This window comes from Micromonospora sp. NPDC047793, assembly GCF_040642635.1.
Lineage (GTDB): Bacteria > Actinomycetota > Actinomycetes > Mycobacteriales > Micromonosporaceae > Micromonospora.
On record NZ_JBEYSG010000002.1, the window covers coordinates 55,736 to 168,606 of the forward strand.

Annotated in this window: 113 protein-coding genes, 3 pseudogenes and 1 riboswitch (2 of these 117 running past the window's edge); of the genes and pseudogenes, 59 read left to right on the top strand and 57 right to left on the bottom strand. The window is 70.8% G+C overall.

Annotated elements, in window-relative coordinates:
- A protein-coding gene (locus tag ABZ738_RS04870; protein WP_201272376.1) for an ATP-binding protein crosses the window boundary here: on the top strand, positions 1–1,017 show its 3' portion. 465 nt of this gene lie to the left of the window's left edge; only the last 1,017 of its 1,482 coding nucleotides appear in the window; its start codon lies off the left edge, out of view; the stop codon is at positions 1,015–1,017.
- A gap of 30 nt (positions 1,018–1,047) precedes the next feature.
- Here ABZ738_RS04870 and ABZ738_RS04875 read toward each other — a convergent pair whose 3' ends face one another.
- Positions 1,048–1,248, bottom strand: coding sequence for a hypothetical protein (locus ABZ738_RS04875; RefSeq protein ID WP_131053182.1), 201 nt, complete (start codon positions 1,246–1,248; stop codon positions 1,048–1,050).
- Between the two features lie 315 nt (positions 1,249–1,563).
- Here ABZ738_RS04875 and ABZ738_RS04880 point away from each other — a divergent pair.
- A pseudogene (locus ABZ738_RS04880) lies at positions 1,564–1,785 on the top strand (Scr1 family TA system antitoxin-like transcriptional regulator); the annotation flags it as partial.
- A gap of 55 nt (positions 1,786–1,840) precedes the next feature.
- A pseudogene (locus ABZ738_RS04885) lies at positions 1,841–1,981 on the top strand (DUF397 domain-containing protein); the annotation flags it as partial.
- A 52-nt stretch (positions 1,982–2,033) separates the two neighbouring features.
- Here ABZ738_RS04885 and ABZ738_RS04890 read toward each other — a convergent pair.
- Together ABZ738_RS04890 and ABZ738_RS04895 are read right to left on the bottom strand one after the other, a co-directional pair.
- Positions 2,034–2,918, bottom strand: coding sequence for a transglutaminase-like domain-containing protein (locus tag ABZ738_RS04890; protein WP_131053184.1), 885 nt, complete (start codon positions 2,916–2,918; stop codon positions 2,034–2,036).
- Between the two features lie 103 nt (positions 2,919–3,021).
- Positions 3,022–4,434 (bottom strand): hypothetical protein, encoded by a 1,413-nt coding sequence (locus tag ABZ738_RS04895; RefSeq protein ID WP_357211079.1) that lies wholly within the window; start codon positions 4,432–4,434, stop codon positions 3,022–3,024.
- A gap of 175 nt (positions 4,435–4,609) precedes the next feature.
- Here ABZ738_RS04895 and ABZ738_RS04900 point away from each other — a divergent pair, with 175 nt between their 5' ends.
- Positions 4,610–6,070, top strand: a complete 1,461-nt coding sequence (locus tag ABZ738_RS04900) for a menaquinone biosynthesis decarboxylase (protein ID WP_131053186.1) — start codon at positions 4,610–4,612, stop codon at positions 6,068–6,070.
- Positions 6,070–6,984, top strand: coding sequence for a menaquinone biosynthesis prenyltransferase MqnP (gene mqnP, locus ABZ738_RS04905; protein WP_131053187.1), 915 nt, complete (start codon positions 6,070–6,072; stop codon positions 6,982–6,984). Before ABZ738_RS04900 ends, mqnP begins: the two co-directional genes overlap by 1 nt.
- A 24-nt stretch (positions 6,985–7,008) precedes the next feature.
- Here mqnP and ABZ738_RS04910 read toward each other — a convergent pair whose 3' ends face one another.
- Positions 7,009–7,995 (bottom strand): terpene synthase family protein, encoded by a 987-nt coding sequence (locus tag ABZ738_RS04910; RefSeq protein WP_131053188.1) that lies wholly within the window; start codon positions 7,993–7,995, stop codon positions 7,009–7,011.
- Between the two features lie 173 nt (positions 7,996–8,168).
- Here ABZ738_RS04910 and ABZ738_RS04915 point away from each other — a divergent pair, with 173 nt between their 5' ends.
- The gene (locus tag ABZ738_RS04915; protein ID WP_131053189.1) at positions 8,169–8,798 is read left to right on the top strand and encodes a UbiX family flavin prenyltransferase; all 630 of its coding nucleotides are present in this window, start codon (positions 8,169–8,171) and stop codon (positions 8,796–8,798) included.
- 29 nt (positions 8,799–8,827) lie between these two features.
- Here the strand turns inward: ABZ738_RS04915 and ABZ738_RS04920 are convergent, their stop codons facing one another.
- Positions 8,828–9,094 carry a BldC family transcriptional regulator gene (locus ABZ738_RS04920; RefSeq protein WP_131053190.1) on the bottom strand — a complete coding sequence of 89 codons (267 nt, stop codon included), beginning with the start codon at positions 9,092–9,094 and terminating at the stop codon, positions 8,828–8,830.
- Between the two features lie 268 nt (positions 9,095–9,362).
- On the opposite strand from ABZ738_RS04920, the gene ABZ738_RS04925 reads away from it, so the two are divergent.
- Entirely contained in the window at positions 9,363–9,821 is a 459-nt protein-coding gene (locus ABZ738_RS04925) for an Lrp/AsnC family transcriptional regulator (RefSeq protein ID WP_131053191.1), read from the top strand.
- 22 nt (positions 9,822–9,843) lie between these two features.
- The gene (locus ABZ738_RS04930) at positions 9,844–10,935 is read left to right on the top strand and encodes a PLP-dependent cysteine synthase family protein (RefSeq protein WP_131053192.1); all 1,092 of its coding nucleotides are present in this window, start codon (positions 9,844–9,846) and stop codon (positions 10,933–10,935) included.
- A gap of 13 nt (positions 10,936–10,948) precedes the next feature.
- On the opposite strand, the gene ABZ738_RS04935 is transcribed toward ABZ738_RS04930, so the two are convergent.
- The 3 genes from ABZ738_RS04935 to ABZ738_RS04945 all read right to left on the bottom strand — a co-directional run bounded on the left by ABZ738_RS04935 (position 10,949) and on the right by ABZ738_RS04945 (position 13,664).
- Positions 10,949–11,569 (bottom strand): putative glycolipid-binding domain-containing protein, encoded by a 621-nt coding sequence (locus ABZ738_RS04935; RefSeq protein WP_176095618.1) that lies wholly within the window; start codon positions 11,567–11,569, stop codon positions 10,949–10,951.
- 64 nt (positions 11,570–11,633) lie between these two features.
- Complete coding sequence (locus ABZ738_RS04940; RefSeq protein WP_131053193.1) at positions 11,634–13,238, bottom strand: DEAD/DEAH box helicase; 1,605 nt, start codon at positions 13,236–13,238, stop codon at positions 11,634–11,636.
- A gap of 210 nt (positions 13,239–13,448) precedes the next feature.
- Entirely contained in the window at positions 13,449–13,664 is a 216-nt protein-coding gene (locus ABZ738_RS04945) for a hypothetical protein (RefSeq protein ID WP_131053194.1), read from the bottom strand.
- 235 nt (positions 13,665–13,899) lie between these two features.
- On the opposite strand from ABZ738_RS04945, the gene ABZ738_RS04950 reads away from it, so the two are divergent.
- Positions 13,900–14,550, top strand: coding sequence for a hypothetical protein (locus tag ABZ738_RS04950; RefSeq protein WP_357211087.1), 651 nt, complete (start codon positions 13,900–13,902; stop codon positions 14,548–14,550).
- A gap of 794 nt (positions 14,551–15,344) precedes the next feature.
- Here ABZ738_RS04950 and ABZ738_RS04955 read toward each other — a convergent pair.
- Entirely contained in the window at positions 15,345–16,898 is a 1,554-nt protein-coding gene (locus tag ABZ738_RS04955) for an NlpC/P60 family protein (RefSeq protein WP_357211090.1), read from the bottom strand.
- Between the two features lie 293 nt (positions 16,899–17,191).
- On the opposite strand from ABZ738_RS04955, the gene mqnE reads away from it, so the two are divergent.
- The 7 genes from mqnE (at position 17,192) to ABZ738_RS04990 (ending at position 24,421) form a co-directional block, all read left to right on the top strand.
- Entirely contained in the window at positions 17,192–18,361 is a 1,170-nt protein-coding gene (gene mqnE, locus ABZ738_RS04960) for an aminofutalosine synthase MqnE (protein ID WP_131053069.1), read from the top strand.
- Between the two features lie 24 nt (positions 18,362–18,385).
- Complete coding sequence (locus ABZ738_RS04965; RefSeq protein WP_176092328.1) at positions 18,386–18,808, top strand: hypothetical protein; 423 nt, start codon at positions 18,386–18,388, stop codon at positions 18,806–18,808.
- Positions 18,809–18,878: 70 nt separating this feature from the next.
- Complete coding sequence (locus ABZ738_RS04970) at positions 18,879–19,220, top strand: DUF4229 domain-containing protein (protein ID WP_176092329.1); 342 nt, start codon at positions 18,879–18,881, stop codon at positions 19,218–19,220.
- Between the two features lie 142 nt (positions 19,221–19,362).
- The gene (locus ABZ738_RS04975; protein ID WP_131053072.1) at positions 19,363–21,240 is read left to right on the top strand and encodes a M14 family zinc carboxypeptidase; all 1,878 of its coding nucleotides are present in this window, start codon (positions 19,363–19,365) and stop codon (positions 21,238–21,240) included.
- A 159-nt stretch (positions 21,241–21,399) separates the two neighbouring features.
- A riboswitch (cobalamin riboswitch) is annotated at positions 21,400–21,460 on the top strand.
- Positions 21,461–21,567: 107 nt separating this feature from the next.
- Positions 21,568–22,503 carry an ABC transporter substrate-binding protein gene (locus ABZ738_RS04980; RefSeq protein ID WP_131053073.1) on the top strand — a complete coding sequence of 312 codons (936 nt, stop codon included), beginning with the start codon at positions 21,568–21,570 and terminating at the stop codon, positions 22,501–22,503.
- Positions 22,504–22,538: 35 nt separating this feature from the next.
- The gene (locus tag ABZ738_RS04985; protein WP_131053074.1) at positions 22,539–23,627 is read left to right on the top strand and encodes an iron ABC transporter permease; all 1,089 of its coding nucleotides are present in this window, start codon (positions 22,539–22,541) and stop codon (positions 23,625–23,627) included.
- A gap of 29 nt (positions 23,628–23,656) precedes the next feature.
- Complete coding sequence (locus ABZ738_RS04990; RefSeq protein ID WP_176095619.1) at positions 23,657–24,421, top strand: ABC transporter ATP-binding protein; 765 nt, start codon at positions 23,657–23,659, stop codon at positions 24,419–24,421.
- 220 nt (positions 24,422–24,641) lie between these two features.
- Here ABZ738_RS04990 and ABZ738_RS04995 read toward each other — a convergent pair whose 3' ends face one another.
- The 4 genes from ABZ738_RS04995 to ABZ738_RS05010 form a co-directional block, all read right to left on the bottom strand.
- Positions 24,642–25,406, bottom strand: coding sequence for a VOC family protein (locus tag ABZ738_RS04995; RefSeq protein WP_131055702.1), 765 nt, complete (start codon positions 25,404–25,406; stop codon positions 24,642–24,644).
- Positions 25,407–25,502: 96 nt separating this feature from the next.
- Positions 25,503–26,240 (bottom strand): ABC transporter permease, encoded by a 738-nt coding sequence (locus ABZ738_RS05000; RefSeq protein WP_131055700.1) that lies wholly within the window; start codon positions 26,238–26,240, stop codon positions 25,503–25,505.
- 13 nt (positions 26,241–26,253) lie between these two features.
- Positions 26,254–27,138: an ABC transporter ATP-binding protein gene (locus tag ABZ738_RS05005; protein ID WP_131055698.1), complete on the bottom strand. Its 885-nt coding sequence runs from the start codon at positions 27,136–27,138 to the stop codon at positions 26,254–26,256.
- A 61-nt stretch (positions 27,139–27,199) separates the two neighbouring features.
- On the bottom strand, positions 27,200–29,254 hold the full coding sequence (locus ABZ738_RS05010; protein WP_131055696.1) for an AAA family ATPase: 2,055 nt from the start codon (positions 29,252–29,254) through the stop codon (positions 27,200–27,202).
- Positions 29,255–29,550: 296 nt separating this feature from the next.
- Between ABZ738_RS05010 and ABZ738_RS05015 the strand changes: the two genes are divergently transcribed.
- Complete coding sequence (locus ABZ738_RS05015; RefSeq protein ID WP_131055694.1) at positions 29,551–30,402, top strand: menaquinone biosynthesis protein; 852 nt, start codon at positions 29,551–29,553, stop codon at positions 30,400–30,402.
- Between the two features lie 89 nt (positions 30,403–30,491).
- Here ABZ738_RS05015 and ABZ738_RS05020 read toward each other — a convergent pair whose 3' ends face one another.
- Both ABZ738_RS05020 and ABZ738_RS05025 read right to left on the bottom strand, forming a co-directional pair.
- Entirely contained in the window at positions 30,492–31,430 is a 939-nt protein-coding gene (locus ABZ738_RS05020; RefSeq protein WP_357211097.1) for a serine hydrolase, read from the bottom strand.
- A complete protein-coding gene (locus tag ABZ738_RS05025; protein ID WP_357211099.1) occupies positions 31,430–32,413 on the bottom strand; it encodes a hypothetical protein in 984 nt (327 codons plus the stop codon). The genes ABZ738_RS05020 and ABZ738_RS05025 overlap by 1 nt, the downstream gene beginning before the upstream one ends.
- A gap of 363 nt (positions 32,414–32,776) precedes the next feature.
- Here ABZ738_RS05025 and paaA point away from each other — a divergent pair, with 363 nt between their 5' ends.
- From paaA to ABZ738_RS05155, 26 genes are all read left to right on the top strand, one after another.
- Positions 32,777–33,832, top strand: a complete 1,056-nt coding sequence (gene paaA, locus ABZ738_RS05030; protein WP_357211101.1) for a 1,2-phenylacetyl-CoA epoxidase subunit PaaA — start codon at positions 32,777–32,779, stop codon at positions 33,830–33,832.
- A gap of 55 nt (positions 33,833–33,887) precedes the next feature.
- Positions 33,888–34,190 carry a 1,2-phenylacetyl-CoA epoxidase subunit PaaB gene (gene paaB, locus ABZ738_RS05035; RefSeq protein WP_131054607.1) on the top strand — a complete coding sequence of 101 codons (303 nt, stop codon included), beginning with the start codon at positions 33,888–33,890 and terminating at the stop codon, positions 34,188–34,190.
- Positions 34,187–34,912, top strand: a complete 726-nt coding sequence (paaC, locus tag ABZ738_RS05040; protein WP_357211104.1) for a 1,2-phenylacetyl-CoA epoxidase subunit PaaC — start codon at positions 34,187–34,189, stop codon at positions 34,910–34,912. Before paaB ends, paaC begins: the two co-directional genes overlap by 4 nt.
- 19 nt (positions 34,913–34,931) lie before the next feature.
- Positions 34,932–35,408 carry a 1,2-phenylacetyl-CoA epoxidase subunit PaaD gene (paaD, locus tag ABZ738_RS05045; protein WP_357211106.1) on the top strand — a complete coding sequence of 159 codons (477 nt, stop codon included), beginning with the start codon at positions 34,932–34,934 and terminating at the stop codon, positions 35,406–35,408.
- Positions 35,405–36,523, top strand: a complete 1,119-nt coding sequence (gene paaE, locus ABZ738_RS05050) for a 1,2-phenylacetyl-CoA epoxidase subunit PaaE (RefSeq protein WP_357211109.1) — start codon at positions 35,405–35,407, stop codon at positions 36,521–36,523. The genes paaD and paaE overlap by 4 nt, the downstream gene beginning before the upstream one ends.
- Before the next feature lie 198 nt (positions 36,524–36,721).
- Positions 36,722–37,522, top strand: a complete 801-nt coding sequence (locus tag ABZ738_RS05055) for an SGNH/GDSL hydrolase family protein (protein ID WP_176092337.1) — start codon at positions 36,722–36,724, stop codon at positions 37,520–37,522.
- A gap of 219 nt (positions 37,523–37,741) precedes the next feature.
- Positions 37,742–38,932, top strand: coding sequence for a cyclic dehypoxanthinyl futalosine synthase (gene mqnC / locus ABZ738_RS05060; RefSeq protein WP_131054602.1), 1,191 nt, complete (start codon positions 37,742–37,744; stop codon positions 38,930–38,932).
- Between the two features lie 294 nt (positions 38,933–39,226).
- The gene (locus ABZ738_RS05065) at positions 39,227–40,408 is read left to right on the top strand and encodes an LPXTG cell wall anchor domain-containing protein (RefSeq protein WP_357211114.1); all 1,182 of its coding nucleotides are present in this window, start codon (positions 39,227–39,229) and stop codon (positions 40,406–40,408) included.
- A 149-nt stretch (positions 40,409–40,557) separates the two neighbouring features.
- Positions 40,558–41,265, top strand: a complete 708-nt coding sequence (locus ABZ738_RS05070) for a demethylmenaquinone methyltransferase (RefSeq protein ID WP_131054083.1) — start codon at positions 40,558–40,560, stop codon at positions 41,263–41,265.
- A gap of 76 nt (positions 41,266–41,341) precedes the next feature.
- On the top strand, positions 41,342–41,548 hold the full coding sequence (locus ABZ738_RS05075; protein ID WP_131054082.1) for a hypothetical protein: 207 nt from the start codon (positions 41,342–41,344) through the stop codon (positions 41,546–41,548).
- Positions 41,549–41,716: 168 nt separating this feature from the next.
- A complete protein-coding gene (locus ABZ738_RS05080; protein WP_357211117.1) occupies positions 41,717–42,991 on the top strand; it encodes a geranylgeranyl reductase family protein in 1,275 nt (424 codons plus the stop codon).
- Positions 42,992–43,100: 109 nt separating this feature from the next.
- The gene (locus tag ABZ738_RS05085; protein ID WP_117229653.1) at positions 43,101–43,466 is read left to right on the top strand and encodes an NADH-quinone oxidoreductase subunit A; all 366 of its coding nucleotides are present in this window, start codon (positions 43,101–43,103) and stop codon (positions 43,464–43,466) included.
- A 13-nt stretch (positions 43,467–43,479) separates the two neighbouring features.
- On the top strand, positions 43,480–44,157 hold the full coding sequence (locus ABZ738_RS05090) for an NADH-quinone oxidoreductase subunit B (RefSeq protein ID WP_117229654.1): 678 nt from the start codon (positions 43,480–43,482) through the stop codon (positions 44,155–44,157).
- Complete coding sequence (locus tag ABZ738_RS05095) at positions 44,154–44,885, top strand: NADH-quinone oxidoreductase subunit C (RefSeq protein ID WP_176092342.1); 732 nt, start codon at positions 44,154–44,156, stop codon at positions 44,883–44,885. Before ABZ738_RS05090 ends, ABZ738_RS05095 begins: the two co-directional genes overlap by 4 nt.
- A gap of 55 nt (positions 44,886–44,940) precedes the next feature.
- Positions 44,941–46,266: an NADH-quinone oxidoreductase subunit D gene (locus ABZ738_RS05100; RefSeq protein WP_357211120.1), complete on the top strand. Its 1,326-nt coding sequence runs from the start codon at positions 44,941–44,943 to the stop codon at positions 46,264–46,266.
- Positions 46,267–46,318: 52 nt separating this feature from the next.
- Positions 46,319–47,365 (top strand): NADH-quinone oxidoreductase subunit NuoE, encoded by a 1,047-nt coding sequence (gene nuoE / locus ABZ738_RS05105; protein ID WP_131054078.1) that lies wholly within the window; start codon positions 46,319–46,321, stop codon positions 47,363–47,365.
- Positions 47,362–48,678, top strand: a complete 1,317-nt coding sequence (gene nuoF, locus ABZ738_RS05110) for an NADH-quinone oxidoreductase subunit NuoF (protein ID WP_131054077.1) — start codon at positions 47,362–47,364, stop codon at positions 48,676–48,678. Before nuoE ends, nuoF begins: the two co-directional genes overlap by 4 nt.
- The gene (locus ABZ738_RS05115; protein ID WP_176092344.1) at positions 48,678–51,173 is read left to right on the top strand and encodes an NADH-quinone oxidoreductase subunit G; all 2,496 of its coding nucleotides are present in this window, start codon (positions 48,678–48,680) and stop codon (positions 51,171–51,173) included. Before nuoF ends, ABZ738_RS05115 begins: the two co-directional genes overlap by 1 nt.
- Positions 51,174–51,234: 61 nt before the next feature.
- The gene (gene nuoH, locus ABZ738_RS05120) at positions 51,235–52,587 is read left to right on the top strand and encodes an NADH-quinone oxidoreductase subunit NuoH (RefSeq protein ID WP_176092345.1); all 1,353 of its coding nucleotides are present in this window, start codon (positions 51,235–51,237) and stop codon (positions 52,585–52,587) included.
- A gap of 1 nt (position 52,588) precedes the next feature.
- Positions 52,589–53,230 (top strand): NADH-quinone oxidoreductase subunit NuoI, encoded by a 642-nt coding sequence (nuoI, locus tag ABZ738_RS05125; protein WP_131054363.1) that lies wholly within the window; start codon positions 52,589–52,591, stop codon positions 53,228–53,230.
- Positions 53,227–53,994 carry an NADH-quinone oxidoreductase subunit J gene (locus ABZ738_RS05130; RefSeq protein WP_131054362.1) on the top strand — a complete coding sequence of 256 codons (768 nt, stop codon included), beginning with the start codon at positions 53,227–53,229 and terminating at the stop codon, positions 53,992–53,994. The genes nuoI and ABZ738_RS05130 overlap by 4 nt, the downstream gene beginning before the upstream one ends.
- Positions 53,991–54,308 (top strand): NADH-quinone oxidoreductase subunit NuoK, encoded by a 318-nt coding sequence (gene nuoK, locus ABZ738_RS05135; RefSeq protein WP_013731028.1) that lies wholly within the window; start codon positions 53,991–53,993, stop codon positions 54,306–54,308. The genes ABZ738_RS05130 and nuoK overlap by 4 nt, the downstream gene beginning before the upstream one ends.
- A gap of 12 nt (positions 54,309–54,320) precedes the next feature.
- Positions 54,321–56,279, top strand: coding sequence for an NADH-quinone oxidoreductase subunit L (gene nuoL / locus ABZ738_RS05140; RefSeq protein WP_357211125.1), 1,959 nt, complete (start codon positions 54,321–54,323; stop codon positions 56,277–56,279).
- A gap of 79 nt (positions 56,280–56,358) precedes the next feature.
- A complete protein-coding gene (locus ABZ738_RS05145; protein WP_131054360.1) occupies positions 56,359–57,891 on the top strand; it encodes an NADH-quinone oxidoreductase subunit M in 1,533 nt (510 codons plus the stop codon).
- 109 nt (positions 57,892–58,000) lie between these two features.
- Positions 58,001–59,551 carry an NADH-quinone oxidoreductase subunit NuoN gene (gene nuoN / locus ABZ738_RS05150; RefSeq protein ID WP_131054359.1) on the top strand — a complete coding sequence of 517 codons (1,551 nt, stop codon included), beginning with the start codon at positions 58,001–58,003 and terminating at the stop codon, positions 59,549–59,551.
- 109 nt (positions 59,552–59,660) lie between these two features.
- Positions 59,661–60,725 (top strand): polyprenyl synthetase family protein, encoded by a 1,065-nt coding sequence (locus ABZ738_RS05155; protein WP_254877018.1) that lies wholly within the window; start codon positions 59,661–59,663, stop codon positions 60,723–60,725.
- Positions 60,726–60,778: 53 nt separating this feature from the next.
- Here ABZ738_RS05155 and ABZ738_RS05160 read toward each other — a convergent pair whose 3' ends face one another.
- On the bottom strand, positions 60,779–61,963 hold the full coding sequence (locus ABZ738_RS05160) for an MFS transporter (RefSeq protein WP_131056754.1): 1,185 nt from the start codon (positions 61,961–61,963) through the stop codon (positions 60,779–60,781).
- A 154-nt stretch (positions 61,964–62,117) separates the two neighbouring features.
- Here ABZ738_RS05160 and ABZ738_RS05165 point away from each other — a divergent pair, with 154 nt between their 5' ends.
- On the top strand, positions 62,118–62,900 hold the full coding sequence (locus ABZ738_RS05165) for an IclR family transcriptional regulator C-terminal domain-containing protein (RefSeq protein ID WP_131056756.1): 783 nt from the start codon (positions 62,118–62,120) through the stop codon (positions 62,898–62,900).
- A 124-nt stretch (positions 62,901–63,024) separates the two neighbouring features.
- On the opposite strand, the gene ABZ738_RS05170 is transcribed toward ABZ738_RS05165, so the two are convergent.
- Positions 63,025–65,148, bottom strand: coding sequence for a PhoX family phosphatase (locus ABZ738_RS05170; RefSeq protein WP_357211129.1), 2,124 nt, complete (start codon positions 65,146–65,148; stop codon positions 63,025–63,027).
- 242 nt (positions 65,149–65,390) lie between these two features.
- Here ABZ738_RS05170 and ABZ738_RS05175 point away from each other — a divergent pair, with 242 nt between their 5' ends.
- Both ABZ738_RS05175 and ABZ738_RS05180 read left to right on the top strand, forming a co-directional pair.
- Complete coding sequence (locus tag ABZ738_RS05175) at positions 65,391–65,885, top strand: sigma-70 family RNA polymerase sigma factor (protein WP_233527450.1); 495 nt, start codon at positions 65,391–65,393, stop codon at positions 65,883–65,885.
- A complete protein-coding gene (locus ABZ738_RS05180) occupies positions 65,882–66,577 on the top strand; it encodes a zf-HC2 domain-containing protein (protein ID WP_131056992.1) in 696 nt (231 codons plus the stop codon). The genes ABZ738_RS05175 and ABZ738_RS05180 overlap by 4 nt, the downstream gene beginning before the upstream one ends.
- Positions 66,578–66,595: 18 nt before the next feature.
- On the opposite strand, the gene rarD is transcribed toward ABZ738_RS05180, so the two are convergent.
- The 4 genes from rarD to ABZ738_RS05200 all read right to left on the bottom strand — a co-directional run bounded on the left by rarD (position 66,596) and on the right by ABZ738_RS05200 (position 70,472).
- Positions 66,596–67,531: an EamA family transporter RarD gene (gene rarD, locus ABZ738_RS05185; protein WP_131056991.1), complete on the bottom strand. Its 936-nt coding sequence runs from the start codon at positions 67,529–67,531 to the stop codon at positions 66,596–66,598.
- Entirely contained in the window at positions 67,528–68,025 is a 498-nt protein-coding gene (locus ABZ738_RS05190; protein ID WP_357211132.1) for a GNAT family N-acetyltransferase, read from the bottom strand. The genes rarD and ABZ738_RS05190 overlap by 4 nt, the downstream gene beginning before the upstream one ends.
- Before the next feature lie 140 nt (positions 68,026–68,165).
- Positions 68,166–68,552, bottom strand: coding sequence for a phage holin family protein (locus tag ABZ738_RS05195; RefSeq protein ID WP_131056987.1), 387 nt, complete (start codon positions 68,550–68,552; stop codon positions 68,166–68,168).
- Between the two features lie 45 nt (positions 68,553–68,597).
- The gene (locus tag ABZ738_RS05200; RefSeq protein ID WP_357211135.1) at positions 68,598–70,472 is read right to left on the bottom strand and encodes a type VII secretion protein EccE; all 1,875 of its coding nucleotides are present in this window, start codon (positions 70,470–70,472) and stop codon (positions 68,598–68,600) included.
- Between the two features lie 194 nt (positions 70,473–70,666).
- On the opposite strand from ABZ738_RS05200, the gene ABZ738_RS05205 reads away from it, so the two are divergent.
- A complete protein-coding gene (locus ABZ738_RS05205) occupies positions 70,667–70,990 on the top strand; it encodes a WXG100 family type VII secretion target (protein ID WP_303393474.1) in 324 nt (107 codons plus the stop codon).
- A gap of 68 nt (positions 70,991–71,058) precedes the next feature.
- Positions 71,059–71,352, top strand: coding sequence for a WXG100 family type VII secretion target (locus tag ABZ738_RS05210; RefSeq protein ID WP_131053499.1), 294 nt, complete (start codon positions 71,059–71,061; stop codon positions 71,350–71,352).
- A 75-nt stretch (positions 71,353–71,427) separates the two neighbouring features.
- Here ABZ738_RS05210 and mycP read toward each other — a convergent pair whose 3' ends face one another.
- Positions 71,428–72,663, bottom strand: coding sequence for a type VII secretion-associated serine protease mycosin (gene mycP, locus ABZ738_RS05215; protein ID WP_357211139.1), 1,236 nt, complete (start codon positions 72,661–72,663; stop codon positions 71,428–71,430).
- A 151-nt stretch (positions 72,664–72,814) separates the two neighbouring features.
- On the opposite strand from mycP, the gene ABZ738_RS05220 reads away from it, so the two are divergent.
- Together ABZ738_RS05220 and ABZ738_RS05225 are read left to right on the top strand one after the other, a co-directional pair.
- Positions 72,815–76,216, top strand: a complete 3,402-nt coding sequence (locus ABZ738_RS05220) for an SseB family protein (protein ID WP_357211140.1) — start codon at positions 72,815–72,817, stop codon at positions 76,214–76,216.
- Positions 76,213–76,578, top strand: a complete 366-nt coding sequence (locus ABZ738_RS05225) for a hypothetical protein (RefSeq protein ID WP_176092353.1) — start codon at positions 76,213–76,215, stop codon at positions 76,576–76,578. Before ABZ738_RS05220 ends, ABZ738_RS05225 begins: the two co-directional genes overlap by 4 nt.
- 7 nt (positions 76,579–76,585) lie before the next feature.
- Here ABZ738_RS05225 and ABZ738_RS05230 read toward each other — a convergent pair whose 3' ends face one another.
- The 3 genes from ABZ738_RS05230 to acs all read right to left on the bottom strand — a co-directional run bounded on the left by ABZ738_RS05230 (position 76,586) and on the right by acs (position 82,321).
- Positions 76,586–77,518: an alpha/beta hydrolase gene (locus tag ABZ738_RS05230; RefSeq protein WP_176092354.1), complete on the bottom strand. Its 933-nt coding sequence runs from the start codon at positions 77,516–77,518 to the stop codon at positions 76,586–76,588.
- A gap of 121 nt (positions 77,519–77,639) precedes the next feature.
- Complete coding sequence (locus tag ABZ738_RS05235; RefSeq protein ID WP_131053506.1) at positions 77,640–80,042, bottom strand: immune inhibitor A domain-containing protein; 2,403 nt, start codon at positions 80,040–80,042, stop codon at positions 77,640–77,642.
- A 284-nt stretch (positions 80,043–80,326) separates the two neighbouring features.
- On the bottom strand, positions 80,327–82,321 hold the full coding sequence (gene acs / locus ABZ738_RS05240) for an acetate--CoA ligase (RefSeq protein WP_357211144.1): 1,995 nt from the start codon (positions 82,319–82,321) through the stop codon (positions 80,327–80,329).
- A 267-nt stretch (positions 82,322–82,588) separates the two neighbouring features.
- On the opposite strand from acs, the gene ABZ738_RS05245 reads away from it, so the two are divergent.
- Positions 82,589–83,335, top strand: a complete 747-nt coding sequence (locus ABZ738_RS05245) for an oxidoreductase (RefSeq protein ID WP_357211147.1) — start codon at positions 82,589–82,591, stop codon at positions 83,333–83,335.
- A gap of 19 nt (positions 83,336–83,354) precedes the next feature.
- On the opposite strand, the gene ABZ738_RS05250 is transcribed toward ABZ738_RS05245, so the two are convergent.
- The 11 genes from ABZ738_RS05250 to ABZ738_RS05300 all read right to left on the bottom strand — a co-directional run bounded on the left by ABZ738_RS05250 (position 83,355) and on the right by ABZ738_RS05300 (position 92,317).
- Complete coding sequence (locus ABZ738_RS05250) at positions 83,355–84,158, bottom strand: HAD-IB family hydrolase (protein ID WP_176092357.1); 804 nt, start codon at positions 84,156–84,158, stop codon at positions 83,355–83,357.
- 201 nt (positions 84,159–84,359) lie between these two features.
- Positions 84,360–85,763 (bottom strand): tyrosine-type recombinase/integrase, encoded by a 1,404-nt coding sequence (locus ABZ738_RS05255; RefSeq protein ID WP_357211151.1) that lies wholly within the window; start codon positions 85,761–85,763, stop codon positions 84,360–84,362.
- Positions 85,760–86,053 carry a helix-turn-helix domain-containing protein gene (locus ABZ738_RS05260; RefSeq protein WP_357211154.1) on the bottom strand — a complete coding sequence of 98 codons (294 nt, stop codon included), beginning with the start codon at positions 86,051–86,053 and terminating at the stop codon, positions 85,760–85,762. The genes ABZ738_RS05255 and ABZ738_RS05260 overlap by 4 nt, the downstream gene beginning before the upstream one ends.
- An 18-nt stretch (positions 86,054–86,071) precedes the next feature.
- Positions 86,072–87,823 (bottom strand): replication initiator, encoded by a 1,752-nt coding sequence (locus tag ABZ738_RS05265; protein ID WP_357211157.1) that lies wholly within the window; start codon positions 87,821–87,823, stop codon positions 86,072–86,074.
- A 50-nt stretch (positions 87,824–87,873) separates the two neighbouring features.
- Positions 87,874–88,545, bottom strand: a complete 672-nt coding sequence (locus tag ABZ738_RS05270; protein ID WP_357211160.1) for a DUF2637 domain-containing protein — start codon at positions 88,543–88,545, stop codon at positions 87,874–87,876.
- Entirely contained in the window at positions 88,542–89,981 is a 1,440-nt protein-coding gene (locus ABZ738_RS05275) for an FtsK/SpoIIIE domain-containing protein (RefSeq protein ID WP_357211163.1), read from the bottom strand. The genes ABZ738_RS05270 and ABZ738_RS05275 overlap by 4 nt, the downstream gene beginning before the upstream one ends.
- Positions 89,972–90,271: a hypothetical protein gene (locus ABZ738_RS05280; RefSeq protein ID WP_357211165.1), complete on the bottom strand. Its 300-nt coding sequence runs from the start codon at positions 90,269–90,271 to the stop codon at positions 89,972–89,974. The genes ABZ738_RS05275 and ABZ738_RS05280 overlap by 10 nt, the downstream gene beginning before the upstream one ends.
- Positions 90,272–90,366: 95 nt before the next feature.
- Entirely contained in the window at positions 90,367–90,795 is a 429-nt protein-coding gene (locus ABZ738_RS05285; RefSeq protein WP_357211168.1) for a hypothetical protein, read from the bottom strand.
- A gap of 115 nt (positions 90,796–90,910) precedes the next feature.
- Positions 90,911–91,642, bottom strand: a complete 732-nt coding sequence (locus ABZ738_RS05290) for a GntR family transcriptional regulator (RefSeq protein WP_357211171.1) — start codon at positions 91,640–91,642, stop codon at positions 90,911–90,913.
- A gap of 37 nt (positions 91,643–91,679) precedes the next feature.
- A complete protein-coding gene (locus tag ABZ738_RS05295; protein ID WP_357211765.1) occupies positions 91,680–91,982 on the bottom strand; it encodes a DivIVA domain-containing protein in 303 nt (100 codons plus the stop codon).
- A 2-nt stretch (positions 91,983–91,984) separates the two neighbouring features.
- Complete coding sequence (locus ABZ738_RS05300; RefSeq protein WP_357211173.1) at positions 91,985–92,317, bottom strand: hypothetical protein; 333 nt, start codon at positions 92,315–92,317, stop codon at positions 91,985–91,987.
- A 603-nt stretch (positions 92,318–92,920) separates the two neighbouring features.
- On the opposite strand from ABZ738_RS05300, the gene ABZ738_RS05305 reads away from it, so the two are divergent.
- The 4 genes from ABZ738_RS05305 (at position 92,921) to ABZ738_RS05320 (ending at position 97,087) form a co-directional block, all read left to right on the top strand.
- Entirely contained in the window at positions 92,921–94,231 is a 1,311-nt protein-coding gene (locus ABZ738_RS05305) for a hypothetical protein (RefSeq protein WP_357211175.1), read from the top strand.
- A gap of 14 nt (positions 94,232–94,245) precedes the next feature.
- A complete protein-coding gene (locus ABZ738_RS05310; RefSeq protein ID WP_357211178.1) occupies positions 94,246–94,791 on the top strand; it encodes a GNAT family protein in 546 nt (181 codons plus the stop codon).
- Between the two features lie 66 nt (positions 94,792–94,857).
- Positions 94,858–95,217, top strand: a complete 360-nt coding sequence (locus ABZ738_RS05315) for a hypothetical protein (RefSeq protein ID WP_357211181.1) — start codon at positions 94,858–94,860, stop codon at positions 95,215–95,217.
- Between the two features lie 346 nt (positions 95,218–95,563).
- Positions 95,564–97,087 carry a hypothetical protein gene (locus ABZ738_RS05320; RefSeq protein WP_357211183.1) on the top strand — a complete coding sequence of 508 codons (1,524 nt, stop codon included), beginning with the start codon at positions 95,564–95,566 and terminating at the stop codon, positions 97,085–97,087.
- 581 nt (positions 97,088–97,668) lie between these two features.
- On the opposite strand, the gene ABZ738_RS05325 is transcribed toward ABZ738_RS05320, so the two are convergent.
- The 3 genes from ABZ738_RS05325 to ABZ738_RS05335 all read right to left on the bottom strand — a co-directional run bounded on the left by ABZ738_RS05325 (position 97,669) and on the right by ABZ738_RS05335 (position 100,373).
- Positions 97,669–97,851: a helix-turn-helix domain-containing protein gene (locus ABZ738_RS05325; RefSeq protein ID WP_357211767.1), complete on the bottom strand. Its 183-nt coding sequence runs from the start codon at positions 97,849–97,851 to the stop codon at positions 97,669–97,671.
- Between the two features lie 478 nt (positions 97,852–98,329).
- Entirely contained in the window at positions 98,330–98,674 is a 345-nt protein-coding gene (locus ABZ738_RS05330; RefSeq protein WP_357211186.1) for a hypothetical protein, read from the bottom strand.
- A 784-nt stretch (positions 98,675–99,458) separates the two neighbouring features.
- Complete coding sequence (locus ABZ738_RS05335) at positions 99,459–100,373, bottom strand: hypothetical protein (protein ID WP_176092369.1); 915 nt, start codon at positions 100,371–100,373, stop codon at positions 99,459–99,461.
- Between the two features lie 260 nt (positions 100,374–100,633).
- On the opposite strand from ABZ738_RS05335, the gene ssd reads away from it, so the two are divergent.
- Entirely contained in the window at positions 100,634–101,734 is a 1,101-nt protein-coding gene (gene ssd / locus ABZ738_RS05340; RefSeq protein WP_357211189.1) for a septum site-determining protein Ssd, read from the top strand.
- Positions 101,731–101,952 (top strand): annotated as a pseudogene (locus ABZ738_RS05345) (pilus assembly protein CpaF); the annotation flags it as partial. The gene ssd and the pseudogene ABZ738_RS05345, both read left to right, overlap by 4 nt.
- A gap of 35 nt (positions 101,953–101,987) precedes the next feature.
- On the opposite strand, the gene ABZ738_RS05350 reads toward ABZ738_RS05345, so the two are convergent.
- The 3 genes from ABZ738_RS05350 to ABZ738_RS05360 all read right to left on the bottom strand — a co-directional run bounded on the left by ABZ738_RS05350 (position 101,988) and on the right by ABZ738_RS05360 (position 103,411).
- The gene (locus ABZ738_RS05350) at positions 101,988–102,290 is read right to left on the bottom strand and encodes a hypothetical protein (RefSeq protein ID WP_357211192.1); all 303 of its coding nucleotides are present in this window, start codon (positions 102,288–102,290) and stop codon (positions 101,988–101,990) included.
- A 421-nt stretch (positions 102,291–102,711) separates the two neighbouring features.
- Positions 102,712–103,116, bottom strand: a complete 405-nt coding sequence (locus ABZ738_RS05355) for a winged helix-turn-helix domain-containing protein (protein WP_357211194.1) — start codon at positions 103,114–103,116, stop codon at positions 102,712–102,714.
- Positions 103,117–103,183: 67 nt separating this feature from the next.
- Positions 103,184–103,411 (bottom strand): winged helix-turn-helix domain-containing protein, encoded by a 228-nt coding sequence (locus ABZ738_RS05360; protein WP_357211197.1) that lies wholly within the window; start codon positions 103,409–103,411, stop codon positions 103,184–103,186.
- A gap of 211 nt (positions 103,412–103,622) precedes the next feature.
- Between ABZ738_RS05360 and ABZ738_RS05365 the strand changes: the two genes are divergently transcribed.
- Positions 103,623–103,787: a hypothetical protein gene (locus tag ABZ738_RS05365; protein WP_357211199.1), complete on the top strand. Its 165-nt coding sequence runs from the start codon at positions 103,623–103,625 to the stop codon at positions 103,785–103,787.
- A 226-nt stretch (positions 103,788–104,013) separates the two neighbouring features.
- Here the strand turns inward: ABZ738_RS05365 and ABZ738_RS05370 are convergent, their stop codons facing one another.
- The 10 genes from ABZ738_RS05370 to ABZ738_RS05415 form a co-directional block, all read right to left on the bottom strand.
- On the bottom strand, positions 104,014–104,247 hold the full coding sequence (locus ABZ738_RS05370; protein WP_357211202.1) for a hypothetical protein: 234 nt from the start codon (positions 104,245–104,247) through the stop codon (positions 104,014–104,016).
- A 121-nt stretch (positions 104,248–104,368) separates the two neighbouring features.
- The gene (locus ABZ738_RS05375; protein ID WP_357211204.1) at positions 104,369–106,519 is read right to left on the bottom strand and encodes an FtsK/SpoIIIE domain-containing protein; all 2,151 of its coding nucleotides are present in this window, start codon (positions 106,517–106,519) and stop codon (positions 104,369–104,371) included.
- A 2-nt stretch (positions 106,520–106,521) separates the two neighbouring features.
- The gene (locus ABZ738_RS05380; protein ID WP_357211207.1) at positions 106,522–107,772 is read right to left on the bottom strand and encodes a hypothetical protein; all 1,251 of its coding nucleotides are present in this window, start codon (positions 107,770–107,772) and stop codon (positions 106,522–106,524) included.
- Complete coding sequence (locus tag ABZ738_RS05385; protein ID WP_357211210.1) at positions 107,769–108,086, bottom strand: hypothetical protein; 318 nt, start codon at positions 108,084–108,086, stop codon at positions 107,769–107,771. Before ABZ738_RS05385 ends, ABZ738_RS05380 begins: the two co-directional genes overlap by 4 nt.
- Positions 108,086–108,334 (bottom strand): hypothetical protein, encoded by a 249-nt coding sequence (locus ABZ738_RS05390; RefSeq protein ID WP_357211212.1) that lies wholly within the window; start codon positions 108,332–108,334, stop codon positions 108,086–108,088. The genes ABZ738_RS05385 and ABZ738_RS05390 overlap by 1 nt, the downstream gene beginning before the upstream one ends.
- Entirely contained in the window at positions 108,331–108,492 is a 162-nt protein-coding gene (locus ABZ738_RS05395) for a hypothetical protein (protein ID WP_357211215.1), read from the bottom strand. The genes ABZ738_RS05390 and ABZ738_RS05395 overlap by 4 nt, the downstream gene beginning before the upstream one ends.
- A gap of 73 nt (positions 108,493–108,565) precedes the next feature.
- Positions 108,566–108,757 (bottom strand): hypothetical protein, encoded by a 192-nt coding sequence (locus ABZ738_RS05400; protein WP_357211218.1) that lies wholly within the window; start codon positions 108,755–108,757, stop codon positions 108,566–108,568.
- Between the two features lie 83 nt (positions 108,758–108,840).
- Positions 108,841–109,500 carry an NUDIX domain-containing protein gene (locus ABZ738_RS05405; protein ID WP_357211221.1) on the bottom strand — a complete coding sequence of 220 codons (660 nt, stop codon included), beginning with the start codon at positions 109,498–109,500 and terminating at the stop codon, positions 108,841–108,843.
- Positions 109,500–109,709, bottom strand: a complete 210-nt coding sequence (locus ABZ738_RS05410) for a hypothetical protein (RefSeq protein WP_357211224.1) — start codon at positions 109,707–109,709, stop codon at positions 109,500–109,502. Before ABZ738_RS05410 ends, ABZ738_RS05405 begins: the two co-directional genes overlap by 1 nt.
- Before the next feature lie 90 nt (positions 109,710–109,799).
- Positions 109,800–109,991, bottom strand: a complete 192-nt coding sequence (locus tag ABZ738_RS05415; RefSeq protein WP_357211228.1) for a hypothetical protein — start codon at positions 109,989–109,991, stop codon at positions 109,800–109,802.
- A 97-nt stretch (positions 109,992–110,088) separates the two neighbouring features.
- Between ABZ738_RS05415 and ABZ738_RS05420 the strand changes: the two genes are divergently transcribed.
- Entirely contained in the window at positions 110,089–110,319 is a 231-nt protein-coding gene (locus ABZ738_RS05420) for a hypothetical protein (RefSeq protein WP_357211230.1), read from the top strand.
- 102 nt (positions 110,320–110,421) lie between these two features.
- Here ABZ738_RS05420 and ABZ738_RS05425 read toward each other — a convergent pair whose 3' ends face one another.
- From ABZ738_RS05425 to ABZ738_RS05445, 5 genes are all read right to left on the bottom strand, one after another.
- Positions 110,422–110,652 carry a holin gene (locus tag ABZ738_RS05425; protein WP_357211233.1) on the bottom strand — a complete coding sequence of 77 codons (231 nt, stop codon included), beginning with the start codon at positions 110,650–110,652 and terminating at the stop codon, positions 110,422–110,424.
- 230 nt (positions 110,653–110,882) lie between these two features.
- Entirely contained in the window at positions 110,883–111,263 is a 381-nt protein-coding gene (locus tag ABZ738_RS05430) for a hypothetical protein (protein ID WP_357211235.1), read from the bottom strand.
- Complete coding sequence (locus tag ABZ738_RS05435) at positions 111,260–111,673, bottom strand: hypothetical protein (RefSeq protein WP_357211237.1); 414 nt, start codon at positions 111,671–111,673, stop codon at positions 111,260–111,262. Before ABZ738_RS05435 ends, ABZ738_RS05430 begins: the two co-directional genes overlap by 4 nt.
- Before the next feature lie 5 nt (positions 111,674–111,678).
- On the bottom strand, positions 111,679–112,569 hold the full coding sequence (locus ABZ738_RS05440) for a peptidoglycan-binding domain-containing protein (RefSeq protein ID WP_357211239.1): 891 nt from the start codon (positions 112,567–112,569) through the stop codon (positions 111,679–111,681).
- A protein-coding gene (locus tag ABZ738_RS05445; RefSeq protein ID WP_357211241.1) for a hypothetical protein crosses the window boundary here: on the bottom strand, positions 112,566–112,871 show its 3' portion. The gene runs 210 nt beyond the window's last position; the window shows 306 of its 516 coding nt (coding positions 211–516); its start codon lies off the right edge, out of view — the gene reads right to left on this strand; its stop codon occupies positions 112,566–112,568. The genes ABZ738_RS05440 and ABZ738_RS05445 overlap by 4 nt, the downstream gene beginning before the upstream one ends.

A 112,871-nucleotide genomic window follows, 5' to 3' on the forward strand; every position in this document is an offset into this window, starting at 1 on the left:
TTCATGGGCGGTCTGTTGGCCGGCTCCGCACCGCTGCGGGGCCGGGCCGGGCTCGAACTGCCGATCGCGCCGCTCGACTACCGCGCCGCAGCGGAGTTCTGGGGTATCGGTGACCCGCGACTCGCCGTCCAGGTGTTCGCCATCGTGGGCGGCACGCCGGCCTACCGGCGGGAGTACGTCCAGGACGACGCGCCGGAGGGGCCTGACGACTTCGACGACTGGGTGGTGCGCGCCGTGCTGAATCCGGCCCGGCCACTCTTCCGCGAGGCGCGCTACCTGCTCGCCGAGGAACCGGATCTGCGCGACACCGCGCTCTACCATTCAGTGTTGGCTGCGGTCGCCGAGGGCAGCGCCACCCGGGGCGGCATCGCCGGTTTCATCGGGCGCAAAGCCACCGACTTGCAGCATCCGTTGACGGTCCTGGAAGACGCCGGGCTGCTCGTGCGGGAGCCTGACCCGCTGCGTAGCGGGCGTAGCCGGTACCGGATCGCCGAGCCGTTGATCACCTTCTACCAGGCTCTGATGCGTCCCGCATGGACCGCTCTGGAGCAGCGCCGTGGCGCGGACGTCTGGCGCCGATCCCAGCAGCGATACGCGAGCGCGGTGCTGGGCCCCGGCTTCGAGGAAATGGTCCGGCAGTGGACGCTGCGTTTCGTCGCCCCCGAAACGCTGGGTGGCATCGCCGCCGAAGTGCAGGCGGCGGTGCTCACGGACCCGGCGAGCCGGACGAGTCAGGAACTCGACCTGGTGGCGCTCGGGGAACTGCCGGCAGGTGACGGCCCACGACCATTGCTGGCCCTGGGGGAGGCCAAGTGGGGTCGTACGCTGGGCCGCTCAGATTTCGAACGGCTGGTCCGGGCACGTGAGCTGCTGCGGGGGCGGCCCGGTCTCGATCTGGATCACACGCGGTTGTTGCTCGCCAGCGCTGCGGGGTTCACCGACGAGCTGCGGCAGCTAGCCGTCAGCCGACCGGACGTGGTCCTGGTTGATGCCGCCCGGCTCTACTCCGGCGAGTGAACCGGCTGCCGGCCCTGGTCGGCGCCGTAGTCACCAGTCCCTGCCGAGGCGGCTCAGGGTCTCGTCGACGCGCAGCGTGATCTGGTAGGCGATCTCCGGCACGTCGGCCAGGTCGATGCGCTCGGCACGCATCTCCAGCTGCGCGTGCAGTTCCCGGGCGATCGCGTCGCGGAGACTGGTGAGCAGCGGCGACAACCCGTCCGGATCGCCGACGACGTACGCGTCCGACATGCGCCAATCCTGCCGTCCCCGACGCCCGCCGCCCCCGCACCTGTGAGATATCCCGTCCGTGCTCTGCCTCCGCCGAGGAGATCTTGGACAGTCTCCGTTATCTACGAACGGCAACTGTCCAAGATCTCAAACGTCGACGCGTCGTGGGCTCAAGGGGCTGAGGTTTCGGGCGGACGGGGTGTGCGCGGGGCGGCCCAGCCGAGGAAGCGTTCGTGTAGCGACGCGGGCTTCGGCACGTTGTGTGGATCGAGTCGATACAGGTCGTCCACGGCGTCGTACAGCATCATGCTGGTCCGGCTCGGGTCGCCGCAGTGGATGCAGGAGTGGGAGGCCAACGAGCGGCAGGCGACCGTGCTGCGCTCGTTCCAGAACACGGTGGTGCCGGGACTGTTGCAGACCTCGGCGTACGCCCGCGCGTTGTTCCGCAGCGTCGGCCTCTACGACGAGGAGGAGGTGGAGCAGCGGGCGTCGGCCCGGCTGGAGCGGCAGGCGGTGCTGACCCGCGAGCGACCGCCGCAGCTCGTCGCGGTGCTGGACGAACACGTGCTGCGTCGCCCGGTCGGCGGCCCGCTGGTGATGCGGGAGCAGTTGCGCCGGCGGCAACTGCGTCGAGGTGGCCGACAACCTGCCCGGCGTGGTCGCCGTACGCGACAGCAAGGACCGGGACGGCGAGGTGCTGATCTTCGGCCCGGCCGCCTGGCGCGCGTTCGTGGCGCTGGCCCGCCGCCACTGACCTGCCGTCCATCGCCCGTGGGGCGAGTCGACCACCGGCCATGCCGGAGAGGTCAGACCGGTTCGTCGCGGTGGCGCAGGTCGTTGCGGACGGTGGGCGGGACGCGTAGCCGCTCATCCGTGCAGAGTCGCCGCAACTCGTCCGCATTCCCGTCGGGATCGCGGGTGAGTCGGGCCAACTCGTCGAAGAGTGCCATCCGCTCCTCGTCGATCGTCTCCTCCGGCTCCGGCATCGCACCCCAACTGTCCCAGGGCAGCAGTTCCGTCGTGCCCAGCGCGGCGGCGTCCCGCATCAGGTTGCCGGCGATCCACCACCAGCCGGCCTCGTCGGTCCCGGTGAGCCCGAAGGTGTCCGGGTCGGCGCGGCCCGCACGGCACCGCGCCCAGGCATCACCGGCGACCAGGAACCGGTCCCGTGATACGTCCATGGTGTCGAAGTCGATGCCGAACAGCTCTCGTTGGAACTCGTCGAGCTGGGCGTCGACCATGATCCAACGGCGCTGCTCCGCGTTCCAGTACTCGCCGACCCAGTGGTCCTCGTACCGCCCCTGTGCCAGGTAGTCGCCGAAGCCGCAGCGGGCGCGGGCCGGCACGCCACGAGCCCGCAGCACGGTGACCAGCAGGACGCTGTAGTGCCGGCAGTTCCCCGCCATCCGGTGCTCGGGCTCCCGCGGGACGTCCAGCGGCCGGTCGTCCCGGGTCACGATGCCGGCGAGCAGCTCGGCGGCGGGCCGCAGGTGCACGCTGCGCCGGTCGGCATCGGACAGGGTGACGCCGTACGCCCCGGCTATGTGCTCGTGGATCACCAGTCCCTGGATCGTCCGGGCGATCGCCGCCGGGTCCGCCGGCACCGCGTCGAGGAGTCCGGCGTACGCCCCGGCGGAGGTCAGCCGCCCCGGCCGCGCGTACCGGGAGAGAGTCGTCGATTCGTGGTGCATCCGATCCATTTCTGCGATCAGCTCGAAAGGGCTCGACCAGGCAGAGGTGACCGGTCCGGGATGGGCGGAACCAGCCCCGGTCACCATCCCGAACCGGCCACCATCAGGACTGAATCTGGACGACGACCGCTACCTCGTCGTTGTCCCGGTCGTCGTCCCACCAGGAGGGGTACGGCCCGGGCATGTTGAGGCTCACCGCGCCGGCCGCACCACCCACGGAGGTGATCCGGACCCCGAAGTCCACCTGATAGGTCTCACCGGCGGCGAACACCGAGCTGGGTACCGCGCAGCGGTACCAGGAGGCCCCGGGTTGCGGCTCGCCGCTGTACCAGCCGTCCTCCGACTCGTAGAGCGCGACACAGCGGTCGGGCACGGACTCCACGGTCACCCCGGACGGCACCCGGACGTAGAACGGTGCCACCTCGCCCGCGCCGCTGCGGAAGTCGTCGAGGTCTCCCGCGCCGATGTTCCGGACCCCGGCGCGCAGGATGGTCGAACCGCCGACCGGACCGACGACCGGCTCGGCCAGGGCGGCCAGGTCCAGGCTGTTCGGCACGTTGTCGACGTAGAAGGAGGCCCAGTTGTCGCCCGGGTCGATCTCGGGCGTCAGGACGCGGGCCGCTGCGGACGTGGTCCGGCTGGGACGCAGCCTCAGCTCGGTGCCGCCCTCCCGGCGCTGGTAGCCGAGTTGCGTCGGCAGCGCCGCAGCACCGGTCAGCGGCTCGACGAACTGGTCGAGGCTCTCCCCGGCGTAGGCAGAGCCGCCGATCTCGAACCCGAAGCCGCCGGACACCTCCATCGTCGCTCCCGGGCGGACCCGTCCGTTCAGGTCGCAGACGACCGAGGTCCGGTGACCGGTGAGCGGGGCGTACCAGCAGTTGGACCAGGTCGACGGCGTCAACCCCGAGGAGAGGGTGAAGGTGATCCGGACTCCTCTGCTGGTCCGGTTGCCGACGTTCGTGAGCCGGATCGGCGCGGACAACAGATCACCGACCGCAGCCGTGTCGACCCGCCCGCCGCCCAGGTTGACCAGGTCCGCGCCGTCACCGACGGACACCGTCGCCGTGGCGACGAAGGGATCGGCGTTGTCGGCCACCGCTCGGTACGACACTGTGGCGCTGTCGCCCCCGGAGGCACCGGCCAGTGGCCGGAACAACACCGGGATGCTGCCGATCTGGAGGCTCGAGTCCGGGTCGACGTCCGGTGGCAGCGGGCAGGTGACCTGGGTGCCCGACGTGGCGCACCAGGCGGGGAACTCGGCGGAAGCCACGCCGAGCAGGCCGGTCAGGTCGACGACGACCCGTGGATTCACCGCGTCCTGGGCGTACACGTAGAGCGGCTTGGCCTTGCCGGGGGCGCCGGCTGCGCCGATCACGACATCGTCGAGCTGGGCCTGGAACCAACCGGACCCGGTCTCGGCCTGGGCCGGAGCACCGAGCGCCACGAGTGAGGCGGTGACCGCCAACACCACGGCGGCTCGTCCCGCACGGGCGTGCGGGCGTCGCGCAGATCGCATGTGACTCCTTGCGTGGAGGGACCCGACGGCACGCCGACACCACCCGTGGCGGGGCCGTTCGGGAACCATGAGCTTAGATGCGCGGTACGACACACGACGCCCCGTGCGACGTGATCTCCGCCCGAAAGTCGGCCCGGCTTGGCAGGCGGGTCCGGCGGTGCGGGAGACTTGCTGCATGGCGGCTCGTGGGTTCCCGTACACCGATCTGAAGGACTTCCTGGCGGCGTTGGAGCGCGCGGGCGAGCTACGGCGCGTCGGCGTACCGGTCGATCCGGCGCTGGAGATCAGCGAGGTCGTCACGCGGACCGTGCGGGCGGACGGGCCGGCGCTGCTCTTCGAGCGGCCCACCCGGGGCGAGATGCCGGTGGCGATCAACCTCTTCGGCACCGAGAAGCGCACCGCGATGGCGCTCGGCGTCGAGTCGCTGGACGAGATCGGCAACCGGATCGGCGAGATGCTCAAGCCGGAACTGCCGATGGGCTTCTCCGGCATGATGGGCGGCCTGGGCAAGGTGATGCAGCTCAAGTCGATGCCGCCCAAGAAGGTCAAGACCGCCCCGTGCCAGCAGGTGGTCTACCGGGGCGACGACGTCGACCTGAACCGGCTGCCGGGGCTCCAGGTGTGGCCGGGCGACGGCGGCATCTTCCACAACTTCGGGCTGACCCACACCAAGCACCCGGAGTCCGGCAAGCGCAACCTCGGCCTCTACCGGCTCCAGCAGCACAGCCACAACACGCTCGGCATGCACTGGCAGATCCACAAGAACTCCACCGCGCACCACGCCGTGGCCGAGCGGCTGGGCCAGCGGCTGCCGGTCGCCATCGCCATCGGCTGCGACCCGGTGGTCAGCTACGCGTCCAGCGCGCCGCTCCCCGCCGACATCGACGAGTACCTGTTCGCCGGGTTCCTGCGCGGCGAGCGGGTGGAGATGGTCGACTGCCTGACCGTCCCGTTGCAGGTGCCCGCGCACGCCCAGGTGGTGCTGGAGGGCTACCTGGAGCCGGGGGAGCGCCTGCCCGAGGGACCGTTCGGCGACCACACCGGCTTCTACACCCCCGTCGAGCCGTTCCCGGTGCTGCACGTCGAGGCGATGACCATGCAGCGTGACCCGGTCTACCACACGATCGTCACCTCGAAGCCGCCGCAGGAGGACCACGGTCTCGGCAAGGCCACCGAGCGGATCTTCGCGCCGCTGCTGCGCTTCCTCATCCCGGACATCGTCGACTACGACCTGCCGGCCGCCGGGGTCTTCCACAACTGCGCGATCGTGTCGATCCGCAAGCGGTACCCGAAGCACGCGCAGAAGGTGATGAACGCGATCTGGGGCGCGCACATGATGTCGCTGACCAAGCTGATCGTGATCGTGGACGAGGACTGCGACGTGCACGACTACCGCGAGGTGGCGTTCCGCGCCTTCGGCAACGTCGACTACGCCCGTGACCTGCTGCTCACCGAGGGGCCGGTGGACCACCTGGACCACGCCTCCTACCAGCAGTTCTGGGGCGGCAAGGCGGGCATCGACGCCACCCGCAAGCTGCCCACCGAGGGCTACACCCGGGGCTGGCCGGAGGAGATGACCATGTCGCCCGAGGTCGTCTCGCTGGTCGACAAGCGCTGGAAGGAGTACGGCATCTGATGGCGACCGCCGCCGTGGAGCCGGCCGAACGTCCCGGGCGCGTGAAGTCCTTCCTCAAGCTCGTGGCGATCGAGCACTCGGTGTTCGCGTTGCCGTTCGCGTACCTGTCGGCGTTGACCGCGATGCAGGTCAACGGTGGCCGGGTGCGCTGGCTCGACCTGCTGCTGATCACCGTGGCGATGGTCGGGGCACGGACGTTCGCGATGGCCGCGAACCGCATCCTGGATCGCCGGATCGACGCGCGGAACCCGCGTACCGCCAACCGGGAGCTGGTCACCGGCGCGGTGAGCCTGCGCACGGCCTGGACCGGCGCGGGTGTCGCCCTGGTGGTCTTCCTGGCCGCCGCCGCCCTGCTCAACCCGCTCTGTCTGGTGCTCGCGCCGCTGGCCGTGGTGCCGTTGGTGGTCTACCCGTACGGCAAGCGGTTCACCAACTGGCCGCACGCCATCCTGGCGCTCGCCCAGGCGGTCGGGCCGATCGGTGCCTGGCTGGCGGTCACCGGCACCTTCGCCGGCTCCGGACCGGCCTGGCTGCTCGGCGCGGCCGTCGGCCTGTGGATCGGCGGCTTCGACCTGATCTACGCCTGCCAGGACGCCGAGGTGGACCGCGAGATCGGGGTGCACAGCGTGCCGTCGCGGTACGGCCTGCGCTTCGCCCTGCACGCCTCCACGGTCTCGCACGTGGTGACGTTCGCCCTGTTCGGATGGTTCGGCGTGCTGGTCGGCTTCGGCTGGCTCTGGTGGATCGGTCTGCTGCTCACCGCCGTCGCCTTCGGCTACCAGCACCTGGTGGTCACGCCGACCGACCTGAGTCGGGTCAACCGGGCGTTCTTCACCGCCAACGGTTTCGTCGGCATCGCCCTGTTCGCCTTCGCCGTGCTCGACCTGGTCGTCCGGCTCGGCCTGCGCCCCTGAACCCACGTGTTAGGAAGGGACCCTTCATCTACCGGAGGCGTTAGTAAGGGGCCCTTCCTTACCCGCGTAGCGGGTGCTCTCCAGCGTCCAGTCGATGGTGCCGCGCAGGGCCCGGGACACCCCGTCGAGATGGGTGGTGACGGCCTCGTCCAGCGCCGGGCCGAACGACGGCACCCGGGTCCGCTGGTCGACGAACTCCCGCAACGTCTCGTGCCAGCGTCGGGTCACCGACTCGATCGCGGCCTCCCGGGACAGCCGGTGTTCGGCGGCAGTCGCCAGCACCAGGTTGTGCCCTCCGGCGGTGGCCTCGTCGCGCTCCAGCGAGGCGAGGTCGTTGTACCAGGAGAGCAGGTCGTTGCCGAGGTCCCGGAACCGGCTCAGCGCCGGATGGTGGTAGACCGCGTCGGGCAGGGGCCGACCGGTGACGAACTCGCCCAGCAGATACGACACGTACGCGGCCGAGGTGGCGCGGCGCAGTTCGACGTACTCGGTGACGCCGGGCCGGTGGCCGTCGGCCTTGTTGGCCGCCTCCTGCCAGGTCCCGTCGAGATGGTAGGCGACCGCGTCGGCGAATCGTGCCCGCCAGGGGGCCGGCATCCGGCGGCGCGGCTCCCGCCACGCGGTCACCAGCAGCCGCCGCAACGGCCCGACCAGCCCGGTCTGCGGTGACCGGGTCTGCCCGCGCAACAACGCCAGTACACCGTCGCGCAGTCCACGGATCTCGGTGAGGGTGAACTGGCCGGGCTTGTCACAGGCGTCGTCGACCAGGAAGAACCAGGTGAACAGCGCGGTGAGCACCCGCAGGTCGGGCTCGTCGGCGTCCGGGTAGAGCCGGCCGGCGTAGCGGGCGAAGCGGGCCCCGGCCAGGAGCCTGGCGGTCGCCGGGTCCACGGTCAGCCCGGTCCGGGGCAGCCAGTGGATCAACCACTCCTGCACGTCGTCCGCGTACGGTGACAGGCTGGACGGGATCGGACACGCGTCCCGCAGCGAGGGCAGGACGTCCCGACTCATCCCGATCCCTCCTCTGAGGTGCCGTACCGCATGCGGCACCAGGAGCATGCCAGGTCGCGAAGGTCCCCGCACGCCGATCGGACATCGGTGTCGTAACGCCCGCAGACCGCCGGATCAGGGCAGGTCCCGGGGGTACTGCACCGGCGTCGACGGTGACCAGGCAGGCTTGGGGGATGCGTGAACCATGGGTGGTCGGGGTCTCCGGGGCCTCCGGCACGCCGTACGCGGCCGCAGTCGTCCGCGGGCTGCTCGACGCCGGGGAGTCGGTGGACCTGATCGTCTCCCGGGCCGCCCGGCTGACCGTGCTGGACGAGACCGGCAGACCGTTCCGGGACGCCCACTGGGCCGACGACCTAAGTGCCTGGCTCGGTCGTGACCTGGACGGAGCGGACGTGCGGCACTGGCCCGCCGGTGACCTGGCGGCCGGGCCGAGCAGCGGCTCGTACCCGGTGCGTGGCATGGCGGTGGTGCCCGCGAGCACGGCCGCCTGCGCCGGCATCGCCATCGGCCTGTCCAAGGACCTGTTGCAGCGCGCCGCCGAGGTCAACCTCAAGGAGCGCCGACGGGTCGTGGTGGTGCCCCGGGAGACCCCGGTGACCCGTAGCCACCTGGAACACCTGATCGCGTTGCACGACGCCGGTGCGGTGGTGCTGCCGGCCAGTCCCGGCTTCTACGGCGCGGGAGCCGCGGCCACGGCGGCCCAACTCGTGGACTTCGTGGCCGGCAAGGTGCTCGACGCTCTCGGCGTACCGCACACCCTGTTCCGCAGGTGGGCGGGGAAGTTGAACGCGGACCGGACCTGACGACCGGTCCGCGTCCTGACCCGCACCACTCAGTACATGCCGGCGTTGGCCGGACCTGGGCCGGTCGAGGCGGCTGGGCCGTTGTTGCGTGGTCTGCCCATCTCGTCCGCCTCGTCCAGCATGCCCTCCCCTTCAAGCAGGGCCCGCACCTCGGATTCCCGAAACCGGCGGTGCCCTCCTGGAGTCCGGATACTGCCGATCCGGCCCGCTGCCGCCCATCGCGTGACAGTCTTCGGGTCAACCCGAAACAGCGCGGCGACCTCACCCGGTGTCAGCAGGCGATCTCCAGTGTCCACAGCCCCCTCCTCGCGTCGACGAAGCCCCCGGCTGAACACACTGCCCCCGGCCGGTGCGAGCCCAGAGCCGTCATGAGGGACGTATGGCAATTACAGCACCAGCGAACTGGCCTGTCCGCCAAACGCGAAAAACGCACTGAGTGAGAAGTTAGTAAATGGTAGCGGCGGCACGCCCTTCCGACCCTGGGTATGCGAACTGTCACCCACTGCCATGCCCAACCGACACCGGAGTCCCGGTGTCACACGCCGCCGACTAGGGTCACAGTCCGTGGACGCCATCGACCGCAGCCTCGTGGACCTGCTCCGGGGCAACGCCCGCCTGTCGTACGCCGAACTGGCCCGCCAGGTCGGCCTATCCGCGCCGGCAGTGCACGAACGGGTCGGCAAGTTGGAGTCCGGCGGGGTCATCCGGGCCTACCGGGCCGACGTCGAGCCGGAGGCCGTGGGGCTGGGCGTCACCGCCCTGATCGGCATCGTCGAGGACTCCGGCGCGGACACCGACGACGTGCTGGAGGCGTTCCGGGCGATACCGGAGATCGAGTCCTGCTACTTCATGGCCGGAGTCGAGTCCTTCCTGCTCAAGGCGCGGGTGAGCACCATCGTCGAGCTGGAGCGCCTGATCGTACGGCTGAACCGGACACCCGGGGTGGCCTCCACCCGGACCGGCATCGCCCTGTCGACCAAGTGGGAGAACCGGCCCCAGCCGGTGGCGCAGACCACGTCCTGAGCGGCTTGCTACCTTTCCGAGCGTGACTCATCTCGACCGGTGCGACGAAGCCTGCCGGCAGTGGGTGACCGAGGCGATCGCCGCCGTCGAGGCGGACGCCAACCGGTCCGCCGACACCCACCTGCTGCCCTTCCCGCTGCCCCGGTCGTGGGGGATCGACCTCTATCTCAAGGACGAGTCGGTGCACCCGACCGGCTCGCTCAAGCATCGGCTGGCCCGCTCGCTCTTCCTGTACGGGCTCTGCAACGGCCGGATCGGGCCGGAGACCACGATCGTCGAGGCGTCGTCGGGCTCCACGGCGGTCTCCGAGGCGTACTTCGCGCGGATGCTGGGGTTGCCGTTCATCGCGGTGATGCCCGCCTCGACGTCGCCGGAGAAGATCGCCCAGATCGAGTTCCAGGGCGGCCGGTGCCACCTGGTGCAGGACCCGGCCAAGGTGGTCATCGAGGCACGCTGGCTCGCCGAGGACTCCGGTGGGCACTACATGGACCAGTTCACCTACGCCGAACGGGCCACCGACTGGCGGGGCAACAACAACATCGCCGAGTCGATCTACGCGCAGCTCGCGCTGGAACGCCATCCCGTACCCGCCTGGGTGGTGGTCGGCGCCGGCACCGGCGGCACCAGCGCCACCATCGGCCGGTACGCCCGCTACCGGCGACTGCCCACCAAGCTCTGCGTCGTGGACCCGGAGAACTCCGCGTTCTATCCGGCCTGGCAGGCGGCCGACTGGTCGGTCCGCACCGGCCGGGGCTCGCGCATCGAGGGGATCGGTCGGCCGACCGTGGAGGCGTCGTTCCTGCCCGCCGTGGTGGACCGGATGGTGCAGGTGCCGGACGCCGCCTCCCTGGCCGCCATGCGGGCCGGGTCGGCCGTCCTCGGCCGACGGGTGGGCGGGTCGACCGGCACCAACCTGTGGGGCGCCTTCGGGCTGATCGCGGAGATGCGCGCCGCCGGGCAGACCGGCTCGGTGGTCACGCTGATCTGCGACGCCGGCGACCGGTACGCCGACACGTACTACGCCGACGAGTGGGTGGCCGCACAGGGCCTCGACCTGGCCCCGCACCTGGCGACCGTGCAACGCTTTCTGGCCGACGCTTCCTGGCCGGGCTGAACCGGCCGACGCGTCAGCGGGGCGTCGCGCGCTCCGCCAGTCCGGGGTAGTGCCGCACGTAGCCGTCGGGGTCCACGTCGACGTCGGCGCTGAAACCGTCGCTGGCGTACCGGAACCGGTGTGGGCCCAGCCCGGTGTAGACCTGCTCGGTGGGGAGCACCGTCAGGCTCGGCAGCAGTACCCAGGCCACGTCGATCCGGTGGGTGGTGTCGGCCGGCGCGGTGGTCAGGCCGAGCCGCCGCAGCGGCAGCGTGTTGAACAGCGGCGAGCCGCCCAGGTCGACGTCGAGGGCGTCGGCCAGGCGGTCGGGATCCTCCAGGCCGGGCAGCCCGGCCGGAGCCCGCCCGGCGGCGGAGAGGACCGCGTCCAGGTCACCCTGCTCGGCGGCGGTCACCCGCCACCGTTCGGTCGCCCGTTCCAGGCGTACGCTCCGCCGCCACCCGGCGCCCTCGACCTCGACCTCCAGGCGGACACTGACCCACTCGGAGTCGGTGGCCACCTGGTAGCGGCAGGTGTAGGGCACCGGGTCGACCGCGATCTGGGTGCCGTACGCGGTCAGTCCGGACCCGTCGTCGACCACGGCGTGTTCGGCACCGGCCGTGTCGGACCGGGTCCACAGCAACGACTTCCGCATGGTCGACATGTTTCGGACGTTACGCCACCGCGCCCGGCCCGGCAGGCCATGCGCCGAACGACGATCAGTAGGTGTGTGCCCGGGGACGACCGGCCGACCCGCGCCGGTCCTCGCCCCGCACCTCCGAGCGCCCGCCCCGGTCGGCGCCGAACCGGCGTTCCCCGCGTGGCTGGTCGCCGTAGGAGCGGTCACCGAAGCGGCGCTCCCCGCTCGGCTGGTCGCCGTAGGAACGGTCACCGAAGCGGCGCTCCCCACGTGGCTGGTCGCTGTAGCTGCGGTCGCCGAAGCGGCGCTCGCCACGCGGCTGGTCGCCGAAGCGACGGTCCCCGCCCGGACGGTCGCCGAAGCGACGGTCGCCGCCGGGACGGTCGCCGAAGCGACGCGGGCCTCCGGTCGGCCGACCGGGCCGACGCGGCTCCTCCCGCTCCTCGCGTACCGGCACCCCGCTCGGCTCGCGGGCTCCGGTCAGCTCGGCCAGGGCGGCGTCACCGACGCGTACCCGGGTCTGCTCCGGCTCCACACCGGCCTTCTCCATCATCGCCAGGGTGGTGCGGCGCTGCTTCGGCAGCACCAGGGTCGCCACCGCGCCCGCCTCGCCGGCCCGCGCGGTGCGCCCGGCCCGGTGCAGGTAGTCCTTCGGGTCCTTCGGCGGGTCGACGTGCAACACCAGCGAGACACCGTCCACGTGGATGCCCCGGGCCGCCACGTCGGTCGCCACCAACACGTTGGTCCGGCCCTCGCGGAACTCGGCCAGGGTGCGGGTACGCATCCGCTGGGTCTTGCCGCCGTGCAGCCCACCCGCGCGTACGCCGACCGCCGCGAGCTGCGTGACCAACCGGTCCACGCCGAGCTGCGTACGGGCGAAGACGATGGTCCGGCCGGACCGTGCCGCGATCGACGCGGTCACCGGGAACTTCTCCTGCGGCGGGATCAGCAGCATGTGATGGTCCATGGTGGAGACCGCAGCGGTCGCGGGCGCGGTGGAGTGGGTCACCGGGTCGGTCATGAACCGCTTGACCAACGCGTCCACGTCGGTGTCCAGGGTGGCCGAGAAGAGCAGACGCTGGGCGTTCGCAGGCGTCTTCGCCAGCAGCTCCGTGACCTCGGGCAGGAAGCCCATGTCGGCCATCTGGTCCGCTTCGTCGAGCACGGTGACCTGGACGTCGTCCAGGCGGCAGACGCCACGGTCGATCAGGTCGGCGAGCCGGCCCGGGGTGGCCACCACCACCTCGACACCCCGGCGCAGGGCGTCGATCTGACGGTCGTAGGGCACTCCGCCGACGGCGGTCTTCAGGAAGACGCCGACGGCCTTGCCCAGCGGCAGCAGCGCGTCGTTGACCTGCATGGCGAGTTCCCGGGTGGGCACCAGGACGAGGGCACGCGGCCGCATCGGGCGGGCCTGGCCACTCTCGGCGACCCGGGCCAGCAGCGGCAGCCCGAAGGCGAGCGTCTTGCCCGAGCCGGTCTGTCCCCGGCCCAGCACGTCGCGTCCGGCGAGGGCGTCCGGCACGGTCGCGCGCTGGATCTCGAAGGGTGTGGTGATGCCCTGCCGGGCGAGGGCGCGCACGAGCGGGTGGGGCAGCCCGAGTGCGCCGAAGTCGATCGACTGGTCGGGGCCGGCGGCGTCGGCCGGCAGATCGGTGGGAACGTCAGAGGCGGACAGGGGCATGCCAGAGGCAGCGGAGGTGGTCAAGAAATGCCTTTCGAGCGGGGCGCACCTTCGCGATGTCCCGCCACGGCACTGCGCCGCCGGATCCGTCCGCAAGAACGCCCATGGGCGCGCAGGAGCGCGCCAGGTCAGTGATCACCCACCAGTGTACGGCGAGTGTCGACCCCGCGCGGGGACCGGATGGGGGTAGTGGGCGGACTCACCCGCCGTTCACCCCGGCAGAGCGCCGGTCAGACCGCTCAGGGCGTCGTTCGTCAGCAGCACGATCAGCACGCTGAACGCCACCAGCAGGCCCAGCGCGACCGCCAGCACGATCGCCACCCGCAGGGTGTTCCCGGAACGCTCGGCCGGAGTGTCCGTCCAACCCTGCGCCAGAATGTGACCGGTGAGTGACCCGGAGTTCTCCTCGCCGACCGGGAAGGCCACGGTGTTGGCTCCCGACCCGCCCGCGTAGTAGGCGCTGAGATCGGACCCGCCGGGATGGTGCGTCGCCGATCCGGCCGTGCGGGAGCCGTCCGACCGGGGACCGGGACCCGCCGTTGCCCGTGGGTCGGCCGCCGCCGCTGTCCCTGGAACCGCCGCCGACGGCGGGCCCGGTCGGACCACCGGCCTGGTGGCGTCGGGGTCGTCCAGTGGCACCGGCCGGGTCCGGTCCTGGTCGGTGCCGGTAGGAGCCGTCGGCGGCTCGGTCGGAAGCAGCCCTGGCCGTACCGAGGGTCGGGGCGCGCCTGCCGGAGAGCCGGCGCTCGGCTCGTCCCGGCGCCCGCCCGGGGTGGTGGGTGGCGGCCAGATCGGCAGCGCCGGAGCGGGCACCACCGGTGGCGCCGACACCGGCGCGGCCGGTGCGGCGCTGGTGGGTGCTGCCGTGGTCGAGGCTGCCGTGGTCGGCGCGGCGGTGGGTGCGGTGGTGGTCGAGGCTGCCGTGACCGAGGCGAAGGTGGCCGGGGGCGGCGGGAACGGCGGCGCGGGCATCGGGCCGGGCGGCGGCGGTGGCGGCGGCACCGGTGGGCCGGGCGGCGGGGACGGCGGACCCGGCACCGGCGGTGCCGGCCGGGGCGCAGGCGGCGCGGGCACCGGCCCCGGCGGGTACGGCCCGGGCGTCGGCGGTGCCGGCACCGGGACGGGTGGCGTCGGTGACGGCGGATTGGGTCCCGGAACCGGTGCGGGTGGCGTCGGTGCGGGCTCCGCCGGGGCCGGATCCGGCACCGGGTGGGGCTCCGGCGTCGTCGGCTGCGGTGGCTCGGCCGGTCGGTCGGGCTGGGTCGGTCGGCCGGGCTCGGACGACTCCGGGGTGACCGGCGCGGACCGGTAGACCCCGGCGGCCCGACCGCCACCACCGGCGGCTGCGGCCTCGTCCGCGCTCACCTGGCCCATGCCGGCGACCCGCACGCTGGCCCGTGCCGACGTGGGCGGCACCGGCTCCCGCTGCCCCGGCACACTGGTCATCCCGGCCCCGCTCACACCCGCGCTGCCGACGGCCCTGTTCATGCCCGTGCCGGCCGACGGCCGGTCAGCCTCGGGTGTCACCGGGGACCCGGCACGGTACGTGGTCCCGCCGCTCGTGGTGGCAGCGCCGGGGCCGGGTCCGCCGGTGGCCGGTGCGGCTGCTCCGGTGCCGACCGCCGCTGGACCTCCGGGGCCGGGTACGCGGGCCACTCCCGCCCTTCCGCGCGCCGGTGGCCGATCAGTGCCGCCCGGTGCCGCCGCTGACGGAGCGGGGACGTGGCCGGCCGTGCCGACCGGGTCCGGGGCGGCGACGGCCGCCGAACCGGAGGCGGACGACGTCGGCTCAGGAGCGGAAGACGTCGGCTCGGGTGTGGCCGGTGCGGGTCGCGGCGGGGAAGGCGTCGGCTCGGCGGCGGCCGGAGCAGGTTCGGCGGTCGCGGTCGGCGCGGCGGACGCAGGGTCGGCCGGCGTCGCCGGAACCTCGTGCTCGGTCATCCTCGTCCTCCGTGCCACGCTCGCACCCGGATCCGTCCCACCGGACCGGCAGTGCCTGTGTGACACCGTGCCACATCCCGACCGGAAGGCACACCCGTAGCCCACACAGTGTCCCGCGTGTACGCGTGGGACGGGTCGGAGATCGCCTCGGTGGGCCCCGTCCGGTCAGCGACCGCCGGTGGCGGACGGGGTGGCCGAGGTGCTCTCCTCGGGATCGCTGCTGCTCGCCGCCGTGGTCGGGGCGAGGCTGCTGCGCGTCGGGTCGAGGCTGCTGTTCTCCGTGCTCGGGGTGGCCGTGGCCGACGGGCTCTCCGACGGCGAGCCCGTCGGCGACGGCGTCACCGACGGGGAGGGCGAGTCGGTCGGCTTCGGCGTGGGCGAGCCCGTCGGCGAGGGGGACGGCGACGTCGGTCGCGGAGTCGGCGTCGGCTTCGGGCTGGTGGTGGGCTTCGGGGTCGGCTTCGGCGTGGGCTTGGGTGCCGGCGGCTGCGACGGGGTGGGCGGAGTGGCGGGGGCGGGCACCGCACCGACCACCCGGGTCGCGGCGTAGAACCGGGACCAGCGCACCGTCGAGATCTTCACCACGTCGCCGGTGGTCGGTGCGTGGATCATCTTGCCGCCGCCGACGTACATGCCCATGTGGTGGACGGTCCGCCAACTGCTGCCGGAGGCGAAGAAGATCAGATCGCCGGGGAGCAGCGCGGTGCGCGGCACGGTGCGGGACCGGGTCGCGTAGTACTGGTCGCGGGCGACCCGCGGCAGTTTGTAGTACCCGGCCGACCGGTACGCCGACCAGACCAGGCCGGAGCAGTCGAACGAGTTCGGTCCGGTGGCACCCCAGACGTACGGGTCGCCGAGCTGACGCCGGGCGTACGCGAGGGCGGCCAGCGCGGTGGGGTGCGCGACCAGTCCGTCGGCCGACTGGTCGAGGTAGTCGGCACCGAGTTGCTGCTCGGCGGCCTCCTGCTGGCGGGCCAGCGTGATCAACTGCGCGGAGTTCTCCTCGCGCAGTTTGACCAGCTTGGCCTCTTCCTCACGCAGCGACTGCTGCGTGGCGGCGTACTGCTGCTGCACCCCGCGCAGCCGCTGATCGGCGGCGGCGTACGCCTGCGTGGCCACCTGCTCGTCGGCCCGCGCACGGCTGACCTGGCCGGCGGCCGGCCCGGTGGCGCCCTCGCTGCGCTCGCCCCGGTTGGCCCGGTGCAGTAGTTCCAGGTCCCGCAGGGTGGCCGCCCAGTCGCCGGGCGGCTGGGCGGCGTCGACCTTGATCGCCTCGGCGGCGACCTGGTCGGCACGCTGCTCGGCCTGCTGGACCGCGGCCCGGGCGAACTCCAGGGTGCGTCCGGCCGCGGTGTGCTGGGTCTCGGCCTCGGTGCGCTGTTGTTGCAGGTCGAGTAGTTGGGTGCCGAGTTCGCCGATCCGTGCCTCGACGGCGGTGATCTGGGCTTCGAGCGCGTTGCCGGCGGGGGTGACGGTCGGGGCGATCACGCCGGGGGTGCCGCCGGGCGGTGCGCCGGGCAGTTGGAGCTGACCGGCGACGGCCGGGCGGGAACCGCTGTCGGGCACCGTGGCCGGGACGCTCGGCTCGGCGTACGCGGGAGCGGCGAGGACGGCGCTGGCGACGGCGCTGAGCAGCGCGGACCAGAGCATCGGCCGCAGCACCGGCGAGACCAGCGGACTCCGTCGCCGTCGCCGCCGTCCGTCCGTGCTGTCGACCATCGGGCTCCCGTCCGGACCTGCTCCGCCGCGCCGGGGGTCGGACGCGGATGTGGGGACGCTACTGCCAGGTGTCGCCAGATCGCCTGGTGTCACCGGTGCGAGGTGTGGCGTGCCCCATCCTGTCTTACCTCACCTGCTGCGCGGTGTCGATGTTTGGACGGGTTAAAGGAAGCTGTGAGTTCGGGAGACGCTGGTCACCGAAGGACCACGGTGTGAGCAGCCCGGGTCTGCGACGTAGGCTCTGACTGCGGCCGGTAACGGTCGCGGACGCAGGGGAAAGGGACGGGCTTTCGATGGACGCCGGACTCAAGCGCGAGCTCGAAGCGAAGGTGTACGCCGGGGAGCGGCTGACCCGTGAGGACGGCATCGCGCTCTACTCCAGCGACGACCTGACCTGGTTGGGGCGACTGGCCCACCACGCGCGTACCGAGCGCAACGGCGAGCGGGTGATGTTCAACGTCAACCGGCACCTCAACCTGACCAACGTCTGCTCCGCCTCCTGCGCGTACTGCTCCTTCCAGCGCAAGCCGGGCGAGAAGGACGCGTACACGATGCGCATCGACGAGGCGGTCCGCAAGGCCAAGGAGATGGAGGACGAGCAGCTCACCGAGCTGCACATCGTCAACGGCCTGCACCCGACCCTGCCCTGGCGCTACTACCCGAAGGTGCTGCGCGAGCTGAAGGCCGCGCTGCCGAAGGTCAAGCTCAAGGCGTTCACCGCCACCGAGGTGCAGTGGTTCGAGAAGATCAGCGGGCTGACCGCCGACGCGATCCTGGACGAGCTGATGGAAGCCGGTCTGGAGTCGTTGACCGGTGGCGGTGCGGAGATCTTCGACTGGGAGGTCCGCCAGCACATCGTCGACCACGCCTGCCACTGGGAGGACTGGTCACGGATCCACCGCCTGGCGCACAGCAAGGGCATGAAGACGCCGTCGACCATGCTCTACGGCCACATCGAGGAGCCGAGGCACCGGGTCGACCACGTGCTGAGGCTGCGGGAGCTGCAGGACGAGACCAATGGCTTCGTGGTCTTCATCCCGCTGCGCTACCAGCACGACTTCGTCGACTCAGCGGACGGCAAGGTCCGTAACCGGATCCAGGCCCGCACCACGATGGCCTCGCCGGCCGAGTCGTTGAAGACCTTCGCGGTCTCCCGGCTGCTCTTCGACAACGTGCCGCACGTGAAGTGCTTCTGGGTGATGCACGGGCTCTCGGTGGCCCAGCTCTCGCTCAACTTCGGCGTCGACGACCTGGACGGCTCGGTCGTCGAATACAAGATCACGCACGACGCGGACTCGTACGGGACGCCGAACACGATGCACCGGGACGACCTGCTGCACCTGATCTGGGACGCCGGCTTCCGTCCGGTCGAGCGGAACACCCGCTACGAGGTGGTCCGCGAGTACGACGCCGCGCCGAGCATGGCGGAGCGCCGGTCCGAGCCGCAGCAGGTCTGGGCCTGAGTCGACGCGTACCCTGGCACGACGATGAGCGAGCAACAGAGCGCGTTCCCCCGCCGGGACGACGACGGGCGCATCCGGTTCCTGGGTGACCTGCTCGGCGTCAGCCTGGGCGGAGTGGTCATCGGGATGCTGGTGCTGGTGCTCTTCGACACCGCCTTCGCCTGGTTCGGTGCCGGTGACTTCGGCCAGGCCAACGGGTGGCTGGCGGTGATCCTGGCCGTCTGGTTGTTCTGGGAGGACTTCCGGGCCTGGGAGTTCGGCGCGCCCCGGTTGGTGGCCGGGTTGGTGGCGCTGGCGATGGCGGTGGTCTCCGGTCTGCTGGTGGCAGGCGTGGTGACCGGGCTGCCGCCGCTGCTCTCCGGCGGCCTGGCGGCGGTGACGTTCACCGTCGTGTACGCGTTGGTCTGGTTCCCCGGCGTCCGTTGGCTGGTCGACCGGACGATCTGAGGTCGCCGTGCGGCGCGGCCGCACACAGGAGCTGAGAGACGCCGCCGCCCGGCGGAGAATGGAGTACGACGTGAGCGCGGCGGCCAAGTACACCCTCGGCCGGATCGGCCTGTTCGTGGTCGTGATGCTGGCCCTCTGGCCGGTCGACATGGACATCTTCCTCAAGCTGATCCTGGCGCTGCTGTTCTCCGCCGCGGTCTCCTTCTTCCTGCTCAAGGGCGTACGTGACCAGATGGCCGAGGAGATGGCCGCCGCCGCCGAGCGTCGCCGTTCGGAGAAGGAGCGGCTGCGGTCCGCCCTGGCCGGCGAGGACCAGGCCGAGGCCGACCCGGTCTCCGGCGGCCAGACCGACGGCGGATCGGCCGACCAGTCCGGCTCGTCCACCGAGCCGGGACGCGGCTCGTCCTCCTGACCTGCGGCGACGGGACCATGTCGTCGGCATGAGGATCCGACTGGGATGGGCCGTACAACGATCGATGTTGATATGACCATGTGACCGGTGGTGGGCTGTCCGCTGCCGGGCGGGGAACCCCCGCGCCTCCAGGAGGTTGTCCATGGCCTTCCGTTCGATCCCCGTCCGCCGTGCCCTGGCGCTCATCGTCGCCGCCGGGCTCGGCCTGCTCACCATCTCCGCACCACCGGTCTCCGCCGAACCGGCCCCGAACCGGGACGAGCAGCCGGCCGCCGTGCCCTACCGGGTACTGGGTCCGAAGACGCTCGCCGACCGCAACGCGATCGCCGGCACCGGTGCCGCGATCGACTACTCCGAACACGGGGTGCTGCACGTCTCGGCCACCCGCGCCGAGGCCGCCGCGATCACCCGCCTCGGGTTCCGGCTGGAGGCGATCGCCGCCCTGCCCACCGATCGGGGCGCCACGGACGGGCAGGTCGGCGCGTTGGCCTTCCCGCCGGCCGACGCGAACTACCACGACTACGCGGAGATGACCGCCGTGGTCAACCAGGTCGTCGCGGACCACCCGTCGATCGCCCGCAAGGTCAGCATCGGCAGCTCGTACGAGGGCCGGGAGCTGGTGGCGGTGAAGATCTCCGACAACGTCGCCACCGACGAGAACGAGCCGGAGATCCTCTTCAACGCCCAGCAGCACGCCCGCGAGCACCTGACCGTCGAGATGGCGATCTACCTGCTCAACCTCTTCACCGACAACTACGGCTCCGACTCCCGGATCACCGGCCTGGTCAACAACCGGGAGATCTGGATCGTGCCGACCGTCAACCCCGACGGCAGCGAGTACGACATCGCCACCGGCTCCTACCGGTCCTGGCGGAAGAATCGCCAACCCAACAGCGGTTCGTCGTACGTCGGCACCGACCTGAACCGCAACTGGAGCTTCAACTTCGGGTGCTGCGGCGGCTCGTCCGGCTCCACCTCCTCGGACACCTACCGGGGCCCGTCGGCGTTCTCCGCTCCCGAGACGCAGGCGCTGCGCAACTTTGTCAACAGCCGGGTGGTCGGCGGGGTGCAGCAGATCAAGGCCAACATCGACTTCCACACCTACTCCGAGCTGGTGCTCTGGCCGTACGGCTACACGACCAGCAACACCGCCACCGGGATGAACGCCGACCAGTACAACACCTTCGCCACCATCGGCCAGCAGATGGCGGCGACCAACGGCTTCACCCCGCAGCAGTCCAGCGACCTGTACATCACCGACGGCAGCAGCATCGACTGGATGTGGGCGACGCACGGCATCTGGGCGTACACCTTCGAGCTGTATCCGGGCTCGGCCTCCGGCGGCGGCTTCTACCCGCCCGACGAGGTCATCCCGGCGCAGACCTCGCGCAACCGGGAGGCGGTGCTGATCCTCTCCGAGTACGCCGACTGCCCGTACCGGGCCATCGGCAAGCAGGCCCAGTACTGCGGCGGTGGCAGCGGGACCACGGTCTGGTCGGACACCTTCGAGACCGCGACCGGCTGGACGATCAACCCCAACGGCACCGACACGGCCACCTCGGGGCAGTGGGAGCGGGGGGCCGCGCAGGCCACCAACTCCAGCGGCGCCAAGCAGCTCACCCCGTTCGCCGGCAGCAACGACCTGGTCACCGGCCGGTTGGCCGGCAGCGCCGCCGGAGACTACGACGTGGACGGCGGCGTGACCAGCGCCCGGTCCCCGGCGGTCACGTTGCCGTCCAGCGGCACGTTGACGCTGTCGCTGGCCTGGTACCTGGCGCACGGCTCGAACTCGTCGTCGGCCGACTACCTGCGGGTCAGCGTGGTGCACAACGGCGGCACCACGGCACTGCTCACCCAGGCCGGCGCGGCCAGCAACCGCAACGGCGCCTGGACCCAGGCCAACCTCAACCTCACCCCGTACGCCGGGCAGTCGGTCCGGATCCTGGTGGAGGCCGCCGACGCGTCGACGGCCAGCCTGGTCGAGGCGGCTGTGGACAACGTCACCATCACCGCCTCCTGAAAGCGGCGGGGCCCCGCCACACCCCCTCGCGCGGGGCCCCGTCCAGGGGCCAAACGGACAACAGTGAACTAGACGGGCTGCACGTGGCCGGGACCGTGACCTGCTCAGCGGGTCGCGGTCCCGCCGTGCGCTACCGTCGTACCGACCCGCCGCAGCGAAGCCGGTGCGAAACCGGCGCTGTCCCGCAACTGTGATGCCCCGAAGACGGGGACGAGTCAGGTCGCCTGGGGCGCGTCGCGATTCGCGCTCTCGAGGAAGGGCGCCTCGCGGACGGGCCGCTCCGGCTCCTGTCGGCGAAGCAGCACTCCTCGACCGACAGGAGGACCGATGTTCAGCCGTACCCCCCGGGTCTTCGCCGCCACTCTCGCGGTGGCCGCGCTCGCCCTCGGTGCCTGCGCCGAGACGAACAGCGAGACACCCCGCACCGGCGACAGCCGCAGTGGCGCCACCTTCCCCGTCACCGTCGGGTCGTTGACCCTGGATCAGCGTCCCGAGAAGATCGTCTCGCTCTCCGCGACGGCTACCGAGATGCTCTTCGCCATCGGTGCCGGGCCGCAGGTCACCGCCGTTGACGACCAGTCGAACCACCCGGCCGACGCGCCGAAGACGGACCTCTCCGGCTACCAGCCGAACGCCGAGGCGGTCGCCGCGAAGAACCCCGACCTGGTGGTGCTCAGCGACGACCGCAACAAGATCGTCGACCAGCTCACCACCCTCAAGATCCCGGTCTACCTGACCCCGGCGGCGCAGACCCTGGACGACTCGTACCGGCAGATCACCGAGCTGGGCACGCTCACCGGCAACGCCGACACGGCGACCGACGTGGTGCAGCGGATGAAGGACGACATCACCAAGATCGTCGCCGAGGTGCCGCAGCGGGTCCAGGCGCCCACCTACTTCCACGAGCTGGGGCCGGAGCTGTACACCGCCACCAGCAAGACCTTCATCGGCTCGATCTATGCCCTCGCCGGCCTGGAGAACATCGCCGACGCGGCGGACGCCGACGGCACGAACGGCGGCTACCCGCAGCTCTCCCAGGAAGTGATCGTCCAGGCCAACCCGGACTTCGTCTTCCTCTCCGACGTGAAGTGCTGCCAGCAGAGCGCCGCCACGGTCAAGGCGCGCAGCGGTTGGTCCGGCATCGAGGCGGTCAAGAGCGACCAGATCGTCGAGCTGGACGACGACGTCGCCTCACGCTGGGGCCCGCGCGTGGTGGACCTGCTCCGGACCATCGTGGACGCCACCGCCAAGGTCACCGAGTGACCGACGTCGTCAGGCGTTAGCAGGGGACCCTTCCTATGCACCAGGCGTTAGCAAGGGACCCTTCCTTACCGGTCGTCGCCCGCCCGGCGGGCCTGCGGAAACGCTGGCTCGCCGTCGGCGTGCTCGCCGTCTTCGTCGCCCTGGTGGCGGGCGTCTCGCTCGGCCCGGTCAGCCTGCCGCCCGGCAGCGTCGCGATCGAACTGCTCAATCTGCTGCCCGGGGTACGCCTGGACAGCGGGCTGACCGAGCGCGAGATCGCCATCGTCACCGAGCTGCGGCTGCCCCGGGTGGTGCTGGGTCTGCTGGTCGGTGGACTGCTGGCCCTGGCCGGCGGCGCCTACCAGGGCGTGTTCCGCAACCCGCTGGCCGACCCGTACCTGCTCGGGGTGGCCGCCGGAGCGGGGCTCGCGGTCACCGTCGTCCTGACCCTCGGCACCGCGACCGGCGGTGCGCTCAGCGGGTTGCCGCTCACCATCCCGCTGGCCGCCTTCGTCGGCTCGCTCGGTGCGGTCGCCATGACGTACCTGCTCGGGGTGGCCGGTGGACGCAGCCGTTCGCCGGCCACCCTGATCCTGGCCGGGGTGGCCGTCTCCGCGTTCCTCTCCGCCGGTCAGACGTACCTGCTGCAACGCAACGCGGACAGCATCCAGGAGGTGTACTCCTGGCTGCTCGGGCGGCTGGCCACCGCCGGTTGGCACGACGTCCGGCTGGTGCTGCCGTACTTCCTGCTCACCAGCCTGGTCATCCTTCTGCACCGCCGGGAGTTGGACGTGCTCTCGGTGGGTGACGACGAGGCGGCCGGGCTCGGCCTGCACCCGCAACGCTCCCGGTACCTGCTGATCGCCGCCGCCTCGCTGGGCACCGCCGCCGCGGTGTCCGCCTCCGGCCTGATCGGCTTCGTCGGGATCATCGTGCCGCACACCGTACGGCTGCTCGCCGGATCGAGCTACCGGGTCATCCTGCCGCTGTCGTTGCTGTTCGGCGGCGCCTTCCTGGCCCTGACCGACGTGGCGGCCCGGACTGCCGCCGCCCCGCAGGAGATCCCGATCGGGGTGGTCACCGCGCTGCTCGGTGGTCCCTTCTTCGTGCTGATCCTGCGGACCGCCCGACGGGTGCTGACGTGACCGCACCCGACACCTCCGATTCCGCCGCCGTGCGGGTGCGTGACCTGCGGATCAGCCTGGACGGCACGCCGATCCTGACCGGCGTCGACCTGACCGTCCGGCCCGGCGAGTGGGTCACCGTGATCGGACCCAACGGCGCCGGCAAGTCGACCCTGTTGCGGGCCGTCGGCGGCCTGCTCGCCGCGCCGGGCGCCGTCGACCTCTTCGGTACGCCGCTGAGCGCCCTGCGCCGCCGCGAACGGGCCCGGGTGGTGGCGACCGTGGCCCAGTCCCCGGTCGTACCGCCCGGAATGGCGGTGCTCGACTACGTGCTGCTCGGACGTACCCCGTACATCCCGCCGCTGGGCCGGGAGTCCGCCGCCGACATGGCCGTGGTGCACGAGGTGCTCGGTCGGCTGGACCTCGCCGGCTTCCAGGGTCGGGAACTGGCCACCCTCTCCGGCGGGGAGCGGCAGCGGGTCTTCCTGGCCCGCGCACTGGCACAGGGCGCCACCCTGCTGCTGCTCGACGAGCCGACCAGCGCGCTGGACATCGGTCACCAGCAGGAGGTGCTCGAACTCGTCGACCAGTTACGCCGGACGCACGGCCTGACCGTGCTGGCCACCATGCACGACCTCTCCATCGCGGGCGAGTACGCCGACCGCATGGTGCTGCTGGCCGACGGCCGGATCGTCGCCGAGGGCACCCCGACCGAGGTACTCACCGAGGAGATGCTCGCCCGCTACTACCGGGCCCACGTCACGGTCGTCCCCGGCCCCCACGGCCCCCTGGTCCTCCCCACCCGCCCCCGCTGACCCCACCCACCGACCACCCTCCCGTCCCGGCCCGCTCGCCCCCGGCCTCGGCCCGTCCCTCTCGCCTCGGCCCGTCGATCATGGAGTTGTGGTGGAGGCAAAGGCCGTAAACCCGTCCGAACGAACAGCCGCAAGTCCATGATCGACGGACCCGGACCCGGACCCGGACCCGGACCCGGACCCGGACCCGGACCCCGACGGACCGGGAACCGGGCGGCGGTCAGGGTTTCAGGGCGATGAGGGAGAAGAGGGCGCCGTGTGGGTCGCGCAGGGCGGTGACGCGGCCGGCGGGGATGTCCCGGGGCGGGACGAGGATGGTGCCGCCGAGTTCGGCGGCGCGGGCGGCGGTGGCGTCGGCGTCGGCGACCGAGAAGTAGAGCGTCCAGTACGCCGGTGAGTCGGCCGGGAATTCGGCGCCCAACGGTGGCATCATCCCGGCCACCAGGCGGTCACCCAGCCGCCAGCCGGTGTAGGCGACCTGCCCCATCGGCTCCTCCTCGGGCTGCCACCCGAAGACCAGCTCGTAGAAGACCCGTGCCCCGTCCGGGTCGGGGGTGATCAGTTCGGTCCAGCACATCGCGCCCGGTACGTCGAAGACGTCGGCCCCGGCGAAGCTCATCGGCTGCCAGACGCTGAACGCGGCACCGGCGGGATCGCTGAACACGGCCATCCGGCCCCGGTCGAACACCTCGAACGGCGGCACCACGACCTGCCCACCGGCCCGCTCCACCCGGCCGACGACCAGGTCGGCGTCGTCGGTGGCGACGTACGTCGACCAGATCGGCACCTGGTCGGGTACGGCCGGCGGCCCCACGCCGGCCACCGGTCGCCCGCCGAGCAGGAAGACCGTGTAGCCGCCCGCCTCCGGTTCGGGGTCGACCCGACCGGTCCAGCCGAACAACTCGGGATAGAACCGTCGGGCCGCGTCCAGCCCCGGGGTGGCCAGATCGGCCCAGCAGGGGGTACCCGGTGGGACGCCGACCACGGGCCACCCCTCTCGGCTCGGGGCGCTCGCGGCTCGACCACCCTCACCGGCATCGTGGCACCGCCCGGCCGCCGCCCGAGCGAAACGGCCGGATCGTCAACTGAACCGGCGACCCTCGTCCCGTCGGTACGCCCACCCACCGATCGCGGCCAGCGCCACCACCCAGACCCCGAGCATGACCAGCGACAACGTGCTGACCGGGAAGTCGCCGACGACCGCCCACATCAACTCCACCGCCCCCCGGGTGGGCAGGAACGGCGCGATCGCCTCGATGAAGCCGGGCGCGTCACCGGGGGCGGAGAGCAGCCCACCGCCGAAGGCCATCGGGAAGAAGACGACCTGGGCCACCACGATCGCCGCCTTGCTCGGCAGTGAGTACCCGATGGCGAGCCCCAGCAGGGTGAACGGCACCGCGACCACCGCCACGGTGGCCAGCGCCAGCAGGAACCGGATCGGGGTGATCTCGGCTGCGGTCAACGTCGCGGCGATGACCAGCAGCGGGATCAGCGACAGGTAGGTGACCAGCAGACCGGCCAGCACCCGGCCGGCGAAGCGTGGTCCCGGCCCGACGGGCAGGGTCCGGGTGTACGGGTCCCAGGGCTGTTGGCGGTCCTCGGCGACCCCCATGCCGTACTGGAAGATGTTGGCGCTCATCACCGAGAAGGTGACCATCGAGGCGGTGGCGAAGGTGGCGCCGACCGGGTCGTCGCCGGCCCACGGCACCACGAAGAAGAGCATCGCGACGGCAGGGAAGAAAGCGCTGCCGAAGAGCGCGATCGGGATGCGGACCGTCTCCAGCAGTTGGTAACGCGCGTGGGTCAGGGCGAGTGGCACGGCAGGCACTTCCTCAGACGGGGGTCGGCTCGGTCTCGGCGGTGGTGATGGCGAGGAACGCCTCCTCCAGCGAGGTGGGCCGTACCTCCAGATCGCGGAAGTCGACACCGCTGGTGACCAGGTCGCGGACGAGCTGGTCGGCGTCGGCGGTGAGCAGGTGCGTCCGGCCGTCGACGTGTTCGGTGCGGACCACTCCGGGCAGCGTCGGCAGCGCGTCGGTGGTCAGACTGACCCGGCGTACGCCGACCACGGCCCGGACCGCGTCGACGCTGTCGTCGGCGAGTACCCGGCCGTGCCCGATCACCACGATCCGGCGTGCCAGCGTCTCCACCTCTTCGAGGTAGTGGCTGCTCAACAGCACCGTGCCGCCGTCGGCGTGGAAGGACCGGATGGCGTTCCAGAGGGTGTGCCGGGCCTCCACGTCGAGCCCGGTGGTCGGCTCGTCGAGCAACACCAGCCGGGGGCGGCCGACGAACGCCAGCGCCACGGCCAGCCGGCGTTTCTGTCCGCCGGACAACCCGCCGGTCTGCCGCTTGAGCTGGTCGGTGAGGCCGAACCGGTCGAGCAGTTCATCCCGGGGCACCGGGTCCGGGTAGTGGGCGGAGACGAAGTCGACCACCTCGCCGACGCGCAGGGTGGCGGGGAGCCCGGTCTCCTGCGGCGTCACGCCGATCCGTTGCCGGTTCGCCGCGTCCCGGGGGTCGCCGCCGAACAGCTCCACCCGGCCCGAGGTCGGCCGGCGCAGCCCCACCAGCAGGTTGAGCAGGGTGCTCTTGCCGGCGCCGTTCGGCCCGAGCAGGCCGACCAGTTCGCCCGCACGGACCTCCAGGTCGACCCGGTCCAGTGCGAGGACGTCGCCGTAGCGGCGACTGACCTGATCGGCGCGGGCGAGAATCACGGGGGGCTCCTTCCATGGTGCTCCGTGTACAACGGTCTATCGGGTCGGTGCCACCGCGCAATCAGCCGAGTGGTGCGGGCAGCGGCGCGACGTGCACCACCGAGAGCCGGGACACCGCCCGGGTGAGCACCACGTACAGGCGGTGCAGGCCGCGCGGTTCGGCCGCCACGATGGCCGCCGGTTCGGCGACGACCACGTGGTCGTACTCCAGGCCCTTGATCGTCGTGGCGGGCATGACGGAGACCCGCGTACCCGCCGTCGGTTCGTCGACGGTCGCCGTCTCGATCCCCGCCGCGGCCAGCGCCGCGCGTAGCCCGGCCACCGCGTCGTCGGCGGCGATCACCGCGATCGACCCCTCGTGCGCGAGCGCCGCGCGCACCTCGGCCACCGTCGCCTCGGACAGCTCGGTCACGGTACGCACCGCGAGCATGCCGTCGTGGCGCAGCGACTCGGCCGGAGGTACGTCGACGGCGAGCGCCGGCAGCAGCCGGTTGGCGAAGGCGAGCACCTCCGCAGGCACCCGGAAACCGACCGTCAACGGCACCACGACCGCGTCCGGCTTGCCCAGGTGGCGCAGGGTCTCCCGCCAGTCGGTGGCGGCCCACGGCGCGGTCGCCTGCGCCAGGTCGCCGAGGAGGGTGAGCGAGCCGTGCTCGCTGCGCCGGGCGATCACCCGGCACTGCATCGCGGAGAGGTCCTGGGCTTCGTCGATGACGACATGGCCGAAGCCGGTCGGCCGCTCGATCAGCCCGGCCGCCTCGTCGATCAGGACGGCGTCGGCGGCGGTCCACCGGGTGGCCTTCGGCGTACGGGCCCGCTTCCCGGCGGTGAGCAGGGCCTGCTCGTCAGGGGTGAGCAGTCCCTCGGCTGCCGCCGCGAGCCGGGCGGGATCACCGAGCAGGGCGTGCACCAGCCCTTCCGGGGTGAGCGCGGGCCAGACCGCGTCCAGGAAGGTGGTGACCGGCGTCGAACGGCCCGTCCGGCGCAGCCAGGCGTCGCTGGGCGACTCCGCCCGCCGGGCCTCGGCCTGCCGTTGCAGCAGCCCGACGACCCGGGCGCGGATCCGTTCCCGGCCGACGGCGTACGGCAGCCCCTCCGCGCGCGTCTCGTGGACCAGCCGGTGCAGTGGCTCCAATCCGATCCGCCAGCGGTACGAGCCGTCGGAGACGGTCATCGCCTCGGCCGGCTCGCCCACGTACGCGTCGACGGCCCGGCGCAGCACCTCGGCCATCCGGGCGTCGTGCTTGATCCTCGCCACCTCCGGCGCTTCCACCGCGCGCACCGCCACCCGGTCGACCAGGTCCTCGACGGTGGCCTGCGCGACCTCCACCTCACCGAGGGCGGGCAGCACCGCCGCGATGTACCCGAGGAACGCCCGGTTCGGGCCGACGACCAGCACCTTCGACCGGCGCAGCCGCTCCCGGTGCAGATAGAGCAGGTACGCGGCGCGGTGCAACCCCACCGCCGTCTTCCCGGTGCCCGGCGCGCCCTGTACGCAGATCGAGTCGGCCAGGTCGGCGCGGACCAGCTCGTCCTGCTCCGGCTGGATGGTGGCGACGATGTCGCGCATCGGCCCGATCCGGGGGCGTTCGATCTCGGCGGTCAGGATCCGGCTGGCGGTGCCGAGTTCCTCGCCCCGGTCGAGGTGCTCGTCCTCGAAGCTGGTCAGTACGCCGTCGCCGAAACCGAACCGGCGGCGGACCGCGAGCCCCTGCGGGTCGCGCGCGCTGGCCCGGTAGAACGACCGCGACACCGGGGCCCGCCAGTCCAGCACCAGCGGTTCGCCCTGCTCGTCGGTGACGTGCCGGCGGCCGACGTGGTAGCGCCGCCCGGCGTGCTCGGCATCGGCGTCGCCGAAGTCGAGGCGGCCGAAGAACAACGGCGTCCGCGGGTCGTCGGCGAGTTCGGCCACCCGCCGGGCGAGGTGCCGCCCGAGCTGTTCGGCGGTGTACGAGTCACCGGCCACCGTGTCGCCGGTGGCGAAGAGGGCCTCGGCGCGTTCCCGCATCCGGTGCAGTGCCGCGCGGGACCGGGTCAGGTGCGTCCGCTCGGCGGTCAGCTCGTCGTCGAGGCCGGACGGCGGTGGGTACGGGGTGTGTGGGGCGTGCAGGCTCATCCACGTGCTCCTTGACGGGGAGGAAGGCTGCCGCTCGCGTGTCCGACCACGGGTCGGCGCGGGACGTCCGCTCCGGTGCTACTCACCTCGGCCGTCAGGCGGAAACGAACAGCCTACTCCCCGCCGGGCGGCCAGCAACCGATTTACCACCACCCCGAGCCGGGGCCGTGCAAGGAAGGGCCCCCTGCTAACGCCTGGTGTCGTACAGGGGACCCCTGCTTACATCAGGTGCGGGGTTGGCCACTTCCGGGGCGGCTCGCTGAGCCGATCGGGCGGTGCGGGGATACGGTCGGGGCATGGTCGAGCGCGTCGCCCGCCCCCGGGTCGGGCACATCCAGTTCCTCAACTGCCTGCCCATCTACTGGGGGCTGATGCGCTCGGGTGCGCTGCTCGACGTCGACCTGCACAAGGACTCGCCGGACCGGCTCAGCGCCGCGCTGGTCGCCGGTGACCTGGACATCGGGCCGATCACCCTGGTCGAGTACCTGCGGCACGCCGACGAACTGCTGCTCCTGCCGGACCTGGCGGTCGGCAGTGACGGCCCGGTGCTCTCGGTCAACCTGGTCAGCACCCGCCCGCTGGCCGACCTCGACGGGGCGCGGATCGCGCTCGGGTCCACCTCGCGGACCGGGGTGCTGCTCGCCCGGCTGCTGTTGCGCGAGCGGTACGGCGTCGACCCGGAGTACTTCCGCTGCCCGCCGGACCTGACCCAGATGCTGCTGGAGGCCGACGCCGCGGTGCTGATCGGTGACGTGGCCCTGCGGGCGATGTACGAAGCCCCCCGGCAGGGGCTGACCGTGACCGACCTGGGGCTCGCCTGGCGGGAGTGGACCGGTCTGCCGATGGTCTTCGCCGTCTGGGCGGTCCGCCGCGACTTCGCCGCCGCCCATCCCGGTCTGGTCAAGGAGGTCCACGAGGCGTTCCTGCGCTCGCGTGACCTGTGCCTGGCCGAGCTGGACCAGGTCGCCGAGTCGGCGGCCCGGTGGGAACCCTTCGACGCGGCCACCCTCGCCGAGTACTTCCGGGCCCTGGACTTCTCGCTCGGCGAGCGTCAGGTCGCCGGGCTCCGGGAGTTCGCCCGTCGGGCCGCCGAGATCGGCGAGACGCCCGCGTTGCCGGCCGGCGGACCGGCCTTCTTCACCCGCTGACCGCACCCCGAACCCGCGGCAGCGCGGCCGTCGAGCCCCCGCCGTGCGCCGCCGCCGGCGCTGCGGTCGGCCGCTGACCACCCGCACCCTCAGGTACGCGTCAGCAGGGCCTCGGTGATCTCCTGGCAGTTGTCCATGCCGTACTCGTAGCCCTTGGCGATGGGGTAGCGGAGCATCACGCCCATCGTCCAGGTGTCGCCGACCGCCAGGCAGTTGACGTGGATCTCCTGCTCCTGGGTGCGGTCCACCCAGCCGTTCTTGATGGCGATCCGCTTCGCCTCGTCGGCCGGGAACGCCTTGCGGATGCCGAAGTCGCCGGCACCGCGTACCAGGCGCATCTCCTTGAGCAGCCACTTGGTCCACTCGGGGCCGGCGGCCCGTCCGTCGGCGATGCAGTTGCCCAGCCGTGCGGTGTCGCGGGGAGACAGCTCGGTACGGCTCCACCCCAGGTCACTGGAGACCTTGCTGTCGGTCAGGTCGCAGACGGACAGCAATCGCTTGATCGACGCGGCCCGCCCGATCTGGGTGTAGAGCTGCTCGGTGCGGGTGTTGTCGCTGTCCCGGATGATCCTGGTCAGGTCGTCGAGCTTCGCGTCGCTCGGCGTCTGTCCCGCGTTCGCGGTGCGGCGCAGGTAGTCGGCGACGACCCAGGACTTGATGAGCGAGGCGGTGGTGTTGGTCTCGTCCATGTTGTCCGAGCCGATGATCTCGCCGGAACGGCGGTCCAGCACGCTCCAGCCGTACCAGCCGTCGATGTCCAGGTCGAGCTGCTTCGCCGCGAACGGCAGCGGCTCGGGCTCCGGTGACGGGCTGGGCGAGGGCGACGGACGCGTGTGTCGGTCGGTGAGCGAGCCGTCGCGGGACACCGGCGGATCGGACCGGCCCCACTCGGCGGCGGCGCGGGACTCGAAGGGCGAGCCGGGGAGCAGGCGCAGGGAGACCAGGACCAGCCCGAGCAGTACGCAGGCGATCGCGATCAGCCGTAGCGGGGATGTTCCGCCCTCCCGGTCGCGCTTGCGGGCGGGCATCAGAGCTTCCCGACCGGCTGCTGCGGCACCTTGAGCGCACCGCCGGGCTGCGGGGTCACCAGTTGGGCGGCGACGCTGGCGCAGACGTCGGCCCCGTAGTCGAGCTTCTCGGCGATCGAATAGCGAAGCATGACGGCCAGACTCCACTTCTCCGTGACCGCGAGGCAGTTGACGTGCCAGTTGCGGTCGTAATAGAGGCGGGTCCAGCCGTTCTTCATGCCGACCGGGCCCTGACTGGTGATCGACTCAGGTAGGCCGTCGATGATGCCCCATCGGCCGCCGCCCCAACCCTTCTCCTCGTGCTGGTCCTTGTCGGCGGTGGTGCCGCGCACCTTGCTCATCTCGGAGAGCAGCCACTCGGTCCACTTCGGGCCGGCCGCCCGGCCGTCGGCGATGCAGTCGCCGAGCCGGACCGCGTCGCGCGGGGACATCCTGGTGAAGCTCCACCAGCCCTCGTACCCCTTGACGTTGCCCCGCTTGGTGTCGGTGAGGTCGCAGATGCTGATCGCGCGCTTGATCACCGGGCCGGGTTGGCCGCCGGCCGGCACCGCGTACGAGCCGCCGGCCATGCGGTAGATGTAGTTGGTCGACGAGTCGTCGCTGTCCCGGATGGCCTTGCTGGCCGACTTCTTCTGCGCGGCCGTCGGCTCCTCGTCGCCGAGCTGGCGCAGGTAGTCGGCGACGATCCAGGCCTTGATCATCGACTCGGTGGAGCTTGTCGCGGCCATGTTCTTCGAGCCGGAGATCTTGCCCGACTCGCGGTCCATCAGCGCCCACGAGAAGAAGTCGCCCTCGAAGTTCACCGAGACCTTGCCTGCGGCGAGGGTTGGTGGCGGCGGTGGCGCGGGCGGCGGCGCCGCGACGCTCTCCTGGGCGGCGTTCGCCTCGTCGCCGGAGAGCCGGGCGTACGCGGCCGGCACCAGCATGACGCCGCCGAGTAGCACCGCCGTGACGGCGAACACCATGATCACGCGAGATCGCATGAGCGGGTGAGCTCCAGATGTCAGGGCCGGGGGGACCGGCTTGTTGCCAGGACTGACCGGTATGGATCGCTTGCGGAGGCGGGGGAGGTGCCCCTGAAGGCAGGCGATCGTTCGGCACCGATCGGTGTGACCTGCGAAGTCTACGTCCGGATCTGCGCGACGCCAGGATCCGACACTGGCCAACTCGCGGGGAAGGCGGGATAAGAACCCGCTACGCGGCTGTTGCGAGGATTTGTGGCTCGTTTGTGACCCGTCTCACAGCGACGGACGCTACTCGTGGCGTGCGGCCGGTAACGCTCGGGCATCTCGTATTTCTATGACACCCCTCTGGTGCCGCTGGTCGCAAGCTGTAACACTGAGTCCATGTATGGCAATGACTTCCCGGGCGAGGACCCGCCCGGCGGCCTGCTCGGCGAGGTCGAGGCGGCGGAGGCCGCGCTGCGCGCCGCGGCGGAACAGGGACGGACGGCCGCCGAACCCGGCACGGACCTGGCGACGTACTTCACGGCCGTGGTCGAGGCCGACCAGAAGATCGAGCCGCGCGACTGGATGCCGGAGGCGTACCGGCGGACGCTGATTCGGCAGATCGCCCAGCACGCGCACTCCGAGATCATCGGCATGCAGCCGGAGGGCAACTGGATCAGCCGGGCGCCGTCGCTCAAGCGCAAGGCGATCCTGCTCGCCAAGGTGCAGGACGAGGCCGGTCACGGGCTCTACCTCTACGCCGCCGCCGAGACCCTCGGGGTGAGCCGGGACGAACTGGTCCAACTCCTGCTCGACGGCCGGCAGAAGTACAGCTCGATCTTCAACTACCCGACTCTGACCTGGGCCGACGTCGGTGCCATCGGCTGGCTGGTGGACGGCGCGGCGATCGTCAACCAGGTGCCGTTGTGCCGCTGCTCCTACGGCCCGTACGCCCGCGCCATGATCAGGGTCTGCAAGGAGGAGTCGTTCCACCAGCGCCAGGGCTACGAGATCCTGCACGTGCTGGCACACGGCACCCCGGCCCAGCGGGCGATGGCGCAGGACGCGGTCGACCGCTGGTGGTATCCGTCGCTGGCCATGTTCGGCCCGCCGGACGGCGACTCCACCCACTCCGCCCAGTCGATGGCCTGGAAGATCAAGCGCTTCTCCAACGACGAGTTGCGGCAGCGCTTCGTGGACATGTGCGTCGGCCAGGCGGAGGCGCTCGGGCTCACCATTCCCGACCCGGACCTGCGCTGGAACGAGGAGCGCCAGGCGTACGACTACACCCAGCCCGACTACGCCGAGCTGATGCAGGTGATCAAGGGCAACGGGCCGTGCAACCGGCAGCGGATGGCGCACCGCCGCCAGGCGCACACCGACGGCGCATGGGTACGCGAGGCCGCCGAGGCGTACGCGGCGAAGCGGCGGACCAACGAGAAGGTGGCGGCGTGAGCGCGAGGAGTGAGCCGGTGTTGCGAGCCCCGCAGTCGCGAACCGAGGCAACACAGTGAGCGCGACGAGTGCTGGCAGGGAAACCTCGCCGCTCTGGGAGGTCTTCGTCCGGGCCCGACGGGGTCTGTCGCACACGCACGTGGGCAGCCTGCACGCGCCCGACGCCGAGTTGGCGCTGCGCAACGCCCGGGACCTCTACACCCGCCGTCAGGAGGGGGTGTCGATCTGGGTGGTGCCGGCCGGCGCGATCACCGCCTCCAGCCCCGACGAGAAGGACGCCTTCTTCGACCCGGCCGCCGACAAGGTCTATCGCCATCCCACCTTCTACGAGGTGCCGGACGGGGTGGCGCACCTGTGAACGGTCCCTTCGCCTTCACCCTGGCGCTCGGCGACGACGCGTTGATCGCGGCGCAGCGGCTCGCCGAGTGGACCACCCGCGCCCCGGAGATGGAGGAGGACATCGCGCTGGCCAACATCGCCCTCGACCAGCTCGGTGCGGCGCGGCTGCTGCTGACGTACGCGGGTGAGCTGGAGGGCGCGGGTCGCGACGAGGACGCGCTGGCGTACCTGCGCGACGATCGGGAGTTCCGCAACTGCCTGCTGGTCGAGCTGCCGAACGGCGACTTCGCGGTGACGATGGCGAAGCTGCTCGTGCTGTCGGCGTACCAGCTTCCGCTCTACACCGCGCTGGCCGGCTGCGCGGACGAGCGGCTGGCCGCGATCGGCGGCAAGGCCCGCAAGGAGTCCGCCTACCACCTGGACCACGCCGCGCTCTGGGTGAAGCGGCTCGGCGACGGCACCGCCGAGTCGCACCGGCGGATGCAGGCCGCCGTCGACCAGGTCTGGCCGTACGCCGACGAGCTGTTCACCCCCGGGCCGGATGCGCCGGTCGACCCTGCCACCCTGCGGGACGAATTCGACCGCACGGTCACCGGCGTGCTCGCCGAGGCGACCCTCACCGCGCCCGAGTCGACCTGGGCGCCGGCCGGCGGGCGGGACGGCGTGCACACCGAACACCTGTCGTACCTGCTCGCCGAGATGCAGGTGCTGCACCGCGCCCACCCCGGGGCGCGCTGGTGAGCGCGGACGGACCGCCGCGATGACCGACCCGCGCACGGCCGTCGCGTCGGTGGTGGACCCCGAGATCCGGGTGGTCACCATCGACGACCTCGGCATCCTGCGGGCGGTCGAGGAGGATCCGGCCACCGGCCACGTCGTGGTGACCATCACCCCCACGTACACCGGCTGCCCGGCGATGGACGTCATCCGGGCCGACATCCGGCGGGCGTTGGCCGTCGCCGGACATCCGGACGCCGAGGTGCGTACGGTGCACAGTCCCGCCTGGAGCACCGACTGGATCAGCGACGCCGGCCGGGCCAAGCTGGCCGCCGCCGGCATCGCCCCACCGCAGGCGGCACCCCGCGACGGCGTGGTCCCGTTGACCCTCGCCGTGCGGTGCCCACGCTGCGGTTCGCCGGAGACCGAGCAGCTCAGTCGCTTCGGCTCCACCGCGTGCAAGGCGCTGTGGCGCTGTCGCGCCTGTTCCGAACCCTTCGACCATGTGAAGGCGCTGTGACTGTCACCATCACCCGTCCGGTCCGCCGCCGCCCGGTGTTCCACCCGTTGCCCGTGGTCGCGGTGGACCGGCTCACCGCCGACGCCGTCGCGATCACCTTCGACGTACCCGAGGACCTGCGCGAGACCTTCGCCTTCCAGGCCGGCCAGCACCTCACCGTACGGCTGCCCACCGAGGGTGGGGGTGGCGGCCCGGACGTGCGCCGGTCGTACTCGATCTGCTCGATCCCGCAGGACCTGGCCCGGCACGGGCGGCTGCGGATCGGCGTGCGGGAGATCCCCGGCGGGGCGTTCTCGGCGTACGCCTGCGGGGTGCTGCGGCGCGGCGACACCGTCGAGGTGCTGCCCCCGCTGGGACACTTCGGCACCGCGTTCGACCCGGAGCGGGTCCGTCGCTACGGCGCGGTGGTCGCCGGCTCCGGGATCACCCCGGTGCTGTCGCTGATCGCCACCGCCCTGGCCGTCGAGCCGGCCAGCACCTTCACCCTGGTGTACGGCAACCGTACGGCCAACTCGGTGATGTTCGCCGAGGAGCTGGCCGACCTGAAGGACCGCTACCCGACCCGGCTGCACCTGGTGCACGTGCTGTCCCGGGAGCAGACCGAGTCGCCGCTGCTCTCCGGGCGGATCGACGCCACGCGTCTGGGGCGGTTGCTGGACACCGTGGTGCCCGGTGACGCGATCGAGGAGTGGTTCCTCTGCGGCCCGTACGGGCTCGTGGTGGACGCCAGGACGGTGCTCGTCGGGCGGGGCGTCGCCGAGTCGGCGGTGCACACGGAGCTGTTCCACGTCGACGCGCCACCGGAGCCGGTCCGCCGTCCGGGCGACGAGCCGGGCACCGGCACCGAGGTCACCATCCTGCTCGACGGCCGCTCGTCGCGCTTCACCATGCGCCGCGACGAGCGGGTCCTGGACGCGGCATTGAAGGTCCGCAGCGAGTTGCCGTACGCCTGCAAGGGCGGCGTCTGCTCGACCTGCCGCGCGAAGGTGGTCTCCGGTCGGGTCGAGATGGCCCGCAACTACGCGCTTGAGCCTGACGAGGTGGCCGCCGGTTACGTGCTGACCTGCCAGTCCAGCCCGGTCACCGACACCGTCACCGTCGACTACGACGCCTGAGGCCACCCGCGTCACCCGCTCGGTCGGAAGATCGCCGACCGGGACCTGAACATGCGCGGGCTTCGCACCGTCTGTGGCGCCGAGGGATGAACGAGAGCATCGTCCGGTTCTCGATGGCTGGACCGACTTGGTCCGCTTTGGAGGAGCGCTGATGCGGCCATCCCGGCCAGTTCCGGCTTCACACTCAGGAAGGAAGCCATGCGCAAATTCACCTCGGTGGTGGTTGCCGCAGCCATGGCGTTCATCGCCATGGAGGCGGTCGTCGGTGCACCCGCCCGCGCCGCAGCCCCCCAGGAGTACGTGGCACTCGGCGACTCGTACGCCTCCGGCGTCGGGGCCTTCCCGTACGACTCGGCAAGTGGCGCATGTCTGCGCAGTCCGAGGAGCTACCCGAGGCTGCTGGCCTCCAGCGTCGGCGGGTACACGCTCAAGGACGTCACCTGCAGCGGTGCCACCATGGCCGACGTGCGCAGCAAGCAGCTCTCCGCGTTGAGCAGCAACACCGCGCTGGTCAGCATCACGGTGGGCGGCAACGACGCGCAGTTCTCCTCGGTGGCGACGGGCTGCCTCACCGAGAGCGAGTGGTACTGCGAGACCGCCACCATGTACTCCTCGTACTACGCCCGTAACCAGATGGTGGGCGAGCTCGCCGGCCTCTACGGCGAGATCAAGCGCCGGGCGCCCAAGGCGAAGGTGGTCGTGCTCGGCTACCCGAGGCTGGTCGCCCCGACCGGCTCCTGCGGCGCGATCAGCCCCAGTGCCGCCAAGCGCACCTTCATGAACGGCAACGCCGACGCGGTGGCCGAGGGCACCCGCGCGGCGGCGAGCCGGGCCGGCGTCACCTTCGTCGACATGCGTCCGGTCCTCGCCGGTTACGAGGCGTGCAGCCCCAGGCCGTTCATCCACGGCGTCAACCTGACCCGCCTCACCGAGACCTTCCACCCGAACGCGGAAGGGCACGCCGCGTACACCATGTTGCTGGCGGCGTACCGCTCCTGATCCGACCAGGTCGAGGCCCGACGGGGCCGTTCGTGTCCCGAGGGACGCGGGCGGCCCCGCCTCGTCGGCGCACCCGAGAGATCTTGGTGCGACACCGCCCTTCCGGGGGCCGTTTCGCACCGAGATCCGCGCTGCGGCGGTGGGTGCTGGTCCTACCTTGGTCACAGGGTGGCCGGGCCTGGAGGTGGTCGGTGGGAGTCGCGACGTAGGCTCGGTGGCGTGACGACGAGCCGGGAGATCGACGACATCCTGCAGCGTGGCGCGGACGGTGGGCGGATCACGCCCGAGGAGGCGCTGCTGCTCTACACCGAGGCGCCCTTCCACGCGCTGGGCGAGGCCGCGGACGCGGTGCGCCGTCGGCGGTACCCGGACAACGTCGTCACCTACCTGATCGACCGCAACATCAACTACACCAACGTCTGCGTGACGGCGTGCAAGTTCTGCGCCTTCTATCGGGCGCCGAAGCACAAGGAGGGGTGGACCCACCCCACCGAGGAGATCCTGCGCCGCTGCGGCGAGGCGGTCGAGTTGGGCGCGACCCAGGTCATGCTCCAGGGCGGCCACCACCCGGACTACGGGGTGGAGTACTACGAGGAGTTGTTCTCCTCGGTCAAGAAGGCGTACCCGCAGCTCGCCATCCACTCGATCGGGCCGAGCGAGATCCTGCACATGGCGAAGGTCTCCGGCGTGAGCCTGGACGACGCCATCGCCCGGATCAAGGCCGCCGGGCTGGACTCGATCGCCGGTGCCGGTGCCGAGATGCTTCCGGAGCGCCCGCGCCGGGCGATCGCGCCGCTCAAGGAGTCGGGTGAGCGCTGGCTGGAGGTCATGGAGCTGGCGCACCGGCAGGGCGTCGAGTCGACCGCGACGATGATGATGGGCACCGGTGAGACGGCCGCCGAGCGGATCGAGCACCTGCGGATGATCCGCGACGTGCAGGACCGTACCCAGGGCTTCCGGTCGTTCATCCCGTGGACGTACCAGCCGGAGAACAACCACCTCAAGGGCCGGACCCAGGCGACCACGCTGGAGTACCTGCGCCTGGTGGCGGTGGCCCGGCTCTTCTTCGAGACCGTGCCGCACCTGCAGGCGTCCTGGTTGACCACGGGCAAGGACGTGGGGCAGCTCGCGCTGCACATGGGCGTGGACGACCTGGGTTCGATCATGCTGGAGGAGAACGTCATCTCCTCGGCGGGTGCCCGGCACCGGTCCAACCTGCACGAGCTGATCGGGATGATCCGCTCCGCCGACCGGATCCCGGCGCAACGGGACACGCTCTACCAGCGGCTGGCCGTGCACCACACCCCCGCCGACGACCCCACCGACGAACGGGTGGTGTCGCACTTCTCGTCGATCGCGCTGCCCGGCGGCGGTGCCGGCCGCTCCCTGCCGCTGGTCGAGGCGAACTGACTCTCCCCGAGGTCACGGGCGGTTTCCGGGAAGGTCACGGTTCGCCAACGGTGCCGCTTCTCAGCTGATCATCCGAACGGCTCACCCCGCCCATCCATCCGGTTCGAAGCGCGACGCCGGAGCGGTGCGGGGTCGCGCTCCCCTGGGCAACAAGAGCCATCAATCCGGACAAACCTTAAATGGCGATTAGCTGAGCAGGCTGTGGCCGGTGTGAACCGGGGTGGCGCGGGTGATCCCTGAGCGCTAACGTCCCCGGCCGTACGCTTCACACCACTCCACGGGGGAGACCCTTCAATGATCTTCCGCACTCGCCGTGCCGCGAGCCTGGCCACGGCCGCGCTGCTCGCCTCGGGCGCGGTCGCCGCGTTCGGCGCGCCGGCCCATGCGGCCGGCACCGAGACCGACCTGGCGATCACCTCGGCCGGCACCAGGGTCACCGACGGCGCCTGGGGCAAGATCGCCTGGGCCAAGATCGCCAATCAGGGCAAGAACACCCCGAGCAAGGTCTCCCTCAGGGTCGACGCCTCCAAGGTGGACGAGAGCAAGCTCTGGTTCGTGACGTTCACCGAGGGCGGGTGCACGTTCGACAACGACCCGGACCCGAACCTGTTCGTCTGCGAGCTGAACAAGACCGAGATCCCCGGCCCCGGCGAGACCACCGAGCTGCCGCTCCTCCTGATCAAGCCCGGTGGAACGGCCACCGGGCCGTACAAGGCCCCGGTCACCATCACCATCGAGTCGCCGGACGACACCGACGACAGCAACAACAGCGTCGAGTTCGACGTCGAGGTGACCCCGGAGAGCGGCGTCGACCTGGGCGTGATCGTCCCGGACGTGAAGACCAGCATCGACTTCGAGACCGGCAAAGAGGGCAAGAAGCTGCACCCCGGTGACACCGCCGTCGTGTACAGCGAGGTCGTCAACCAGGGTGACCTGGTCGCACAGGGCCTCAAGATGACCTTCAAGCTGCCCGAGCACGTCAGCCTGGCCTTCCCGATCGGCGGCTGCAAGACCGGCGCCGACCGCACCGTGGTCTGCGAGGACAAGGACTTCGTGCTCGAGCAGGACAGCGTGCTGACCTTCGAGCTGCCGGTCGTGGTGGACGAGGACGTGAAGGCGCCGGTGGCCCTCAAGGGCGGCTCGCTGGCGGCCGTGGCGTACGGCGCCTTGAAGCCGGAAGCCCGGATCAGCAAGCAGGCGACCAAGCCCGACTTCGACCGGGCCGAGGTCCGGAAGATCGAGGAGTCCGAGTTCGCCGACATCGACCCGTCCGACAACAGCGACGACTTCGCCGTGATCGTGGCGGCCACCGGCAACGGTGGCGGCGGCGGTGGCCTGCCGGTCACCGGTGTGCAGGCGGGCGTGATCGGCGCCGTCGGCGCGGGTGTCGTGCTCGCCGGTGCGGCCATGTTCCTGGTGTCCCGTCGTCGCCGGGTGGTCCTGGTGGCTCCGGGCGACGAGAAGACCAATTCCTGAGGTAGTCCTCAATCGGCCCGCGCGGGCCGTTCACATAACGCACGGCAGTAGGGGCGGGATGGGCGACCATCCCGCCCCTACTGTCTCTGCGGTGGGCGCCGGTGACCCTGGGCGTGAAGGGTGCGAGGCCCGGCTGGCAGAGTGGAGGGGTGAGCACCCCGCAGGGCCAGCGCGCCAGCCTGGACAAGCAGCCGCACGAGGTCGCCGCGATGTTCGACGGGGTCGCGGCCCGCTACGACCTGACCAACACCGTCCTCTCCTTCGGGCAGGACCGGTTCTGGCGGCGGGCCACCCGGGCCGCGCTGGATCTGCGCCCCGGGGACCGGGTGCTGGACGTGGGCGCGGGCACCGGGGTCTCGACCGAAGAGCTGTCCCGTTCCGGGGCGTACGCGGTCGGCGCCGACCTGTCGTTGGGCATGCTCTATGCGGGCAAGCGGGTCCGTCCACAGGTGCCGCTGCTGGCCGGTGACGCCCTCCGGCTGCCCTTCGCCGATGCGAGTTTCGACGCGGTGACCATCTCCTTCGCGCTGCGCAACGTCAGCGACACCGATGCGGCGCTGCGCGAGCTGGCGCGGGTCACCCGGCCCGGCGGCCGGCTGGTGGTGTGCGAGTTCAGCACCCCGGTCAACCCGGCCTTCCGCACCGTCTACCTGTCGTACCTGATGCGGTCGTTGCCTGCGGTGGCGCGGACGGTGTCCAGCAACCCGGACGCCTACGTCTATCTCGCCGAGTCGATCCGGGCCTGGCCGGACCAGCCCGCGCTGGCCGCCCGGGTGGGCGCGGCCGGGTGGGGTCGGGTGGCGTGGCGGAACCTGAGCGGCGGCATCGTGGCGCTGCACCGCGCGATCCGCGACTGATCCGACTTGCACCATTTTCACCGCTATTTGGGCGAATAAGTCTGTTTGATATTGTCTGCCGCTTAGGCTGGCCCGCATGACGGATTCGCGCCACGTGGCCATCGATGATGCCGCCGAGCTGGTCGACCAGCTCAGGGATCTGGCCGGCGCGGATCCGGCGGACGTGCGTCAGGTGGTGTCCGAGGTGCTCGCCGCGCTGGACCGGGCTGCCGGCGGCGCGCTGCGGGAGCACCTGCCGGAGACGATCCGCGCAGGTCTGGACGCGACCGGCCCCCGCGCATAGGGCTGCTCCGATGCCTCGGACGGCATGAGCCCAGCGTCCGGGAGTTCCGTCAGTGTCCTGTTTCCGTGATGTTAGGTCGCCCTAACAAACCGAGCGTACGGCGGCGGTCATAGACTCGTCCCGACTGGCTTGTGAAGCATTTCACGAGCACCCGGGGAGGAGGCGCGAATGACCGCGGTGGAGAACGACGCCGACGTGATCGTCGTGGGCGCCGGCCCCGGTGGGTCGGCGACCGCATACCACCTGGCCCGGCACGGCGTACGCGTGCTGCTGCTGGAGAAGACCGAGTTCCCCCGGGAGAAGGTCTGTGGTGACGGGCTGACCCCGCGCGCGGTGCGGCAACTGATCCGGATGGGCGTGGACACCTCGCCCGAGGCCGGTTGGCTGCACAACCGAGGCCTGCGGGTGATCGGCGGCGGGGTCCGGCTCGAACTGGACTGGCCCGACCTGGCCAGCTTCCCGAACTACGGGCTGGTCCGCACCCGACTCGACTTCGACGACCTGCTCGTCCAGCGGGCGACGTCCGCCGGGGCGACGCTGCGGACCAACGTGAACGTGACCGGCCCGGTGCTCGACGGCAACGGCCGGGTGATCGGCGTGGAGGCCGAGGACGGCCCGGACAAGGCCCCGGCCACCTTCCACGCGCCGCTGGTCGTCGCCGCGGACGGCGTCTCCGGCCGCTTCCCGCTCGCCCTCGGGCTGGCCAAGCGCGAGGACCGCCCGATCGGCGTGGCGGTACGCCGCTACTACCGCTCCGAGGCCCGGCACGACGACAACTACCTGGAGTCCTGGCTGGAGCTGCGGGCCAAGGGCACCGGTGCCCTGCTGCCCGGGTACGGCTGGATCTTCGGCCTCGGCGACGGCCGGGTCAACGTCGGCCTCGGCATCCTCAACTCCTCGTCGGCCTTCGGCAAGACCAACTACCGGCGGCTGCTCACCGACTGGCTGGCCAACACGCCACCGGAGTGGGGGATGACCGACGAGGCCAACGCCGAGGGCTCGATCCTCGGCGCGGCGTTGCCCATGGGCTTCAACCGGGTGCCGCACTACACCCGGGGGGTCATGCTTGTCGGTGACTCCGGCGGCATGGTCAACCCGTTCAACGGCGAGGGCATCGCGTACGCCATGGAGTCCGGTGAACTGGCCGCGGAGGTCGCGGTGCAGGCGCTGGCCCGTCCGGTCGGTGCCGAGCGCGAGCGGGCACTGATGGCGTACCCGCAGGAGTTGAAGACCCGGTTCGGCGGCTACTACCGGCTGGGTGGGGTCTTCGTGAAGCTGATCGGCCGGCCCGAGATCATGCGGGTGGCGACCAAGCACGGCATGCCCCACCCGACCCTCATGAGATTCGTGCTCAAGCTGCTGGCCAACCTCACCGACCCTCGTGGCGGTGACGCGATGGACCGGGTGATCAATGCGATGACCCGGGTCGCGCCCGCAGTGTAGGGGCGCGGACCAGGCAGATCGACCCCCCGCCGACGGTCGCCGGGTGGGATGTGAATAGTGTGAATTTCGCCAACGAACGCGGGCAGGGAAGGACGAGCAGGAGAAGAAGATGTCGCTCTCGCCTTACGTACCCATCATTGGGCTGTTCGCCCTCGCCGCGGCCTTCGCGCTGTTCTCCATAGGGGCTGCCCGGTTCGCCGGACCCCGGCGCTACAACAAGGCCAAGCTCGAAGCCTACGAATGTGGCATCGAGCCCAGCCCGCAGCCGATCGGCGGCAGCCGGTTCCCGGTCAAGTTCTATCTGACGGCGATGCTCTTCATCGTCTTCGACGTGGAAATGATCTTCCTTTACCCGTGGGCGGTCTCCTTCGACATGCTTCCGGTATTCGGATTCGTCGCCATGTTGATTTTCATCGGTGCGGTCTTCGTCGCGTACGCCTACGAGTGGCGGCGCGGCGGCCTGGACTGGGACTGAGGGAGGAACGGCAATGGGTATCGAGGAGAAACTTCCCGCCGGCGTCCTGCTCACCTCGGTGGAGAAGCTCGTCAACTGGTCGCGCAAGTCGTCGGTCTGGGGTGCCACCTTCGGCCTGGCCTGCTGCGCGATCGAGATGATGGCCGCCGGTGGTCCGCACTACGACATGGGCCGGTGGGGCATGGAGGTCTTCCGGGCCTCGCCCCGTCAGGCCGACCTGATGATCGTCGCCGGCCGGGTCAGCCAGAAGATGGCCCCGGTGCTGCGCCAGATCTACGACCAGATGGCCGAGCCCCGCTGGGTGCTCTCCATGGGCGTCTGCGCCAGCAGCGGCGGCATGTTCAACAACTACGCCATCGTGCAGGGCGTGGACCACGTCGTGCCGGTCGACATGTACCTCCCGGGCTGCCCGCCCCGGCCGGAGATGCTCATCGACGCGATCCTCAAGCTGCGCGAGAAGATCGGCCACGAGCCGCTCGGTCCGAACGGCCGCAAGATGCTGGCGGCCCGCGAGGCGCGCGGTGACGTGCCGGTGGTGCCGTACGGCTCGATGCCGTCGTCGTACCGCAACGACAAGGCCCGGCGGGCCGAGTGGACGAAGGCCGTCCGCGAGGGCCGCGAGGAGCAGTTGCGGATCGAGAACTGGATGAAGGCCCAGAACCACCTCCACCCGTACGGGGGGATCAAGTGACTGACGACAAGCGGACCGACGGTGTCGTACCGGTTCCGGTGACGCCGGCCGGGTCGACCAGCGGTGCACCCGCCGAGTTCCCGCCGGCCTCGCCCGCCGGTCGGGGCATGTTCGGCAACCAGGGCACCGGTGACGTCTCCGGCTTCGGCGGGCTGGTCCGCCCGCGCCCGCAGCTCGTGGACTCGCCCCGGCCGTTCGGCGGCTACTTCGACGAGGTGTACGACGCGCTGGAGGAGGCGTACCCGGCCTTCGGCGACGCGATCGAGAACGTGGTCGTCGACCGGGGTGAGCTGACCCTGCACATCCGCCCGGAGCGGATCGCCGAGGTCTGCCAGGTGATGCGGGACGACGCGGGACTGCGCTTCGAGCTGCTCTCGTCGCTCTCCGGCGTGGACTACCTCGGTGCCGACGAGCGCCGGCTGCACGTGGTCTACCAGCTCACCTCGATGACCTATCGGCGACTGGTGCGGCTGGAGGTGGCCGTCTCCGCCGAGGAGCCGCATCTGCCCAGCGTCACCTCGGTCTACCCGACCGCGGACTGGCAGGAGCGGGAGGCGTACGACATGTTCGGCGTCGTCTTCGACGGCCACCCGGCGCTGACCCGGATCCTCATGCCGGACGACTGGGAGGGTCACCCGCAGCGGAAGGACTACCCCCTCGGCGGCGTGCCCGTGGAGTACAAGGGCGCCGAGATCCCGCCGCCCGACAAGCGGAGGTCGTACCAGTGAACGCGAGGAGTGCAGCGAAGCGGAGCCCCGCAGTCGCGAACGAAAGGTCGGCACTGTGAGCGCGTCCAACTACGCCACCGAGCGCGAGACCACCGAAGGTCGGGTCTTCACCGTCACCGGTGGGGACTGGGACGACCTCGTCTCGGGAGTCGACCCGATCAACGAGGGTCGGATCGTCGTCAACATGGGTCCGCAGCACCCGTCCACGCACGGGGTGCTGCGGCTGGTCCTGGAGCTGGAGGGCGAGACGGTCCGGGAGGCCCGCTCGGTCGTCGGCTACCTGCACACCGGTATCGAGAAGAACCTGGAATACCGCAACTGGGTCCAGGGCTCGACGTTCGTGACCCGGATGGACTACCTCTCGCCGATCTTCAACGAGACGGCGTACTCGCTCGCCGTGGAGAAGCTGCTCGGTATCACCGACGACATCACCGAGCGGGCCAACACCATCCGGGTGCTCATGATGGAGCTGAACCGGATCTCCTCGCACCTGGTCTGGGTCGCCACCACGGCGATGGAGCTGGGCGCGATCAACATGATGCTCTACGGCTTCCGGGAACGCGAGTACATCCTGGAGATCTTCGAGCTCATCACCGGCCTGCGGATGAACCACGCGTACGTCCGGCCGGGCGGTGTCGCCCAGGACGTGCCGGACGAGGCTATCGTCAAGATCCGCGACTTCCTCAAGCTCCTGCCGAAGCGACTCAAGGAGTACGAGGACCTGCTCTCCGGCCAGCCGATCTGGCTGGAGCGGACGAAGAACGTCGCGGTGCTGGACGTGACCGGTTGTGTCGCGCTCGGCGTCACCGGGCCGGTGCTGCGCTCCGCCGGGCTGGCCTGGGACCTGCGCAAGACCATGCCGTACTGCGGTTACGAGGACTACGAGTTCGACGTGCCGACGCATCCCGACGGCGACGTCTGGGGCCGGTACCTGGTCCGGATGGCCGAGATGCGGGAGTCGCTCAAGATCGTCGAGCAGGCGCTGGACCGGCTCGAGCCGGGTCCGGTGATGGTCGCCGACAAGAAGATCGCGTGGCCGGCGCAGCTGGCCATCGGTGTCGACGGCATGGGCAACTCCCTGGAGCACGTCGCCAAGATCATGGGGCAGTCGATGGAGTCCCTGATCCACCACTTCAAGCTGGTGACGGAGGGCTTCCGGGTGCCGCCGGGCCAGGTGTACGTCGGCATCGAGTCGCCGCGCGGCGAGCTGGGTGTGCACGCGGTCTCCGACGGTGGCACCCGGCCGTACCGGGTGCACTACCGCGAGCCGAGCTTCGTCAACCTCCAGGCACTGCCGGCGATGGCCGAGGGTGGCCTGATCGCCGACGTGATCGCCGGCGGTGCCTCGCTGGACCCCGTCATGGGAGGTTGTGACCGGTGAGCGCGAGGAGTGGGCTTGCGATCCCCGCAGTCGCGAACGGAAGGCGGCGCTGATGACCACGACTGTTTTCACTGATGCGACGCGGGCTCGGGCGCGGGAGATCATCGCCCGTTACCCGGCCGACCGGTCCCGTTCGGCCCTGCTACCCCTGCTGCACCTGGTGCAGTCCGAGGAGGGTTACGTCTCCCCGGCCGGAGTGGCGTTCTGCGCCGAGGTGCTCGGCCTGAACAAGGCCCAGGTCGGCGCCGTGGCGAGCTTCTACACCATGTACAAGCGCCGCCCCACCGGTGACTGGCTGGTCAGCGTCTGCACCAACACCATGTGCAACGTCCTCGGCGGGCAGGAGGTCTACGACGCCCTCACCGAGCACCTGGGTGTCGGGCACGACGAGACCACCGAGGACGGCACGATCACCCTCGAACACGCCGAGTGCCTGGCCGCCTGCGACTACGGCCCGGTGATGACGGTCAACTACGACTTCTTCGACGGCGTCGACCCGCAGAGCGCGGTCGGTCTGGTCGACGAGCTGCGCGCCGGAGGGCGGCCCACGCCGAGCCGGGGCGCCCGCCTCTGCACGCTCAAGGAGATGGCGGTGCAGCTCGCCGGCTTCGCCGACGAGCGTGAGGGCGCGGTCGCCGACGGCGTACCGGGCGAGCCGAGCCTGCGTGGCCTGCGCCTGGCCGAGCAGCACGGCATCTCGGTGCCGGGCTTCGACCCGAACACCCCGATCCGCAGCGGCAAGGCCGGTGACAAGCCGGCCCCGGCCACCCCGGCCAAGGCCGCGCCGACCGGCACCACGGCGCCCGACGTACCCGCGCCGGACCGCAAGTCGCCGCAGGTGCGTACCGCCGAGACCCGGCAGCCGGACGCCCAGACGGCGGTGCCGGACGCCCCCGGCACGAAGGTGCCGGTCGACGGGTCGCCTCCGGCGTCGAGCGACGCCCGCGCGGCGGAGGCCGCCGGTGCGGCGGCCAACCCACCCGCCGGTGACGGCAAGCCTGCCGGCGACGACGCCGAGGCTCAGGAGCGCAACCTCAGCGAGGCGGAGTCGTCCGGCGGTGGCCAGGGCTCCGCGAACGACAAGGGGGCTCAGAAGTGACCACGCCTCGGCCGGAGATCCTGGCCAAGCTGACGCCGGTCCTCACCAAGCGCTGGCTGTCGCCGGACGCCTGGCGGATCGGCACCTACGAGAAGCTCGACGGGTACGCCGCACTGCGCAAGTCGCTCAAGGCGCACCCGGACGACCTGATCCAGCTCATCAAGGACTCCGGGCTGCGCGGTCGTGGCGGCGCGGGCTTCCCGACCGGCCTCAAGTGGGGCTTCATCCCGCAGGGCGACGGCAAGCCGCACTACCTCGTGGTCAACGCCGACGAGGGCGAGCCGGGCACCTGCAAGGACCTGCCGCTGATGACGCACGACCCGCACTCGCTGGTCGAGGGCGTGATCATCGCGTCGTACGCGATCCGGGCCAGCCGGGCCTACATCTACATCCGGGGCGAGGCCGTGCACGCGGCACGCCGGCTGCGCAACGCGGTGAACGAGGCGTACGCCAAGGGCTACCTCGGGCGCGACATCCTCGGGTCCGGTTTCGACCTGGACCTGGTGGTGCACTCGGGCGCCGGTGCGTACATCTGCGGCGAGGAGACGGCGCTGCTGGACTCGCTGGAGGGCTTCCGGGGCCAGCCCCGGCTGCGCCCGCCGTTCCCGGCGACCCACGGCCTGTACGCCAGCCCCACGGTGGTCAACAACGTCGGCACCATCTCCAGCGTGCCGTACATCGTGCTGGGCGGCGCCGAGTGGTGGAAGACCATGGGCACGGAGAAGTCCTCCGGACCGATGATCTATTCGCTCTCCGGCCGGATCGCCAACCCGGGTCAGTACGAGTGCTCGATGGGCATCACCCTGCGCGAGCTGCTGGAGCTGGCCGGTGGCATGCAGCCCGGGCACAACCTCAAGTTCTGGACCCCGGGTGGTTCGTCCACGCCGCTGCTCACCGCCGAGCACCTGGACGTGCCGCTGGACTTCGAGGGGGTGGCCGGCGCCGGATCGATCCTCGGCACCACGGCCACGCAGATCTTCTCGGACCAGGACTGCCCGGTCTACGCGACCTACCGCTGGCTGGAGTTCTATCACCACGAGTCGTGCGGCAAGTGCACCCCGTGCCGGGAGGGCAACTACTGGATGGTCCGGGTCTACCGGCGCATCCTGGCCGGTCAGGGCACCCACGACGACCTGGACACCCTGCTCGACACCTGCGACAACATCCTGGGCCGCTCGTTCTGCGGCCTGGGTGACGGTGCCACCAGCTCGGTGACGTCGTCCCTGAAGTACTTCAAGCAGGACTACCTCGACTACATCGAGGGACGGACCGCTCCGAAGTTGTCCGACAAGCAGTTGGTGGGAGCCCACTAATGACGGACGTTGCCAAGTCGACCGAGACGGTCACGCTGACCATCGACGGCGTCGAGGTCACCGCCCCGAAGGGGGCGCTGCTGATCCGCGTCGCCGAGCAGATCGGCACGGAGATCCCCCGCTTCTGCGACCACCCGCTGCTGGCACCGGCCGGTGCCTGCCGCCAGTGCCTCGTCGAGGTGGAGGGGCAGCGCAAGCCGGTCGCCTCCTGCACGCAGACGGTGGCCGAGGGCATGGTCGTCCGCACCCAGCTCAGCTCTCCGGTCGCCAAGAAGGCGCAGGAGGGGATCATGGAGCTGCTCCTGGTCAACCACCCCCTCGACTGCCCGATGTGTGACAAGGGCGGCGAGTGCCCGCTGCAGAACCAGGCGATGTCGACGGGCCGCACCGACTCGCGGTTCCACGAGCACAAGCGGGAGTACCCGAAGCCGCTGCCGATCAGCACCCAGGTGCTGCTCGACCGCGAACGCTGCGTGCTCTGCCAGCGCTGCACCCGGTTCTCCGAGGAGATCGCCGGCGACAAGTTCATCGACCTGATGAACCGTTCGTCCGCCGAGGAGATCAACATCTACCGGGACGAGGAGTACGGCGAGGAGGGCGACGCAGGTGACGTGCCGTTCAACTCGTACTTCTCCGGCAACACCGTGCAGATCTGCCCGGTCGGCGCGCTGACCGGCACCCAGTACCGTTTCCGCGCCCGCCCGTTCGACCTGGTCTCCAGCCCGAGCGTCTGCGAGCACTGCTCGGCCGGTTGCGCCCAGCGCACCGACTGGCGTCGGGGCAAGGTGATGCGGCGGCTGGCCGGCGACGACCCGCAGGTCAACGAGGAGTGGAACTGCGACAAGGGCCGGTGGGGCTTCCAGTACGCCCGTGCCACCGACCGGTTGACCACTCCACTGGTCCGCGACGAGCGCACCGGTGAGCTGCGTGAGGCGTCCTGGAGCGAGGCGCTCAGCGTCGCCGCCGAGGGGCTGCGTGCGGCCCGGGACGGCGGTCAGGGCTCGGCGGTGCTCACCGGCGGTCGGCTGACCGTCGAGGACGCCTACGCGTACGCGAAGTTCGCCCGGATCGCGCTGCACACCAACGACATCGACTTCCGGGCCCGCCCGGCCTCCCGCGAGGAGGCCGACTTCCTGGCCAGCAACGTCGCGGGCAGCACCGACGTCACCTACACCGACGTCGAGAACGCTCCCGCCGTGGTGCTGGTCGGCCTGGAGCCGGAGGAGGAGTGCCCGATCCTCTTCCTGCGGATGCGCAAGGCGTACCTCAAGAACAAGCTCAAGGTGTACGCGATCGCGCCGTTCGCCACCCGCGGCCTGGAGAAGCTCGGTGCCAAGCTGGCCCGGGTGGTGCCGGGTGAGGAGGCCGGGGTGCTCGCCGAGCACGCCACGGTCGCCGAGGCGCTGAGCGCCCCGGGTGCGATCCTGATCGTCGGTGAGCGACTGGCCTCGGTGCCCGGCGGGCTCTCCGCCGCCGCCGAGGTGGCCGCGCGTACCGGTGCGAAGCTGGCCTGGGTGCCGCGACGCGCCGGGGACCGGGGCGCCGTCGACACCGGCTGCCTGCCCAACCTGCTGCCCGGTGGGCGGATCGTCACCGAGCCGACCGCGCGCGCCGAGCTGGGCGAGGCGTGGGACATCCCGGCCGGAGTGATCCCGAGCCAGGCCGGCCGGGACACCGACGGCATCCTCGCCGCCGCCGCCGAGGGCCGCCTCGGCGCACTGGTGGTGGCCGGCGTCGACCCGGCCGACCTGGCCGACCCGCGCCTGGCCGAGCAGGCCCTCGACGCGGTGCCGTTCCTGGTCAGCCTGGAGCTGCGGGCCAGCGCGGTGACCCGACGGGCGAACGTCGTCCTGCCGGTCGCCCCGGTGGTCGAGAAGGCCGGCAGCTTCCTGGACTGGGAGGGCCGGCTGCGTCCGTTCGACGCGGTCCTGACCACCGCCGCGATGACCGACGGCCGGGTGCTCGACGCGCTCGCCGCCCAGCTGGACGTGCGGCTGGGCACCGGAGACGTGCTCTCCGTGCGCCGCGAGCTGGGCAGCCTGCCGACGACCCGGGTGGGTCGTCCGGCGGCCCCGAGTGTCGCGCCGGGCACCGTCCGGGACCTCGCGCCCGGCGAGGCGGTCCTGGCGACCTGGCACCAACTGCTCGACCTGGGCAGCCTCATCGACGGTGACGAGCACCTGGGCGGCACCGCCCGCCCGCCGGTGGTCCGGCTGGGCAAGGGCAGCGCGGAGGCGCTCGGCATCGCCGACGGTGACCCGGTGACGGTGGGTACCGACCGTGGGGCGCTGACCCTGCCGGCGGCCATCACCGAGATGCCGGACGGCGTGGTCTGGCTGCCCACCAACTCGCCCGGCGCGACGGTACGGCGCAGCCTGGGCGCGACCTCCGGTTCGGTGGTCCGGGTCTCCGCACCCGGTACGGCCGAGCCGGTCGCCGCCGACGCGGCGGGTCGTTCGGGCCCGCTGCTCAACTCCTCCGGGGGTCACCAGTGAGTGCGAGGAGTGAACGAGCGGAGCGAGTGAGCCCCGCAGTCGGGAACGAAAGGTGGGCCCAGTGAGTCACTCGCTCCTCGCCCAGGCGCCGTCGCTGACCGACTTCGGTCACGACCCGTGGTGGCTGGTGCTTGGCAAGATCGTCTTTGCCTTCGTCGTCGCCCTGCTCGGCACGCTGCTGGGCGTCTGGTTCGAGCGGCGAGTGGTGGGGCGGATGGCGGTCCGGCCGGGCCCGAACCAGCTCGGCCCCTTCGGTCTGCTGCAGACGCTCGCCGACGGCCTGAAGATGGCCTTCAAGGAGGACATCCTCCCCAAGTCGGCAGACAAGGTCATCTACTTCTTCGCGCCGGCCATCTCGGTGATCTGCGCGGTGACCGCGCTGTCGGTGATCCCCTTCGGCCCGATGGTCAGCATCTTCGGCCACCAGACGCCGTTGCAGGTCACCGACGTGCCGGTGGCGGTGCTGGTGGTGCTCGCCTTCTCGTCGTTGGCGGTCTACGGCATCGTGCTGGCGGGCTGGGCCTCCGGCTCGACCTACCCGCTGCTCGGTGGTCTGCGGTCCACCGCCCAGCTCATCTCGTACGAGGTGTCGCTGGGGCTGTCCATCGTGGCGGTGTTCATGCTCGCCGGCACGATGTCCACCTCGGAGATCGTGGCCGCACAGGGCACCGGCACGCAGGTGAACCTCTTCGGCGTCGACGTCTGGGCGCCCGGCTGGTACGCGCTGCTGCTGTTCCCGAGCTTCATCGTCTTCTTCATCTCCATCGTCGGTGAGACGAACCGGCCGCCGTTCGACCTGCCGGAGGCGGAGTCGGAGCTGGTGGCGGGCTTCATGACCGAGTACAGCTCGCTGAAGTTCGCGCTGATCATGCTCAGCGAGTACGTGGCGATGGTGACCATGTCGGCCTTCACCGTCACCCTCTTCCTGGGCGGCTGGTACGCGCCGTGGCCGATCAGCCTCTGGTCGGGTGCCAACTCCGGTTGGTGGCCGCTGCTCTGGTTCTTCGGCAAGGTCATCCTGCTGGTGTTCGTCTTCGTCTGGCTGCGGGGCACGCTGCCCCGGCTCCGCTACGACCAGCTCATGCGCCTCGGCTGGAAGGTGCTGATCCCGGTCAGCCTGGTCTGGATCGTGGTCCTGGGCTGGTACCGCACCATCGGCGACTGGGACACCACGGGTCGCCTGTGGGCCATCGGTATCCCGGCCGGGATCGTGCTGCTCGCCGCGATGTTCTGGCCGAGCCGTAAGCCGCAGTCGAAGCCGACCGTCGCCGAGCAGGTCGAGAACCGGCCGCAGGGCAGCTTCCCGCTGCCGCCAATGGATCTGCAGGTACCCCCGAGCCCGCGTACCCGGCGCATGGTCGCCGAGCGGGAGCCGGCCAACGTTCCCGCCGGCCAGGACTCTGAGGAGGTGTGACGTGGGCGCGATCACCGGAACGTTCAAGGGCTTCGGGGTCACCTTCTCGCACATGTTCAAGAAGGTCGTCACCACCGACTACCCCTTCACCCCGCCGAAGCCGGCGCCGCGCTACCACGGCCGGCACATCCTCAACCGGCACCCGGACGGCCTGGAGAAGTGCATCGGCTGTGAGCTGTGCGCCTGGGCCTGCCCGGCGGACGCGATCTTCGTCGAGGGTGGCGACAACACCGACGAGCAGCGTTTCTCGCCGGGTGAGCGGTACGCCAGCAACTACCAGATCAACTACGCCCGCTGCATCTTCTGCGGGCTCTGCATCGAGGCGTGCCCGACCCGCTCGTTGACCATGAGCAACGAGTACGAGCTGGCCCGGGACAACCGGCAGGACCTGATCTTCACCAAGGAGCAGCTGCTCGCGCCGCTGCTGCCGGGGATGGAGCAGCCGCCGCACCCGATGCGTCTGGGCGACAGCGAGAAGGACTACTACATCGGCAGCCTGACCAACCCGGGCACCTCGGCCGGCGCCGAGCGCTCGCCGATGGGGCCGGGGCACTACCAGGTCGACGAGCACCCGGGCGTCACCTTCCCCGGTGCCGAGCAGGCCGCCCAGCGGGCTGCGGCGGACAAGGGAGAGACGGCATGACCACCTCGACGGTGCTCGCCGCGGGTGCGGTCTCCGGCGGTGAGTCGGTGGCCTTCTGGATCCTCGCCCCGCTGGCGCTGGCCGGCGCGATCGGCATGGTCGCGGCCCGCAACGCGGTGCACTCGGCGCTCTGGCTGGTGCTGACCATGCTCAGCCTGGGCGTGTTCTATGTGCTCCAGGCCGGGCCGTTCATCGGCATGGTGCAGATCATCGTCTACACCGGCGCGATCATGATGCTCTTCCTGTTCGTGCTGATGCTGGTCGGGCGGGACGCCTCGGACTCACTGATCGAGGTGCTGCGGGGTCAGCGGATCGCGGCGATCGGGCTGGGCGTCGGCTTCGCCGCGCTGCTCGGCAGCGGGGTCTACCGGGCCACCCAGGACACCGTGGCGGTGGGTCTGGAGGAGGCCAACGCTGGCGGCAACGTGCAGGGCATCGCCCGGTTGCTCTTCACCGACTACATCTTCGCCTTCGAGCTGACCGCAGCGCTGCTGATCACCGCCACCATCGGCGGCATGATCCTGGCGCACATCGAGCGGCGCAAGGAGGACAAGCGCGACCAGGTGGCCACCATGAAGGCCCGCTTCGCGCCCGGCAACTACCCCGGTCCGAAGCCCGGCCCGGGTGTCTTCGCCACCTCCTCGTCGGTGGCCACTCCGGCGCGCCTGCCGGACGGCCGACTGAGCGACCGGAGCACGCCCGACATCCTTCCGGTGCGTGAGCTGGCCGCCGAGGAGACCACCCTGAAGGGCACTGAGAAGTGAGTGACTTCTTCTCCGTCGAACCGAACTACTACCTCGTCCTCGCCGCGGTGCTGTTCACCATCGGCGCGGCCGGGGTGCTGGTCCGGCGCAACGCGATCGTGCTGTTCATGTGCGTCGAGCTGATGCTCAACGCGGCCAACCTGGCGCTGGTCACCTTCAGCCGGATGAACGGTGACCTGAACGGCCAGATCATGGCGTTCTTCGTGATGGTGGTGGCGGCGGCCGAGGTCGTGGTCGGGTTGGCCATCATCATGGCGATCTTCCGCACCCGGCGCTCCGCCAGCGTCGACGACGCCAACCTGTTGAAGTACTAGAGGGGCCCACCGGTGGACGAAATTGTGACGTACGCCCAGGCTGCTCCGGCCGAGACCGTCTCGTACGCGACGGCCGACGGGCTGCTGAGCAGCGTCTGGCTGCTGGTGGCGATCCCGCTGGTCAGCGCGATGGTCCTGCTGCTGCTCGGCCGGCGCGCCGACCGGTGGGGGCACTGGCTCGGCGTGGCCGCCGTCGGTGCCGCCTTCCTGCTCGGTCTGACCTACTTCTTCAACCTGCGCGGGTTGGAGAACAAGTCCGTCGAGCTCAGCCTCTGGGACTTCATCGCGGTCGGCAACCTCAACGTCGACTTCGGACTGCTCTTCGATCCGCTGGCCGGGGTCTTCGTCCTGCTGATCACCGGCGTGGGCTTCCTGATCCACCTGTACGCGGTCGAGTACATGGCGCACGACCCGGGTCGTCGGCGGTTCTTCGCCTACTTCAACCTGTTCGTCGCGGCCATGCTGCTGCTGGTCCTCGGCAACAACTACGTGATGCTCTACTTCGGCTGGGAGGGCGTCGGTCTGGCGTCGTACCTGCTGATCTCCTTCTGGAACACCAAGCCGGCCGCGGCCACCGCCGGCAAGAAGGCGTTCCTGATGAACCGGGTCGGCGACGCCGGTCTGGCCATCGCCATCTTCATCATGTTCGCCACCCTGGGCACCACCCAGTACGACGAGGTGTTCAACGGGGTCGGCGCACTGGCCGGCAGCACCGTGCTGGTGCTCGGCATCCTCCTGCTGCTCGGCGCGGCCGGCAAGTCCGGTCAGTTCCCGCTCCAGGCGTGGTTGCCGGACGCCATGGAGGGTCCGACCCCGGTGTCGGCGCTCATCCACGCCGCGACGATGGTCACCGCCGGTGTCTACCTGATCGCCCGGTCCAACATCATCTTCTCGGCCAACGCGACGCTGCAGTTGGTGGTGGTCAGCGTCGGTGCGCTGACGCTGCTGATCGGCGCGATCATCGGCTGCGCCAAGGACGACATCAAGCGGGTGCTGGCCTGGTCGACGGTGAGCCAGATCGGCTACATGTTCCTCGGTGTCGGCCTGGGCGGCGCCGCGTACGCGCTGGCCATCGTGCACCTGCTGGCGCACGGCTTCTTCAAGGCCAACATGTTCCTTGGTGCCGGCTCGGTCATGCACGGCATGAAGGACCAGGTGGACATCCGCCGCTTCGGCGGTCTGTCGAAGTACATGAAGATCACCTGGATCACCTTCGGTGCGGGCTGGCTGGCGATCATCGGCATGGTCCCGTTCTCCGGCTACTTCTCGAAGGAGCCGATCATCGCCGCCGCCTTCGAGCGGGACGGCTGGACGGCCTGGCTGTTCGGCGGGGCCGCGGTGCTCGGTGCCGCGCTGACCGCGTTCTACATGACTCGGCTGTTCGTGCTGACCTTCCACGGGCCCAAGCGCTGGACCACGGACATCGAGCACCCGCACGAGTCCCCGCCGCTGATGACCATCCCGCTGATCCTGCTCGGCATCGGCTCGATCGGCGCGGGTTGGCTGCTGGCCACCTCCGTACCGGACTGGCTGACCGCCACCGCCGGTCTCGGCGCGGCCGAGGCGCACCACGACGCGGTGCTGCCGCACTGGGCGATCGTGGTGCTGTCGCTGGGCGTCACCGTGCTCGGTGCCGCGCTGGCCTGGTTCCTGTTCCGCAACGGCACGGCCAACGAGCCGCAGCCGGCCGGGGTGCTGGTCACCGCCGCCCGCAAGAACCTCTACACCGACGCGGTGAACGAGGCGGTCTTCGAGAAGCCCGGCATCTTCCTCACCCGGGCGCTCGTCTACCTGGACAACCGGGGCATCGACGGGCTGGTCAACGGGCTGGCAGCCGGTGTCGGCGGTGGCTCGGGTCGACTGCGGCGGCTGCAGACCGGCTTCGTCCGGTCGTACGCCACCTCGATCCTCGCCGGGGCGCTGCTGATCGTGGGCGCGTTCCTTGCCGTGCAGGCGGGGTGGTTCGCGTGATCGACCTCAAGAGGCCGACGGTCTCGCAGGCGGCCGTCGCCGGCGGACCGCGCATCGACGACGGAGGTAAGGCCGCATAATGTCCGACTTCCCGTTCCTCTCGGTGCTCACCGTGGCGCCGCTGGTCGGCGCAGTGGTGGTCGCCCTCCTGCCGCGCAGCCGGCCGACGCTGGCCAAGCAGGTCGCTCTCGGCTGGTCGCTGCTGGTGCTGGCGCTGTCCGTGGTCATGTGGGTGACCTGGCAGGTCGACGGCGACCGGTTCCAGTTCCGTGAGTCGTACCCGTGGATCCCGAACTGGGGCGTGAACTTCACGTTCGCCGCCGACGGCATCGCGCTGGTCATGCTGATGCTGATCGCGGTGCTGGTGCCGCTGGTGATCCTGGCCTCCTGGCACGACGCCGAGTCCTCGAAGCGCTCGGTGCCGGTCTACTTCGCGCTGCTGCTCGTCCTCGAATGCACGATGCTCGGTGTCTTCGCCGCCGCCGACGTCTTCCTGTTCTATGTGTTCTTCGAGGTCATGCTGGTGCCGATGTACTTCCTGATCGGCAGCTACGGCGGCCACCAGAGGCAGTACGCGGCGGTCAAGTTCTTCCTCTACTCGCTGGTCGGCGGTCTGTTCATGCTGGCCGCCGTGATCGGCCTCTGGGTGGTCGGCGGCAAGACCTTCGACTGGGTGGCGCTGTCGCAGGTGGACATCTCCACCGGTGCGGAACGCTGGCTGTTCCTCGGGTTCTTTGTCGCGTTCGCGATCAAGGCGCCGTTCTTCCCGTTCCACACCTGGCTGCCGGACGCCGGTGGCGCGGCCCCGGCCGGTGCCGCCGCGCTGCTGGTCGGCGTGCTGGACAAGGTCGGCACCTTCGGCATCATCCGGTACTGCCTGCCGCTGTTCCCGGACGCCGCCCAGTGGTTCGCGCCGTGGGCGCTGGGCCTCGCGGTGATCGGCATCATCTACGCCGCTCTGCTGGCGGTGGGGCAGAACGACCTCAAGCGACTGGTGTCGTACACGTCGATCGCGCACTTCGGCTTCATCGGCGTGGGTCTGTTCGCCTTCACCACCCAGGCCGGTACCGGTGCGGTGCTCTACATGGTGAACCACGGCCTCGCCACCGGCCTGCTCTTCCTGGTGGTCGGCATGCTGGTCGCGCGCCGGGGTTCGGCGCTCATCAGCGACTTCGGTGGTGCCGGCAAGCTGGTGCCGGTGCTGGCCGGGGTGCTGTTCTTCGCCGGTCTCGCCTCGCTGGCGCTGCCCGGCACCGCGCCGTTCGTCTCCGAGTTCCTGGTGCTGATCGGCACCTTCACGGTGAACAAGCCGGTCGCGGTGATCGCCACGCTGGGCATCATCCTGGCGGCGGCGTACGTGCTGTGGATGGTGCAGCGGACCACGCAGGGCACGCTCAATCCGGCGCTGACCCAGATCGACGCGATGAAGCGCGACCTCAATCTGCGCGAGAAGGTCGTGGTCGCCCCGCTGATCGCGCTGATCGTGCTGCTCGGCTTCTACCCGAAGCCGGTCACCGACGTGATCAACCCTGCGGTTCAGGCGACCATGGAGGACGTCGGCCGGACCGACCCGGCCCCGACGGCAGGCAACGTCCAGGAGGCCAGCCGGTGAGCGCGAGGAGTGAGCTCGCGAGCCCTAGCCGCCCGCGCGAGGAGAGAGCGAAGCGAGCCCCGCAGTCGCGGGCACAAGACAGCGCAGTCGCGAACGAAAGGTTGACTCGGTGAACGAGTTCGTACTGCCGCCGATCGACTACGCGGCACTCGCGCCGATCCTGATCATGCTGGGCGCGGCGGTGCTGGGGGTGTTGGTCGAGGCCTTCGTGCCGCGTCGGCTGCGGCACCCCGTGCAGCTTCCGCTGGCCCTGGTGGCGGTGCTCGCCGCGCTGACCATGGTGGTGTTCAACTCCGACAAGCGGGTGATCACCATCGGGGTGATCGCGATCGACGGCCCCACGCTGTTCCTCCAGGGCGCGATCCTGGCCCTGGCCGGTGTGGCGCTGCTGCTGATGGGCGACCGGGCGGTGGAGCGGGGCGGGGCGTTCGTGGCCCAGGCCGCGATCACCGCCGACTCGCCGGACGACCGGCGGCAGGCGGCCAAGGCCGGTGGTGCCGGTGAGGTCTACCCGCTGACCACGTTCGCCATCGGCGGCATGCTGATCTTCGTGGCGGCGAACGACCTGCTGACCATGTTCATCGCGCTCGAGGTCTTCTCGCTGCCGCTCTACCTGCTCTGCGCGCTGGCTCGTCGTCGGCGGATCCTGAGCCAGGAAGCGGCGATGAAGTACTTCCTGCTCGGCGCGTACGCCTCGGCGTTCTTCCTGTTCGGTCTGGCGCTGCTCTACGGCTTCAGCGCCGGTCTGGGCGACCGTCAGGCGGGCGTGGACTTCGCCACCCTCAACGCCGCCGTGGCCAACTCGACGGCCAGCCCGGTGCTGCTCTTCGCCGGTATGGCCCTGGTCGCCATCGGCCTGCTGTTCAAGGCCGCCGCCGCGCCGTTCCACGTCTGGACGCCCGACGTCTACCAGGGGGCGCCCACTCCGGTGACCGGCTTCATGGCGGCCTGCACGAAGGTCGCCGCGTTCGGCGCCCTGCTGCGGGTGTTCCACGTCGCGTTCGAGGGCGCACGGTGGGACTTCACGCCGGTGCTCGGCACGGTGGCGGTGCTCACCATGCTGGTCGGCGCCGTGCTCGCGGTCACCCAGACCGACATCAAGCGGCTGCTGGCGTACTCCTCCATCGCCAACGCCGGCTATCTGCTGGTCGGTGTGCTCTCCCCAGGGCGTGACGGGCTCTCCGGCACGATGTTCTACCTGGTCGCGTACGGCTTCACCGTGCTGGCCGCGTTCGCCGTGGTGACCCTGGTCCGGGACGCCGACGGGGAGGCCACCCACCTGTCCCGCTGGGCCGGGCTGGGCCGCCGCTCGCCGGGGTACGCGTCGGTGTTCACCTTCATCCTGCTGGCCTTCGCGGGTATCCCGCTGACCAGCGGCTTCACCAGCAAGTTCGCCGTCTTCGCTCCGGCTCTCGACGGCGGTCAGGTGTGGCTGGTGATCGCCGGTGTGCTGACCAGCATGGTGCTGGCCTTCCCGTACCTGCGGGTCGTGGTGATGATGTGGCTCTCCGAGCCGGGCGACTCGACCCCGACCGTCACGGTGCCGGGCGCGATGACCTCGGCGGCGCTGGTGATCGGCGTACTCGCGACCCTGGTTCTCGGCGTCGCTCCGGCGCCGCTGCTCGACCTGGCCACCGGCGCTGCGGACTTCATCCGGTAGCGGCGTCACCTTCCGTTTCGGGGGCCGGTCCACTCTTGTGGACCGGCCCTCGCCGCGCCTCCCCGGTCCGCTGCAGGTAGAGCCCGTGTGGCATGGTGGAGGAGTGGTGATTAGGGGTGGCGAGCGTTCAGGTGGCACCGGCTCCGGTGGCCGCCGCAGCCGGCACGCGGGCCAGTTCGGCCCGCTCGGTCTGCATCTCGCCGACCCGCACACCGAGGCATCCGTGCTGGGGCTGCTCGACGCCATCGAGGTGGAGCTGCGGGCCAGCGTGGCCAGCGCCGACCCGTTCGTGACCGAGGCCGCCCGACACCTGGTGGAGGCGGGCGGGAAGCGCTTCCGGCCGCTTCTGGTGGCCCTGGGCGCACAGTTCGGCGACCCGGCTCGGCCGGAGGTCGTCTCGGCCGCCGTGGTGGTGGAGTTGACCCACCTGGCGACGCTCTACCACGACGACGTGATGGACGAGGCCGCGGTGCGTCGGGGAGCGCCGAGCGCCAACTCCCGTTGGACCAACTCGGTCGCCATCCTGGTGGGTGACTACCTCTTCGCGCGGGCCGCGGACGTCGCCGCCGATCTGGGCCCCGAGGCGGTACGCCTCCAGGCGCGCACCTTCGCCCGCCTGGTCCACGGCCAGATCGCCGAGACGGTCGGCCCCCGGGCGGACGCCGACCCGGTGCGGCACTACCTGGACGTGATCGCCGAGAAGACCGGTTCGCTGATCGCCACCAGTGCCCACTTCGGCGCGCTGTTCAGCGGCACCACCCCGGAGCACGTGTCGGCGCTGGCCGGGTACGGCGAGACCATCGGTGTCGCCTTCCAGCTCTCCGACGACCTGCTGGACATCGCCAGCGAGTCGGAGGAGTCCGGCAAGACGCCCGGCACCGACCTGCGGGAGGGTGTGCCGACGCTGCCGGTGCTCTACGCCCTCGCCTCCGACGACGCGGACGCCGCCTCGGTGCGGCTGCGGGAGATCCTGGCCACCGGCCCGCTGACCGACGACGCCCTGCACGCCGAGGCGCTCGGCCTGCTGCGGGAGAGCCCCGCGCTCAAGCGGGCCCGGGAGACGGTCCGCAGTTACGCCGAGGACGCCCGGGCCCGGCTCGCGCCGCTGCCGGACGTGCCGGCGCGTCGCGCCCTGGAGTCGCTCTGCGACCACATCGCCGACCGCACCGGCTGATCACCTCTTCGCAGTGTCCCGCCGAGGACCGACGCCCTCGACCGGGTGTGCGGTCAGGCTGACGCGGGCCGGGACAGCAGCCGGGTGGCGGTGAGCATGAGCGCGGCCGCGGTGAGCATGGCGGCGGCTGCGGTGAGCCACATCACCGGGTAACCGGCGGCGGTGGCGAGCGACCCGAGGGCCAGCGGGCCGAGGCAGCCGCCCGCGTACACCCCGGTCTGGGTGATGGAGGTGGCGGCGGCCGGTGCCTGCGGGTGCAGCCGGACCACGGCGAAGTTCATCAGTCCGGGCCAGGACCAGCCCAGGCCGAAACCGAGCAGGACACCGGCGACGAGCGCCCCGGAGCCGGCCACCGCGAGCAGGCCGAGCCCCACCGCCCCGACCGCCAGCAGGCCGGCGATCACGGTGACGTGCCCGCCGTCGCGGCGGTCGGCGAGCCAACCGATCCCGATCCGCGCGACGACGCAGACCGCGCTGCCGAGGGTCAGCACGAGTCCGGCGAGGGCGGGTCCGTGACCCCGGTCCACGGAGGCGTCGACCAGGAAGGTGCCCAGCGCGCCCGCCGCGCTTGCCGCGAGCGTCGCGGCCACGCCGACCACGACCAGACCCACGGTCGCGTTCCCGGCGGGGCGGTTCGACCGATGGACGGGTTGCGGTCCGTGTGACGGGACGAGCGGCAGCGTGGCCAATGCGGCACCGGCGGCGGCCACGAACGCCCACCGCCAGCCGACGGTGAGCGCGAGTGTGGGTACGGCCGCGCCGGCCAGCAGGGTGGAGACCGGGATGGCCGCCTGTTTGACGCCGAACGACAGGCCCTGTCGTCGCGCCGGTACGTGCCGGGCCAGCAGCAGGTTGCTGGAGAGTTGGCCCAGCGCGTTCGCGGTGCCGGCCACGGCGAGCAGGACGAGCAGCATCGGGTACGAGCGGGCCAGCACGGCCACGGCGAGCAGCGAGCCGGCGGAGATCAGGATGCCCGTGCGGGCGACGACGCCACCGCCCCAGCGTTCCACCAGCGCACCGGAGGGGACCGAGGCGAGCGCACCGACGCCGAAGTAGATCGCCACGGCGATGCCCAGACCGGCCGGGTTGAAGCCCAACTCCTCGCGCATCTGCACGGCGAGCCCGCCGACCAGGAAGACGGGTAGGACGCAGGCGATGGTGACGGCCACGGCGGTGGAGGCGGCCCGGACGGGCCGGGTGGTGGTCTCCGCAGCACGGGACGGGGCGGTGTGGGTCATGGTGGGGCCAACCTACGCCTGCCGCATTCCGGCAACGGAAAGTGCGGTCAGCGTCACATCGGGTATCCGACGAACGGTGATCCTCCACCCGATCAGGCGTTTCGCGCGGGGCTCCTTTTTCATATGGTGTAAGTCCCCGGTGGCGGAGGTGGTTGTGCGTGACCCCCTGGCGGAACCTTCGGACCTGATCCGAAGTGTCTCCCGCGCACTTCGAGTGCTCGAGTCGGTCGGTCGTGCCCCGCGCGGGCTGACGGTGAAACAGATCGCCCGGCGGTGCGAGCTGACCGTTGCCACGACCTACCACCTGGTCCGCACACTCGCGTACGAGGGGTACGTGATCCGCCGCGAGGACGGCACGTACATCGTGGGGCTGGAGGTGGCCGACCGCTACCGCGAACTGGTCGCCGCGTTCCGGGGCTCGCCCGCGGTGGGGGAGAACCTGCGTCGCGCGGCCATCGAGACCGGATGGAGCCACTACCTCGGCCGCTTCGTGGGCGGTCAGGTCGCCGTCACCGCCGTCGCGGAGGGGAACCGCTCGCCGTACCTGGAGGACCTCGTGCCCGGGTTCGACGAGGGCGCGCACGCGACCGCGCTCGGCAAGGCCCTGCTCGCCACGCTCACCGCCGAGCAGCGGCACCGCTACCTGCGGGAGTACGGCATGCGGCCGTTCACCAGCGCCACCCTGACCACCCCGGAGGCGTTCGAGGCCGACCTGGCGGCGGGCGAGCGGCGCGGGATGCAGCTCGAACTGGGTCAGTTCCGGCAGGGGGTGGCCTGCGCGGCCGTCCTGGTCACCCCGGACAAGGACATGGAACGGCGTACGGTGCTGGCGTGTGCGCTGCCGGCCAGCGAGATGATGACCTCCGCCCGGGTGGTCCGGACGAAGCTGATCACCACCGCCCGCGCGATCGCCGAGTGCCTGGCCACCGAGACCTGACCGGAGCCGACCGGTCCGCCCGGACCGGTACGGGGTGGGCCGCCGGAGCCGACCCGGCGAGACGGCCCCCTTCCTGGTGGGAAGAGGGCCGTCGGGAAGCGGCCGGCGCGGAGCCGGGGCGGGGTCAGCTACCGACCGGCCCGCCGTCCAGCCGCCAGGTCACCACCACGCCCGGTTTGGCGTAGTCGCCGTCCGGCCAGGTGGAGGCCGGGTTGTCGACCGAGGCACCGGTGACCTCGCCGGGGTGCTGCACGGCGACGAAGAGCGAGCGGTTGTCGCCGGTGATGAACGGCCCGCAGGTCTCCGCACCGCGCGGCACGGTGAGGAACTGCTTGAGGTGGCCCCGCTCCGGCCCTTCGGTCGGTGTGGCGAAGAGGCCGTCGTTGCTGCCCAGAGCGTTGCCGTCGGTGGAGATCCAGAGGTTGCCGGTGGCGTCGAAGGCCACGTTGTCCGGGCAGGAGATCGGCGACACCTTCGTCTTGTCGTACCCGGAGAAGTAGGTCGACGGGTCCGCCGGGTCACCGCAGACGATCGGCAGTGACCAGGTGAACGTCTCGGCGGTGTTGTCGCCCCGGTGCTCGACCAGTTCCAGGATCTGTCCGTGCCGGTTGGTGCTGCGCGGGTTGGCCTCGTCCGGCCCGGGGTTGCTGCCGACACCCCGGTTGGTGTTGTTGGTCAACGCCACGTAGACCTTGCCGGTGAGCAGGCTCGGCTCGACGTCCTCGGGCCGGTCCATCTTGGTCGCGCCGACCTTGTCACCGGCGAAGCGGGTGAAGGTGAGCACCTCGGCGGCGGTCATCCCGTCCACGAAGGAGCGGTTGCCGCTGACCAGCTTGATCCAGCGGCCCTTGCCGTCGAACGCACCGTCCGAGGGCAGCCGTCCGGATCCGTCGATCTCGTCGGCGCTGGTCTGGTCGAGCCGGGCGACGTAGAGCGTGCCGGACTCCAGCAGCGTCAGGTTGTGCTTGCGGGCGACCCAGGAGTTGCCCTTCATGAACGTACGGTCCGAGACGAACTTGTACAGGTAGTCGAAGCGCTCGTCGTCGCCCATGTACGCGACCACGCGTCCGTTGCGGGCCACGATGACGTTCGCGCCCTCGTGCTTGAAGCGCCCCAGCGCGGTGTGCTTGCGGGGGCGACTGGTCGGGTCGTACGGGTCGATCTCCACGATCCAGCCGTGCCGGTTCGCCTCGTTCGGGTGTCTGGCCAGGTCGAAGCGGTCGGCGGCACGGTCCCACTTGCGGTTGCCGCTGGGGTGGCGGGTGGTGGTGTTGATGCCGTACCGGGCCAGCCGGGGCTTGTCCGCTGCCGGGGCGGCGTCACCGCCGACGAAGTACTGGTTGAAGTTCTCCTCACCGGAGAGCACCGTGCCCCACGGGGTCACCCCGCCCGCGCAGTTGTTCAGCGTGCCGACGACCGTACGCCCCCTGGGGTCGGCGGCGGTCTTCACGAACGCGGAGCCGGCGGCCGGACCGGTCAGCTCGAAGGTGCTGCTCAACGCGTCGACGCGCCGGTTGTACGGGCGGCGGCCCGAGGTGACCGCGCGCCACTGGCCGGTGCCGCCGACCCGCTCGATCTCCACCACCGACATGCCGTGTGCCGCCATCGACACCTTCACCTGCTCGACGGTGAGCGCGTCGAGGCTGGTGAAGCCGGGGAACATCAGGTCCTCGTTGGTGTACTCGTGGTTGACCACGAGCAGTGCCCGCCGACCGCCCTTGTCCAGCGGCAGCACACCGACGTAGTCGTTGTTGTACCCGAACTGGCGGGCCTGTGCGGCGGCGGTCTGCCGACGCAGGTCGAAGGCGGGCGCGCCGGGCAGCACCGGGTCGCCCCAGCGGATGACGACGGCGTGGTCGTAGCCGTTCGGCACCACGAAGGTGTCCAGCGTGTTCGGCGGGATCGGCGAGAAGCTCAGCTCACCGCTGCCGACACCCCGGCCGCCGGCGCTGAAGGTGGTGGCCTCGGGTACCACCGGGGAACCCGGCGTCGCGGCGGCGGCGCCACCATCGGCCAGCGCACCGGCGCCGCCGCCGAAGCCGAGCACCAGCGCGCCGACCGCCCCGGCGCGGACCAGTCCACGGCGGGAGACCTCGGCGTCGACCAGGTCGCCGAAGTAGGCGTTGTCGGAGGTGTTGGGCACCGGGTGGTCGCAGGCGTTGCCGCAGCGGTAGAGACAGGTCATGGCGTCGCGGCTGCCGTGGCGGGGAGTGCCCAGCAGCGGGAGCAGCCGGGGACGGTCGCTCATGGGAGGAGCCTCCTGAGGGTCACGCACGCCGGTGCCGCTCACCGACGGGTACCCGCCGGACGCTAGGAGGGCGTGGTGAGCGGTGGTCGGCGTCGATATGAACCAGCGATGAACTCCCCGTCGGGAATCCCAGGTCGCGCAGGTGGTGAACCGATCAGCGTGACCGCACGTATCCCTGGTCGTAACGCCGCGCCCGCTCGGTCGAGAGCGAGGAGAGGACCATCAGCGACCACGACGCCCACCTGCTGCGCGCCCTGCACGACGAGCATGCCGAGGCGCTGTACGCGCACGCGTTGCGGCTGGTCAACGGCGACCGGCAGCGCGCCGAGGACCTGGTGCAGGAGACGCTCCTGCGGGCCTGGCGGCACCCGGAGTCACTGGACCCCCGGCGCGGCTCGGTCCGCGCCTGGCTGTTCACCACCGCGCGCAACCTCGCCATCGACGCCTGGCGGCGACGGTCGACCCGGGTCGGCGAGGTCTACACCGACGAACTGCCCGAACCCAGCGAGGTCGTCGACGAGACGGAACGCGCCGTGGAGGCGTGGACCGTGGCGGAGGCGCTCAACCGGCTCAGCCCGTCCCACCGGGACGTCCTCGTCGAGTGTTTCTACCAGGGCCGCTCGGTGTCCGAGGCCGCCTCCCGGCTCGGCGTGCCACCGGGCACCGTGAAGTCCCGCACCCACTACGCGCTGCGCTCACTACGGTTGGTGCTGGCGGAGATGGGGGTGACCGGATGAGCCGTTGCGACTACGCCTTCGACGACGGCGCGTACGTGCTGGGTGCCCTCTCACCCGCCGACCGGGCCGCGTACGAACGTCACCTCGTCGGCTGCCCCGACTGCCAACAGTCGGTTTCCGAGATCGCCGTGCTCCCCGGCCTGCTCGGTCGGCTGGACCCGTCGAGCCTGGAGCAGTTCCTGCCGCCGCCGGAGAACCCCCGGGTGCCCGAGCTGCTCAACGCCGCGCGGGACCGCCGGCGTCGGGAGCGGCAGGCCAACCGGCTGCGGTACGCGGTCACCGGCCTCGCGGCGGCGGCGTTCGCCCTGCTGGTCGGCTTCGGCGTGGCGACGATGCTGCCGAGCGAGCAGCCGGGCCGGCCACCGCTGGCGCAGGTGCGTCTGGTCGCGATGGAGCCGGTGACCGGCTCGGCGCCGGTGCACGCCGAGATCGGCCTGCGGCACACCGACTGGGGTACCGAGGTGACCATGCACTGCGGGTACGACGAGCACACCGGCTACGGCAAGGCACACGCCTTCCGGCTGGTGGCGTACGGCCCGGACGGTGCGCAGGAACAGATCGGCTCGTGGCGTGCCGCGCCCGGCGACGACCTGCGGATCACCGGTGCGACCCGGTTCACCAACGCCGAACTGGTCCGGCTGGAGCTGATCCGCGCCGACGGCACCCCCGTCCTGGCCTACGACGTCCGCTGAGGCAGGAGGTCACGCCGGTCAGCGCGGGGCGGGTACCGCTGCCGCTGCGCCGACCTCGCTGTCCGGGCGCGAGCGACGGTTGCGCCGGGCGTTGCGGAGCGCGTCGGCGGTGAAGACGATCAGTGCGAGCCAGACCAGTCCGAAGCCGACCAGACGGGCCGGCGGCATCGGCTCGTGGAAGATCAGCACACCGCAGGCCAGTTGGATGATCGGCGCGACGTACTGGAGCATGCCCAGTGCGGTCAGCGGCAACCGGTTCGCGGCGCCCGCGAAGAGCAGCAGCGGGATGGCGGTCAACGCGCCGGCCAGCACCAGCAGCAGCGCGTGCCCGACCGAGACCCGGCCGAACGTGGCGTCACCGGTGGTCGCGAGCCAGCCGAGGAACACCAGCGCCGGCACGGCCAGCACGGCGGACTCGACGAAGAGGCCCTCTGCCGGGGGCAGCCCCAGCCGCTTCTTCACCAGGCTGTACCCGCCGAACGTGAAGGCCAGCGTCAGCGCGAGGTACGGCAACCGGCCGTAGTCGACGGTGAGGACGGCCACCGCCAGCGCACCGACGCCGAGCGCGGCCCACTGCGCCGGGCGCAGCCGCTCCCGCAGCACCAGGACGCCGAGCAGCACCACCACCAGCGGGTTGATGAAGTACCCGAGGGCGGTCTCCACCACCCGGTCGGAGTTCACGCCGTAGATGTAGGTGAACCAGTTCACCGCGATCAGGGCGGCGGCGGCACCGACCCCGGCCAGGGCGCGCGGCCGACGCAGCAGGGCACGCAGGAACCCGATGTTGCGCATCACGGCGAGCAGCAGGGCGACGAACACCACCGACCAGATGACCCGGTGGGCCAGGATCTCCAGCGGGCCGGTCGGGCGCAGCAGCTTGAAGTACAGCGGGAAGAACCCCCACAGCAGGTACGCGACCAGGCCGTAGAGGTATCCGAGGCGGAGCGGTGTCACGGGTTCACCGTAAGGGGCGGATCGCTCTGTGGATCCTTGCTGGTGAGCGGCGTCACGGTCGACTCACGGCGGTCGAACTCCATCCACCGGTCGGCGCGTACCCCGGTGAAGCCGAGCTTGGCGTACACCCCGTGCGCGTCGTTGGTCGCCAGCAGGATCCGGCGTACGCCAAGCTCGCCGAGGTGGTCGCGGACGCCGCCGGCCAGCCAGGTGCCCAACCCGTGCCCGCGTTCGGCCCGGTCCACGTAGACGTCGCAGAGATAGGCGAAGGTGGCCCGGTCCGTGATCACCCGGGCGACGGCGACCTGTCGGCCGTCCGGCGGGCGGTACACGCCGAACCCGAGCGAGCCGGCGAAGGCCGCAGCCACCGTCGCGCGGTCCCGCCCGAGCGCCCAGTACGCGTCGGTGGAGAGCCAGGTGTGCACCAGGTCCAGGTCGAGGAGATCGGGCGAGGTGCTGAGCGCGTAGCCGTCGGGACGGGTCCGGGTGAACACTCCCGGGACCCTAGTTGGCCCGGCGCTGCGGCGCGGCCCACTTACCCTTCGTCCGTCGGGCGGTCACCGTCGGTGGCGACGGTGACCGCCCGACGAGCTGTCGGTCGGGTGCCCGACGAGGTCGAGCCGCCCGGTCGCGGTCAGTCGCGGTCGAGGATGGCGCCGAGGATCCAGGTGACGATGCCGACGAAGAGCGCACCCAGCACGGCGGCGGGCCAGAAGCCGTCCACGTCGAAGGGCAGCCCCACCTGGTCGGCGATCCAGCCGGTGAGCAGGAACAGCAGACCGTTGACCACCAGTGCGATCAGGCCGAGGGTGAGCAGGTAGAAGCCGCACCCGACGGTCTTGATGATCGGCTGGAGCACCCCGTTCACCACGCCGAAGATGACCGCGACGAGGACCAGCGTCAACACCGTCTCACCGAGCGACTCGGTGTTCAGGGAGATGCCGGGGATGATCACAGTGGCCAGCCAGAAGGCCACCGCCGTGGCGCCGACCCGGATCAGGAGACCTTTCAGAAAATCCATGGCCGGCATGGTGTCATGGCCGGCGTACCGGCGAAACCCGCGAGATCAACTCCGGCCGAGTCGGAGAGGTGCTCCGATGAGGTGCGCCTCGATCGGCGTGACGGCCAGCAACGCCCAGCGCAGGGCACGCCGGTTGACCACCGCCACCATGTCGGGCCGGCTGCGCGCCAACCACCGCGCGGCGTCGCCGAGGCCCAGCGCGCCGCCCGCGACCGCCGACTCGGCCCGACTCAACGGCGACAGCACCACCAGGTCGGCGCGGGCCAGCCCGTCCACGTCGGCCGGGGTCAGCTCCTCGCGTACCAGCAGGGTGGCCTGCCAGGCGGCACCCGGACGCGGGCCCGGCGGCGGTGGCGGCGCGTCCCGCACCACGAGCACCGGGGCGAGCGGGGTCGCGGCCGGACCCTCCGCCGGACGGTCCGGGGGCAGCAGCGGGATCGTCCGGCCGGGTACGCCGACACCGCGCGCGAAGGGTTCCCAGGCGTGTGGCCGGGTCGTCTGGACCACCACCCGGGCACCGAGCGCCATCGCCCGCACGGCGAGCAGTTGGGCGGTGGGCAGCCCGCCGACGAGCATCACCCGGGTGCTCTCCGGCCGGAACAGCCGGACGGTGACGGGTGCGCCGTGCCGGTTGGTGCCCAGCATCAACCCCGCCGAGCCGTACGGCAGCGTCGCCTCCGGGCCGTCCGCGCCGGGCGGTGTGGACGGGGTGCGGCGACGCGTGACCGGTCGACCCGGCCGCGCGAGCGGGAGCGTGTTGACGAAACCGTGCAGGTGGGCGCCGTCGTTGCGGAGGAGTACCCCACCGGCGGTCGCCACGACCTGCTCCAGTGCGCGGCAGGCGGCGGAGAGTTCGGCCGGCGTCGCCGTGCTCAGGCGTACGGTCAGCTCGGTCCGGCCCGGTGCCTCCGTGTCGGCGTGCAGCGACACCGTGGTGGCGGTCACCGGCAGCGCGGACAGCCGGGACACCAGCCGGCCCACCGGTTCCGTCGGCCAGTGTCGCAGCGCGAAGGTGCTCTGGAGCAGCCCGCCGCACCGGACGCCGTGCCAGGTCTCCCGGGGCGTGCTGCCGTCGTGGTGCGCGAGTTCGGCGAGCATCCGCAGGGTCGCCTGCGTGCCGAGCGGACGCACGGGCAGCGGCCGCAGCCGCCGCACCATCCGGCGTACGGTGCCGGCGAGCGCCCGCCGGAGCGCCTCCTCGGGCCAGCCCGCCACCCGCATCACCCGGACGGCCAGCACGGCGCGCTCCCCGCCGGCCAGCCGCCCACCGGTCAACTGCCGGTACGAGGTGGACACCGGCCCACCACCGGCCACGACCGCCGGTGCCGCCGTGACGGTCAGCAGCAGTTGCACGCGGACCGGCGGCACGTCGGCGGTGCGGGTCGGCAGCAGAGCGGCGGGTGGCGGCAACGGGCGGGCACCCGCACCGAGCAGGTCGGCGGCGTCGCCGACGTCGAGCAGGGCCACCAGGCCGTCCGGGTCGTCGACGGCGGCGGCCGGGAACCCGGCCACCTCGACGGGACGGACGACGGCGTCCGGGTCGACCAGGTCGAGCAGGGTCGTCGGGTGGCGCACCCGGCGACGGCGGACCAGGTAGCCCGTCCCGAGCCGGAGCCACTCGTGCAGCCACCGTCGCCGTGCCCGACCCCAGGCGCCGACCAGGAGGGCGCCGGCCAGCAGGACGGCGGTCGTCGTCGGCAGCGCGCCCAGACCCGGTGCGGCGACGAGCATCGCCGCCGCGACCTGTGTGGTGACGATCTGTCTGACCGTCGGTCGGTACGCCCGCCGCCGCACGCGCGGACTCCACTGTGGCCTGTCGTGACCGTCGTCGGTGCCGGACCGGGCATCGGCGGCACGGCGGGCGAGGGTGCCGGTGGTCGGCGCTGTGGCCCGTCGGTCGATCACACCCCGCGACGTCATCGACGCCCATCGTAGTAGCCCGCCTGCTGCCGCGTTGTCCACAGGGGAGCTAGCGGGGGTAGCAGAAACGCGATGGTGTCGCTACTGTCAGCGACGAGTTCTCGTTGGCCCGTCCCGCGTCGCGCACGCCCTCCGGCGGCGCGGGTGGTGTCGTCCATGGGCCAGCCACGATCGAGAGACGAGGTGACGTCGGGGTGTCCTCCCAGACCCAGGCAGAGGCCGCGGTGATGCAACAGACCGCGGCGAAGTTCGAGCAGACGGACCAGTCGTTGCAGTCGATGCTCAGTGGACTGCTGGCCCAGCTGGCGATTCTCCAGCAGGCCTGGCGCGGGGCGGGCGGCCGGTCGTTCGAGCAGGTCAAACAGCAGTGGGCGCAGGATCAGGCGAACCTGCAGCGGGCCCTTCGGGAGACCGCAGGGGCGATCCGCACCGCCGGCACGAAGTACGACGCGTCGGACACCGAGGCGGCCGGCCGGGTGTCCGCCACCAACCGCGGCGGCATCCAGCTGCCGCTCTAGCGCGTTCCACCGGGCTGGTCAGTTCCGATGACCAGGTCCCGGGTCACGACCGAGGGGGAAGACTACCGATGGAGAACGGTGTGCTGGTCGTCAACTTCGCCGCGCTGCACCAGGCCAGCGCGGACATCCAGCGGGCCCTGAACACGCTCGAATCGCAACTCGGTCAGCTGGAGCAGGACGCCGCTCCGCTGGTGGCGAGCTGGTCCGGCGAGGCGCAGCAGGCGTACGAGCAGCGGCAGGCCCGGTGGCGCAACGCCTCACAGGACCTCCAGACGATGCTGCGTGACATCAAGGTGGCGGTGGACGAGTCCGCGACCGACTATCTCGACACCGAGAAGCGCAACGCCGGTCTGTTCCAGTGACGGACGGCTGACGCCGGCCGCCTCGAACGCGGCGGTCGGCGTCAGCCACCGGTGGCCGACGGACGGGCGGTCGACTCAGCGTGGATCGGCGGGCCGCCACCGCCGCCGGACCCCCTGGGGGACGAGGACGGCGGCCAGCACGATGACGGTCACCGTCAGCAGGCCGGCGACGGTGAGCACGGCCACCCGCTCCCGGGCGGCGGTCCGTCGGTCCTGCTGCGCCACCAGCGCCGGGTCCGGGCGCTCCGCGTCCAGCCCGCCCGCCGGTCTCGCGCCGGGCGTCGTACCGTCCGCCTCGGTGACCGCCCGGTACGGATTGAGCACACCCGCGCCGTACCCCGCGTCGGGAGCCGGGTCGGCGGTCGCGATGATCCGCCGGGCCACCTCCGCAGCGCTCAGCTCCGGGCGGTACTGGCGCACCAGGGCGGCGGTCGCGGCCACGAAGGGCGCGGCGTAACTGGTCCCCTCGGCCCGGTGGTGGCCGCGTCCGGGCGCGGCGATGAGCACGTCGGTGCCGGGCGCGACCAGGTCGACGTAGGAGCCGGTCTGGGAGAACCCGGCCCGTGTCCCGTCGGCACCGATCGCGCCGACCCCGATCACCGACCCGTACGCGGCGGGGTAGGGGCGCGGGTCGCCCTCCCCGTGCAGGTTGCCGGCGGCGGCCACCACGATCACGTCCCGGGCCGCCGCGTAGGCGATCGCGGCACGGACCGTCGGTCGGTCGGCGTACAGCACCACCGACAGGTTGATCACGTCGGCGTCGTTGTCGACCGCCCAACGGATCGCCGTGGCGAACTCCTCCGGCGCGACCGTACGCCCCGCTCCCCGGCCGTCCACGACCTGCTGTTCGCTGACCCGCACCGGCAGGATCCGGGCGTTCGGCGCCAGACCGTGGAAGGCCACTCCGTCGTGCGGGGCGGCGGCGATGATGCTGGCCACGCCGGTGCCGTGGCCGACGCAGTCCCGGGTGCCGTCACCGCCGGGGTCGAGCAGGTCGAGGCCGTCGAGCACCCGGTCGGCGAGCTGCGGGTGGCGCCGATCCACGCCCGAGTCGACCACCGCGACGGTCACCCCGGACCCGTTCGCCAGCGGCGACAGCCGCGCCGGGGCGTACCGCACCTGCGGCCAGGGCGCGGTGGCCACTGGTCGGGCCGGTGCCGGCGGTGCGGCGCAGTCCGGCCCATCCGGAGTCGCCGGCAACCCGGCCGTCGCGGGCCGTGCCGACGCAGCGGGTGCCGGGGTGACCGGCGCGGCCAGCAGGGTGGCGGCAGCCACACCCGCCAGGATCGGGAGCGGGACGTACCGGGACATCGACCGCCTCCGTATCGTGTCGACTCCGGAACGGGATGTTATCGCCCCTCGGTGAACCGGGCGGACCGGCGACGGCCTGGCATTGTGATCTTGTGGACACCTTGTAGGTTGTAGGCGATACCTATGGCTGTGCCCGGGAGGAGGGGTGGCCGTGACCGACTGGGCGCCGGCCACCGAGGCCGAGGCGGCGATGCGGGACGCGCTACGCGGCAACGACCAGCAGTTGTACTTCCGCATCCTGTCCCGGGTCGAGCTGCTGTTGCCGATCTCCGCCCAGCCCGTCCCGGGCCAGGTGCCGGCGGGCTGGGGCACCTGGACGACCGGTGGCCGCACGCACGTGTTGGCGTTCACCTCCGCCGAGGCGATGCGGTCCTGTCTCGGTGACCACGCCGGGCCGAGTCGACGCTCCGGGTACGCCGAACTGGCCGCCGGCTGGCCGAACCACGAGTGGTGGCTGGCGGTCAATCCCGGCCTGCCGATCGAGGGCTACCTGCCCGCCTGGTTCGTCTCCCAGTTGTCCCGTGGCGACGTCCGGCTGCCCGGGCGCACGGTCGGCGCCCGGGCCCGGTTGGAACGGGTGGAGGCGCTGAACCGCTCGCGCGAGGGGCGAGCGTCGCACGGCACCCCGCCCCCTGCGACCGGCACCGCACGGTCACCCGGCGTCGGTCCCGATCGTCCGGCGCCCTCCTCGCCGCAGCCGGTGGCCCCGGCGGCCTTCCAGTTGCCCGAGTCACCGGTGGCGGCGCCCGGCACGGTGGCCGGTCCGCACCAGCAGCAGCCCGGCGGTGGATCGCCGGGTCGACCTGACCTCGGTCGGGGCGCACCCGTCCAGGATTCCGTGCCCCGTCAGGAGACTCTCGGGAGCCGGCTCAGCGCCGTCGGCGGTGGCCGGGTGGAGGGTCCGGTCGGCGCGCCGCCGAGTCGGCCGATGCCGACACCCGGCGAGGAACCGACGGTCGCCGGTCCCGGCTGGCCGAGTACCCCGGAACGCGCAGGCCCGGCCGGCAACGGCCCAGCCAGCAGCGGCCCGCCCACCAACGGCCGGCCCGCCGACACCGGCAGCGGCCAGACGCCCAGGCGGTCCTTCTTCGAGCCGTCGAACTCCCGTACCGGCCAGCGCGCCGACCGGCTGACCGACCGGGCGACCCCGCCGTCCCGGCTGGCTGCCCGTGGCGGGCAGCCGTTCCCCCGGCGCGGGACGGCCGCTGATCCGTCCGCCGAGGGGAAGACCCGCGCCTTCGACTTCACCGGCACCGAGTCGGGTGCCCGCCCCGAGTCCGGTGGCGAGCCGACCCAGCAATTGCCGTCACCCGGCGGTGCGACGCAGGAGCCGACCCGGCCACTGCGGGTCTCCCCGCCGAACGGTTGGACGGCACCGGGTGGTCTCGCCGACAGCGGCGACCCCACCGAGGCGTTGCCCCCTCGCGGGCCGGCGGAGCCCACGGAGGAGTTGTCGGCCGCGGAACCGGTCTCCGGCCCGCCCGCGACCCGCCGTGGCTTCACCCCGATCGTCATCGAGGGCACCATCATCGAGGCGCGCGACCTCAGCTCGGTCGACGACGCCCCATCCCGGCCGCAGGGGTTCGCCACCTTCGCCAGCGCCGAACCGACAGTGCGTGTCCCGCCGGTCGAGGCCGACCCCACCATGCGGGTCCCCGTGTCGGAGGCCGAGCCGACAGTGCGGGTCCCGGTCTCCGAGGCTGAGCCGACAGTGCAGGTTCCGTCGGTGCAGGCGGAACCGACTGCGCAGGTCCCCCTGGTGGAGGCCGAACCGACGACATGGGTGCCCACGGTCGGGGCCGAGCCGACCGCGCCGGTCCGGACCGTCGAGCCCGAGACGACGGCCTGGGTCCCGACGGTGGAGCCGGAGACGACGGCCTGGGTGCCGACGGTCGAGGCCGAGCCGACCGTTCAGGTGCCGTCTGACGAGCCCACCGCCCGGGTCCCGTCCACCGCGCCGGAGACGACGGCCTGGGTCCCGACGGTGGAGCCGGAGACGACGGCCTGGGTGCCGACGGTAGGGGCCGAACCGACCGTCGAGGTGCCGTCTGCCGAGGCGGAGCCGACGGTGCGTGTCCCGGTCCCGCAGGCGGGGCCGACCGCCTCGGTTCCGCTGGTGGAGGCCGATCCGACCACATGGGTGCCGACGGTGGCGGATCCGACCGGATGGATCCCGACGATCGGATCCGAGCCGACCGCCGACGTGCCGTCGGTCGAGGCCGAGCCGACCGCCGAAGTGCCGTTGACCGACGCCGAGCCGACCGTCGAGGTCCCGTCCGCCGGGTCCGAGCCGACCGCCGATCTGGTGCCGGCGGGTTCCGAACCGACCGCCGAGGTGCCGCCGGTCGAGGCGACTGCCGACGTTCCGCTGGTCGGGTCCGAGCAACAGACCGTGCCGCTCCGGGGGACGATCCCGGAGTCGGCCATCGAGACCGAGCTGATCACGCCTCCGGCCTCGCCGACGGTCGCTCGGGCCGAGGTCTCCGAGTCGGGCGACGGGTCCGAGCCGACGGTGCAGAGTCCCGCCGCGACCACCCCGGACGCGGCATCCGTCGCCACGCCGCCGGCGGCCGGTGCCGAGTTCACGCCGGCCAACGACGTCGAGGTGAACCTGCTGGAGGCGGCGGAGGCGGGCAGCACCGACACGTTCCTCTCCACGCTGCTGCTGGCCCGGGTCCTGATGCCGGTGGCGGCCGACTCCGTCACGGGTACCCGACCGGGCGACCCGGGCTTCGTCTGGCCCACCGTGCAACTGGACGGCCAGACCTTCGTGGTGGCGTACACCTCGCCGCAGCGGCTGAGCGACCACACCGATCCGGCCGCCGCCGAGACGCTCCAGGTCCGCTTCGTCCAGCTGATCCGCTGCTGGCCGGACACGTCGTGGTCGTTCGCGGTGAATCCCGGTACGCCGGTCGGCGCCAAGCTGCCCGGCGAGCAGATCGTCGGGCTGGCCAACTGGGCCGCCGAGCTGGGGCTCGGTGACGACCCGGAGCGGGAGACCGAGTCGTCGGCCGAGCCGACCGTCTCGTCCAAAGGCCCACGGGAGGCCGCACCGGTCGTCGACCCGGTGCGGCCGATCGTGATGCAGAAGGCGATCGCACCCAGCCAGCTCGGCTACTACCTGGAGCGTGGCTACGACCGGGTCTCCGGCTTCGTCCACCGGGCCGGCGAGCTGGCCCATCTCGACACCCCGGCGAAGTTGCACGGCGCGCTCGGCCTCGACCATCCCGAGTCGCCCTTCGCCGCCGACGCCGAGCAGATCTACGTGCTGCGGTGGCCGGCGTACCGGCCGAGCCTCTACCGGATCCCGTACGGCGGGCAGAACGAGGCCGCCATGCGGGCGATGGAGGGCTGGGTCATCGAGCGTCCGCCGTTCCGGGGCAACGGTTTCGCCCCCGGCGAGAGTTCCGACGTGGTGGCCGAGTTCAAGGTGGACAGCGTCCGGCTGCCGCACGGCGCCCAACTGCTGCGGATCGGCGCGGACGGCACCGAACGTCTGGTCGCCGTGCTCGACACCGACACGCTCGCCTGGCGACAGGTCGGTGAGCGGTGATGCGCGACGGCTACGTGGCCCGCTGGCGTGGCCGGGAGTACCAGGCCAGCCCGGACGGCGGCGAGATCCGGCTCTACCGGCCGGAGGCGGCCGACGGCTTCGAGGAGGTCCGCGTCGGCCGCCACGTCCGGGTCGTCCCGGCCTCGGAGGTCGAGGAACTGGCGTACGTCCGGACGACCTGCACCTGGCAGGGGCAGCCGTTCATCGTGCTCGCCGTGCACGACGGGTGGCTGCGGGTCGAGTACACCGGTGGTCGGTGGCCGGTCGCCCAGGCGATGCGGCTGGAAGCCTTCGACTTCGGTGTCTACCAGGGCTGGGCGCCGGTCGGTGAGGTCACCGACGTCCGCGAACAGCGGATCTGAGCACCGGTCAGGACTTCGTCCAGCGCAGGACCTCGCCGAGCACCAGCTCCGGCGTCTCCAGGTGCGGGAAGTGCCCGACGTCGTCCAGCAGCCGCCACTCGTACGCCGCGCTGACGTAACGTCCCGACCCCTGGGCGGTACGCGGCAAAGAGGCCACGTCCAGCGCGCCGTGCAGTTGCAGGGTGGGGGTGACCAGGGGGCGCTGCATCAGCTTGACGAACCGGTATCCGTGCAGCCGCAGCACCGACCGGAACGCCCAGCGGTAGCCCTCCAGCGCGCAGAACGCGGCCTGCGGAATCCGCATCGCCTCCCGGTAACGGTGGGCGTACCCGGCGAACTCCGGGCCGCTCACCCAGCGGGGTCCGCCCCAGCGGCGCAGGATCTCCTCCACCGCCCGCGCGTCGTCCCGGGTGAGGACGTGCTCGTAGCGGGGCATCTGGAACCTCAGCGCGGGTGTGGAGGCGGCGAACTGGCCCCGTGGGTCGGCGAAGATCCCGGCGCGCAGCCGCAGCGGGTGCGGTGCGCCGAGCACCACCAGCCGGCGGACCAGGTTGGGATGGAACGAGGCCACCGTCCAGGCGATCATCCCGCCGGCACCGGCACCGACCACGGTCGCCGACCGTTCACCCAGCGCGCGGATCAGGCCGGCCACGTCGGCGGCGAGGGTGTAGCCGTCGTACCCCCGGGGTGGTTTGTCGCTGGCGCCGTAGCCGCGCAGGTCGACGGCGACGGCGCGGAAACCGGCGTCGGCGACCGCCGGCAGCATCTGCTGCCAGGCCCACCAGTGCTCGGGGAAGCCGTGCAGGAAGAGCACCATCGGACCGGTGCCCGCCTCCACGACGTGGAACCGGCTGCCGTTGGCGCCGACGAACCGGTGCGTCCACGGTCCCTCGGTGAGGACGCAGGATTCGTCGATGGCATCGCCACGCTGCTCGGTCATGACCGACAGCCTATGACCTCGCCGCCGTCGGCCCCGGTGGGCCGACCGGACCACCGGCCCGGCAGGGGCGACGCCCCGGGCAGATGGCCTGCCCGGGGCGTCGTCGTGTCAGGTCGGCGGCTCAGGAGAACCGGACCTTGGTGTAGATGCCGTCCTGCTCCATTACCTTGATCTTGGTGCCGGTGGCCGGGAGCTTGACGCCGTGGTTGGGCAGCTCCGGGAACCAGTACTGCTTGGTGTCGTCGAACAGCGGCTGCGCGGCCTGACCCCGGATGTACTGGGGCTGGCTGTTGAGGTGCAGCGTGAACGAGTCGGCCTTCTTGAGGCTGAACGGCGCGTCGTAGACCTGGATCCGGGCCCGCCAGGGCTGACCCGTCAGGTTGTAGATCGGCCGGGGGCGGGAGTCGATGATCAGGTTCCGGCCCTCGCCCGGGTGTGCGAACGTGTCGTTGTCCGACCACCGGGTGTTCCAGTACGAGATCAGCAGTCCCTCCTGGTACGCGTAGTGGTCCACGAAGTCCGGCTTGGTGTTGGCGTACCCGAAGAAGTACGGACCGGTCTTGAGGTACTTGTCGTACGAGATGTACTGCCGGGTCCCGGCGATGTAGTAGTTCGGGAAGCTGCGGGTGTACGTCTCCTCGACCACCTCGAACCCGCCGGCCAGCGTCCAGCCGGTGGCACCGTCCTCGGCACCGTCGACGAGTACCGTCTGCCCGTCGGCGGTCAGGGTGATCGCGTCACCGAAGAACCCGCCCTCGGCGACCGCCCCGTCCGTCTGGTAGCGCAGCCGGAACCCGACGGTGTTGCCGGCCACCGAGTCCAGCGGGACCTGCACGTCCACCCACTCGCCGTCGGTGCTGCCGTCCAGCGCGTACCGGCCGGGGGAGATCTCCTTGAACGGCCGACCGTCCGCGGTGCCGGGCTGCGGCGTCCAGGTCTGCCCGCCGTCGGTCGAGGTCTCGAAGAACAGGTAGTCGTAGTCCGCCTCGATGCTGTAGCGGCCCTTCAGCGAGACGCTTGCCGACGACGCCCCACTCAGGTCGAACGTCCTGGTCAGGGTGCTGTTCAGGTCGTCTGCGTTGCCGGAGAAGAACTGCTTGTCGCCCTCGAACGGCGCCCCGTTCTCGAACGTGTACTCCCGCTCGGGCAGCACCACCACGGCGGCCTGGGCCTCCTTGGTGTTGTACTCCTGTGGACCGAGCACCAGCGTGCGCTTCTGCCCGGCCACGATCACCTCGTAGTCGAGCCAGCCGAGCTGGAGCTTGTTCCACGCACCGAGGTCACCGCCGCGCTCGCCGATGCCGCCGTCGTTCTTGGCGCCGAGGCGGCTCTGGGCCATCAGGGTCCAGTGCTCGTTGTTGTTGTCGCCGCCGCTGATGACGTTGTAGTCGTCCGGCAGGCCGAGGTCGTGGGCGTACTCGTGGTAGAAGACGCTGCGACCGCCGTTCTCCGGCTGGATCGTGTAGTCACCGATCCAGATCCCGGTGTCGCCGATCTGGGTGCCGCCGGCCGGGAAGTTCGGCGGGCCGGTGCGTCCCTGGTCGGAGGCGTACGCGTACCAGCGGTGGCTCCAGATCGCGTCCTCGCCGTAGATCGGGTCACCGTCGGCCATGTCGCCACCGGCGTGCACGATCTGGAAGTGGTCGATGTAGCCGTCCGGCTCGTTGAAGTCGCCGTCGCCGTCGTAGTCGTACCGGTCCCACTGGTCCATCGCCCGCACGTCGGCGGCGATCTCCTCGTCGGTCCGTCCGGCCGCCTTCTGGTCGGCGACCCACTTGTTGGCGGCGTCGCGCACCAGCGCCCAGACGTTGTTGCAGACGATCCCGTCGCACGGGTAGCCGCTGGAACGTCCGTACCGGGCCTGGTTGTAGTTGACCTTCACCCAGTCGGTGACCACACCGTCGACGCTGTAGCGCCCGGAGGACTGGGCCTCGTAGTACTGCTTCACCGACTCGTCGCCGGGGCCGGTGCCGAAGTAGAGCTTCCGGAAGTGGTCGGCGTCGTAGTCCGGCTGCCAGACGGTGGAGTTGTCCACCCGGCGGTCCGGCTCCGGGATCTCGTTGTGCCCTGGTCCGTCGAACCGCGCCGGGCCGGGGGTGTCGGGGTCGGTGTCCTGGTCGGGGTAGTCCGGGTGCCGCTCGTTGCCGAACTCGGCGAGGATCACGAAGATCCGGTCGGTCTTCTCCCGCGACAGTTCGACGTACTGCTTCTCGGTCGGGCCCTTGCCGCCCTTGGTGGTCTTGGCGTTACGGCCGGCCTTGCCACCCTTGGTGGCCCGCTCGCCGACCTTGACCACCGTGCTGCCGTTGATCCGCTCCGCCTCGGCCCGGCCCGAGAGAACCTCGCTCAGACCCTGCTCACGCAGGGCGCGACGCTTGTCCTCCAGCGGGTTCGGCAGGTCGTGTTCGGCGTGGGCGGGCTCCGCGATCGACTGGGCGGACGCCGGCGCCGTGGCAGGCGCGGCGGCGGCGGAAGCGCCGACCGTCAATCCTGTCGCGGTCAGCGAGAGCCCGAGCAGACCCACTGCGACTTTCCGCACGTGGTACCTCCGGATTGAGGGAACCGGCCCGTCGGGGGTTGTGGACCGGTGAAATAGGCCCCTACGGATGGGGCCACTGGTGAACATAGGCACTCGTGGGGCCAAAGGGGAAGGGGTGTGCGTCGATTTTGTGGCACCGAGTTGTTGGCAGGCGTTTTCACTGTCACAGCCCTCGGCGGCGACCACCCGACGTCCGCGCAGGTCCGGACAGACATCGACGGGTGGCGGTCCGCGTCGGACCGCCACCCGTCGAGTGGTACGCCTATCCGTCAGTCCTCGTCGGACTTACCCCCGCCCATGCCGGAGGCGATCAGGTCCATCACCGACGAATCCTGCAACGTGGTGACGTCGCCCAGCGACCGGTTCTCCGCCACGTCCCGCAGCAACCGACGCATGATCTTGCCGGAGCGGGTCTTCGGCAACTCCGGCACCAACATGATCTGTCGCGGCTTGGCGATCGGGCCGAGCGTCTTCGCCACGTGGTTGCGCAGGTCGGCGATGAGCTTCTCACCGGCGTCACCGGCGGTGTCGATGCTGCCGCGCGGGATCGCGAACGCCACGATCGCCTGCCCGGTTGTCGGGTCGGTGGCGCCGACCACCGCCGCCTCCGCCACCGACGGGTGCGACACCAGCGCCGACTCGACCTCGGTGGTGGAGATGTTGTGCCCGGAGACCAGCATGACGTCGTCCACCCGGCCGAGCAGCCAGAGGTGCCCGTCGTCGTCCCGCTTCGCCCCGTCACCGGCGAAGTAGACCCACGGGTCGTCGGCGTTGCCGCTCACCCCGGCGCCGAAGCGGGACCAGTACGTCTCGATGAACCGGTTGTCGTCGCCCCAGATGGTGCGCAGCATCGACGGCCACGGCTCGCGCAGCACCAGGTACCCACCGCCGCCGTTCGGCACCGACTGGCCCTGGTCGTCCACCACGTCGGCGATGACGCCCGGCAGCGGCGTCATCGCCGAACCCGGCTTCGCGGCGGTCACCCCGGGCAGCGGCGAGATCATCATGGCGCCGGTCTCGGTCTGCCACCAGGTGTCCACGATGGGCAGTTCACCCCGTCCGACATGCTGCCTGTACCACATCCAGGCCTCGGGGTTGATCGGCTCACCGACGCTGCCGAGCAGCCGGAGCGTGGAGAGGCTGTACTCGGCGGGGATCTCGTCGCCCCACTTCATCATGGTGCGGATCAGCGTGGGTGCCGTGTAGAGGATCGTCACGCCGTACCTGTCGACGATCTCCCAGAAGCGGCCCTTGTGCGGGGTGTCCGGGGTGCCCTCGTACATGACCTGGCTGACGCCGTTGGAGAGCGGACCGTACACGATGTAGGAGTGGCCGGTCACCCAGCCGATGTCCGCCGTGCACCAGTAGACGTCGCTCTCCGGCTTCAGGTCGAAGACCGCGTGCGAGGTGTACGACGTCTGGGTCAGGTATCCGCCGGTGGTGTGCAGGATGCCCTTCGGGCGGGCCGTGGTGCCGCTGGTGTAGAGGATGAACAGCGGGTGCTCGGCGTCGAACGGCTGCGCGGCGTGCTCGGTCGACGCCTGCTCCACCGTCTCGTGCCACCAGTGGTCCCGCTCCGACCAGCCGACCTGCTCGCCGGTCCGGCGTACCACCAGCACGTGCTGCACCGACGGGCAGTTCGCCACCGCGTCGTCCACGGTCGGCTTGAGCGCCGACGGCTTGCCCCGGCGGTACCCGCCGTCCGCGGTGATCACCACCTTGGCGGTGGCGTCCTGGATCCGGTTGGTCAGCGACTCGGCGGAGAAGCCACCGAAGACCACGCTGTGCGTCGCGCCGATCCGGGCGCAGGCCAGCATCGCGACCGCCGCCTCCGGGATCATCGGCAGATAGATCGCCACCCGGTCACCGGCGACCACCCCGAGGTCGGTGAGGGCGTTCGCCGCCTGGCACGTCATCCGGTGCAGGTCGGCGTAGGTGATGGTCCGGGTGTCGCCCGGCTCGCCCTCCCAGTGGATCGCCACCTTGTCGCCCCGGCCCGCCTCGACGTGCCGGTCCAGACAGTTGTACGCCACGTTGAGCTGCCCGCCGACGAACCACTTGGCGAACGGCGGATTCGACCAGTCCAGCACCTGGTCCCACTGCTTCGCCCAGGTCAGCCGCCCGGCCTGGCGCTCCCAGAAGGCCAGCCGGTCGTTCTCGGCCTCGACGTACGCGTCCGCGGTGACGTTGGCGGCGGCGGCGAGTTCGGCCGGCGGCGGGAACTGGCGCGTCTCGTTCAACAGATTGGCCAATGCCTCGCTCATGCGGTGACTCCTCGTCGCTCGGGGTGACCTGCCTCTCTCCCGGGCAGGTTAGCCGGGGTGGACGCGCCAGGCGACCGATCTCGTCCGCCCTCGTCGCCCAACGGCCTTCCCCACGCGCCGAGATGTAAGGAAGGGCACCTTATTAACGCCTCGTGCATAGGAAGGGTCCCTTCCTAACACCTGCGGCACAGCATCGACGCACCTGCGGCAACCCCGCCGCCGCCGACTCGTGCTCGACGCGGATCGCCGGGTCGATAGCGTGACAGGGTGACTGCCGACCCGCTCGCGCCGCTGCTCGACCTCGCCGACGTCGCCGACTCCGTCGCCCGCGCCCGCGCCCGCTTCGACCAGGCGCTCGGCCACCGCGCGTTACGCCGGCACGGCGGCCAGGTCGTGGCCGAGGTCGGCCTGCGGTCCGCGGTGGCCAGCGCCGGCCTGGAAGGCCGGCCGCACGACCGCGAGGTGGTACGCGCCGGCACCGTCACCGAACCGGTCCTCCAGGGCGCCCTGCGCGTCGCCGGTGCACTGCCCGGGCTGATCGACCTCTGGCCCCGAGCGCCCCGGCAGGTCCTCGCGAAGCTGCACGTACTCGCCGCCCGCGACATCGTCGACCAGCCCGACCTGGGCCGCCCGGTCGACGACCCGGTGGTGGCCGCCCGCCTCGACGCCCTGGCCGGGCTGGTGGCCGGCGGCACCCAGGTCACCCCGCTGGTGCTCGCCGCCGTGGTGCACGGGGAACTGCTGAACCTGCGCCCGTTCGCCGGCCCCTCCGGCGTCGTGGCCCGGGGCGCGGCCCGCCTGGTGCTGCTCGCCAGCGGCGCCGACCCGCGTGGCCTGCTGCCCGTCGACGTCGGGCACCGGGAACGCGAGCCGGAGTACGTCGGAGCGGCCGGAGCCTTCGCCACCGGGACACCCGACGGGCTCCGATCGTGGCTGCGCCACTACATGTCCGCCGTCGAGGTGGGCGCCGACCAGCTCACCGCCATCGGCGACGAGGTCCTGGCGGCTGCTTGACGAGGATGGCGGGCGGGGATCAGGCCGAGCTGCCGGCGCGGGTCCGGCGGTGCCGCCCGTACCAGGCGATGCCGATCGCCACCCCGACACCCACGCCGAGCGCGGCGGCGGCGACCGGGACGCCCGGCCGCTCCCGCAGCCGCCGACCCAGCGGGATCGGGTGCCGGAACTCCAGCACCGGCCAGGCGTTCTCCACCGCGAGCTTGCGTAGCTGACGGTCCGGGTTGACCACGCTCGGATGACCCACGCACTCCAACAACGGCCGATCCGTGTACGAGTCGGAGTAGGCGTACGAGTCGGCCAGGTCGTACCCGCGCACCTCGGCCAGCTCGCCGACCGCCTCGACCTTGCTCGGACCGGCCGCGTAGAACTCGACCTCGCCGCTGTACCGCCCGTCCACCACACCCATCCGGGTGGCGATCACGTCGGTGACCCCGAGCAGCGCACCGATCGGGCGGACCATCTCCTCGCCGGAGGCGGAGACCAGCACGACGTCCCGCCCGGCCGCCTGGTGCTCCTCGATGAGGGCGGCGGCCTCGGCGTACACGTAGGGGTTGATCAGCTCGTGCAGTGTCTCCGCGACGATCTGGCGGACCTGCTCCACCTGCCATCCCTTGCACAGGGTGGCGAGATAGTCCCTGGTTCTGGCCATGGTCTGCTCGTCGGTGCCGCCCAGCCGGAACATCAGCTGCGCGTACGCCGACTTGACCACGTCACGCCGGGTGATCAGCCCGTCCCGGTAGAACGGCCGACCGAACGCCAGGGCGCTCGACTTGGCGATGACGGTCTTGTCCAGATCGAAGAAAGCGGCACTTCGGCCCACGGCGCGAAAGTCTAGCCCGATGGTCTATCGTCGGCGGATGCCCGGGGGCCAAGGACCGTGCGGACCTGCGGGTCGGCCTCCCCGCTGCCTGCGAAGAGTGACTGCACTCACACTCTGCGAAAAGGAATCTGCGGGGAGTGGAGGCTACACCACTCGACGTACACAGGTCCGCTCAGGCAGACTTGTTGGCAGGACGAGTATTCACATCTCGTACAACCGGCAGACTCTCGGCGGTTGCACCCCCCGTAACCGCTGAGCGGGTTCGGCTCGACCCCCCCGGAGCCGAACCTCGACGACCCCCGTCTCCCCCCGACGGGGGTCGTCCCTTTCCCCTTCCGCCGCAGGCCCAGGTGAGAGCGTCTCTTTCGAGTCGGTCAGGCCGGAGGGCGGATGGAAAGTCAGCGGATCGTCAGCGAACGTCAGCCGGACCCGGTCGGCGTAGTCCTCGGGCGTGTGGGTGTACCGGTCCAGCGTCGTGGATGCCTTCTCGTGTCCCACTACGCGCCGCACCACGTTGACTGGCACCCCGTCCGTCACGAGCCACGTGATGTACGAGTGCCGAAGATCGTGGAACCGCAGCCCGCCGACCGCCGACGCCGCCGCCTGAGCCACGGCCGCCGCCTCCGTCGTGAACTCCGCCCGCCGCTCCCGGCCGTTGCGTTCCGGCCACGATGCGACCCACCGGCCCGGCGCGACCTCGGACACGCGGCCGAGCAGCCCGGCCCGCACCAGCGACGGCAGCCACACCCGCCGCCGGAAGTTCGACCGCCGTTGCGGCCCGCCGTCCCGGTCGGCGAAGACCAACGCCCGCCCGTCCGGCACCGCCGCGCCACGCCGCCGACGCAACTCGTCGACGAGGAACGGTGGCATCGGCACGGTCCGCACACCGGCCCGACTCTTCGGGTACGCCCGCAGCACGATCCCGCTGTGCGTCTCCACCGCCACCTGGGCGACATGCAGCAGCCCTCGGTCAAGGTCGACCGCCTCCCACGGCAGGCCGGCGCACTCGCCCCAGCGCAACCCCGCCTCGGCGGCGGCACCCACGATTGCCCGATGCCCAGCCGGGACAGCGGGCAACAGCCGGCGGAAGAACGCCTCTCGGCTGATCATGGTCGAACGAACCTCGACCGTCCGGTTGCGAGGCACCCGCACCCCTTCGCAGGGGTTCACCGCGATGACCCGCGCCCGGATTGCTGTCTGCATGATCATTGAGAGCATCCCGAGGTGCTTCGCCGTGGTCGACGGCGCCAGAGTGCGACCGAGGACGGTCACCCACTCCTGCACTGCCAGGTGATCGATGCGCGCCAACGGCCAGTCCGCCCACTGCGGCAGCAGATGTGCCCGCAGCATCGATTCCGTCCGCTCAGCCGTGCGCGCCTCCACCGACCGCCCTGCCAACCATCGGACCACGAACTCACCGAACCGCACCTTGCCCGCGTGTGGATCTACGTACGTGCCCTTGTTCAGAGCACCCTCGACGTCGGCGAGGTAGGCGTTCGCCTCCTTCTTCGTGCGGAAGGTCTTCGCCTTCTGCCGGTTCGCCGAGTCCCGCCAGTTCGCGCGGTACGTCCCAGCCGGCGTCTTGCTGACGAAGCCCACGGTCACCAGCCCCCGCGTGCCGCGTCGGTACCGGTTGCCGAAAGCTCGCCGGACGCACCATCCAGCCAGGCGTGGAAGCGGTTACGCGGCACCACCCAGCGCCGCCCCAGCCGCTCAGCGGGAATCTGCCCCGCCCGGACCAGGGCATAGGCGGTACTGACCGACAGGGAGAGCATCACGGCCACTTCCTTGACCGTGTACACAGCCCGCACCGGCCGTGATGGACCGTCGACGGGGGCGAGGTTGCCTACACGAGCCCCGGGCGGCCGGGACGAGAACGGCACGACGATGGACAAGACTTCCTCCTGAGGGATTCAGGCCGCGAGCGCGGTAGGTCGATCGGTTGCCGAAACAGCGGCGGTTGTTCGCTGCCGGGCGATGTCGAGGTCCGCCCGCCATCGGATGCGGGCCGAGATGGCGCGCAGGAGGCGGTGCTCCAGCGGCGGCACGTCGGGGTCTTCGGGTCGGGCGAGTTCGAACCGGTACCGGTTCGGCCCGTCTGCCTCGTCGGCCGCCGCCTGGTCGTGTTCTTCGGTGTCGGCCATGCCGCCCGCGAGGATTGCTCGGACCCAGGCCCGGTTGTCCGCGCGGTGGTCGGCGAGGGTTTTGCCGGACCATTGGCGGGAGACGAGGACGCGGCGGCCGGTGAAGCCGAGGGTGGAGCGTTGGTGGACTTTCCCGGTGCACCGTCCGGGGGTCAAGCCGGCCTTGACGCCGTCGGGCTGGACGCCGTAGAGCAGCCAGTTGGCACAGGTCGGCGAGCAGGGCAGCACGGACAGTTCGGCGTGGAGGCGGTCGAAGTGTGCCTTCTGCGCGTCGGTGCGCGGCTTGGCCTGGTCGGTCAGGTCTTTGGTGACGTACTTGGTCACGTACCGGATGGACCGCTCGGCGTCCTTGGTGCCCTGCTCGATGCCGCGTGCGTCGATGCGGCCGAGGCGGGCGACGTAGGCGGGCCGGCTGTCGCGCTCCTCCAGGGCGTCGAGCGCTTCACCCCACGTGGGCAGCGGCTCGCGGGTCTTCGGGTCGACGTACTGCTGTTGGTCGACGTCCCAGACCGGCGGCTTGTCCACCGGATAGGTCGGCTCGTTGAAGGGTGGCCACCACACCTGGTGGTAGGTGGCGGCGGCGATTTGCTTGAGCAGCCGTCGGGGGAGGGTGCCTCGGATGGCGAAGTGTGCGTGTGGGGCGAGGCGGCGTTGCAGTTCGACGGCTCCGGCGTATTGGACGTTCCAGCCTGCGGCCCGGCGGACGTTCTGCCACCACCGGTCCAGCACCCGCGCGAAGTGGATCGCATCGAGGGCAGCGCGCCGGTAGTCATACGTCGTCGGGTCGACCGGGGTGCCGAGAACGTCGTCATACGGCCCGTGTCGCTGGCCGCACTCGCACGGAGCGACGTAGGGACCGCGCCGAAGGTGAGAGTGCACCGGCCCATGGGAACCGAGCGTCAGGGTGACGAGCATCGACGGCCGGTGGGTCTTGCCGGTCTTGCCCGAGTAGGCCCGCCCGACCGTGCGCGGGTCGACGGGCAGCCGAGGCAGGTCGGGTGAGTCCTGCCGCCGCCTGGTCGACCGCTTCCGGCGTGGCCGGTCGTCGCGGTCTTTGGGGGTGAGGTGCCCGCGCAGGCTCGTTTCTCCGAGCGCTTCGTCCAGTTCGGCGATGACGGCGTCTATCTCGGCCAGGTGGGTGACCCGTTCGTCTGGGGTCATCGGCTGGTACTGCACCGCTTCCCGCTCGAACTCCAGATGCGTTCGCACCCGCACCAGCGCGAGCACGTCTTCCCCGGGCTCGTCGGGGCGTACGGCGGGTTCGTCGGCGAGGTGCCAACCTTCCCGGATCTGCTGGATCCGCAACCGCCTACCCCGCTCCGCACACGGCCCGCACTTCACGGCGAGGGTCGCCCCGCAGGGCACCTCCACGACCTCGGTCACGCCGGTGACGATGTCGGTGCGGCGCAGGGCGAGGGGGCGGACGCAGACGCCGTTCTGTTCGGCGAGTTGCTTGAGCGCTTCCTTGGCGAGCGGCTTGCGCAGTCGGTCGGCCCGTGACCCCGGCCGAGGCCGCTCCACGCTTGCAGCGTCGGTGGCCGGGGTTGCGTTGGGGATGAGTTCGAGTTGGCTCACTGGTCACCCTCCCCGGTAGGGGTGCCGTTGCGTGGGGTGAATGCTGCGGCAGGGACGGGTACCAGCCCGGGACGCCGCTCGATCGACGGCACCGGCCGCAGGACCGCCGGGCGAGGCTGGTCGCGATCGGTATCCCGGACGACGGTCGCGGCCTGGTCGTCGCCCACCCGCAGTGCGTCGCTTGCGGCCGTCCGGTCGTCGTGGGAGGGCACAGGCATCGAGTCGCTTTTGGTTGGCGCGTCAGCGCGGCTTTCGTAGCTCGGCTTGGTGACGGGCGCCGGGACGGGTGCGGTGGAGAAGACGAGTTTGGACAGGCCGAGGAACGCCAGCGCGGGGACGGCGGACAGGAGCCAGCCGGACAGACCCGGTTTGGCCACGGCGAGTTGCGCGGCCAGGGACAGTGAGACGGCGCAGACGAGCAGGAACATGGGGTAGCCGATCGGGCCGCCGGTGCGGCGGCGTTGCCGGATGGTCAGCAGCGCGGCCAGGGGCAGGAGTTCGGAGATGGCGGCGTTGGCCCAGCCGAACCAGTCCCCCGTCCCGGCGGGAGAGTTCGCCATCGTCCAGTCATGCACATGCGTGAACGACGCCGCCCCGGCGAGCCCGCCGACGACGAGGACGATGAGGACCAGGACCACGCCCTCTATCCGTTGCGCGTTGGTCTTCACGCCGCCGCCTTCCGCTCGTCGGTGCTGTCGGGGGTGTGGTCGAGGTGGCGGTAGGTGCGGCCGAGGGAGCGGATGTCGTCGTCGGTGAGGTAGGCGAAGCGGACCCGGACGGGTTCCCGGACACCGTCGAGCACGACGAACCCCACGCCCGGCTGTGTTTCGGGGATGCGGTCGCAGAGGGCGCCTCGGTCGCGGGCGGCGTCGCCGAGGACCATGTCCACCTGCTCCGGTTCGGTCAGCCTCAGGCCGATGCGGGTGGGAAACAGGTCCCGGAACGGCAGCACGTCCTTACGTGGGTCCTGCAACGCGGCGATGACGTGCACCCCGACCGCGCGGCCTTGGGAGAGCAGGAGGCCGAGGGATTCCTTGATCCGGTCCCGGACCTTCCGATCCGTGATGTACGCGGTCAACGCGGCCAGCTCATCGATGACCAGGACCAGCAACGGTTCCTCCACCGTCGGCACATGCTGGCGAGTGACACCCCGCAGCCGGGACGCGCGTAGCCGCATGCGTTTCACGGCCTCGTCCAGGACGCCGGCCATGCCGTCGGGGTCGTCGTAGGCGAACCGGGCGAACAGCGGCACCCCCGCCGCCAACTCCATGCCGCCCTTCGGGTCGAACGCCCACACCTCCACCAACCCCGACCGCACACCACCAGCCAGAGAGCGGATCAGCGACCACAACACCGACCCCTTGCCCGCACCAGTCGCCCCCGCAATGAGGACATGCGACCCGGCCAACCGCAGCCGATACGGCTGCCCGTCCTCCCGCACGCCGAGCGGCAGCCCGCCCAGGTCCGGCGTGTCCGCCACCGGCAGCGGCGCCACGACACCGGCGAGGGGGTCGCGGCGCATGAAGCGGACCACCACCCGGTCGGGACGGCCGGTGGAGCGGGCTTGCCCGGTGTGCTGCCGGAACGCATAGGCGAGACGTTCGGCCGCCTGGCCCCAGTCGTCAGGGATCTGGCCCGGCAGCATGCGGACGGTCAGTTCGTCGCCCCACCGGTCACAGCGCACCCGCAGCAGCCGGGGCACGTAACGGTCACCGCCGAACACGGTCGCCAGGCCGCAGGTAGCCATGACCGACGCCCAGCGAGGCCGATACACCACCAACGCCCGAACCCGAGCCACCAGCGGATACCAGCCGAACCGCAGCCACGACGCGGGATGCCACCGCCACCACCCGACACAACCGGCGGCAACCACGGTGACGACGGCGGCCAGGGCCAGGCCGCCGAACTCGGCCCGCACCCACAGCGCGAGCCCCGCAGGTAAGGTGAGCCACCAGTAGCGGACGGCCAGGACAGTGACGCGGAACATGCCCCGGGCCAGCCACCAGAACATCAGCAGCCAGCCCGGCACCCGCCACGCGGGAAGACGCACGTTCATCGGCGCTACCGGGATCTTGTCCCCCGGAATGACGTTGATCAGAGGCACGCGCCACCCCCACGACGGCCCCGGCCACGGCCGAGGGTGGTGATGCAGGGGCGGCAGGACATGCGCCGCAGGTCGAACCGGCGCGGCTTCACCCACCGGCAGCAGCGCGGGCAGCGGATGGCGTAGACCACGCCGGAAGCCGGTGGCAACCGCAGCATCGACCGGACCGCCGCCTCCACCTCCCGCAGCGCGTGCCGCAGGTCGGCCACGCGGGTACGGACCATCAGGAGTAGGGCCCCGACCAGCAGCGGCACGGCCGCGATCAGGGCAGGGTGAACTACGGTGGGCATCACGCCCTCCTTCATCTGACGAGGGATGGGAGAGCGCGGGACGGGCCGGGACTCTTGGCGGGGAAACGACCCGCCCCGCGCGACACACGGAACGATCAGGCAGCCGCCGAACCCGGCGCCGACGACGCCGGCCGCAACGCCGACGCCCGCAGCGAATACGCCATCCGCGACCGGCAGTCACCCGAAGAACGGCCCGGCTTGCACCGCTGCGAATCCACATACGGCGTCAGAGTCAGGCCCTCGAACTCCACGGCCGGTGGGTAACCCGGCACGGTGGACGGTGGCGGCACCGGCTGCTGTGCGGCGACCACCTTGACCTTGACCTCAGTAGAGCGGCCGAACTTGCCGGCCTCCGGGTCCAGGTCCATCACCCGCACCACCCACACCCGCTCCCCGGTTTCCTTGTCTCGCGCCTGGTTGTCCGCCTCACCACGCCGCTCAAAGTCGATCTGCGGCGAGACACCCAGGCACAGCGCACCGGCGGGGAAGACGTACTCGGACGGGACCGGCACCTTCAACGTCATCGGAACCAACGCACGACCTCCAGAGCCATGAAGCCAACTCAACCAGTTGACTTGTTAAGTTGCGTCAAAAGTAGGTGCGGTCAACTCGACTTGTCAAGTGATGTATCGAGCAGTGTCAGTCGAGTGGATAGACGTCTTCGAGATCGTGTCGACGGGCCGGCAGCACCAGGTCCACCGCCAACAGCGGCTTGCCGGAGCGGTCGCAGACGGACAGCAACACCGTCAGCACCGGATCGCCCTCGCTGACCTGCAAGAGCTTGGCCTCATCGGCGTCAGGGAGGCGCGCCGAGATCCGTTCGCTGACGTGGTCGAAGCGCACCCGTTTACGTGATGCGACATGCCGGAGCAGCCCTTCCGGAAGCACGTCGCTACCGCCGACGCCCGTACCGTCGGCCAGGTCGGCAGGAAGGAAGGCGGTACCGAGTTCCACCGGCCCGAGCCCGTCAACGGTGATCACTCGGCGTCGCGCGACGACTGACGTCCCGGGCTCGATCCCGAGCGCTACCGCCGCCCTGGGTGGAGCGGGCACCTCTCCGGCAGCCAGCAGGGTGGAGCCGGCTCGTTCGTCGTCCTCCAGGACTGCGAAGCGGCGTTCGCGCTGCCGCTGGTCGGCCCCACCGGGCCGGCCGAGGGAGAAGCGCCCCTTGCCTTGTCGACTTTCGATCCAGCCGTCCTGACGCAGCAGGTCCAGCGCCCTGACCACGACCGGCCTCGACGCGCGGAACTCCCGCACCAAATCGGTCTCGCTGGGCAGCATAGAGCCAGGCGGGTACGTGCCGTCCTCGATGCGTTGCTGCATCGCGTTGACGATCACGACGTACTTCGGCGGCGCAACTTCGATCGGCACCGGCTCACCCCAGACGACAACTCAGCTTGTCAACAGGCTATCTGCGCTGCTCAGATTCTGTCCAACGTCCGGCGTTGGCCATCGGACCCGGCTTCGGCGCGAAGCCGCTCTGCCAGTCCCGCAGCGCACTCTTCAAGCGGGCGTTCTCCGCACGTAGGCCCGCTTCCACGCCATCGCGGGCGGTCAGCTCGTTGACGACGGCGCGCAGGAAGCCGTACACCTGCTCCTCTGCCAGGCCCCGGCGTCCGAACCTGGTACGACGGAACCGAATCTGCTTTACCTGTTCCGGACAGAGCCGGGCCAAGCGCGAAGCAGCCCGGAAGACGCCAACCGAATGCATGGTCACCGCAACCTCCTTGGAGTTGAGACCGCCGTCGGTGCCTTTCGATTCGCCCCGCTCCGGCTGGCACGGCCTGGCGGGGTGGGTGGTGTGCGTCGGTTGACGGGAGCGGCATCCGGGGCGATCAGCTTCAAACCGGCGCGCTGCACGAAGATCTCTCGCCGGTCCACGGCGTTGCCGGCCCGGTCGAGCGCGTAGCCGAGGAGCCATACCCAGCCGTCGTACGTCGTCCAGTCATGGACCTTGATGACCCGGAAGATCAGCGACCGGCTGCCGCCGAACTGCACCGACGCCTCAACACCGACGTGCAGCACGTCGCCCGGCTTTGGGTCCATCACCGCCCGCCCTCACGCACACTGTGGATGGGCACCGAAGCAGGCGGGCTCTGGCCACGACCGACACCGCCGCCTGCCTGCACCTGCTCCGGTGCCCTGCTCAGGACGCAGCCGCTACGACAATCGCCGCCGATCGCGTCTGCCTACCGGTGCCGGCGCAGTCCGGGCAGCCTCGTCGTTGCAGCCGGCTCGGATCACTCGGCGCGCGAAGAGAACGCCGAGGACTGGCCATCTTCCAGCCCCGCCCCTCACAGCCCGAACAGGCCACGAGCAACGACGAGGCATGGCACGGTCCCCGGCGCGAGCGGCCCCCGTCCACGCACCGAAGGACCCGGACGCCGCTCCCAGCCGCGACCGCAGCGGACTCGGTACCGGCACGAGCGACCCGGTGCCCTGTCGGCCCGTGCACCTTCGCGGCCTGTACATGCACAATTGCGGTGGGTGAGACGTCCATGGTGGAGATAGAACACCCGGTGACGGAGACCGATCGAGGACCGAATCAGCACCTCTGGTGGACATCGAGCGGACACCATGAGGACCTGCGTTGAGTTCAGGACCTCCGACAGGCGAGCGTGGAGATAGCCCATCAGGAAGGCATCGACGATGGCCCGAGACCGCCGCGAACCCCGCACCGTGCTGGAGCACCTGATCCAGCAGAGCGACCGCACGTATGAGGAACTTGCCGACGAGTTCAGCCGCATGGACCCTCGCGCGGCGATCAGCGCCCGGCACCTCGGGCGTCTGGCACGCGGTGAACGGGACCTGGCCTCATCGACCCCCGCCACCCGGCGCGCGTTGCAGGCCATGTTCGGCACAACCGTCGACGAGTTGCAGCGTCCCTGGGCACCTCACCAGTTGACCCCTGCGCCGGGCCGACAGCTCATTGTCGAGCCATTCGGCGCCGGTCCGGAAAGGAACCTCCTCACCATGGCCGCACAACGCGCACGCCAGTACGCCATGCTCGCCGCCGAATCCACCTCACCGGCCGCCATCACCCAGCTCACCGAAGACGTGCAGCGCCTCGCCCTGGCCTACCCGCAACGCCCGGTCAGCCAGATCCTGCCGGACCTGGTCGAGACCCAGGACACCCTGTTCACCCTGCTCGAACGCCGCCAACAGCCGGCCCAGTCGCGGGACCTGCACTTCCTCGCCGGCATCACCAGCGGTCTACTCGCCAAGGTCTCCCACGACATGGCCGACCCGCACTCCGCGATGCTGCAAGCCCGTACCGCCGTCCTCTGCGCCGATCAGGCCGCGCACCCCGGCCTGCAAGCCTGGCTCCGTGGCCTGCAATCACTGGTCGCCTACTGGGCTGGCCGGTACGCCGAAGCCGTCCGCTACGCCGAGGCCGGACGCGAGTACGCCACCCAAGCCGGCGGCACCTCCGCCGTGTGGCTACCCGCCAGCGCCGCCCGCGCCTACGCCGCCCTCGGAAACGCCGAACACGCCAAGGCTGCCATCCACGAGGCCGAAGACGCATGGTCCCGGGTACGCCCCGACGAGATGGACGAGATGGGCGGCATCTGCACTTTCAACCAGCCCCGCACCCTCTACTACGCCAGCGACGCTCTCGCCTGGCTCCCCGACGAAGCCGCCACCACCGAGCGCTACGCCCTGCAAGCCGTCCAGGCGTACTCCGACCGCTACGACCCCGCATGGGCCTTCGGCGACCAGGCCGGCTCACACACCAACCTCGCCATCGCCCGCGTCGCAAGCGGCGAACTCGACGCCGCCGAAGACGCCCTCACCCCCGTGCTCGAACTCCCCGCCGACCAGCGCATCAACGGCATCGTGCACTCCGTCCGACGCGTCCACCAGGCCATCACCCGCGCCGGCCACGCCGACGCCGCCCGCGACCTCATCGACGGCATCGAACACTTCACCCACACCCCCGCCAACGCCCTACCTCGATAAGGCACCATCAGCCCATGTACCCGATCACCATCCCCGGCCGCGTCATCACCCTCCGCGAACTGCGACCCGATGACGCGGCCGACGCCTTGGCGATCATCGGCGACGACCGCGTCACCCACTGGCTCTCCTTCGACAGCCGCGACCACACCGCCGCCGCCGCCATGATCGAAGGCGCAGTAACCCGGGCACAGATCACCCCACGCACCGAGTACTACCTAGCCGTAGCCGACACCGAAGACCGCATGATCGGCTTCGCGCGCCTTGGACTCACCGGCCACCAGGCCGCCAAACTCGGCTACGCCATCGTCGCCGACCACTGGGGCCACGGTTACGCCACCGACGCCGCCCACACCATCTGCAACTACGGCTTCCGGGAGCTGAAGCTCCACCGCATCACCGCAGCCATCGGCCCCGACAACGCCGCCTCGATCGCCGTCATCAAGCGACTCGGCATGCAGTTTGAAGGTCGACTCCGCGACCACGTTTACACCAACGGTGCCTGGCGCGACTCCCTGCTCTACTCGATTCTCGCTCCGGAGTGGACCGACGACCGAGATTGACCGGCACGTCAGCACCGCTCCCACACGCGAACCTGTTGAGATCAAGCCACCGGTACGATCGTCGCCATGCGCGACGCCGACACGCCGCCGCAGGAACCCGCCGACCGCTCCCACAACTCAGCGCTTACACCACGCGCGCGAGCAGCCCTTATCCGAGCCGCCGCAGCCGAGGTGTACGAACGCGTGCAGGAGTGGCGGAACTCGCCCGGCTGGCAGGACACCCCCAGCAACGCTCACCGGCATCAAGCAACCGTGAGCGCGATCGTCAGGCTGAACGTGCTATCCGAGCCGGTGACAGCCGACGACCTGGCGAGAGTCCTTGAAGCTGTTCGCCCAGTCCTCCTCGAGTGGCGGCCGAGCCGGCCAGGCCCCGAACAGCAGATTTTCATCGCGGTGGAGCGACTCCGACGATCCTGTCGCCACTAACCGGGTGCAGTGAGGAGCTTCTGCAGACGAAAAGCAACCCGCTTCGTAGCCTGCGTGACGTCGGCCTGAGACGGGACTAAACGGCAGCCAACGATAGAATCTCCGGGTCTGGCCGGGTGAGTAAGTCAATGCCGTTCGGATCGGCACCCGGCGCAGCCAGGAGATGCTGCTCCTCCTCTGTCGCATAGGTGACGGTAAACGGGCGGGCCAGGAGCCAGGCTGGGCGGCGCTACCAGCGTGGCAAGGCTATCGGACAGGGAGGCCGCGCTAGCCAAGAACCAGCGATGCTAGCGCGAATCGAGAGCGTCAGCTACGGTGGGTGGCCCTGCGGCTACCCTAAGGCAGTGTGATGGCTGGCTTCTCTGAGAAATCGCATCGGCAGTGGAATGCGAGATGGATTAATCGGATCGGGCGCGAAATTGCCGAGGTGTCTCATCCTGGCTCGCGCAGCAACTTATCACGAATCTTGCCAATGGCGGCTGGGGCCGCGATTGTCCTGGTGGTTGCCCTAATTGTATTACTTTGGATTGTCGTTGCGATTCTCTCAGGGTTCAAGGCACCGGACCCGCAGGCGGTCTCCCGCCTGTTGACTGCAGCTATTAGCATGACCGCACTGATCGGCGCTTCTCTCGGAGCTGTCTATGCATTCCGAAAGCAACTACTCGCCGAGCGGGAAGAGGTCCGAGCGGAGCAGCAAGTCTACTCGGAAAGATTCGTAAAGGCCGCTGAGCTACTCGCGCATGAAAGGCCATCAGCGCGGTTGGCAGGCCTTCACTCGCTTACGAGCCTTGCTGACGACTGGCCTCAGGGCCGTCAATCGTGCGCCTTGGCGATAGCCTCCTATCTGCGCCTGCCGCCGCCCGACGATGTAGGTGAACGAGAGGTGAGGCGTACCGCTTGGAGGTCTGTACGCGATCGATTGAAAGACCCCTCCGCGCCTAACTCCTGGCATCGCGAGGAGCTGGATTTCTCCGGTGGAACCTACCAATTTGTTGACTTGGACGACGTGATGCTGGTTGACACTCGGATCCTCTTCAGGGATTGCACGTTCCAGGGTGGCGAGTTCAGCCTCAGGAATGTCAGCTTGATAGATGGCCAGCTAGATTTTACTGGGTCGTCCTTTGATAAAATGAAAGTCTATATGGTTGGGATGAAGCTCGACGGCGACTCAGAAGTCTACTTGGATGAAACCAGGATTGCGGGCTCGGACTTTTATCCAGTTGCCGTGAAATTCGCAAGCAGAACATCGCTTCTTGTGAGGAACGCGGAGATTCACGACTCCAACTTCAAATTCGATGCCGACGATTTGGTGTCTTATGTATTTCAAGCGAAAGAATCGGTCATTGCCGGCGAGATTGACTTCTCAAGATCCATGCTTCAGAACGTATCGATCCCTATGCACGCCTACACGTTAGTGGCGGGACGACTCGTCTTTGCCGAGGTGGTGACCGACAACGTCCAAATCTATGCTCCTGGGAAGATGAGAGACCATGTATACGTCAACCTAGATGTCAAGGCCATGGGGCCAACAGTGATTAGGGTCGGTCCTGGAGAGATCAGCGGAGGGAATTTACGCATACGGCCTGGAAAGGGAGCGCCGGCCGTGCTCGATGTTGACTTTATCAACTACCGGATATTGGGGGGTGAAGTAATGGTGCAGGCGATTCAAAACGTCTGGAAAAGCTTTAGATTCGACCACGTTGGCGACATCTCTGGCACACTAAACTTCAATCTCCCATTCCCTGAGGGTGTGGAGGTTGATATCGACGTGGAGCCCGACGATATAAAGAATGTACGGCAGAGGCGCTTGCTTCGGCAGGCGAGGCTAGATGCTGAACAATCAGATGGTGGCGACAGTGCGCCCCTTTAATCCGGTCCGGCATCGAATGTAGAATGACGGCGATTCGCGCCTCTTCAGTGGCATAAGCCGCGAGGAGTGGGGCGTAGCGAGAAATTCTATCGAATTCCCAGCAGGCGTTGTTCCATATCGGTCACGAGGCCCAGTCGAAGTCTGTAGCACCGTGACAGCGATTCGCCGGACTGAGCAAGCGAGATGTCTCAGGTTCGCAAGAGCGTGCACGCAAGGTGCCGAGTGCACGTGCGCGAGTGAACCTCACTGCCGAAACGTTCTCATTAGAATCAAGGCGGCCCGCAAGCGGGCCGCGCCGGCCTGGCCCGGCGTGCTGGCGACCTTCGGCCGGCATCGGCCAGGCCGGCGCGGCCACGCTTGGGATTCGCAGGATCGGAAGACCTCGGGGCTCCGCCCCGAGCCCCGGCCCTCCTCAGAGATCAGCCGGGGGCGGATCACCTCATCGGGCACCACAAGGGCTACCAGCCTCCCCGGACGGGGCCAAGGTCGTTCGTCCGGTAGGGCGCTCCACCTTGTCCCCGTCCGGGGAGGCTGGACGGTCTACGACTGCCCGACGAGGAGATCCGCTGAGCTATACAGCCCTACGCACTCTTTTTCCGCCTCCGAGCGCCACCGCGAACGCGCAGCTGTACGCCAGATTCCGTCAGAACCCGATGTACGAACCCGTACGAGCGGCCAGTCGCGGCAGCAATAGCGCGGATACTGTGGCCAGATGTGTAGAGCATGACCATCTCTTTTGCCGCTGTCCGCCGTTCGTTGCCCATGAGAGGAGCTTGCGATTGCGGCAGCACCTTGGTCTGTGTCTGTCGCTGCACCGACTTGCCGGCATCGCGTATGCTCTGCAACTCCTTTTTAACAATGGCAGTCGACTTTCGCTGACGAGTCCAAGGCAGAATGGACTTATTAGAGGCAGGCTTCCCCCGAGCTTGCCGCATTGGCCTGTCGTCAACTAGCAGAGCGCTAGCAGATTCGGACGGCATACTTTCCGCCGCCATCACGCCTTGGGTAATCCATCGACGAACTAGGTCGCTGACGGACACGTTTAGTAGGTCCGCTACGCGCCTTAGGCGTGCATCAAGGTCTGCCGGAAGTCGCACGGACCGCCCCACCATGACGGCAAGATCTTCCTCCGTCGGCTCGTTCAGCCTCGCATTAGAGACGAAGGAGCCGGTACCAACGAGGTGAGGGAACCCGCGAGTCATCGCACGGTCCAACAGCTCTTCTCTCGTCATGCCGTCGAACTCATTCTCCTGCGCCATTACCACTCACCTCCAAAAAGTACTTCTCCTCAAACGGCTCTGCGCGGCGGGCTCCGTCAACTCTCATGTTGACGACAGGCTCTTGGTTGTCTGGGTCGAAGTCACCGGCCGGTTGGCGCGTGACGAATACGGTCAGAACCGCTCCTGCCCCTGCCCTACCTACGACCTGAAAAACCCCGCGAACGAGCTCCAGAATCCACCATGAGCCTCCCCGGAGTACCTGCATGACCTCGTATGGCTCTATCGAGTTCATCAGTGTGCGGTCGAGCGCCCCGGGCTCCCAGGTGTAGGAAGTGGGATGGCTCGGATCCCAGGAGAGGTGTGGCACGTACACCATGATACACGCGCGTATTACAAGATCCAGATGATCTTGCACGAAGCCGCCCGACCGGTCCAGCCCTCTCGGCCACCGTGCCCGTTGCGTGCCCGTTGGCGCGGGAACCGAGGGTCAACGGCGGTCGGTTCTCGGGTGTAGTTGCGGCGTGACGGCAGAGGTCAAGCCAGGCCATTGCCGAGCAGAGGCCGGCCGAGACCACACTTCCTACACCGTGTGGCTGTGCAGCCATCCGTACAGCCAAGCCGGCTGACGGATGCCGGTGACGAGCGGCGGTGCCGACGAGGCGAGCGGGGTCGGCCGCCCTCATCGATGCCAGCCGACGTCATGCCTGATCTTTGCAGGACTGGGGCGCAGGGCGCTCGCGGACTGCCCTGCGGGCGGCCTGCGGCCGTCCTCGGGCGCCCGCAGCGCGTCATCCGAAAGTCAGCAGATCGTCAGCGAACGCCGTACCGCGTAGCCCGACTCGATCATGCTCGATGGCACGACCGATGCGTCTGACCACGCGGCACGGCATTCGATCACACTCGTTGCTACGTCAGGCCACTTTCCCCCCGACGGGGGTCGTCCCTTTCCCCTTCCGCCGCAGGCCCAGGTAGAGCCTCTCTCCCGAATCGGCCAGCCCTGCGGCACCGCCGGATGCCGCCGATCGCGCTCACGCGTTGCTGGCCTCGCCGGGCCGGTCCCCGCAGGAGATCGCCGGCACGGTGTCCAGGGCGGAGGCCCTGGTCGCGGAGGTCCGTCGGGCCACCGACCGGTTGCGGGAGGACCGTCCGGGCTAGCCGATCACCGCGCGGCCGGGCGTACGGACCGGCTCGAAACAGGCCAGGGCCCAGCCGCGTCGGTCGGTGACCACCCAGGGGTGCCCGACGTACGTGTGCTGCCGGTACGACGTGTTCGGTTGCAGGACTCGGTACTGCCTGCGGTTGCCGTGGTGGTCCAGCCAGTGCACGGTCACCGTGCGGTTGGTGGAGTTGACGAACTCGATGCTGGTCTCGGGGCCGCCGTTGACCGAGCGCAGCCATCGTTCGTGCCCGCCGGGCAGCGGGGCGAGGCGCTGCGGTTGCGGCTCGGGCGGCCGGGTGGTCGGTGCTGGGCTCGCCGGGCGGCTGGGTGCGGACGTCGGCCGGCTGCTCGGCGTACCCGGGGTGCGGGGTGGGTCGGTCCGTGGGGCCGATGTCGACGGCGACCGGGTCGGTGCGGACGCCGTGGTGGGCGGCAGCGGGCGGGTGGAGGAGACTCCGCCGACGGAGGACGAGGCCGACGGGGTGGCCGTGCCGTCCGAGGCGGGGCGCTGCGAGGTGCTGGCCGGCGCGGGCGGCGGTGCTACCCAGCCGGTGGGTCTCTCCGGAGCGGCGGTCGGCGGTGCGTCCGGCGTGGGCCAGAACAGGGTGAGCATCAGGCCCAGTACGCCGGTGGCGACCCCGGCCAGCAGGAGCCGGTGGCTCACCCGGCCAGTGCCGTGGTGTGCCGGCTCGGCGGGGCCGACGACGGGTGCGGACGCGACGGTCGGCGGTGTCCACGGATCGCCGTCGCGGGTGACCGGTGCGGCCGGCAGGGCGAGCCGTGTCGGGTGCGCGGGCAACTCCGGTCGGCTGGGTGGCGCGGGGTGGGAACGCGGGTCGAACAGCCAGGGGCCGACCCGGAGTCTCGGCTCGACACGGGGATGCTCGTGATCTGGCGACTGCTTCATGACCTCGATCCAGCGAGGGATGCCGTTCCGCCGACGGCGCAGACCGTCGATTATGCGCGCTCTCCATGTCGTCCCGCTATGGCCGATCGAAGGCGATTTGAACGCGATGTTCGATCGCCCATGTAGCAGATCAACTTCGATCGCGGGCGTTGTCCACAGGGGACCTAGTTATCCACAGGCGGGTCGCGCGGGGCGGCGCCGGAGGTGGTGCGGCGGAAGGGTTCGGCACAGCGAACCCCTGCCGACCGTTGGAGGCCACGATGCCCGCCCGTACCTCCGTCCCGCCGCACCCGCCTCCGCCCCTGGTCGTGACCGGGGACGGTGACCTGCTCGACGACCTGCTGCGGCTCGCCGCCGCCGGAGGTGTCGAGGTGGAGGTCGCCGCCGACCCGGCGGCCGCCCGGACCCGCTGGCGGTCCGCCCCGCTGGTGATCATCGGCAGCGATCAGGCGCAGCCCTGCCTGCGGGCCCGGTTGCCCCGGCGTGCACGGTTGGTCCTGGTGGGCCGCGACGGTGACGTCGAGTCGAGCTGGCAGGTCGCGGACCTGCTCGGCGTGGAGCACGTCGCGGTGTTGCCGGCCGCCGAGCCGTGGCTGGTCGACCGCTTCGCCGAGAGTGGTGTCGGGGATGTGCCGGGCGGCCGGGTGGTCGCCGTCCTGGGCGGCCGGGGCGGGGCCGGGGCCAGCATCCTGGCCGGTGGGCTCGCGGTCACCGCCGCCCGTACCCGGCTGCGAACCCTGCTGCTCGACGCCGATCCGCTCGGTGGCGGCCTCGACCTGGTGCTGGGCTGGGAGCAGTTGGAGGGCCTCCGGTGGCCGGCGCTGACCGGGACGGACGGCCGGGTGGACGCCCCCGCTCTGGTGCGGGCGCTGCCCAGCCGGGGCGATCTGGTGGTCCTCTCCTGGGATCGCGGTGACCTGGTCGCGGTGCCGGCCGAGGCGATGGCGGCCACGCTGGACGCGGCCCGACGCGGCCGGGACTTCGTCGTGGTCGACCTGCCCCGGTATCTCGACGACGCGGCGGTCACCGCGCTCCAGGCCGCCGACCGGGTCTTCGTGGTCGTGCCTGCGGAGCTGCGGGCGACCGCTGCGGCGGCGCGGGTGGTGGCGATGGCGGGTCCGCACTGCCACGACCTGTCAGTCGTCGTGCGCGGTCCGGCCCCCGGCCGGTTGCGGGCGGCGGAGCTGGCCAAGGCACTCGGGCTGCCGCTCGCCGGCAGCCTGCGGCCGGAGCCGGGCCTGTGCCGTGGCCTGGAGCGGGGCGAGGCGCCGGCGGCCACCGGGCGCGGCCCGCTGGCCGACCTCTGCCAGCGGATCGTCACCGACCTGACCGGCCGGAGCGCCCCGGCGGGTGCGGCGTGAGCGGGGAGAGCCTCGCCGCCCGGGTACGCCAACGGATCGCCGCCGCCACCACGCCGGTCACGCCGGCCGCGATCGTCTCCGCGGTACGCGCCGAACCCGACGCCGCCGTGCTCGGGGACACCGCCCTGCTGCGGATGGCCGACCGGGTACGCGACGACCTGGTGGGCGCCGGGCCACTCGCCCCGCTGCTCGCCGACCCGGAGGTGACAGACGTGCTGTACGTCGAACGTCGGTCAGCGCCAGGTTCCGGTTATTAGCCGTTGACGAGCCGGCGGTTGATGCGCCGGACGGCTGCGGCGGTCTCTGGGTCGAGTCCTGCCCGTATGGGGATGACGTTCTCGCCTCGCCCGATCTCGCGGGGCCGCGCGGTCTCCCGAGCATCGGCGGCCTGGGCGAGGCGGTGCAGGTGGAGCCCCAGTGCGCCGAGCAGTCCGGTGGCGAGACACAGCACGATCAGTTCGGGGGTGACGTGGTCGATGTGTTGTGAGTAGATGCCGAGGATCAGTACGAGCAGGACGGTGGTGAAGGCGGCGGCTGCGGCGCCGAGGCGGCACATGAGGCCTCCGATCGTGGTGATGGCGGCGATCGGAGGCTTGCGCCACTGGGTGGGTCTTGCGGTGTCGCCCCCGATGGTCCGACTCGCGGGACAGGCGTCGGAGCTTGATGTGCAGGTCCCGCGAGAGCGTGTGCTCACCCTACGGATTGTGCGGTGCGTAGGTGCTACAGGCGTACGAATAGGGCTTCGCCTTGGATGACATTTGGGAGCGCTACCAGCACGTGGTGTGATCACGCCGATCAATCCTGTGGTTGCCCATCGACAACCATCGACCACATACGGGCGATGTGCCCGATAGGTGATGAGATAGGTAACCCTAAGTCAAGCTCCGACGCCTGTCCGCTATCTGCGGATCGTGACTTGCTGGGCGCGTCGGACAGTCTCGGCAGGCAACTCCCATGATCGACGATCATGGGACCGACTACCGCACCCGGAGCCGCACCCGGTCCGAGGGGTAAACCCCCCTCACCCGCCCCCCGGTGGTCACGACCTGCACCGGCACGCCGTCAGGGATGTCCAGCTCGGCCCGCTCGCCCGGCGTCGGCATCCTACTGTCGATCATGCTTCCCCGGGGAACTGAGACGACCTCCCGTTCAGCCTGCCCCCGTACCCGGGTACCACGCCCTGACGCCACGTCCACCAGACCCTCCGCCCGCAGCAGGCCCACCGCCCGGCGGACCGTACCGCGGCCCACCTCGTACTCCTGGGCGAGCCGGGTCTCCGAGGGCAGCAGCGACCCTGGCGCATACTCCCCGGCGGCGATGCGGGCGCGCAGCTCGGCGGCGAGCTGGAGGTGCCTCGGCACGCCGGAGTGCAGGTCGATCACGCCCCGGACGGTAGGGACGAGCAGTACGGACGTTCGGTGGGCGCAACGTTCGAACGTTCGACTTGGTTCACTCCGGCGGGTTGGCCGCCACGAACGATCCCTTTCCCTGGTGTGTCTCGATCCAGCCCGTGGCGTCGAGTTGCCACAGCGCCCGCTTGATCGGGGTATCTGACGCTGCGTACCGCTCGCGCAGGTCGGCGATGGACGGCAACTTGTCGCCGGGCTTGAGCGTCCCGGCTCGGATCGATGCGGTGAGGTCGTCGATGACCTGCTGGTACACAGGCGTGCGGGGCATGGTGAGGCCACCTCTCGTCAGCCTGATCAGCCTCGCACCCGCCGTAGCGCACTGTGGGTTCAGTGTTGACTCTGGGTACTTAGGGTCCTACTTTCACCCTTGAGGGCCTCTCGTCAGCAGCGGTGGTCCGGGCCGCGACGAAGGGGTGGTCCCCCGTTCCACCCCTTCGTCGCCGGCACCCATCCCTCCTACTGCTGGGGAGGCGCACCTGATGGACGATCCGTACCCGCCCGCGAGTCCGGTCCCCGATGGCGACCGCGAGCTGCGTCCTTGGCCTCGTGAGCCTCTGCCGCGCCGTCACCTGGCCGCCGGCTGGCTGGTCGCGGGCATCGTGCTGCTGGTGATGGTGGCGGGCATCGCGGGCTGGCTGTCGTGAGCCGCCTGGATGAGCCGGCTGACGAGGCGTCGCTGGTGGTGGCGGCTCAGCGGAGCGTCAGGGCGCATGCGGCTGGTCGGCGCTGCCATCTGGGGTGTCCGGGTGGGGGCTGCGGTCAGCATGCGTGGGCGCGGACGGTGGTGGATGAGGATGGTGCGCCGAGGGTGTGAGACGACGGTGCGCCCCACCGGCCGGTCTGGCTGGTGGGGCGCAGTCGTGTGCGGGGTCAGCGTGCCTGGCGGTGCTTCTGCCGCATCCGGTCCCAGATCCGGCGGCCGATCCGCCACCGCTTCCCGGTGCTCTTGCACCACCAGCAGCGGCGCGAATGCCTCGGGTTGCTCTCCGACCGGTGCACGCCCTGGCCCTTGCAGCACCAGCAGTCCACCAGCGGGTACAGAGCCAGGCTGGCGGCGTAGATCACGACGAGGATCAGGGCGATAGCGGTAGCGGTAGCGGTCAACGTGCCTCTCACAGCGTCTCCAGGGGCCGTTTCCGAGGTTCCAAGGGCGGGTGGGTCTATGAGCAATTTCGCTGCTCAGAAGCCCTAGGGCGGGGGCTAGCACTAGCCCTAGCGGGGGCTATCAGTCGTCGACCTCAGCGAGGTCTGTCGAGGCGATCGTCTCGGCGGTTTTCTCGGCGATGCGGGCCTCCAGCGCGACCAGTTTCACGCCCGCCCGGGTGGCCCGCTTCGTCGAGCTGGAGTCGATACGGCGGTTGATGCTCTCCGTCTTCACCCCGGCCCGCGCCATCCACGCGCCGAACACCTCGACGGTCAGATCTCCGTACGCGTCCCGGTCGAGCTGCTGGAGGCGCGGCACGATCAGCTCCGACCAGATGGCTTCCTCGCCCTCGAACCACACCTGCCGGACGTCGGCGAGCAGGTTCCGCAGCGCGATGCGCGGCACCTCGACGGGCTTCTCGCCGCGGCGCATCTCCAGCGCCCGCTGCACCACCTGGGCGGCGGCGACGTTGTCGACGTAGCTGGACCTGCGGGGACGGATCGGCCCGTCACCGGCGTGGTAGCCCCATCCGGAGTCCTTCGGGCCGGTGGAGTCGCCGGGCTCGAACTCGGTCGGCCTCGCACCGGCCGCGTACGCGCCGGTGCCGAGGACCAGGTTCACCTCGACGTGCGAGGTGACAGCCAGGCAGGTCCGCAGGGCGATGTTGCTGCTGATGCCCTTCGGCACGGACTCCTTGTCGATGCGCTGCGAGGCGAGGATCAGGTGGATGCCGAGGGCCCGGCCACGCTTCACGATGCTCGTGAGCAGGAACTTTGCCCGCTTGCCGAACTTCGGATCGGTGATCAGTTCCTGGATCTCGTCGAAGAACGCGACCAGCGGGCGCAGCTTCGGGTCGTGCTCGGCCATCCGCCGGTTGACCTTGTTGACGGTGTTGAAGCCCTGCGCCGCGTACCTGCGGACCAGCGGGGCACGCTCGTCGCATTCGGTCAGCAGCCACTCCAGGGCGGCCATCGCCGCACCCTTGGTGCCTTCGTCGGCACCGGACCCGAACAGGCCGTCGGGGCACAGCGGCTCGAAGCAGTCGACGTCACCCGAGCCCTTGAGGTCGAACGTCAGCGGCACGACCAGCGGGTCCAGGATCGCGGCGAGCATGACCACACGGGCGGCGAGGGTCTTCCCCGATCCGGGGATGCCACCGAACAGGGAGTTCTTCTCAGCCAGGGAGTAGTAGACAGGCCGCATCCGCTCGTCGTGGCCGTACACGAACTTGTCGGTGAAGTAGTCGAACGTGCCGTCTTCCAGCATCGGCCACGGCGGGGCCTTCATGCTGCTCACCGGCTTGCGGGCGATCCAGATGGACAGCACGCCGGGGTGTTCGCCGGGCACGGTGGCCGGCCACACCTGCGTCTTGGGTAGGCGGAACCCGGACGACAGGCGCTCCCGCTCGTCGATGATGTCGGTGGCGAGCACGCCCGGCGGCAGTAGTACGCGGGCCTCGTGGCCGGGGCCGTCCAGGGCGATGTCGTACAGGAACTTGATGTCCTTCGGGTCCTTGATGCCCTTGACGTTGCAGGCCAGGATCGCCTGCCGGGTGAGGGACGCGGTGAGGCGGATGAACCGGTCGGCGGTGAACACCCGGTCGACGATCGGCGAGTCGATTGGCCGGCCGATGTGCGCCAGGATCGGCACCAGTACGGCAGCGGCCAACGCCTGCCCCCACCACGGCGCGGCGAGCACCAGCAGGCCGGCCAACACGATGAGCAGCAGGACGCCGGGGATGGCCATCCAGAGGCGGCCACCGACGCGCCGGTCACGCTGCCGGGACAGGGCGAGGTAGTCGGGCACGTTGTGGCGGCTGGCCGCGTCCTGGCGGATACCGAAGCTCTCCAGGTCGAACGTCCAGTGGATGGCGCGGCCAGTCAACCTGATGGCCCCCCAGGGGGCGTAGACGCTGGCCTTGGCCAGGTACTTCGGTGACCGGGTGACGTGGTAGGTGAGGGTGTAGCCGGCGAAGGTGAGAGCCCACTGCGCCATCGCGTGACGGCCCGCCTTGGAGCGTAGGGACGCAGGCACGATGGGCTTGCGGGGGCCGCTGTAGCGGTTGCTGATGTCCGCGAATGTGGCGGCGGTGCGGGGCGGGTCGACGGGCCGGCCGGTGTCGTGGCCGGTCTCGACAGCGACTTGTTCGCCGCGTGGCTCGTAGAACTCCGGTTCGCCCTGCCGGGGGGCGGGGACGACCGGCTCCAGGGCGTCGTGCTCGACCTGGGTCATGGTCAGCTCTCCTGGGTGTGGTTGTGGCCGTTGACGGCGGTGGCGGGCTGCTTCCAGTGGCGGCGGACGGTGCGCTCCCCGAGGCCGAGGAACTTGGCCACCTCCTCCTGGGTCATGGTCGGGTTCTTGGCTCGGGCGGCGGCCACCTTCTGCTCGTTCGTGGCCGGTGGCTTGGCCGGTTTCGTACCGGCCGTCTTGCGGCCATCGGTGGCCGGTTCGGTGGCCGGTCGGCGCGGCGCGGGGGCGGCCACGACGGTGACGTTGATGGCCGGTCGGCGGCGACCGATGCGGGACGCGACCCGGCTGGCGGATGGCCGCAGTCGTGGCCGGTCGACCACCGGCATGTCGGCGGCCACGGTCAGGTCGGCGAGGTGCCGGGTGACGGCCTGCTCGACCATCTCGGCGGTGGTCGGGGCGGTCGCCTCCACCAGCGCGGTCAGGTCGTCGGGGCCCTCCACCGTCGCGGCGGGCCGCAGGTCAACGCCGGTGGGGCCGGGTGCGGTCAGGTCCAGGTCGGCGAGCCGGGGTGCACCCTCCCACGGCTTGGCCCGGGTGACGTAGCTGTCGAACAGGGCGATGAGCCAGGCGGTGCCGGCGGCGCCGAGCGGACCCACCGAGTGGGCGAGTGCACCGCCGAACGCGTCCAGGCCGGTGCCGACCCACCCGCCGGCCATGTTGAGGGCGATGCTCGTGCCCAGCGCGGTCCACTCGGCGACCGTGGCCCGGCCGTCGGTGTCGCCACCGGAGGACCGGAGGATGGCCCGGCCGATGATGATGGCCGCCACGACAGTCAGCAGGGCGGGCTCGACCGTCCACGCCGCCCACCAGCCGGGTGCGCCGCCTTCGAGGCCGAGGAGCTTGACGACACCCGCCTGCACTCCGGCCGTCGACCACGCGCCGAACGCCAGCAGCACGGGCAGGCCGATGTACAGGGTGGCCTGCCGCACCCGGGCGATCCGGAGCGCCCGCATCTCGGCACTGCGCTGAATGTCGGTGCGGATGCGGGCGCGGGCGCCGGCCCGGGTGGCGTGCCGGTACAGCTCGGCGAGCGCGGTCTGCTCGACCTCGTCCCGGTCGCGTTCGCGGCGGGCCCGGCGGCGGGTGGTGGTGAGCTCTTCGACCTCGGCGAGGGCGTCGCGGTGCTCGGCGTCGAGCTTGCGGCGCTCCCGCAGGTCGCGGCGCTGAACGGTGATGACGGCCCGCTCCTCGGCGAGCTGGGCCTCCAGTTCGGCGGCGGTCAGGTTCTGGGTCATCGGACGTTGGCCTCCTGCTTCGGCATGAGGTCGGCGAGGGTGGGGGTGGTGCTGGTCGCGGTGACGGCCGGCCGGTCGGCGGGCAGCAGGACGGGCCGCATCGCCCACCACCGCCGCCCGGCCCGGACGCCCCGGACGGTGGCCCGCCACAGGCGCGGGGCCGCCCACTTCCCGGCGACGATGAGGGCGAGGGCGAGCATCTGGAGCGTCCACAGCAGCCACCGGGCGAGGCTGGCCAGCAGGCGCAGGGCGAGCGCGGCGAGGAACGTGCCGGTGCCGCCCTTGCAGCCGCAGGTGCCGGAGATGGTGCACATCAGGCCGACAGCTCCCGCCGTGCCGGTGCGGGCGTGCGGCGCTGGGTCGGCACGCTGGCCGGCTGCTCGGTGCGGCCCTCGGCGGCGGCAATGGTCAGCAGCGACCCACCGGCGGCGAGGACGGGGATGACGAGCCCGGCGAGGACCAGGCGCACGTCGGTGGGGCCGGGCGGCAGGGCGATGGCGGTCTGCCAGACGGCGATGACGGCGGTGGTGCCGGCGGTGGTGCCGGCGAGCAGGCCCTTCACGCGGCACCGCCGATCTGCGTCGAGACGCACATGCCGGCGGCACCGACCTGGTGGCCAGTGCAGGGCTGGGTCGTGTGGTTGGCGTAGAACGCCATCGCGGCGAGGCAAGCGGCCACCAGGACGGTGCGCTTGACCAGACGGTCGATCATCATGGACATGGCTCGGGGACTCCTCCCGGTCAAGGCCCCCGGCCGGCGACGCAACCGCCAGCCGGGGGCCGTCCTGTGTTGGTCAGCGGATCGTGAGTCCGCCGCGAATCTCGTCGACCTGCCGGCCGACCGTGGCGTTGCCGCTGCGCACGTTGTCCGTGTGGCCCGCCTCGGACGCCTCCGGCCGGGCGGCCTTCGGGGTCTTGTTGCCGAGCACCTGCCCGGCCTGGACGGCCACGTGGTCGTTGCCGCTGGCGACGTTGCGGTTACCCATGTCTCTCCCTTCGGTTGCCGACCTGGTCTGGTCGGTCGCTGCGGTCGCCGGAGGTGATGGGCCCCGGCGGCCACAGCGGCCGGTCAGCCCAGCACGTCGGCGAGCAGGCCACGGTGGGCGGCGAACACCTCACCGCCACGCACCCGCTTCAACCAGCGGGTCAGCAGGTCGTACGAGTCGGCGCGGATCCAGGTGGCGGCACGGGCGTCGTCGCCCGCGACCAGCCGGGGCGGGAAGCTGGGCAGGTAGAGCCGGGTGGTGACGGGGGTCGTGACCATCCACGCCTCGTCGCTGGCGCGCGGATCGGGCACGTAGCGGGCGGGCAGTTCGTGCCACACCACCCCGTCCTCGGGGTAGAGCAGCAGACCGGTCTCCTCGCCCAGCTCGCGGACGGCAGCGGCCTCCGCCGTCTCGCCCGGGTCGACGTAGCCGCCCGGCAGCGCCCACCCGTGGCCGTCGGAGCGTTCGACCATGACGATCCAGGTCTGCCCGCGCCGGTCGATGGCGGTGACGAGGGCGTCGGCGCAGCGCTGCTCGCCCCAGTGGCCCAGCTCGTTGCGGCCGTACCGGATGCCGGTCGACGGCCCCGGCGTGACCGGCCGCCCGTCGACCACCTCGAACGGGATCGCGGCGGCGGCGCGGCGGGCAGCCCAGTCGATGCGGGTGGGGTCCATCTCCGGGTCGGCCCACGGCGCTCCGGCGGCGATGCCGTCGAGCACGGACGGGTGGGTGAAGGTGCGCATCAGATGAGCCCCCGGTTGCGGCACGTCTGGCAGTCGCCGCCGCAGGACTGGCCGGCGGCGTGGGCGTCGGTGATGGCCTTCGACCGCTGGAACTGCTTGTCGCGGCCCTGCCGCTCCTGCTCGGACTGCTTGAGGGCGTGCGGGAGTGCTTCCGGGGTCACGCCGTGCACCGCCGCCATCCGCTTCGTCTTGTCGCTGAACAGGCCCACGTGGACCTCCCTCCGTTGTGGTGCCAGCCGATCTGGCGACCTCCGCGTGCCGCCCGGGTGATGAGCCGGGCGACCACGGGGGCGGTCAGATCAGTCGGTGATGGTGGTGCCGTCGGCGCGGCGCTGCCGCTCGTCGGCGGCCCGGCCGTGGATCTCGCCCTGCACCGTCGCCGGCAGGCGGCGGAAGGCGGCGCGTCCGGTGTCGCTCTTGCCGGCCAGCTCGACCGCTCCCTGGGCGACGATGTTGACCAGGTCCTGCTGGGTGGCCTTGCGCTTCGCCATCTCTTCCTCGCTTCCTTCGCTTGCGGAGTTCGTGTGTCTGATGAGACGCTAACTCCGCACACGGGTGTGTGTCAACTGAGACAGGGGAGCTGATAGCGTGACCGACGTGATCCGCCCGAAGACGATCTACACCGACGAGCAGAAGCGGCTGCTCGCCACCGCCATCGAACTGGCGCAAGCCGCCGAGGCAGCCGAAACAGCCGCCTGGGAGGCGATCAAGGCGGCGCGCGACGCCCGAGTGCTCGACACCGACCTCACCGGCGACGACACCCCGGCACGCTTCAACCGGGCCACCCTGAACCGCAGGTACGGCGCGCGCCCGTCCTGACCCTGGACACACGAAAGCGCCCCACCCGCCCGAAGGCAGGTGGGGCGCTTCGATGTTGGTCGGCGCTACCGTCCTAGAACCGGTGGCACCGCGCCGACGATCTTACTGGGTGCCGGAGACCAGGCTCGGGGAGTCCGGCTCGCCGCCGGCCGCCGACACGACCGACGTGAGCAGCGACAGCACGGCGGCACCGGCCGCCACACCGCCGGCCGCCAGCCAGTCGGCCTGCCAGGCGGAGAAGACGACGTCGCCGCCCCAGAGGAGCAGCAGCGCCTGCGCCGACGACTTGGCCGCCCGCTCGGCGGCACCCTTCCAGAACTTGCTCGTGAACACGTGCTACCTCCATGGGTACGGTCTGGGTGTGACGAGATACAGGCAGGTCAGCGGCGGTATCGCCGAGGTGCCTGAGGTGTGCCCTGCCGGGCATCGCGACCCGGCCGGGCGGCCGCGCACCACCCCCGGGTGGGGGCAGTGCCAGGTGTGCCGGGAGATGGGGCGTCAGTGGCGGTGCCAGGCCGACGGGTGCCGGTGGGTGGTGCAGCACGACCACCCGTGGCAGTGGCCTACAGGTGTCGGCCGTTGATGGTGCCGCCCGGGTCGCGGACCATCACCAGCAGCGGCTCCGGCACGCCCGGCGTCGACAGGATCGCCGCCCGCCACGTCCGCAGCGTCGCCACCGCCGCGTCGATCTCCCCGGCCAGCTCCCGCATCTGCCGGCGTGTCTCTGCCACCTCCGCGCGGGCGGCCGACGCTTCCCGCTCCGCTTCGGCGGTGCGTTCTTGTAGCTCGTTGACCTGCTGCAACGCCGAGTCGGTGAGTACCTTCACCGCGTCGGCGCGGGTCTTCGGCCGGGCCAGCATGCCCGCGATCAGTGTGGTCACCACCCCGGCCAGCCCGCCCCCGCCGACGGCTGCCGCGAGCAGCGCCCACACGTTGCCGGTCACCGTCCGCCCTCCTGTCGCAGCACCCGCATGCCCTGCCACACCTGCCAGCCGCGCCACGCCGACGCCACCGCCCAGGTGAGACAGAACCCGGCCGCGAAGCTGACCCTCGGTGAGCCGGTGGACAGCAGCGCCAGCCCGTACAGCAGCGGCGCCGCCACCTGCCCGTGCATGGCCGCCAGCTCCAGCACCAGCGCCCGGTAGGTGTTGGCCATGGCGATCGAGATCAGGCCGATGATGCCGGAGCCGAGGAGCAGCACGTACCAGGTCCACAGCACCCACGGGTCGACGAGCTGCTCGATGGTGCCCGGTGGCCGGGCCCCGGCGACGAACAGCGCGCCGACCACGGCGCTGAGGGCGAGGAACATGACCTCGTGTGGCCTGTGGCGGCCGGTGACGACGATCGTCGCCACCCGGGTCAGCTCTGCTTGCCGTAGAGCGGCTCGGCGGCCGTGACCGTCAGCCGGATCGGCGTCGCCAGCCCCGCCGCCGGAGGTGCCTGCTTGCGGGCGATGAGTTGGAACAGTTGCGCGTACGCGGCGGCGGTGTACGCGTCGCCCGACGTGGCCTGCGTACCGACCTCCTGGCGGGCGGCCAGCAGCGCCGCCGCGGTCTTGTCGCCGTAGTGGCCGTCGATCGCGCCCGGGGAGTGTCCGGCGATGACCAGCAGCCGCTGGAGCGCCTCCACGACCTCGCCGCGGTCGTCCTTCTTGCAGAGCATGCTCGTCCCCCCTGTGCTGTTGTTGCTGCTGCCAGTGGCCCTGATGAGGCCGATGTGGATGAGGTAGCGGCGCTTCACCGCCGACAGATCCGCGCCCGCCTTGATGGCGTCGCGGAAGTACGACTCGTGGGTGTGCGTCAGGTGCGACCGATCGCCGGTCGCACGCCGGCCCAGCCGGTCCCAGCGGCGCACCACCTTGCCGTCCGGCGAGTAGATGACCTCGCGGATGTGCTGGGTGTCGGTGGCACCTGCCGCGCACTGCCGCACCAGCCACGTCGAGTAGTGCCGCAGGTCGAAGACCCCCAGCGGGGTCCGCACCCGGAACATGCCGACGTCGAGGGCCGCCGCGTCCAGCGTCAGACCGTTGCGGTCCCGGGGCGACTCGACCACCGAGTAGTCGTTCGCGACGACCCGGTCGGAGCCGCAGTGGTAGCCGCCTCGGTGGCTGGCGTCGGGCACGATGCCGACCTCCCACGCCGGGGAGCCGAGCGGGTCGAGAATCGTCACCCCGGCGGCTTGGGCGCCGGGGCCGAGGTGCTCGATGAGGAGCCGTCGGGCGGCGAGCAGGTTGGCGGGTGCGCGGGTCATAGCGTCCTCAGTTTCTGCACGGTCGCGTAGCTCTGGCCCGCGAGAGTCGTCGCCGACGCGTTCGAGGTGGCCTGCGCGAACTGAAAGACCACCTCGCCTACGCCAGTGACGATCAGCCGCTCTTGGATGAGCTGCGTCGTCGCAGCATCGAAGTGGGTGACGGTTTGCTCTTCGCCGATCGTGGCGATCTGCCGCAGCCGGATGTCCCGGATCCAGGCCGTGCCGCTGTTCGCCGACACGGTGGAGCCGGGCGACAGGATGTCCCGGCTGACGAGGGAGACGGTGCCGGTGGACCGCCAGCA

What these genes read in the sequence shown, in the direction of transcription:
- ABZ738_RS05130 (WP_131054362.1), top strand. Translation starts at nt 53,227, where the DNA reads ATGACCACCTCGACGGTGCTCGCCGCGGGTGCGGTCTCCGGCGGTGAG.
- ABZ738_RS05145 (WP_131054360.1), top strand. Translation starts at nt 56,359, where the DNA reads ATGTCCGACTTCCCGTTCCTCTCGGTGCTCACCGTGGCGCCGCTGGTC.
- ABZ738_RS04975 (WP_131053072.1), top strand. Translation starts at nt 19,363, where the DNA reads ATGGCCTTCCGTTCGATCCCCGTCCGCCGTGCCCTGGCGCTCATCGTC.
- ABZ738_RS05075 (WP_131054082.1), top strand. Translation starts at nt 41,342, where the DNA reads ATGACGGATTCGCGCCACGTGGCCATCGATGATGCCGCCGAGCTGGTC.
- ABZ738_RS05020 (WP_357211097.1), bottom strand. Translation starts at nt 31,430, where the DNA reads ATGCCCGCCCGCAAGCGCGACCGGGAGGGCGGAACATCCCCGCTACGG.
- ABZ738_RS05380 (WP_357211207.1), bottom strand. Translation starts at nt 107,772, where the DNA reads ATGACCCAGAACCTGACCGCCGCCGAACTGGAGGCCCAGCTCGCCGAG.
- ABZ738_RS04935 (WP_176095618.1), bottom strand. Translation starts at nt 11,569, where the DNA reads ATGCGGAAGTCGTTGCTGTGGACCCGGTCCGACACGGCCGGTGCCGAA.
- ABZ738_RS05440 (WP_357211239.1), bottom strand. Translation starts at nt 112,569, where the DNA reads ATGACCCGCGCACCCGCCAACCTGCTCGCCGCCCGACGGCTCCTCATC.
- ABZ738_RS05385 (WP_357211210.1), bottom strand. Translation starts at nt 108,086, where the DNA reads ATGTGCACCATCTCCGGCACCTGCGGCTGCAAGGGCGGCACCGGCACG.
- acs (WP_357211144.1), bottom strand. Translation starts at nt 82,321, where the DNA reads ATGAGCGAGGCATTGGCCAATCTGTTGAACGAGACGCGCCAGTTCCCG.
- ABZ738_RS04980 (WP_131053073.1), top strand. Translation starts at nt 21,568, where the DNA reads ATGTTCAGCCGTACCCCCCGGGTCTTCGCCGCCACTCTCGCGGTGGCC.
- ABZ738_RS05295 (WP_357211765.1), bottom strand. Translation starts at nt 91,982, where the DNA reads ATGCATTCGGTTGGCGTCTTCCGGGCTGCTTCGCGCTTGGCCCGGCTC.
- ABZ738_RS05315 (WP_357211181.1), top strand. Translation starts at nt 94,858, where the DNA reads ATGCGCGACGCCGACACGCCGCCGCAGGAACCCGCCGACCGCTCCCAC.
- ABZ738_RS04895 (WP_357211079.1), bottom strand. Translation starts at nt 4,434, where the DNA reads ATGCGATCTGCGCGACGCCCGCACGCCCGTGCGGGACGAGCCGCCGTG.
- ABZ738_RS05335 (WP_176092369.1), bottom strand. Translation starts at nt 100,373, where the DNA reads ATGAAGCAGTCGCCAGATCACGAGCATCCCCGTGTCGAGCCGAGACTC.
- ABZ738_RS05395 (WP_357211215.1), bottom strand. Translation starts at nt 108,492, where the DNA reads ATGTCCATGATGATCGACCGTCTGGTCAAGCGCACCGTCCTGGTGGCC.
- ABZ738_RS05405 (WP_357211221.1), bottom strand. Translation starts at nt 109,500, where the DNA reads ATGCGCACCTTCACCCACCCGTCCGTGCTCGACGGCATCGCCGCCGGA.
- ABZ738_RS05310 (WP_357211178.1), top strand. Translation starts at nt 94,246, where the DNA reads ATGTACCCGATCACCATCCCCGGCCGCGTCATCACCCTCCGCGAACTG.
- ABZ738_RS05325 (WP_357211767.1), bottom strand. Translation starts at nt 97,851, where the DNA reads ATGGGCAACGAACGGCGGACAGCGGCAAAAGAGATGGTCATGCTCTAC.
- ABZ738_RS05305 (WP_357211175.1), top strand. Translation starts at nt 92,921, where the DNA reads ATGGCCCGAGACCGCCGCGAACCCCGCACCGTGCTGGAGCACCTGATC.
- ABZ738_RS05115 (WP_176092344.1), top strand. Translation starts at nt 48,678, where the DNA reads ATGACGGACGTTGCCAAGTCGACCGAGACGGTCACGCTGACCATCGAC.
- mqnP (WP_131053187.1), top strand. Translation starts at nt 6,070, where the DNA reads ATGGCGACCGCCGCCGTGGAGCCGGCCGAACGTCCCGGGCGCGTGAAG.
- ABZ738_RS05055 (WP_176092337.1), top strand. Translation starts at nt 36,722, where the DNA reads ATGCGCAAATTCACCTCGGTGGTGGTTGCCGCAGCCATGGCGTTCATC.
- ABZ738_RS05400 (WP_357211218.1), bottom strand. Translation starts at nt 108,757, where the DNA reads ATGGGTAACCGCAACGTCGCCAGCGGCAACGACCACGTGGCCGTCCAG.
- ABZ738_RS05015 (WP_131055694.1), top strand. Translation starts at nt 29,551, where the DNA reads ATGGTCGAGCGCGTCGCCCGCCCCCGGGTCGGGCACATCCAGTTCCTC.
- mycP (WP_357211139.1), bottom strand. Translation starts at nt 72,663, where the DNA reads ATGTCCCGGTACGTCCCGCTCCCGATCCTGGCGGGTGTGGCTGCCGCC.
- ABZ738_RS05365 (WP_357211199.1), top strand. Translation starts at nt 103,623, where the DNA reads ATGGACGATCCGTACCCGCCCGCGAGTCCGGTCCCCGATGGCGACCGC.
- ABZ738_RS05090 (WP_117229654.1), top strand. Translation starts at nt 43,480, where the DNA reads ATGGGTATCGAGGAGAAACTTCCCGCCGGCGTCCTGCTCACCTCGGTG.
- paaD (WP_357211106.1), top strand. Translation starts at nt 34,932, where the DNA reads ATGACCGACCCGCGCACGGCCGTCGCGTCGGTGGTGGACCCCGAGATC.
- ABZ738_RS04890 (WP_131053184.1), bottom strand. Translation starts at nt 2,918, where the DNA reads ATGCACCACGAATCGACGACTCTCTCCCGGTACGCGCGGCCGGGGCGG.
- ABZ738_RS04940 (WP_131053193.1), bottom strand. Translation starts at nt 13,238, where the DNA reads ATGCCCCTGTCCGCCTCTGACGTTCCCACCGATCTGCCGGCCGACGCC.
- ABZ738_RS05285 (WP_357211168.1), bottom strand. Translation starts at nt 90,795, where the DNA reads ATGACGTTGAAGGTGCCGGTCCCGTCCGAGTACGTCTTCCCCGCCGGT.
- ABZ738_RS05010 (WP_131055696.1), bottom strand. Translation starts at nt 29,254, where the DNA reads ATGAGCCTGCACGCCCCACACACCCCGTACCCACCGCCGTCCGGCCTC.
- ABZ738_RS05200 (WP_357211135.1), bottom strand. Translation starts at nt 70,472, where the DNA reads ATGACGTCGCGGGGTGTGATCGACCGACGGGCCACAGCGCCGACCACC.
- ssd (WP_357211189.1), top strand. Translation starts at nt 100,634, where the DNA reads ATGCCCGCCCGTACCTCCGTCCCGCCGCACCCGCCTCCGCCCCTGGTC.
- ABZ738_RS04985 (WP_131053074.1), top strand. Translation starts at nt 22,539, where the DNA reads ATGCACCAGGCGTTAGCAAGGGACCCTTCCTTACCGGTCGTCGCCCGC.
- ABZ738_RS05065 (WP_357211114.1), top strand. Translation starts at nt 39,227, where the DNA reads ATGATCTTCCGCACTCGCCGTGCCGCGAGCCTGGCCACGGCCGCGCTG.
- ABZ738_RS05360 (WP_357211197.1), bottom strand. Translation starts at nt 103,411, where the DNA reads ATGCCCCGCACGCCTGTGTACCAGCAGGTCATCGACGACCTCACCGCA.
- ABZ738_RS05300 (WP_357211173.1), bottom strand. Translation starts at nt 92,317, where the DNA reads ATGGACCCAAAGCCGGGCGACGTGCTGCACGTCGGTGTTGAGGCGTCG.
- ABZ738_RS05085 (WP_117229653.1), top strand. Translation starts at nt 43,101, where the DNA reads ATGTCGCTCTCGCCTTACGTACCCATCATTGGGCTGTTCGCCCTCGCC.
- ABZ738_RS05350 (WP_357211192.1), bottom strand. Translation starts at nt 102,290, where the DNA reads ATGTGCCGCCTCGGCGCCGCAGCCGCCGCCTTCACCACCGTCCTGCTC.
- nuoE (WP_131054078.1), top strand. Translation starts at nt 46,319, where the DNA reads ATGACCACGACTGTTTTCACTGATGCGACGCGGGCTCGGGCGCGGGAG.
- ABZ738_RS04910 (WP_131053188.1), bottom strand. Translation starts at nt 7,995, where the DNA reads ATGAGTCGGGACGTCCTGCCCTCGCTGCGGGACGCGTGTCCGATCCCG.
- ABZ738_RS05210 (WP_131053499.1), top strand. Translation starts at nt 71,059, where the DNA reads ATGGAGAACGGTGTGCTGGTCGTCAACTTCGCCGCGCTGCACCAGGCC.
- ABZ738_RS05415 (WP_357211228.1), bottom strand. Translation starts at nt 109,991, where the DNA reads ATGGCGAAGCGCAAGGCCACCCAGCAGGACCTGGTCAACATCGTCGCC.
- ABZ738_RS05280 (WP_357211165.1), bottom strand. Translation starts at nt 90,271, where the DNA reads ATGCCCACCGTAGTTCACCCTGCCCTGATCGCGGCCGTGCCGCTGCTG.
- ABZ738_RS05375 (WP_357211204.1), bottom strand. Translation starts at nt 106,519, where the DNA reads ATGACCCAGGTCGAGCACGACGCCCTGGAGCCGGTCGTCCCCGCCCCC.
- ABZ738_RS05195 (WP_131056987.1), bottom strand. Translation starts at nt 68,552, where the DNA reads ATGGATTTTCTGAAAGGTCTCCTGATCCGGGTCGGCGCCACGGCGGTG.
- ABZ738_RS04965 (WP_176092328.1), top strand. Translation starts at nt 18,386, where the DNA reads ATGAGCGAGCAACAGAGCGCGTTCCCCCGCCGGGACGACGACGGGCGC.
- ABZ738_RS04955 (WP_357211090.1), bottom strand. Translation starts at nt 16,898, where the DNA reads ATGGTCGACAGCACGGACGGACGGCGGCGACGGCGACGGAGTCCGCTG.
- ABZ738_RS05025 (WP_357211099.1), bottom strand. Translation starts at nt 32,413, where the DNA reads ATGCGATCTCGCGTGATCATGGTGTTCGCCGTCACGGCGGTGCTACTC.
- ABZ738_RS05080 (WP_357211117.1), top strand. Translation starts at nt 41,717, where the DNA reads ATGACCGCGGTGGAGAACGACGCCGACGTGATCGTCGTGGGCGCCGGC.
- ABZ738_RS04915 (WP_131053189.1), top strand. Translation starts at nt 8,169, where the DNA reads ATGCGTGAACCATGGGTGGTCGGGGTCTCCGGGGCCTCCGGCACGCCG.
- ABZ738_RS04875 (WP_131053182.1), bottom strand. Translation starts at nt 1,248, where the DNA reads ATGTCGGACGCGTACGTCGTCGGCGATCCGGACGGGTTGTCGCCGCTG.
- paaA (WP_357211101.1), top strand. Translation starts at nt 32,777, where the DNA reads ATGTATGGCAATGACTTCCCGGGCGAGGACCCGCCCGGCGGCCTGCTC.
- ABZ738_RS05170 (WP_357211129.1), bottom strand. Translation starts at nt 65,148, where the DNA reads ATGAGCGACCGTCCCCGGCTGCTCCCGCTGCTGGGCACTCCCCGCCAC.
- mqnE (WP_131053069.1), top strand. Translation starts at nt 17,192, where the DNA reads ATGGACGCCGGACTCAAGCGCGAGCTCGAAGCGAAGGTGTACGCCGGG.
- ABZ738_RS04900 (WP_131053186.1), top strand. Translation starts at nt 4,610, where the DNA reads ATGGCGGCTCGTGGGTTCCCGTACACCGATCTGAAGGACTTCCTGGCG.
- ABZ738_RS05160 (WP_131056754.1), bottom strand. Translation starts at nt 61,963, where the DNA reads ATGACCCACACCGCCCCGTCCCGTGCTGCGGAGACCACCACCCGGCCC.
- ABZ738_RS05230 (WP_176092354.1), bottom strand. Translation starts at nt 77,518, where the DNA reads ATGACCGAGCAGCGTGGCGATGCCATCGACGAATCCTGCGTCCTCACC.
- ABZ738_RS05180 (WP_131056992.1), top strand. Translation starts at nt 65,882, where the DNA reads ATGAGCCGTTGCGACTACGCCTTCGACGACGGCGCGTACGTGCTGGGT.